The sequence below is a fragment of the Pseudomonas sp. LS1212 genome, from assembly GCF_024741815.1.
Lineage (GTDB): Bacteria > Pseudomonadota > Gammaproteobacteria > Pseudomonadales > Pseudomonadaceae > Aquipseudomonas.
The window spans coordinates 575,055-688,271 of record NZ_CP102951.1; the positions used below are offsets into that span (position 1 = coordinate 575,055).

Below are 113,217 nucleotides of genomic sequence, written 5' to 3' on the forward strand. Positions count from 1 at the left end.
ACATTGTCCCGGCAGGCAGCCAGCGAAAACGAAGTGCCGCTGATTGTCATGCTGACCCCCGGGCGCTTCAACGAAAGCTACTTCGAACACCTTTACCTGGCCCGCCAGCTCGGTTATCCGCTGGTGGAGGGCAGTGACCTCACGGTGCGCGATGCAACGGTCTACCTGAAAACCCTGAGTGGCTTGCGCCGGGTGCACGCCATCATGCGGCGCCTGGACGACGACTTCTGCGACCCGCTGGAGCTGCGCACCGATTCGGCGCTGGGTGTGCCCGGCCTGTTGCAGGCGGTACGCCAAGGCCGCGTGCTGGTGGCCAACGCCCTGGGTAGCGGCGTGCTCGAATCGCCGGGGTTGCTCGGTTTCCTGCCGACCATCAACCAGCGGCTGTTTGGCGAAGAACTCATTCTGCCGTCCATCGCCACCTGGTGGTGCGGCGAGCCGCCGGTACTGGCCCAGGCCCTGGAGAAGCTGCCGGAGTTGTTGATCAAGCCGGCATTCCCGTCACAAAGCTTCATGCCCGTGTTTGGTCGGGACCTGGACACCCGGCAGCGCCAGGCATTGGCCGAGCGGATGCAGGCGCGGCCGTATGCCTATGTCGCCCAGGAACTGGCGCAGTTGTCCCAGGCGCCGGTATGGCAGCCCGAGGATGGGCAATTGCAGGCCCGGGCGATCGGTATGCGCGTTTTCGCCGTGGCCAGTGCCGACGGCTACCGGGTCCTGCCTGGCGGGCTGACCCGGGTGGCGGCCCAGGCCGATGCCGAAGTGGTGTCGATGCAGCGCGGTGGGGCCAGCAAGGACACCTGGGTGCTGGGTGAGCGCGCCCAGGCCGGCGAGCAATGGCGTGCCCAGCGCAGCATCGGGGTGCATGACCTGATTCGCCGGGATCCGTACCTGCCGTCGCGGGTGGTCGAGAATCTGTTCTGGTTTGGCCGCTACTGCGAGCGCTGCGATGCCAGCGCCCGGCTGCTGCGCATCATTCTCGCCCGCTATGTCGATGGTGACGACCCGCTGGCCCTGCAGGCGGCGGTAGAGCTGGGCGAAAGCCTGTTGTTGCTGCCGGAGGAGGGCGAGCTGCGCGAGCGTTTGCTGGCAGCCTTGCTCGATGAAGAATGGGCCTTCAGCCTGCGCTCCAATTTGCAGCGCTTGCAGTGGGCGGCTTCGCAGGTACGCGGAAAACTGTCCCAGGAAAACTGGCAGGCGCTGGTAGAGCTGCAGCGCGAAGCCATGAGCCTTGAGACCGATGATCCCGACTTCGGTGAGCTGCTGGATTTCCTCAATCGCCTGGTCATGTCGCTGGCGGCACTGTCAGGTTTTGCCCTGGATGACATGACGCGCGATGAAGGCTGGCGCTTCTTGATGATTGGCCGGCGCATCGAGCGCTTGCAGTCGCTGAGCGGCAGCCTTTCGGCCTTTTTGCGCGGCGTGGCGGTGTTCGATCAAGCGGGCCTTGAATGGCTGCTGGAGCTGGGTAACAGCAGCATCACCTACCGTTCGCGCTACCTGGCTGTGCCGCAATTGATTCCAGTGCTCGATTTGCTGCTGCTCGACGAGCAAAACCCCCATGCGGTGCTGTTCCAGCTCAAGCTGGTGACCCGCTCGCTCAATCGGCTCAACGATGACTTCGGCACCCCCCGCGAGCCGGGCCTGGCGATGCTGGTCCAGCGCCTGCAACACTTCGATCTGGGCACGCTGGAAAACCCCTTGTTCGGTACCACAAGCGTGCGGGCGGTGCTCGATGGCCTGGCCAATATGTTGCAAACCATCGCCGAAGCCAGCGGTCAGATCTCCGACCGATTGGCATTGCGGCATTTTGCCCACGTCGATGATGTCAGCCAGCAAACGGTGTCTGTCTAAAAATGAGCGCGCACTACCAGATCCTTCACGATACCCACTATCGCTACGACAGCCCGGTGTCCCTGGCGCAGCAGTTGGCACACCTGTGGCCGCGCGACTGTACCTGGCAATTGTGCAGCGAACAAACCCTGCAGATCAGCCCCGAGCCGACCAGCCGCCGCGACGAGCTGGATGTGTTTGGCAACCCGCTGACGCGCCTGGCCTTCGAGCGTCCCCACGATGAACTGCGGGTGTGTGCGCGATTGTCAGTTGAGGTGTTGCCCAGGGCCGAGGTGGATTTCTCCCGCTCGCCGGCCTGGGAGATGGCCCGCAACGCCTTGATCTACAGCGGCAGCCCGTTGCCCACGGATGTGTTGCAAGCCTGTCGCTACCGTTTCGAATCGCCCTATGTGCGCTTGAAGAAAAGTTTCGTGACCTTCTCCGAAAGTTGCTTCGCGCCGGATCGTCCCTTGCTGCTTGGCGTGCAGGCATTGATGGAGAAAATCTTCGATGAATTCACCTTCGATGCCGAAGCGACCCAGGTCGCCACGCCGCTGGTGGAGGTGCTGGAGCGACGCCGTGGTGTCTGCCAGGACTTCGCCCACCTGATGCTGGCCTGCCTGCGCTCACGCGGCTTGGCGGCGCGCTATGTAAGTGGCTATCTGCTGACCCAGCCGCCGCCCGGGCAACCACGCTTGATCGGTGCCGATGCCTCGCATGCGTGGGTCTCGGTGTATTGCCCGGTATCGGGGTGGGTGGATTTTGATCCAACCAACAATGTTCAGCCCGCGCTGGAGCACATCACCCTGGCCTGGGGCCGGGATTTTTCCGATGTGTCGCCGCTGCGCGGGGTGATTCTCGGCGGGGGCAGCCATGATCCGGAAGTCAGCGTCACGGTCATGCCCCGGGGCGAAGGGCTGATTTAACCTGGCGTCCGTTCGACGGTCAATCCGGGCGAGACATTTCGTATTGGGTGCCGCTGGCGCCACAGGCGTAAGCGGCAAGCAGGCTGCGAAACAGGCTATTGAGGTGCATGATCAGGCTCCAGTCCAAGTGTTGTCTGATGGTAGAGCCTCAGTGCATGATTGGCTGGTTGATTATCTTGATGGGCGCAATAGAGCAAACCCGCTGTCTGGCAGAGTTGATTCAAGTCATAGGAACTTGCGCCGGGATCAGGCAGTCTGCATTGAATAATAACCTGCCATGGAGATTCACCATGTTTGCCAAACTTGTTGCGGTATCCCTGCTGACGCTGGCCAGCGGTCAATTACTGGCTGCCGAATGCAAGGTCGATGTCGACTCCACAGACCAGATGACCTTCAACACCAAGGCCATCCAGATCAGCAAAAGCTGCAAGACCTTCACCGTTAACCTGAGCCATTCCGGCAAGCTGCCGAAGAATGTCATGGGCCATAACTGGGTCTTGAGCAAGGACGCCGACGCGCAACCGATCGCAACGGATGGCCTGAGTGCCGGTATCGACAAGAACCACCTCAAAGAGGGTGATGCACGCGTTATCGCTTACACCAAAATCATTGGCGGCGGCGAGAAGGATTCGGTGACTTTCGATGTTTCCAAGCTGGCTGCCGGTGAGCAGTACGCGTTCTTCTGCTCGTTCCCGGGGCACATCTCGATGATGAAAGGGACAGTCACTTTGGTTGACTGATCTGAAGGTTCTTCGGACCTTCATCGCTGGCAAGCCAGCTCCCACAAGTACGGCGGTGCCTCATGTGGGAGCGGGCTTGCCCGCGATCGACCGCACAGCGGTCGCAAAAAAACCTCAAGGCGCGAAAGGCATCTCGCGCTTGTGATGGGTCTTCTGGTAAGTCCTGCAAATAATATCGAACGCTTCCTGGCGCACCGGCTCGCCATGCAGGAAAGCATCAATTTCCGCATAGGTAACACCATGGGACGCTTCGTCCGGCTTGCCCGGTGCAAGGTCCTCGAGGTCCGCCGTCGGCACTTTTTCTACCAATGACTCCGGCGCTCCAAAGTGGCGGGCAATGGCGCGTACCTGATTCTTCACCAGGCCGCTCAAGGGCGCCAGGTCGCAGGCGCCGTCGCCGAACTTGGTAAAGAAACCCATGACCGCTTCGGCGGCATGATCGGTACCTATCACCAACCCCTGGCGTGCACCAGCGATGGTGTATTGCGCGATCATGCGCATCCGCGCCTTGGTATTGCCCAGCACGAAATCCACGGTTGCCGCCGGTTGGCCTTCAAACGTCTGGACTTCGGCTGCCAGTGCCTTGACCGCCGGGCCGATATTCACGGTATGACGTTCGTCCGGCGCGATGAAGTCGACGCAGGCCTGGGCTTCATGCTCGTCGTGCTGAGTCTGGTAGGGCAGGCGCACGGCGATAAAGCGGTACTGCTCGTCCCCGGTGCGGCTGCGCAATTGCTCCACGGCACGTTGCGCCAGCAAGCCGGCGGTCAATGAGTCCACGCCACCACTTATGCCCAGGACCAGGGTCTTGAGCCCCGAGTTCTGGAGGCATTGCTGGATGAACGCAATGCGTCGCGCCACCTCATCTTGCAGTGCGGTCTGGTCGGCGAATGGCGGCTGGACCTTGAGCTGTTGCGCTATTTCTTGCTGTACGGCTTGCATGGGTTATTCCTGGGATTCGGGGACTTTGAAAACATGGCGCAGGTAGGCGACGAAATTCGGGTCTTGGCGGCTTCGTCGGAGATCTTGGCAACGGGCGTACCGTTGCAGTCGGTCATTTTGCCAGCCTTTTATCCGTCGCGTGGGTTCCGGGGCCGAGTAAATCGGTAGCAGGCTCTTTGCCCCGGCACTTTCGCATTAAACGGCTAGCCTGTAGTTGTGCGCGTTGTAGCAATCGCGCACCGACATTGTGCAGTTCGGTTACGCATGCTGTTACATCAGGGTTGCACGTAAACAAATTCGAGGGTTGCAATGATGGCGTCCGCGGGTTGCTCATTTTTTATTTTTCGGTGCTACCAGTCTCGTTCCAGACGGTTGCACGTCCTGTAAAAAAGGGGCCAAAAAACTCTAATAACAAACTCATAGAGAGTTTTTCCAGAATAGAAAACCGATGGCACGCGCCTTGCTCGGATCAAGTGCTGAAGTTGTAGTGCCAACCAAAAAAAATTCAGGAGCACCACTCATGTCGCAGACGTTTTACAGGAAAGGTTTTCTGGCGCTGGCCGTAGCTACGGCGATGGGCGTTACTTCGTTTGTTCAGGCCGACGTCAAGATCGGTGTGGCAGGGCCTATGACGGGTCCAAGTGCATCTTTTGGCGAGCAGTACATGAAGGGGGCACAAGCAGCGGCTGATGCGATCAACGCGGCAGGTGGCATCAACGGCGAGAAGCTGGTGCTGGTCAAGGGCGACGATGCATGCGAGCCGAAACAGGCCGTTGCCGTGGCCAACCGTCTGGCCGATCAGGACAAGGTGATCGGCGTGGTCGGTCACTTCTGCTCGTCCTCGACCATCCCGGCTTCCGAGGTTTATGACGAAGCCGGCATCATTACCATTACACCTGGCTCCACCAACCCGAAAGTCACCGAACGCGGTTTGAACGCCATGTTCCGTATGTGCGGGCGTGACGACCAGCAAGGTATCGTGGCCGGCGACTACATCGTCGACGTGCTCAAAGGCAAGAAAGTCGCTGTCCTTCACGACAAGGACACTTATGGCCAAGGCCTGGCTGACGCCACCAAGGCGCAGTTGGAGAAGCGTGGCTTGAAGCCAGTGCTGTATGAGGGCCTGACCCGGGGCGAGAAAGACTTCAGCGCCGTGGTGACCAAGATCCGTGGCACCGGTGCCGATATTGTCTACTTCGGCGGTTTGCACCCTGAAGCAGGTCCGCTGGTGCGTCAGTTGCGCGAGCAGGGCCTGAAGGATGTAGTCTTCATGTCCGATGACGGCATCGTGACCGATGAAATGGTGACCACCGCCGGTGGCGCGCAGTACGTCGATGGTGTCTACATGACCTTTGGTGCTGACCCACGCCTGCTACCGGACAGCAAGGCGGTGGTGGATGCCTTCCGCAAGGCAGGCACCGAGCCTGAAGGCTACACCCTCTACGCTTACGCCTCCGTCCAGACCCTGGCGGCCGGTTTCAACGGCGCCAAGTCCAACAAGGGCGAAGACGCCGCCAAATGGCTCAAGGCCAATTCGGTGAAAACCGTTATGGGCGAGAAGGCCTGGGACAGCAAGGGCGACCTGAAAGTCTCCGACTATGTGGTCTACCAGTGGGACAAGGACGGCAAATACCACCAGCTGGAAAAACAAAAGTGACATGAGTGTTCACTTGGCTGGCGCCCTTGGGCGCCGGCCAGGCGAGCTTTGTGATCTGTGCCGTACCTGTCTTTTCTCGTAGATGTGCACAACCCTGCGCTGCGATAGCCACAAGCTCAACGTAGTCAGCGCTTGTGCAATCTCAAGTATGTGAGATTGCGTTATGGATGGTATTTTCCTGCAGCAAATGATCAATGGGCTGACCCTCGGGGCTGTCTATGGTCTGATCGCCATCGGCTACACAATGGTCTACGGCATCATCGGCATGATTAACTTCGCCCACGGCGAGGTTTATATGATCTCTGCTTACCTCGCAGCGATCAGTCTGGCTCTGCTGGCCTACTTCGGTCTTGAATCCTTCCCTTTACTGATTCTCGGCACGCTGATCTTCACCATTGTGGTGACGGCCGTTTATGGCTGGACCATCGAGCGCATAGCCTATAAGCCGCTGCGCAACTCCACACGGCTGGCGCCGCTGATCAGCGCCATCGGCATTTCCCTGATCCTGCAGAACTATGCACAGATCAGCCAGGGCGCACGGCAGCAGGGTGTTCCAACACTGCTCGAAGGTGCCTTGCGGATGGAAGTGGGCAATGGCTTCGTCCAGATCACCTACACCAAGATCTTCATTCTGGTGGCGGCGTTTGTCGGGATGGCCTTGCTGACCTACATCATCAAGTTTACCAAGCTGGGGCGCATGTGCCGGGCAACGCAGCAAGACCGCAAGATGGCCTCGATCCTGGGGATCAACACCGATCGGGTGATTTCCTACGTGTTTATCATAGGCGCGGCCATGGCAGCGCTGGCGGGCGTGTTGATCACCATGAACTATGGCACGTTCGACTTCTACGCCGGCTTCGTCATCGGTATCAAGGCCTTCACCGCTGCGGTACTGGGGGGCATCGGTTCGCTACCGGGTGCCATGCTCGGCGGGATCATCCTCGGCATTGCCGAATCGCAGTTCTCGGGGCTGGTCAACTCTGACTACAAAGACGTGTTCAGTTTCTCGCTGCTGGTGCTGATCCTGATCTTCCGTCCTCAAGGCCTGCTGGGTCGCCCTCTCGTGGCGAAGGTGTAAGTATGTCTGCTGCCAATTACAACACTATCGATATCAAGAAAAGCGTCGTCGATGCCATTCTTGCCGGTTTGATCTCGCTGATTGTATTCGGTCCGATCGTCGGCGTGGTGCTCGAAGGCTATAGCTTCAACATGGAGCCGGTACGGGTCGCCTGGCTGGTCGGCATCGTCATGGTAGGGCGTTTTGTACTGAGCCTGTTCCTGCAGACCCCCAAGGGCCTGAGCATCCTCGAAGGGTTCGAGAGTACCGGCTCTGGCGTGCATGTGCTGGCGCCGGATTACAAATCGCGGCTGCTCTGGATCGTCCCGCTGGTGATCGCAATCGCGATTATCTTCCCGTTCTTCGCCAACAAATACGTACTGACCGTGGTGATCCTCGGGCTGATCTATGTACTGCTGGGGCTGGGGTTGAACATCGTGGTCGGCCTGGCAGGCTTGCTCGACCTGGGTTATGTCGCGTTCTACGCCATTGGCGCCTACGGCATGGCGCTGGGCTATCACTACCTGGGGCTGGGGTTCTGGACCGTGTTGCCGCTGGCAGCGGTCGCTGCGGGGCTGGCGGGGGGGTTATTGGGCTTTCCCGTGTTACGAATGCATGGGGATTATCTGGCGATCGTGACCCTGGGCTTCGGAGAAATCATCCGGTTGATATTGAACAACTGGCTTTCGTTCACCGGCGGCCCCAATGGCATGCCAGTGCCGTCGCCAACGTTCATGGGCCTGGAGTTCGGGCGCAGGGCGAAGGAGGGCGGGGTGCCGTTTCACGAGTTCTTCGGTCTGGACTACAACCCGAACGTGAAATTCCTGTTCATCTATATCGTGCTGTTTCTGGTTGTCCTGGCGGTGCTTTACATCAAGCACCGGCTGACCCGCATGCCAGTCGGTCGGGCCTGGGAAGCCCTGCGCGAAGACGAGATCGCCTGCCGCTCCATGGGTTTGAACCATGTACTGGTCAAGCTTTCGGCGTTCACCATCGGTGCTTCCACCGCAGGGCTGGCCGGCGTGTTCTTCGCCAGCTACCAGGGCTTCGTCAACCCGTCCTCGTTCACCTTCTTCGAGTCAGCCTTGATTCTGGCCATCGTGGTGCTCGGTGGCATGGGCTCGACGATTGGCGTGGTCATCGCGGCTTTCGTGCTGACCGTGGCCCCGGAACTGCTGCGCGAATTCTCGGAGTACCGCGTGCTGCTGTTCGGCGTACTGATGGTGTTGATGATGATCTGGCGGCCACGAGGCTTGATCCGTATCAGCCGTACCGGTGTGAGCCCGCGTAAAGGAGTGGCGCCATGAGCGACGAAATCGTTCTCTCGGTAAAGAACCTGATGATGCACTTTGGCGGGATCAAGGCCCTCAGTGACGTCAGCCTCGAGGTCAAGCGCAATTCGATCTTTGCCCTGATCGGGCCGAACGGCGCCGGCAAGACCACGGTGTTCAACTGCCTGACCGGTTTCTACAAAGCCACGGGCGGGCATATCGAGCTCAACATACGCGGTACCAGCACCAACGTGATCAAGACGCTTGGCGAGCCCTTGCGCGCTACCGACTTCATCTCGCCCAGACAGTTTTGCAGTCGCCTGTTCTACAAGATGTTTGGCGGTACCCATCTGATCAACCGGGCCGGGTTGGCGCGCACCTTCCAGAACATTCGCCTGTTCAGGGAGATGTCGGTCATCGAGAACCTGCTGGTGGCCCAGCACATGTGGGTCAATCGCAATCTGGTCTCGGGCATTCTCAATACCAGGAGTTACCGCAAGGCCGAAAGCGATGCGCTGGACCATGCCTTCTATTGGCTGGAAGTGGTGGATCTGGTGGATTGCGCCAACCGGCTGGCCGGTGAGCTTTCCTACGGCCAGCAACGCCGCCTGGAGATCGCCCGGGCCATGTGCACCCGGCCCAAGATCATCTGCCTTGACGAACCGGCAGCGGGCCTCAACCCGCAGGAAACCGCAGCGCTGAGCGCGATGATCCGCCACTTGCGCGACGACCATGACATTACCGTGGTCTTGATCGAACACGACATGGGCATGGTGATGAGTATTTCCGATCATATCGTGGTGCTGGACCACGGCAACGTGATCGCCGAGGGCGGGCCGGAGCAGATCCGTCACGACCCGAAAGTGATCGCCGCCTACCTGGGTGCTGATGAAGAGGAGTTGGTATGAGCGCACCGATCCTCGAACTGAAAGAGATCGACGTGTTTTACGGGCCGATCCAGGCCTTGAAGAAAGTCTCGCTGCACATCAATGAAGGCGAGACGGTCAGCCTCATCGGCTCCAACGGGGCGGGCAAGTCCACCCTGCTGATGTCGATTTTCGGCCAGCCACGGGCCAGTCATGGCCAGATCGTCTATCGCGGTACGGACATTACCCACAAGTCCTCCCACTACATCGCTTCCAACGGCATCGCTCAATCGCCGGAGGGGCGTCGGGTATTCCCCGACATGACGGTGGAAGAGAACCTGATGATGGGGACCATTCCGATCGGCGACCAATATGCCAAGGAAGACATGCAGCGCATGTTCGAACTGTTTCCACGGCTCAAGGAGCGGCGCAATCAGCGGGCCATGACCATGTCCGGCGGCGAGCAGCAGATGCTGGCCATCGCCCGGGCGCTGATGAGCCGGCCCAAGCTGTTGCTGCTCGACGAACCGAGCCTTGGCCTGGCGCCGATCGTGGTCAAGCAGATCTTCAGTACCCTGCGCGAGCTGGCGGCTACCGGCATGACCATCTTCCTGGTCGAGCAGAACGCCAACCACGCCTTGAAACTGTCGGACCGGGGCTATGTGATGGTTAACGGGCAGATTCGCCTGACAGGTACCGGTAAAGAACTGCTGGTCAACGAGGAGGTGCGTAACGCTTATCTGGGCGGTCACTGACCGTTGTTCGCATTATGAAAACGCCCCGGTGGATAAAACCGGGGCGTTTTTTTTCATTCACAGCTTTGTGGACAACCGATTTGGCAAGCTCCGGAACCGCGACATAAAGCCGCTTCAACGGGTTGTTTTGTCATGGTTTTGACTTGTCCACGGTTGCTGTGGAGGCGGCTGTGGGTAACATGGGAGCATGTGGCTGCAGGCCTTGTATTTCGTGGCTTTCAGAGGTGTGATTAGATTTTGATCAGTGCTCTTTTGCAGATTGGTGATTGTATTTGTCAACCCTTTTATCCACTGGGGGACCGCTCTGAAACAGCACTCTGCAACCTGTGGATAACTCTGTGGGCAAGCGTTGGAAAGACGGGTGCAGGCGGCGTCGTTACTGGCCTGCCGCCATCGTCTCGGGTGCCACCCGGTTGCACCGATCGGCACCCGGCCCATGGGCAAGGCCTGCGGTCAAGAAAAAAACTTTCGATCCGGCTGCAGGCCTTGTGGATAGCGGCCCAGGCGCATACGTACTTGCCCCCAAAGTCTGTGGAAGGGATTGTGGATAAGGTGCGTAGAAGGTTGCGCGGCCCTTGTGAATCAAGGTGTTGAGGCTGGTGGTTGTTTTTTGTACAGCGCCAATGGCTGCTTGCTGGCGCCCCGCAGGCCGGGCATGCTTGGGCAATACCTGTAAGCCAGGCTTGCCTGTGCGCAAGTCAACCAAGGAGAACATGATGACTTCCACCGTATTCATCACCGGGGCGACTTCCGGCTTCGGCGAAGCCTGCGCCCGCCGTTTTGCACAGGCCGGCTGGTCGCTGGTGCTGACAGGACGTCGCGAAGAGCGTTTGAATGCCTTGTGTGCCGAGTTGTCGAAAGAGACCCTGGTTCACGGCCTGGTGCTGGACGTGCGGGATCGCAAGGCCATGGAGCAAGCAATCGCCGGCCTGCCCCCCGAGTTCGACAAGCTCACGGGCCTGATCAACAACGCCGGCCTGGCGCTCGGCGCCGACCCCGCGCCCAAGTGCGACCTGGACGACTGGGACACCATGGTCGACACCAATATCAAGGGCCTGATGTACAGCACCCGCTTGTTGCTGCCTCGGCTTATCGCCCATGGACGCGGTGCCAGCATCCTCAACGTAGGGTCCGTGGCAGGCGACTATCCCTACCCTGGCAGCCATGTGTATGGCGGCACCAAGGCGTTCGTCAAACAGTTCTCGTTGAGCCTGCGCTGTGACTTGCAAGGCACCGGCGTGCGGGTGACCAACATAGAGCCAGGGCTGTGCGAGAGCGAGTTCTCACTGGTGCGCTTTGGCGGTGACCAGGCCCGCTACGATGCGACCTATGCCGGCGCCGAACCCTTGCAGCCGCAGGATATTGCCGAGACGATCTTCTGGGTGCTGAACCAGCCGCCACACGTCAACATCAATAGCCTGGAGTTGATGCCTGTCAGCCAAGCCTGGAGTGGGTTCTCCATCCACCGGAAGTGATGGCGGCCGCTACGCACCAGCTCTGGCGCGTAGCGGCCGTAAAAACGACTAAAGCGCGGCTTCGAGGCCTATGTAACAAGTCGCCAGATGATAAGGCGTGGTCGACGGCATGTCGCTGCGGCTGACCGCGCCCTTGGCATCCAGACACTCATACCAGCCGCCACCGTGCAGGAAGTGCTGCTGCAGGGTACGCAGTTGTTGCAGCACCTGGCCCTGGCTATCGGCGCGCAACGTCAAGGCACGCAGGTATTCGGCCTGGGCCCAGATTCGCTGAGTGGCATTGCGGACGGTGCCATCGCTGTCGAGCATGGCCAATACCCGGTGATTGTCGACGCCGCATTGCTCGGCATAGGTGAAAGCCCGGCTCAGTGACTGGTGCAGTGCGCTGCCCTTGAGCAAGTCGGACGATTCGAGCAAATAGAACCATTCGAATTGATGACCTGGCTCGAACCAGTTATCCACAGCCCCTCGAGGTTTCTCCAGCATCACCCCATGCTCGGGGTCGATGAAGCGAGCCTGCATGGCGCTGGCCAACGCTTGCAGGGCTGCTTCGACCCGGGCGTCTTCGCGCACGGCCAACGTCGCCAGAAAAGCTTCGGCCAGGTGCATCAGCGGGTTCTGCAGCGGTCCACTGTCCAGGCTCGACCAATCCTGCGCCAGGCTGGCTTCGTAGAGCCCGTCGTTGCTGGAGAAACGCTCGGCTACCACGCTGAGCGCGGCATTGTGCACCGATTCGGCCAGCGGCTCGCGAACCTTCGCCCAGTAATGTGCGCAGGCGAAGATGATGAACGCGTGGGTGTAGAGATCCTTGCGCCGGTCCAGCGGTTTGCCCTGGGCATCGATGCTGTAGAACCAGCCGCCATGCTCGGCATCGTGAAAGTGCCGTTGCAACGAGCGGAACAGGGCCGCGGCATGTTCCCGAGCGCCGGGTTGTTCGAACCGGCTGGAAAACAGATACAGCTGGCGGGCGCAGGCCATGGCCCGATAGCGCTGGGGCGGCAGCGGGCAATGCCCGGGGTCGAGGGCCTCGAAGGGCAACGCCAGTTCCGCGTTCCAGCCCGGGCCTTGCCAGAGTGGCACGATCGTCTGCGAGAAGTGCTGCTGTACGGCCGTGAACACGGCGGTCAATTCAGGCTGGTTGGCGGAGCTGGAAACGTCGGGCATTGGCAAGTGTCGTCACGGCTGGGGCGTTTGTGCGACATGGTAGCAGGGATCGGGTTTAGTGAATGCGAGTGCTGCGCACTCGATCGCGGGCAAGCCCGCTCCCACAATCTATGGTCACCCCCGTTTCTGCAATACTGTACATGGATGCGGGCACGTTCGCGCAGGGTTTTCACGTCCGACAGTTGTACATTGCTCATCACAATCTCCTGGCTGTTACGGTTGGCCTTCATGAACCCATATAGCTTTGAACCCCGAACGGGGACAGGAGTTCGCCAGCCGCCGCAAGCTTGTACGCGGGCCCGCCGACCACTAGTGTTCAGGGACTTGCATGAATCAGGGACGGCAGGACATGGCGCAAGCACTCTCGACGCGGTATCCGCTGGTGATGGTCCCAGGGATGCTCGGTTTTGTCCGGTTGCTGCTCTACCCCTACTGGTTTGGCATTCCCGCGGCGTTGCGGCGCGGCGGCGCCCAGGTGTTCGTGGTGCAGGTTTCGCCGGTCAACTCCAACGAGGTCCGGGGCGAGCAACTGCTGCGGATCATCGAGCGGATTCGTCGGGAAACCGGGGCCGACAAGGTCAATCTGATCGGCCATAGCCAGGGTGCTCTGACGGCCCGCTATGCAGCGGCAAAGTACCCTCAATGGATCGCCTCGGTGACGTCGGTGGCCGGACCCAACCGGGGCTCGGAGCTGGCCGATTACTATGTACGTCGTTACCCGGCCGATTCAGCCTGTGGTCGCCTCCTGGCCCTGGCCCTGCGGGTGTTGGCAGGTGGGATCTGGCTGTTGGAAACCGGCCAGCGCGGTCCGCTGCTGCCCATCGATGTGGAGGCTTCGCACCGTTCTCTGACCAGCGAAGGCGCGGCTCTGTTCAACCGCCAGTATCCGCAAGGCGTTCCCACCACCTGGGGCGGGCGCGGGGCCGAGGAGGTCAATGGCGTGCGCTATTACTCCTGGTCCGGCATCGTCCAGGACAAGCGCAGCGATAGCGGCGGCAATCGCTTCGATGGCAGTCATTTTTTCTGCCGTCTGAACGTCCGCGGCTTTTTCCGCGAAAGAGAGTGCGACGGCATGGTCGGGCGACTCAGCTCGCACCTGGGCCAGGTGATTGGTGATGACTACCCGCTCGACCATTTGGATATCGTCAACCAATCCCTGGGCCTGGTCGGCAAGGGTGCCGACCCGGTGCGGTTGTTCACCGAGCATGCGGCACGCCTGAAAGCCGCGGGGTTATGAGGCTCGAAGGCGCCCAGGCGCTCAAGGGCGATGCCCGCAAGGCGTTCATGAGCGATTGCCTGAAGAAAAAATGAGACCTTTGTAACAAAGTCGTTCACCCCGACGGCCAGTCGCCAAAGCCCTCTGGTCGTACCCTCGGAACGCTGGCAGACTGCGGGTCCTTTCACGCCGTTCGTCTCTGAGGCTGTATGCCCCTCTTTACTGCGCGCCAAGTGATGTTGGCCAGTTGGATCATCGTTTTCGCCGGGCTATTGCTGGTGCTGCCGCTCAAGTTGTTGCCGAGCCTGCTGGCCGGTTTGCTGGTGTACGAGTTGGTGAACATGTTGACCCCCAAGCTCCAGCACCTGATCGCCGGGCGGCGTGCGCGCTGGCTGGCCGTGGCATTGTTGGGCACGCTGGTGGTCAGTACATTGACGCTGCTATTTGCCAGTGCCATCAGCTTTCTGCTGCATGAAGCCGAGAACCCTGGCGCATCGCTGGACAAGTTCATGCTGCTGGTTGATCAGGCGCGTGCGCAACTGCCGCCCTTCATCGATGCATATCTACCGGCCAGTGCGGCCGAGTTCCGGGTGGCCATCGGTGACTGGTTGAGCGCGCACCTCGGTGAGTTGCAACTGGTGGGCAAGGGCGCGGCGCACATGTTCGTCACCCTGCTTATCGGCATGATTCTGGGGGCGATCATCGCCTTGCAACAGATTCCCGACCCGACCCTGCGCAAACCCCTGGCGGCGGCCTTGTTCGAGCGCCTGTCGCTGCTGGTCCGGGCCTTTCGCAATATCGTCTTCGCGCAGATCAAGATTTCCCTGCTCAACACCTTTTTCACCGGGGTCTTCCTGGCAGTGGTGCTGCCGTTGTTCGGCATCAAGTTGCCGTTGACCAAGACGCTGATCATGCTGACCTTCCTGCTGGGGCTGTTGCCGGTGATTGGTAACCTGATTTCCAACACCCTGATCACCATCGTCGGCCTGTCCCTGTCGATCTGGGTGGCGATGGCGGCGTTGGGTTACCTGATCGTTATCCACAAGGTCGAGTATTTTCTCAACGCACGGATCGTCGGCGGGCAGATCAGCGCCAAGTCCTGGGAGTTGCTGCTGGCGATGCTGGCGTTCGAGGCGGCGTTCGGCCTGCCGGGGGTGGTGGCGGGGCCGATTTATTATGCGTACCTCAAGAGTGAGTTGCGCCAGGCGGGGATGGTGTAGGGCAGGGCCGGCCTCATCGCTGGCAAGCCAGCTCCCACAAGGTTCACACAACACCTGTGGGAGCGGGCTTGCCCGCGATGAGGCCCTGACAGGCAATACAACTCTCTAGCCGTACCGCTTGCGCGCCTCGATCGCCAACCCGCTACCGATGCTGCCAAAGATATTCCCTTCCACATGCCGCGCATTGGGCAGCATGGCCGACACGCTCTGGCGCAGTGCCGGAATACCGCTGGAACCACCGGTAAAGAACACCGTATCGACCTGCTCCACGCCCACCCCGGCATCGCTGAGCAGTTGGCTGACGCTACCACGCACACGCTCGAGCTGGTTGTCGATCGAGGCTTCGAACAACGCCCGCGTAAGCTCCACGTTCAGCCCCGGCTCAATCCGGTCCAGCGGCACCAGGCGGCTGTCGGCGTGGGTCAGCTGGATCTTGGTTTCTTCCACTTCCATGGCCAGCCAGTGCCCGGCGCGCTGATCGATCAGCTTGAACAGACGGTCGATGCCGTCGGTATCCTCAATGTCGTAGCGCATGCTGCCCAATGCCAACTTGGACTTTTGCGAATACACCGAGTTGATGGTGTGCCAGGTGGCCAGGTTCATGTGGTGGCTGGTAGGCATGAACGCCTGGCTCTTCATCCGGCTGCCGTAACCGAACAAGGGCATCACGCCTTGCAGGCTCAACTGCTTGTCGAAGTCGGTACCACCGATGTGCACGCCGCCGGTGGCGAGGATGTCATCGTGACGGTTATCCACGGCACGGCGCTCGGGGGCCAGGCGCACCAGCGAGAAGTCGGAGGTACCCCCGCCGATGTCGACGATCAGCACCAGTTCTTCGCGTTCGATGGTCGACTCGTAGTCGAAGGCTGCGGCAATGGGTTCGTACTGGAAGGAGACTTCCTTGAAACCGATCTTTTTCGCAACTTCGGCCAGGGTATCTTCGGCTTCCTGGTCGGCAACCTGGTCGTCATCGACAAAATGCACCGGACGACCCAGCACCACTTCATCGAAGGCGCGGCCGGCATTGTTCTCGGCGCGCTTCTTCAGCTCGCCGATAAACATGCCCAGCAGGTCCTTGAACGGCAGGGCGGTGCCCAGCACGCTGGTATCGTGCTTGATCAGCCTGGAACCGAGCAGGCTCTTGAGCGAGCGCATCAGGCGGCCTTCGTAGCCCTCCAGGTACTCGTGCAGGGCCAGGCGGCCGTAGACCGGGCGGCGTTCTTCTATATTGAAAAACACCACCGAGGGCAGCGTGATCTTGCCGTCCTCCAGCTCGATCAACGATCCCACGTCCGGGCGATGCCAGCCGACGGTGGAATTGGACGTGCCAAAGTCGATACCGCAGGCACGGGCTGGGGATGCGTTTTTCATGTTGTTGCGCTTCCGGAAAAAAACGGCCGCGCAGTGTATGCCAGTCGAGGACAGAATCGAAGGCCGACTATCGATTATTCACAACGACGGGGTAGCTTGAAAGGCTATGCTTGACCCCAATATTCAATCGATCCGATTGGCACAGTGAGTGACGCCTTAGATGGACTTCAAAGATTACTACAAGATACTTGGCGTAGAGCCGACGGCGGATGACAAGGCGATCAAGACCGCCTACCGCAAGCTCGCCCGCAAGTATCACCCCGACGTCAGCAAAGAGAGGGACGCCGAGAACAAATTCAAGGAGGCCAACGAGGCCTACGAAGCGCTGAGCAGCCCGGAAAAGCGCGCCGAGTACGACGAGTTGCGCAAGTACGGCCAGCACGGGCGCCCGTTCCAGGGCCCGCCGGGCTGGGAAGGCCGGGCAGGTGGCGACTTTGGCCAGGGCGGCGGCGATTTCTCGGATTTCTTCAGTTCCATATTCGGCTCGGCCGGCCGTGGCACCGGCAACCCCTTTGGCCGCGGCCAGCAACGCAGCGCCGGTCGGCGTGGACAGGATGTAGAAATGGAACTTGCGATTTTCCTTGAAGAAACCCTGGCCAACGAATCGAAGAAGATCAGCTTCCGGGTGCCGCAGTACAACGGCGCCGGGCATCGCACCGGTGAAACCACCAAAACGCTGAACGTGAAAATTCCAGCCGGGGTGACCGACGGCGAACGCATCCGCCTCAAGGGCCAGGGCGCTCCTGGTGTGGGTGGCGGCGCCAATGGCGACCTTTACCTGATCATTCGCTTTGCGCCGCATCCGCTGTTCGATGTCGAAGGCCATGATCTGATCATCACTGTGCCGCTGGCCCCTTGGGAAGCGGCGCTGGGCACCAAGGTCGCGGTCCCGACCCTGACCGGCAAGATCCACCTGACCATCCGCCCCGACAGCCAGAGCGGTCAACGCCTGCGGGTCAAGGGCAATGGCCTGGTCGACAAGCATGGCCAGCGCGGTGATCTGTTCGCGCAATTGAAAGTCGTCATGCCGAGCCACTCCGACGACACTACCCGAGAACTCTGGAAAGCCCTGTCGGAGAAGGCCGCGTTCAATCCTCGAAGCCAATGGAGTAGCTGATCATGAGCAGCACCCTGATCGTTCAATGGGGCATGAAAGAATTCTGTCAGGTGGTCGACCTTCCGCCCGCCTATGTGATCGAAATCGTCGAGCATGGCATTGTTGAACCTCAGGGGCGAACGCCGGATGACTGGCTGTTCGACGATCGCGCTCCGGTGCTGGCCAGGCGTGCGGCCAAGCTGCGCGATGACCTGCACATTGAATGGGAAGGCGTAGCCCTGGCCCTCGAACTGCTGGAGGAGGTCCAGCAGCTGCGCACGGAGAACCAGATGCTCAGGCAACGGTTGGGGCGATTTGTGCAGGAGTGACCTTTACGCGCCTAGAACAGAAAATAGCGCTGGGCCATTGGCAGCTCGTCGGCCGGCTCGCACCACAGCAGCACGCCGTCGGCCTTGACCTGGTAGGTCTGCGAGTCGACTTCGATGTCCGGCAGATAGCCGTTGTGGACAAGGTCGGTTTTCTGCACTGATCGGCAACCCTTGACCACGCCGATTTTTTTCTTCAGGCCCAATGTTTCCGGTACCCCGGCCTCGAGCGCGGCCTGGCTGATGAAGGTCAAGCTGGTGGCATGCCGCGAGCCACCGTAGCTTGCGAACATCGGCCGGTAGTGGACCGGTTGCGGGGTTGGAATCGACGCGTTGGCGTCGCCCATCAAACTGGCGGCAATCGCGCCGCCCTTGAGGATCAGGGTCGGTTTGACGCCAAAGAACGCCGGGCGCCAGAGCACCAGGTCGGCCCATTTGCCCACTTCGATCGAGCCCACTTCATGGCTGATGCCATGGGTGATCGCCGGGTTGATGGTGTACTTGGCGATGTAGCGTTTGGCGCGGAAGTTATCGTTGCCGGGACCGTCTCCTGCCAGCGGGCCGCGTTGCTTCTTCATCTTGTCGGCGGTCTGCCAGGTGCGCGTGATGACTTCACCAACCCGGCCCATGGCCTGGCTGTCGGAGCTGATCATGGAGAACGCCCCCAGGTCGTGGAGGATGTCCTCGGCGGCGATGGTCTCGCGGCGAATCCGGCTCTCGGCAAAGGCCACGTCCTCGGCGATGCTCGGGTCCAGGTGATGGCAGACCATCAGCATGTCCAGGTGCTCGTCGATGGTGTTGCGGGTGAAAGGCCGGGTCGGGTTGGTCGAACTGGGCAGCACGTTGTTGAAACCGCAGGCCTTGATGATATCCGGGGCGTGACCGCCACCGGCGCCTTCGGTGTGATAGGTGTGGATGGTGCGGCCCTTGAACGCGGCCAGGGTGGCTTCGACGAAGCCGGACTCGTTGAGGGTGTCGGTGTGGATCGCTACCTGTACGTCATATTGGTCGGCGACGCTCAGGCAGTTGTCGATGGCTGCCGGGGTGGTGCCCCAGTCCTCGTGCAGCTTCAGGCCGATGGCCCCGGCCCTGACCTGCTCGATCAGCGGTTCGGGCAGGCTGGCGTTGCCCTTGCCGGTAAAGCCGATGTTCATGGGGAAGGCATCGGCCGCCTGGAGCATGCGCGCCATGTGCCAGGGGCCGGAGGTGCAGGTGGTGGCGTTGGTGCCGGTGGCCGGCCCGGTACCGCCACCGATCATGGTGGTGACACCGCTCATCAGGGCTTCTTCGATCTGCTGCGGGCAGATGAAGTGGATATGGGTATCGATGCCGCCCGCCGTGAGGATCATGCCTTCACCGGCGATGACTTCGGTGCTGGCGCCGATGGCGATGGTCACGTCTGGCTGGATGTCGGGGTTGCCGGCCTTGCCGATGGCGGCAATGCGGCCATCCTTGAGGCCGACGTCGGCCTTGACGATGCCCCAGTGGTCGATGATCAGGGCGTTGGTGATCAGGGTGTCGACGACGTTGGCGGCGAGCAACTGGCCCTGGCCCATGCCGTCGCGGATGACCTTGCCGCCACCGAACTTCACTTCTTCGCCGTAGGTGGTGAAGTCTTTTTCGACTTCGATCCACAGCTCGGTGTCCGCCAGACGCACGCGGTCGCCGACGGTGGGGCCGAACATGTCGGCGTAGGCTTGTCTGGAGATTTTCATGCAGCTTCCTTACAAATTGGAGTCGAGCACCTGTAGCCGCTGCCGCAGGCTGCGCTGGGCTGCAAAGCAGCCCCCTGCATTTCAACGTGAACGAAGGTCCTGCGGCCCTTAGCGCAGCCTGCGGCAGCGGCTACAGGGTATGCGGCGTCATTGGAGTGGGGGATCAGTCCAGGCTGCCCATAATCCGCCCGGCAAACCCGAACACCCGGCGCAACCCCGCCAACTCCACCAACTCCACCTCCCGGTTTTGCCCCGGCTCGAAGCGCACCGCGGTACCGGCCGGGATGTTCAAACGCATGCCCCGACTGGCCGCGCGGTCGAAGCTCAGGGCATCGTTGCTTTCGAAAAAGTGATAGTGCGAGCCGACCTGGATGGGCCGGTCGCCACTGTTGGCGACGGTCAGGCTCAGGGTGCGGCGGCCGGCATTGAGTTCGATCTCGCCGGGTTGGATCCGGTATTGGCCTGGGATCATGCAGTCGGTCCTTGCAGGGTCTTGTAGTAGAGCGCGGTAGGGCGGTATTGGCCGTCGGGGCCGCAGGCGTAGTCGGGGATCTGCCCGGCGCGGGTGTAGCCCATGGCGCGGTAGAAGTCTTCTGCCGGCGAACCGGCTTCAGTGTCCAGGTACAACAAACCGCGTTTGTATTGGCGAGCGGTGACTTCCACGGCATGCATCAGTTGCTGGCCCATGCCACGCCGCTGGACGCTTTCGCGCACCAGCAGTTTCTGCACTTCGGCACGGTTCAGGCCATTGGGCTTCTGGCACAGCGAAAGCTGCACGCTTGCCACGACCTGCTCCTCGTTGACCACCGTCAGCAGTACCAGGTTGCCGTTGGCCAGGTCTGTCTTGACCTCATCGAAGTAGCTATTGGCCTGCTGCGCATCCAGGTCGGCCATAAAACCGATCGAGGCGCCTTGCCGAACAGCATCGAACAGCAGTTCGATCAGGCCCTGGCGATAGTGGGGGAAACTCTCGACAGTGACACGACGCAGTTGGGCAGCATTCATCAAGACTTACTCCTCAGGAATCGCAGGTGGTTGAGCGCCCGGGTTCAGGATCAGCTGCATGAAGGTCAGGTCCAGCCAGCGACCGAACTTGGTGCCGACTTGCGGCATCTGCCCGTTGATCGTGAAGCCGAGTCGTTCGTGCAGGCGGACAGACGCCGCATTGCCACTTTCGATGGCGGCGACCATCACGTGTTTATTGCAGGCCCTGGCGCGCTCGATCAAGGCCTCCATCAGCAGCGGACCGAGGCCATGGCCGCGCTGGTCGGCGCGCACGTAGACCGAGTGCTCGACGGTATGCCGAAAGCCTTCGAAAGGCCGCCAGTCGCCGAATGAAGCATAGCCGAGGACTTGATCGGCTCCATCGACGGCCACCAGGGTCGGGTAGTGCTGCGCCTGGCGAGCGCTGTACCAGGCCTGGCGGTTGGCCAGGTCGACCGGTTGTTCATTCCAGATTGCGGTAGTGCTCCGCACCGCGTCGTTGTAAATGTCGCAAATGGCCGGCAAGTCGGCAGGTACGGCATCGCGGACTGAGTAAGTCATGTTTGGCCTCAGGCGATAGGTTGGTGAACGGTCACCAGCTTGGTGCCGTCGGGGAAGGTCGCCTCCACCTGGATCTCCGGGATCATTTCCGCAATGCCCTCCATCACTTGTTCACGGGTGAGCAGGGTGGTGCCGTAGTGCATCAGTTCGGCCACGGTCTGGCCATCGCGGGCGCCTTCGAGCAGGGCAGCGGAGATAAAGGCCATGGCCTCTGGGTAATTGAGCTTGACCCCGCGGGCCAGGCGCCGTTCGGCAACCAGGCCGGCAGTGAAGATCAGCAGTTTGTCTTTTTCGCGTGGAGTCAGGTCCATGTCGTCGGTATTCCTGTTGAATTCATTATGTGTTCCAAATTCTGGGGGGCATGGCTTCGCGGCCCAATAGCGCCGGGCGCAGCAGCTGCCACAGGGCGATCAGCCAGTCGCGCGCATGCAGGGCCTCATCGGCCAGGCAGCGTGCCGCCAGCAGGCCCGGCAGTTGGCTCAGGTCTCCACGGACCCGGTTGGGCAGGGAGCGGCATTGCTCCAGCAGTGCCGCGTCGATTTCGCCGGTCACCAGCAAGGTCGAGAACACCGGCCTGCCGTCGAGCCCGATGGGCGAATCGAGCAGGCCATCGCTGCCATTGATGCGCTGGCGTTCATGCCAGATCAACTGCCCGTCGCGCCGAATATCCAGGTGTGACTGGAAGTGGCCCTGCTCGAAGTGCTCGCCGCTGGCCGGCCGGCCCAGGGCGACGATATCCCAATAGAACAACCGGGCATCACCTTGCAGATCGATGTGGGTAGTCAGCTCGGCCCGGGCGGCGCTGAAGACGATCGTCTCCTGGGGCAGCCATTCCAGGGTCGCGCCTGCGGCAACTTTCAAATCCAGCTGTTGAAAGGCCGGGCCCGCAGCACGATACCACTTGGCCGCGCCGGGGCTGGTCAATTGCGCCCAGGCGCCAGCCTCGACCCGGGCACTGATGTTCAGGCGGTCGCCACCGGCAATGCCGCCTGGCGGGTGGACGATGATGTGCTGGCACACCTCGGGGCCTTCGGCGTAGAGGTGCTTTTGCACGCGCAACGGCCCCTTGTGACGGCGCAGCGTTGGCCGCGTGCCATTGCCGAAGCGGGCATAGCCCAGTTCCAGCTCGGCATGCCAGCTGGGGGTGTACAACGCGTTCGAGGCAGGCAGGGTCATAAAGGCAGATCGTACCAATTGAGGTTTCAGGTTAGATGGTTACCAGGCCGCGCACACCCTCGGCCTCCATATTTTCACCACGGCCCTGCTGGATGATCTCCCCACGGGACATGACCAGATACTGGTCGGCCAGTTCGGCGGCGAAATCGTAGAACTGCTCGACCAGCAGGATCGCCATGTCGCCACGCTCGGCGAGCTTGTTGATCACCGCGCCGATTTCCTTGATGACCGAAGGCTGGATGCCTTCGGTGGGTTCGTCGAGGATCAACAGGCGTGGGCGGCTGGCCAGTGCCCGGCCAATGGCGAGCTGTTGTTGCTGGCCACCGGAAAGGTCGCCACCGCGGCGGTGTTTCATCTGCAGCAGCACCGGGAACAATTCATAGATGAACGCCGGCACTTCTCTGGCTTCCTTCGCGCCGAACCGCGACAGCCCCATCAACAGGTTTTCCTCGACGGTCAGGCGCCCGAAGATTTCCCGCCCCTGGGGCACGTAAGCGATGCCGGCGTGAACCCGTTGGTGCGGCTTGAACGCGGTAATGGTCTTGCCTTCCCACTGGACGCTGCCGTCCTTGGCCGGCAACAGGCCCATCAGGCATTTGAGCAAGGTTGTCTTGCCGACACCGTTGCGCCCTAGCAGGCAGGTGACTTCGCCGACCTTCACGTCGAAGGACAGGCCGCGCAGGATGTGGCTGCCGCCGTAGTACTGGTGGAGCTTGTCGACTTGCAGCATGTTTGGATCTCATCAATTGATGCTGTAATTTTTGGTGCATGTCCCGGCCTCATCGCTGGCAAGCCAGCTCCCACAGAGGTATGCCTTACGCGGACATTGTGGGAGCTGGCTTGCCAGCGATGCAGGCGCCGCGGTCTATCTACCCAAATACACCTCGATCACCCGATCATCCCCCTGCACCTGCTCCAAGGACCCTTCCGCCAACACACTGCCCTGGTGCAAAACCGTGACATGGTCTGCAATCGCCCCAACAAACCCCATGTCATGCTCGACCACCATCAGCGAATGCTTGCCGGCCAGGCGCTTGAACAGCTCGGCGGTGAACTCGGTCTCGGCGTCGGTCATGCCGGCCACCGGTTCGTCGAGCAACAGCAATTGCGGGTCCTGCATCAGCAGCATGCCGATCTCCAGAAACTGTTTCTGGCCGTGAGACAACAGCCCGGCCTGACGGTGCACCGAACTGCTCAGGCGGATGGTTTCCAGTACTTCGTCGATACGGTCTTTCTGTTCCCCACTCAGGCGCGCGCCCAGGCAGGCCCAGACCGATTTGTCGGTCTTCTGCGCCAGCTCCAGGTTCTCGAACACGCTGAGGGCTTCGAACACCGTTGGTTTCTGGAACTTGCGACCGATCCCGGCCTGGGCGATCTGCACCTCGTTCATTTGGGTGAGATCAAGGGTCTCGCCAAACCAGGCCTTGCCGTGGGTGGGGCGGGTCTTGCCGGTGATCACGTCCATCAGGGTGGTCTTGCCGGCGCCGTTGGGGCCGATGATGCAACGCAGTTCGCCGACGCCGATGTACAGGTTCAGCGCGTTCAGGGCCTTGAAGCCATCGAAACTGACGCTGATGTCTTCCAGGGTCAGGAGGGTGCCGTGGCGTACGTCCAGGCGCTTGCCGAAAATGCTCTGGCCCAGGCCGATGGAGTCGCGGCTGCTGCCTGCATCGCGGTTGGGGTCGAAGGCCGGCTCGAGCATGAACTCGGGCCGGGCAACCGGTAGTGGAACGCCTCTCATTGTTCGCCCCTCTTCTTCAGCAGGCCGAAAATGCCCTTGGGTAGGTACAGGGTGACCACGATGAACAACGCACCGAGGAAAAACAGCCAGTACTCGGGAAAGGCCACGGTGAACCAGCTCTTCATGCCATTGACCAGACCGGCGCCGAGCAGTGGCCCGATCAGCGTGCCGCGCCCGCCCAGGGCGACCCAGACCGCTGCTTCGATGGAGTTGGTCGGTGACATTTCACTGGGGTTGATGATGCCCACCTGCGGCACGTACAGCGCACCGGCCAGGCCGCAAAGTACGGCACTGAGCACCCAGACGAACAGCTTGAAACCGCGCGGGTCGTAACCGCAGAACATCAGGCGGTTTTCGGCATCGCGCAGGGCGGTCAGCACCCGGCCGAACTTGCTCCGGGCCAGGCGCCAGCCCAGGTACAGGCTGGCCACCAGCAGCAGCACGGTCAACAGGAACAAGACGGCCCGAGTGCCCTGGGCGGTGATGCTGAAGCCCAGGATGCTGCGAAAGTTGGTAAAACCGTTATTGCCGCCGAACCCGGTCTCGTTGCGAAAGAACAGCAGCATCCCGGCGAAGGTCAGGGCCTGGGTCATGATCGAGAAGTACACGCCCTTGATCCGCGAGCGGAAGGCAAAAAAGCCGAACACCAACGCCAGCAGCCCCGGCGCCAGCACCACCAGGCACAGGGCCCAGAGAAAATGCTGGGTGCCGGCCCAGTACCAGGGCAGCTCGCTCCAGGAGAGGAAGGTCATGAACGCCGGCAGGCCGTCGCCCGCTGCTTCACGCATCAGGTACATGCCCATCGCATAGCCACCGAGGGCGAAGAACAGGCCATGGCCCAGCGAGAGCAGGCCGGCATAGCCCCAGACCAGGTCCAGGGCCAGGGCAACGATCGCGTAGCAGAGGATCTTGCCGACCAGGGTCAGGGTATAGGCCGAGACCTGCAGGCGGCTGTCGGCCGGCAACAGCGACAGCAGCGGCAGGGCCAGCAACAGGAGCAGCACGGCGCCACCCACGGCAAGGGAAGTTTTAGGGCCGGCCTTTTGCGCGGCGGTTACAAGCAGAGGCTGGTTCATCAGTCGATCACCCGTCCTTTCAATGCGAAGAGGCCTTGCGGACGTTTCTGGATAAATAGAATGATCAGCGCCAGGATCAGGATCTTGCCGAGCACGGCACCGATCTGCGGTTCAAGAATCTTGTTGGCGATGCCCAGGCCGAAGGCTGCCGAAACGCTGCCGGCGAGCTGGCCGACGCCCCCCAGCACTACCACCAGAAACGAGTCGATGATGTAGCTCTGGCCCAGGTCCGGGCCGACGTTGCCGATCTGGCTCAGGGCCACGCCACCGAGCCCGGCGATACCCGAGCCCAGGCCGAAGGCGAGCATGTCGACCCGCCCGGTGGGCACGCCGCAGCAGGCGGCCATGTTGCGGTTCTGAGTCACGGCCCGGACGTTCAGGCCCAGACGGGTCTTGTTCAGCAGCAGCCAAGTCAACACCACCACGAACAGCGCGAAGCCGATGATGACAATGCGGTTGTACGGCAACACCAGATTCGGCAGCACTTGAATACCGCCCGACAGCCAGGCCGGGTTGGCGACTTCGACGTTTTGTGCACCGAAGCAGAGCCGTACGGCCTGGATCAGGATCAGGCTGATACCCCAGGTCGCCAGCAGGGTTTCCAATGGGCGCCCGTAGAGATGGCGAATCACCGTGCGCTCGAGCAGCATGCCGACGCCGGCGGTGACGAAGAACGCCACCGGCAACGCCACCAACGGATAGAACTCCAGCGCAGAGGGGGCCAGGCGCTGAAACAGGATCTGGACCACGTAGGTGGCATAGGCGCCGAGCATCAGCATCTCTCCGTGGGCCATGTTGATCACCCCGAGCAAGCCGAAGGTGATGGCCAGGCCGAGGGCGGCCAGCAGCAGAATCGAGCCCAGCGACATACCGCTGAAGGCCTGGCCCAGCAGTTCGCCGATCAGCAGCTTGCGCTTGACCTGGGCCAGGCTGGTTTCGGCAGCGGTGCGCACGCTTGCGTCGGTTTCCACGCTGGGGTCGAGCAGGGTTTCCAGGCGGGTGCGGGCCAGCGGGTCGCCGGTTTCGCCGAGCAGGCGCACGGCAGCCAGGCGTACCGCAGGGTCTGTATCGACCAGTTGCAGGTTGGCCAGGGCCAGAGCCAGGGCGGCGTGCACGACCTCGTCGGGTTCGGCGGCGAAGCGTCGGTCGAGAAAGGCGACCTGGGCTGGTTGCGCGGTTTTTTGCAGTTGTTGTGCAGCAGCCAGGCGCACATCAGTCTGGTTGGAGAGCAGGCGATGGCTAGCCAGCGCATTTTCGACCAGACCGCGCAGGCGGTTGTTCAGGCGCAGCTTGCGCTCGTCGTCCGGCAGGCGGCCTTGTTGCAGCGCTTCGAGCAGGGGCAACCGGGTTGGGTCCGGTTGTGCGGCCCAACCTTGCAGCAGGGTCGCTTGCTGGGTGGGGTTGCTCGTAATGAAATAGTCGGCTTCGCTGGCGTGTGCGGCCAGGGGCAGCAGCAGGGCGAGGCTGAAGATGAAGCGATAGAGGGCAGTGAGCATATCAAGATGTCCTGAAAGACATGCGCGGCCCCTGTGGAAATTCCATGCTGCCTGTCAGGGCCTCATCGCTGGCAAGCCAGCTCCCACAGGAGTGAGTGGTGCACGCGGACCCTGTGGGAGCTGGCTTGCCAGCGATAGGGGCCATGCGGTCCCACAGGTTGTGGCATCCGCTGTTTAGTTACTCTTCACCGCATAATCCGGCTTCTTGTCATTGCCCGGAATGTAAGGGCTCCACGGCTGCGCCTTGATCGGCTCCGCGGTCTGCCATACCACGTTGAACTGTCCATCATCCTGAATCTCACCGATCATCACCGGCTTATGCAGGTGATGGTTCTTCTCATCCATGGTCAGGGTAAAGCCCGACGGCGCCTTGAACGTCTGCCCGGCCAGCGCCGCACGCACCTTGTCCACATCCGTGGTCTTGGCCTTTTCTACGGCCTGCGCCCACATATGGATGCCCACGTAGGTGGCTTCCATCGGGTCGTTGGTCACGGCCTTGTCGGCGCCCGGCAGGTTCCTGGCCTTGGCGTAGGCTTTCCAGTCGGCGACGAACTTCTGGTTGACCGGGTTCTCCACCGATTCGAAATAGTTCCAGGCGGCCAGGTTGCCCACCAGCGGCTTGGTGTCGATGCCGCGCAACTCTTCTTCGCCGACCGAGAACGCCACCACCGGCACGTCGGTGGCTTTCAGGCCCTGGTTGGCCAGTTCCTTGTAGAACGGCACGTTGGAGTCGCCGTTGACGGTGGAGATCACTGCTGTCTTGCCGCCGGCCGAGAACTTTTTGATGTTCGCCACGATGGTCTGGTAATCGCTGTGGCCGAACGGGGTGTAGACCTCTTCGATGTCCTTGTCGGCGACTCCCTTGGAGTGCAGGAACGAACGCAGAATCTTGTTGGTGGTGCGCGGGTAGACGTAGTCGGTACCCAGCAGGAAGTAGCGCTTGGCACTGCCGCCGTCTTCGCTCATCAGGTACTCCACCGCCGGGATGGCCTGCTGGTTTGGCGCCGCACCGGTGTAGAACACGTTCGGCGACATCTCTTCGCCTTCGTACTGCACCGGGTAGAACAGCAAGCCGTTGAGTTCTTCGAACACCGGCAACACCGATTTACGCGACACCGAAGTCCAGCAACCAAACACCACGGCGACATTGTCCTGGGTCAGCAACTGCCGGCCTTTCTCGGCGAACAGCGGCCAGTTCGATGCAGGGTCCACCACCACCGGCTCCAGCATCTTGCCGTTGACGCCACCCTTGGCGTTGATCTGGTCGATGGTCATCAAGGCCATGTCCTTGAGCGAGGTTTCCGAAATCGCCATGGTCCCCGACAACGAATGCAGGATGCCGACCTTGATGGTCTCGGCGGCCTGGAGGCTCCAGGTCATGCCCATGGCGGCAATCGATGCCGTCAGCGTGAAAGCCTTGATCAAACTACGACGCTTCATTGTGCGATCTCCATGTACTTTGAGTTTTTCAGTGGGCAGAGGGCGACTTCTGAAGGGTCTTTAGCAAGGGGTGTGCCGAAGTGCGTGCGAGGCTCTGGGGCGGCGGTTTCTGGCATATTTCAGCCGTGGCGCTGCACCAGAGAAGGGCTGGTCAGGAGGCAGGGTGCAGGTGAGCGCGCTTCGTTGGTGCATGGACATAGAGTCCGGCAGCGGCCACGTAGGTTGTGACTTCTACCGCACGTATGGAATTGCCAAGGGCTTTGGCAGGCTGTCATTGCGACACGCCTAGCGATCCTCGCGTGTATGCCACAGACGCAACAGATAAATCGTCGAGCCTTGAATCTCGTAGCGCATTTCATAGTGACCGACCAAGATCCGCCGCACATCACGCGGTTCGAACTCTTCCAGCCACTCGCCAATTCGCGGGTTGTTCAACAGCGTGGTCGGTGCAGCTATGAGCTGCTGAACCGTTCGTGCCGCGGCGGGTTGGTTGGCCGTGGCCAGGAATTCATAGAGCCGGGTCAGGTCGGAAAGTGCCTTGCTTGTCCACTTCAACTCCATCAGCGTGGTGCCGGCAACGGGTTGTCGGTGCTGAGGCTGTCGGCCCAGGCTTGAACAGCCTGATGGTCGATAACCCGACCGACGTCGACATCGGCGAGTGCTTCACGGGTCAGGCGACTGCGCTCTTCTTCCTGGTCGATCCACGCGGCGAGTGCTTGTTTGACGATCCAGCCCTTTGAACGCTCTATACGTGTAGCCATCTGATCGATCTTTTCGGCCAGTTGCACCGGGATGTGAGCGGTAACGACTCGGGTGTTAGCTGTGCGGGTCATGATGGGATCACCCCTGAGTGTGGTGAGAGACAGCAGGATTTAGTGAGGCAGGGACCGCCTTTGAGTGCGGCAATCATTCAGTCGAGCATCGTTTCGAACCACTGATTTGAATTTAATCATATTGATTAAATTTCAATCGTCAATCGGCAATATCTCGATAGCAGTCGCTCTGTAGGTGAATTCTTTATTTTGTGAGTGGCATTTCCCAAGCATAATCCACCCGCCTTGAGCGCTGTTGCGCCTGTCTTTTTGTATGGCTAGTCTTGTCCGGTCGACTTGCCGACAACTGCCCGCCCGAACTGCGCTCGCTGGCGCGCTCGGTGATGCATCAGCTCGAAGTCGCCAAGGCGCTGGTTGAAGCATCCATTGCAGGGCTGGACGACGTTGGTTCGCCAGCGACGCAGTCGGGCTGAAGCTGGGCGGTGAAGCCTTCGCTGGCAAGCCAGCTCCTACATGGAGCGGTTTGCCAGCGATGCAAAAATCCCTCTGTAGGAGATGGTCGGGCGGCGTTCCGCTTGCCAGCGATGAGGCCCGCGCAGGCAACCAACAACCTCAGGCCATTTCCACCTTCCGCCCCAGCCGCGACAACACCCCCCAATCCAACGCCCAAACCGCAATCAGCGAAACCCCCACCAACGGAAACGCCACGCCCAAGCCAATCATGATCACAATCGCCGTCTTCCACTTCGGCAAATCATGCCGCAGCGGCGGCACACCAAAACTTCCTTGTGGACGACGTTTCCACCACATCACCACACCGCTGACAGCGCTGAGCAGAATCATCAGGCAAATCAGCAGCACGATGATCTGATTCACCGGCCCGAACATCTTGCCTTCATGCAGCATCACGCCCATTTCGGTGGCGCGGGCGACGTTGTTGTAGTCTTGCCAGCGCACGTCGGCCAGCACCTTGCCGCTGTATTGATCGACGTGCAGGGTGGCGTCGTTGCGTGGGTCGTCGGCGAACACGGCGATGGTGAAGACGCCTTCGGCGGTGGTCGGCAGGGTGATGCTGTAGCCGGGCTCGACGCTGCGCTCGGTGGCGATATCGACAACCTGCTGCAGGCTCACTTGCGGTGCGGCCGGGGCAGTGGTGCCGGAGTTGTGGCCGGCGTGTTCGGCGTGAGCGCCCGATTGCGGCATGGGCGTGTTTTCCATAGCCCAGGGCACGGTCTGGCGTGTGGCGCTGTTGAGGCTGCGTGCTTCCTGATCGGACTTGGGCACGTCGGTCCACATTGCCGCGGGGAAGGTGTTCCAGACCTGGGCGAACTGCTTGCCCCATACGCCGGTCCAGGTCATGCCGCTGAGCAGCATGACCAGCAGCAACGCCCCGCCCCAGAAGCCGACAACGGCGTGCAGATCACGCCAGAAAACCCGGCCCCGGCTGCGCAGGCGCGGCCACAGCACGCCACCGGCTGACTTGCCGCGCGGCCACCACAGGTACATCCCGGACACCACCAGGACAATCCCCCAGCCTGCCGCCAGTTCCACCAGACGGTCGCCGAAGGTGCCGATCATCAACTCGCCGTGCAGGGCGCGGGCGATGGCCTGCAGGTTGTCCTTGGCATCCTGCTCACCGAGAAGTGTGCCGGTGTACGGGTCGATGAAGACATTCAGTTCGCGCCCTTCCTGCTTGATCACGAACTGCGCACTGCGCTCGGCAGTGGGGGCTGGCAGGTATTGGCTGACACTCCCGTGCGGATAGGCCAGGCGCACACGCTGCTGTTGCTCGTCGGCACTCAAGCTGTGGTGCGCAGGGTTGACCGTCAGCAGGTCGCCGTACATCAACGGGTCCAGTTGCGGCTTGAACAGGTAGATGATCCCGGTCAGTGCCAGCAGGATCATGAAAGGGGCAACGAATAGCCCGGCATAGAAGTGCCAGCGCCAGGCCAGGTTGTAGAACGAAATTTTCGGTTTGCTCATGGGGCATGCTCCACGTGTCGCAAAAAGGTCACACGCAGCCGTCTGCGACTGTCTTGGGCAGTGCATTCAGGTTCGGCAGCGTGAGGTTTCAGTCAGACGTGAGCGAGGGGGGGGCGGGGCGCGCGTGCGGGCGCCGGGGAAGACCGCCTGGCGGGCATGGCCCTGAAGCGGCCGGGAATCGAGGCAGTCTGATGCCGAAGGGGCGTCACAGGCAAGCAGGCTGATGGCGTTGGGCAGCGCCGGGCAATGGAAGAACAGGCTGCAATAGCCGCACTTTTCCCAGAGTGCCTGCAATTTTCCCGCGCCCTTGTGATGCTCGGCCGAATGGCCGCTGTCATGGCTGCCGGGGGCGGCCGTGCGCATGTCCATGGCTGCGTTCATGGACATCGGCATGCTGTGATCCATCGGCATCGCCTGGGAAATCAGCGGGCCGATAAAGATCATCAACATGGCAAACAGGCTGAGCCAGGAGCCGCGCGTCGTGTTCACATGACGGCGGTGCAATCCGGGCGGCCTGGCGGGCGTGCGCATGGTCGTCAGTGATTAATGCGCGTGGGCTTGTACCCTGCTTTCAGGCGGGGCTGTTTTCTGCACGGCAATCTCGACGGTCACGTTGCCGGCTTTCTCGAAATGCAGTGTCAGCGCGAAGCGCTTGCCGTCCTGCAGCAAGCTGCGGTCCTTGAGCTCCATGAGCATCACGTGATGGGCCATGGGCGCGAAGGTGGCGTCGGCGCCGGCAGGGATTTCCACGCTCTGGACCTGCTGCATCTTCAGCAGGTCGCCGTTTTTCACATGTTCATGCAGCTCGGCCTTGCCGGCGATGGGGCTGTCGACGCTGAGCAGACGGTCGGCGCTCTTGCCGTTGTTATGGATCACGAAGTAGGCCGCAACGTTGGGTGCGTTCGGCGGCAGTTCCTGCGACCACGGGTGGGCGATCTGCAGGTCGCCGACGCTGTATTCGTGGGCATTGGCAAAGAAGGCGGGCAGCAGCAGGGCGGCCAGGACAAGTGCTTTCTTGAGCATGGTGGTTCTCCAGTCGATTCAGGGCACAGCAATGTGTGGGGTGAATCAGGCCAGAGGCGAGGCACGCGGGTTGAGGCTGGGCCATTGCTGGCGCGGCGTGGGGGTGATGGCCGATGCAGTGGGCGCATCCACGGTTACGTCGTGGTACGCCAGAATCAGTCGGGCCGCGTGCCCGGGCAAGGCCACCAACGGCGTGGAACCGGAACAGCACCAGCAGTGCTGCATGGTCGAGTGATCGTTGTTTTGCGGGGCGTTCTGTTCGGCCTGGCCCAGCGAGAGGGCAACCAGACGGGTGCCTGAGCCTGAGCAGAACGAGCCCCACAACAATTGCTCGGCCTGCGGCGAAGCGCCGGACAAGGGCATGGCCAGCATGTTGAACAGCACTGCGAAGCAGGCGATCCAGGCATAGGCGAGCCGGTGTCGGGGCATGGGCAGGTCCGGGTTGGGGGGGGCTGTGAATGGTGGCTATTTAGCCAGAATAGACTGGATAAGTAAAAATGCGGGGCTGTGGTGGGGTGACGCAGTGGATTGTTTTTTGAAGGTGATTTTTGTGTTGTCTGGCAGGGCTTCATCGCGGGCAAGCCCGCTCCTACAGAGGGTATGAGCGTTAACACACTGTTGGTCTGGCATTAATCACTGTAGGAGCTGGCTTGCCAGCGATGAGGCCAGCTCATCCACCGCAAAAAAATCCTGATCTACCAGCGGCAAGGCTGGCCGCTGCAGAATCAACACTGGCACCCCACGTTCCCGCGCAACTTCCAGCTTTGGTTCGGTAGCACTGCTGCCACTGTTCTTGCTGATCAACACATCGACCTGGCGACGCTCGAACAGTTCGCGCTCATCCTCCAGTCGGAAAGGCCCACGCGCCCCAATCACCTCGCAGCGCTCATTGCCAGGAACCGAGTCGAGTGCGCGCAGCGTCCAGAACTGATCCGCCGGTATCTCATCCAAATGCTGCAACGGCTCCCGCCCCAACGTAAACAACGGCCGCTTGAACGGTGCCAGCGCCCGAATCAACTCCGCCCAATCCGCCACTTCACGCCAGTCATCCCCCGGCTGCGGCTCCCAGGCCGGACGCCTCAGGGCCCAACAGGGAATAGCCGTCAGCCGCGCAGCGTTGGCTGCGTTATGACTGATTTGCGCGGCATAGGGATGGGTGGCATCAATCAACAGGCTGATGCCTTCGGCGCGAATGAACGCGGCCAAACCTTCTGCACCGCCGTAGCCGCCGACGCGGACCTGGCAGCGGAGGTCGGTCGGCACCCGGCCGATGCCGGCCAGGCTGTAGATATGCTCCGGCCCCAGGGTGCGGGCGATGGCCAGGGCTTCGGTCACGCCGCCGAGCAGTAGAATGCGTTTCATGTAAAGGCTCCCGCGTGGCCGACGATGCCGCCCTGGCGATCGATGGCGAAGACTTCCACCTGCACCTGCGCCGGCACCACGCTGCGGGCGAAGTCCAGGGCGTGTTGGCACACCGCATCACCCAGTGCGACACCGGCGGCACTGGCCAGGGCCAAAGCCTGCTGGCTGGTGTTGGCCTGGCGGATGGCGGTTTGCAACTCGCTATCGGCGCCGATGGCGGCGGCCCAGTCGGCCAGTTGCGGCAGGTCGATGCTGGAGTGGCGGCTATGCAGGTCCATGTGCCCGGCGGCGAGTTTGCTGATTTTGCCGAAGCCACCGCACAGGCTGAGTTTTTCCACCGGGACTTTACGCAAGTGCTTGAGCACGGCACCGACAAAGTCGCCCATTTCGATCAGGGCGATTTCCGGCAGGTCGTAGACCCGGCGCATGGTGTCTTCGCTGGCGTTACCGGTGCACGCGGCGATGTGCAGGTAGCCGTTGGTCTTGGCGACGTCGATACCCTGGTGGATCGAGGCGATGTAGGCCGAGCAGGAGAACGGCCGCACGATGCCGCTGGTGCCCAGAATCGACAGCCCGCCGAGAATGCCCAAGCGCGGGTTCATGGTTTTCAGGGCCAGGCTTTCGCCGTTCTCGACGTTCACCGTCACCTCGAAGCCGCCCGCATAAGCACATTCGGCGGCCAGTTGCTGCAGGTGTTCGCTCATCATCTTGCGCGGCACGGGGTTGATCGCGGGCTCGCCCACGCCCAGCACCAGCCCGGGGCGGGTCACGGTGCCGACGCCAACACCTGCGATAAAGCGCACGCCTGGCTCGGCGCACAAGCGCACCTGGCTATAGAGCAGTGCGCCGTGGGTCACGTCCGGGTCATCGCCGGCATCTTTCAAGGTCCCGGCCTCGGCGCCAGCGCCGGTCAGGCGGCAGAATTCCAGGCGCATCTGCACCTGCTTGCCTTTGGGCAGGGTGATCTGCACGGCATCGTCGTGCTGGCCGGTCAACAGTAGTCGAGCCGCTGCCAGGCTGGTGGCAGTGGCGCAGCTGCCGGTGGTCAGGCCGCTGCGCAGGGGGACCGGTTGTTCGCCTGTTTCGTCACGCATCACAGGGCTTGATTGCTTCGAGCAGGGTAATCGGCAGGGCCTGGCGCCAGGTGTCGAATTCGCCCAGTGGCTGGGCCTGGGCGATGTGGATGCGGGTCAGTTCGCCGCCGTGCCGCTCGCGCCAATCGACCAGGGTCGCTTCGCTTTGCAGGGTGACCGCATTGGCCACCAGGCGACCGCCGGGGCGCAGTTGCTCCCAGCAGGTTTGCAAAATACCTTCACGGGTTACCCCGCCGCCGATGAAGATCGCATCGGGACGCTCGAGCCCCGCCAACGCCTGCGGCGCACGGCCACGGATCAGTAGCAGGCCCGGCACGCCGAGGGCATCGCGGTTGTGTTCGATAAACTGCTGGCGCCCGGCATCAGCCTCGATCGCCAGGGCGCGGCAGCTGGGGTGGGCGCGCATCCACTCGATGCCGATTGAGCCGCTGCCGGCGCCGACATCCCAGAGCAGTTCACCTGGCTGGGGTGCGAGGCGGGCGAGGGTGATGGCGCGTACGTCGCGCTTGGTCAACTGGCCGTCGTGCTCGAAGGCCGAATCCGGCAAGCCGGCCAGCGGTGACAAGCGTGGGGCATCCTTTGCTGCCAGGCATTCGATGGCGACCAGGTTCAGGGTGGCGATGTCGGCGGCTTGCCAATCATCAGCCAGCGCTTGAACACGCCGTTCGGCACTGCCGCCCAGATGTTCCAGCACGGTGATCCGGCTGGGGCCGAAGCCACGTTCGCGCAACAGCGTCGCGATTGCCGCCGGGCTGGCGCCATCGTTGCTCAACACCAGCAGACGCACGCCGCTGTAAAGGTGCGCGGCCAGCGCGGCGACGGGACGGGCCATCACCGAAAGGGTGACGACCTCCTGCAACGGCCAGCCGAGGCGGGCAGCGGCCAGGGAATAGGAGGACGGTGCCGAGAGAATATTCAACTCCTCGGGCGCCACCTGCCGCGCCAGGCTGGCGCCCACGCCGAACAGCATCGGGTCACCGCTGGCCAGCACGCAGACCGGTTCGCCGCGCAGCGCCAGTACCGGGTTCAACGAGAAAGGGCTTGGCCAGAGATGGCGTTCGGCGCGGATGCAGTGTGGCAACAAGTCCAGCTGGCGCTGGCCGCCGAACACCCGTGAAGCGCCCAGCAATGCACGCCGGGCGCTCTTGCCCAGGCCACTGAAGCCGTCTTCACCGATTCCCACTACCGTCAGCCAGGGCGACATGCCTTTTCCTCATTGTGCGCCAATCCGACAGGCAGGCTTTTCATGCCTTCGGACAAAGCAGGCATAATACCGCGCCTTCTACACTGAAGTGCCTTTTCCCACTTGCCGGGTGACCTTTTGAACGAGCCTTCGTCGGCCCGAACCACCTCTGATGCCCTGCGCCCCTCGGCTTGCCCGGGGTTGCTGCGTATCGTCCCGGCATTGGATGGCGGTATTTCGCGGATCAAGCTGGCCGGTGGCGCGCTCAGCGCCGCCCAGGCCGAGGCGGTGGCAGCGGCAGCCGAGCGCTACGCCGGCGGCGTGATCGAGGCGACCAACCGGGGCAACTTGCAGATCCGGGGTATCGGCGAGCAGCAGGCGCCGCTGATCGAGATGCTGTTGGCGGCGGCCCTGGGGCCGTCCCAGGCGGCGGGCGATGATGTGCGTAACCTGATGCTCAGCCCGATTGCCGGTCTTGATCGGCAGATGCTGTTCGACACTCGCCCCTTGGCCGCGCAGATACTTCACTCGCTGGAGTCGACCGTGCGCTTTCATCAGCTGTCGGCCAAGTTCGCCGTGCAGCTCGATGGCGGCGAGGGCATGGCCATGCTCGAACATCCTCATGATCTGTGGCTGTCGGCGCTGATGCTCGAAGGCAACGTCTGGCTGGCGTTCGGGCTCGCGGGTTGCCCGGCGGACGCCGCGCCAGTGGGCGCTGTACCGCTGGAGCAGGGGCATGCGCTGGTGTTGGCGGTGCTCGATCGGTTTCTCGATCTGGCCCGGCCTGATCAGGTACGCATGCGCCAGCTGTTGGCAGACGTTGGTGTCGAGGCGTTCGTGCAGCAACTTACGATTCCAGTACGCCGCGATCCAGTCGTCTTGCAATGGCGTCGCAAGCCAGCGCCAGCTGACCTGCACCTGGGGACTTATCCACAGAACGACGAGGCATTGGTCGCCATCGGCGCAGCGCCGCCGTTGGGGCGGTTGGACCCAGGCATGCTGCGCGGTGTCGCACGGCTTGCGACGAGTATGGGCGATGACAGCCTGCGCCTGACGCCCTGGCAGAGCCTGTTGCTGCCCAATATTGCAATTGAACGAGCGGCTGCTGTCCGCACCCGACTTCGCGAACTTGGCTTGCTTTGCGAGCCGGGCCAGCCCCTGGCGCGCATGGTGGCCTGCACCGGCTCTGCCGGCTGCGGTAAAGGGCTGGCCGATACCAAGGCCGATGCGCTGCGACTGGCCAAACTTCTTCAAGAGCCAGGCCCGGCCGCCAGCGTACATTTGAGCGGCTGCTCGCGTTCCTGCGCCATGGCCCATGTGGCAGCGGCGACGCTGCTGGCCGTGGCGCCTGGCCGTTATGACTTGTTTCTGCGCGCCCCCGGGCAACCGGGCTTCGGTGCCCTGCGGGCGCGCAACCTCACACTAGAAGCAGCAGGCGCATTGCTCGATGCCTGCTCACGGAGCAACCTCGATGATTGATTACATCCGCGATGGTCAGGAGATCTATCGCAATTCCTTCGCCATCATTCGTGCGGAGGCCCGGCTCGACCAGATTCCAGCGGACCTGGAAAAGCTCGCGGTGCGAGTGATCCACGCCTGCGGCATGGTCGAGGTGATCGAAGACCTGCGTTTCTCGCCAGGTGCCGGCAAGGCCGGGCGCGATGCGCTGGCGGCCGGTGCGCCGATCCTGTGCGATGCGCGGATGGTTGCCGAAGGCATTACCCGCGCACGGTTGCCGGCCAACAATCCGGTGATCTGCACCCTCAAGGACGACAACGTGCCGGAGCTTGCCCGTGAACTGGGCAACACCCGCTCGGCGGTGGCCCTGGAGTTGTGGCGGCCGCACCTGGAAGGCAGTGTGGTGGTGATCGGCAACGCCCCGACCGCGCTGTTCTATCTGCTGGAAATGATTGATGCCGGTGCACCGAAACCGGCCCTGATTCTCGGCTTCCCGGTTGGCTTTGTCGGTGCGGCGGAATCCAAGGCGATGCTCGCGGCCGATAGCCGTGGCGTGCCCTTTGTCATCATGCAGGGGCGACGTGGTGGCAGCGCCATGGCCGCCGCCGCCGTCAATGCCCTGGCCACGGAGGTCGAATAATGCAGCCGCGCGGACGTTTGCTTGGCCTGGGCGTAGGCCCCGGCGACCCGGAATTGATCACCGTCAAGGCCTTGCGCCTGCTGCGCGAGTCGCCGGTAGTCGCGTATTTCGTTGCCAAGGGCAAGAAGGGCAATGCCTTCGGCATCATCGAAGCGCACTTGCAGGACGCACAAACGCTGATGCCACTGGTGTATCCGGTGACCACCGAAGCGCTGCCGGCACCGCTCTCCTATGAGCAGGTCATCAGCGATTTCTACGACGCCGCGAGCCTGGAAGTGGCCGCGCACCTGGATGCCGGGCGCGATGTGGCGGTGATCTGCGAGGGGGATCCGTTCTTCTATGGCTCCTACATGTACCTGCACGATCGCCTGGCCGAGCGTTACCAGGCCGAAGTGATTCCGGGCGTCTGCTCCATGCTCGGTGGCGCTTCGGTGCTCGGTGCGCCGCTGGTGTACCGCAACCAGAGCCTGTCGGTGTTGTCCGGCGTGCTGCCCCATGAAGAGCTAAAGCGGCGCCTGGCCGATGCCGACGCGGCGGTGATCATGAAGTTGGGCCGCAACTTTCCCAAGGTGCGCCAGGTGCTGGCTGAAGTGGGGCTGGCCGAGCGGGCCTTGTATGTCGAGCGGGCGACCATGACCAACCAGAAGATCGTGCCGCTCGATGAGGTGGATCCGCAGTCCTCGCCGTATTTTTCATTGATCATCGTTCCCGGTGAAAGGTGGCAGGGTTGACTCGACACGCACCAGCCATTGTCATCCTTGGCAACGGCAGCCTGGCCACCGCGCGCAGGATTCAACAGCTGTATCCCGACGCCTTGATCCACGGCCTGGCCGAGCGCGTGACCGAGGCCGATCGTGCCTACCACGAGTTCGGCGCGACCCTGCGCCAGCTCTATCAACAGGACACGCCGATCATTGCCTTGTGCGCAGCCGGCATCGTCATTCGCAGCCTGGCCGGCGTGCTGCTGGAGAAGGGCGCCGAGCCGCCGGTCCTGGCCGTGGCCGAGGATGGCAGTGCCGTGGTACCACTGCTCGGGGGGCTGGGCGGGGTCAATGTGATGGCCCGGGAAATCGCTGCCGGGCTTGGCGTGGCCGCAGCGATCACCACCAGCGGCGAACTGCGTTTTGGCACCTGCCTGCTCAACCCGCCGAGTGGCTATGCACTGGCCGACCTGGAGTTGGGCAAACGCTTTGTCTCCGATCTGCTGAGTGGCGAGCACGTGAGAATCGAAGGCGATGCGCCCTGGCTCGAGAAGGCGCATTTGCCGCAGGACGCTCACGCAGCTCTGGCGATTCATGTCGGCTGCGTCGAGCGTGAGCCAGCCGCCAACGAGCTATTGATCTACCCACGCTGCGTGGTGGTAGCGGTCAGCGCCCGGCAACCGGCGTTGGCCGAAGCCGTGCGCCAGGCGCTGCAGGCGGCGAAGATCGCCTTGCCGTCGCTGGCCTGCCTGTTGGCGGCCGATGCCGACATGGCCAATGCGGCGTTGCATGAGGCCGCGCGGCAGCTGGGTGTGCCACTGCGCTTTGTCGAAAACGCTGGCAGCATCGGGCAAATGGCAGAACAGGCGGTGCCACAACTGTTGCCGCCGATCAGTGTGACACCCGATTTGGCCATTGCCGTCGCCAAGCAACCCATCGATCCGCAGCACATCGGCATGGCGCGTGGCCGCCTTGCGGTAATCGGCCTGGGGCCGGGCAGCGATGACTTGATGGCCCCGGCGGTCAAGGCCGAGCTGGCGCGGGCGACCGATGTGCTGGGGTACGAGACCTACGTGCGCATGGCCGGTCCCTTTCGTGCTGATCAGGTCCTGCACTGCACCGACAATCGCGAGGAAATGCAGCGCGCCCGGCATGCCTTCGAACTGGCGGCGCAAGGTCGTTCGGTGATCGTCGTTTCCTCGGGAGACCCTGGCGTATTCGCAATGGCCGCGGCCGTGCTCGAAGCCCTGCACGAATCCAGCGACCCGGCCTGGCATCGGGTCGATCTGCAGATCCTTCCCGGTATTTCCGCGTCGCTGGCGACGGCGGCCCAGGCCGGAGCGCCGCTGGGGCATGACTTCTGCGTATTGTCGCTTTCCGACAATCTCAAGCCTTGGGACATTATCGAAAAACGTCTGGATCTGGCGGCCCAGGCCGATCTGGCGTTGGCGTTCTACAACCCGATCTCCCGCGCTCGCCCCTGGCAGCTGGGAAGGGCGCTGGAAATCGTCGGCCGGCATCGGACACCGGACACGCCAGTCGTGCTGGGCCGCGATATCGGCCGGCCGGGGCAGACGCTGCGGGTCGTGACCCTTGGGGCATTGACGCCCGACCAGGTGGACATGCGCACGATGGTGTTGATCGGTTCGTCGACGACCTGTGTGTTCCCGCGTGCCGAGGGTGGGGAGTGGGTTTATACACCGCGTTGGTATGGCCAGAAGCCCTGAGCGCTTGTGCTCACACATTACTCTGTGGGAGCAGGCTTGCCTGCGATGGCTTCACCGCGGTGCTTCAGATAATCCGCGGTGCCTGCATCGCTGGCAAGCCAGCTCCCACAGGGGGGCATGCCAGCGATTGGTGTCAGGGCGCCATATAACCCTTGATACCGGTAAAGATGATCTGCGCCGCCAGTGCGCAGACGAACAACCCCATCAACCGGCTGACGATCTGCAGGCCCTGTTCGCCAAGGATGCGTTCGATCCGGTGAGACAGGAACAGCACCACACCGACCGTGACGCTGGCCAGGGCGATGCCAAGGATGGCGATGACCTTGTCATCCCAGTGGGGCTGGCTGACGCCCATCACCAACAATGCACCGATAGTGCCGGGGCCCACGGTGAGCGGAATGGTCAGCGGGACGATGGTCACATCCTGCTGCACGTTGTCGGTCTGCACCGCTGACTTGCCCTGGGCCATCGCCAGGGCCGAAATGAACAGTACGCTGCCGGCACCAATCCGGAAGGCATCGGCGGTGATTCCGAACACGCCGAAAATCGCCCGCCCGAACAAGTAGAGCAGTACGCTGGCAATCAGCACGCCGAGGGCTACGTTCCAGGCCAGGCGCTTGCGTTCCTTGCTCGAGTAACCACGTGTAAGGCTGATGAAGCAGGACAGGACGAAGAATGGGCTGTAAAGCACGAGCATCTTCAAGTAAACACTGAACAACACGTGGAGCATGGTCTGGGCTCGCGGATGAGATAGGCAGGGGAGAGTCTATCAGGCGATTGCGATTGGCTTCGTGCCATGGGGCAAAAGTCTGTATCAGTAGGTTTTCGCCTGGCTGGGGCCTTGCTCGCGTCTGGCAACCCAATGCTCGATCAGTTCGCGCAGTTGCGACAGCTCGATGGGCTTGGCCATGTGGCCATCCATGCCGGCCTGGCGTGCGCGTTCCTTGTGCTCGTTGAGGATATGCGCGGTGAGCGCAACCACAGGCGTGCGCTGGCGCTGGTTGCCGATTTCCCAGGCGCGCAGTTGCTGGGTCGCGGAAAACCCGTCGAGCACTGGCATCTCGCAGTCCATCAGCACCAGGTCGTAGCGCCGGGCTTTCATGGCGAGCAATGCCTCTTCGCCGTTGCTGGCGGTATCGGGCTTCAGGTTCAACTTGCCGAGCATGCCGCGAATTACCTTGGTCGAGATACTGTTGTCTTCGGCAACGAGGATCCGAAAGTCGCTGGGTACATCGATCGGCATAGTTACCGGCGTGGTGTACGGGGCTGACGGCAGGGCGCCTTTGCTGCGCTGGGTCAGTTCGTCGGCCAGCGTGGTCTTGAGGGTATAGCCGGCCACAGGCTTGGCCAGGATGCGTTTGACCCCGGCGTTGCGGGCGATGATCTTGCTCGGCGCATTGCTGATGCCGGTGAGCATGATCAGCAGGATGTCGTGGTTCAGGCTCGGGTCTTCCTTGATCTTGGCGGCCAGTTGCATGCCGGTCATGCCGGGCATGTTCTGGTCGAGCAAAACCACATCGAAATAGTCGCGCAAGTGCGCCTTGGTGCGCAGCAAGGCCAGGGCCTCCTTGCCCGATGGAACGGCACTGACATTCATGCCCCAGGCGCTGCATTGCTGGACCAGCACCTTGCGGCAGGTATCGTTGTCATCGACTACCAGCACCCGTGCACCCTTGAGCGGGCTATCGAGATCGGCGGTGGTTTGCTCCAGGCGATCAGGGTCCAGGGGCAAGGTCAGCCAGAGCGTGCTGCCCTGGTTGTTGCTCGATTTTATGCCGAACTCACCCTGCATCAGCATGATCAGTTGCTTGGCGATGACCAGCCCCAGGTGTCCGCCCAGTTTGTTGTTGGAGAGGAAGTTCTTGCTGTGCAATTCAGCCTGCATCAAGGCATCGCGCTCGGCGGCCGGCATGGGTTGCCCGCTGTCCTGGACGGCGATGCGCAGGCGTGGCCGGTCGGCGCGCTGATCCAGGGCGACCACCAGCAGGATTTCGCCTTCATCGGTTTTCTTCAGGGCGTTGTCGAGCAGGTTCAGCAGGGTCTGGCGCAGCCGTGTCGGGTCTCCGCTGATGACCCGCGGCACCTGCGGCTGGGTGAAACTGATCAGCTCGACATTCTGCTGTTCGGCCTTGGCGCGGAAGATGTTCAGGCAATCCTCGATCAGCGCATTGAGGTCGAACTGGACATCGTCGAGCTCGATCTGCCCGGACTCGAGCTTGGAAATATCGAGGATTTCATTGATCAGCGTGAGCAGTTCGTTGCCCGCACTATGGATCGTTTGCACATAGTCGCGTTGCTTGACCGACAACGGCGTCCCCAGCAACAGCTCGGTCATGCCCAGCACGCCATTCATCGGCGTACGGATTTCGTGGCTGATCTTGGCCAGGAACTCGGCTTTGGCATTGACCTCGGCGGTGCTGGCCGCCAGCGCGCGGCTGGCGCTGAAACGGGCTTCGGCGATGCTGCGCAGCCGTTCACTGACGGCAAGGTTTAGCAGCCAGCCGCTGGCACCGGTAAACGCCAGCAGTATGAGCAGCAGCCACTGGGTCGGGGTGCGGGTCAGGCCCAGCAGGGCAGGTAAGATCACCAGGCAGCCGATGTTGAAGATCAGCATCGCCACCGTGAACAGGCGGGCGGGCGGGTAACCCTTGTGCCAATGAAATGCGCCAACCAAGAGCATGCTCAGGCTGCAGAGTGCAACCAGGGCATAGGTCATGAGGTTCAGCGGCAGGGTTTCGACGAACAGCAGGAGCAAGCCACAGATACCGATCAGCAGCATTTCGTTGAGCAACAGCCGATTGAGCAAGACATGCCCGGGCTGGGTAAAGAATCGCAGGGTGAACATCAAGCCGGCCAGGGCCGCCAGCAACACGGCGAAATAGGCCGCCGGGGTTTGTGCCGGGTGCCAGAGCGTCAGCCAGGGGCCGCTCAAATGGAGCAGGATCAAGGCACTGGCGAGCATCAACAGCTGATAGACACTGAGCCAGAGGCTGCTGCTGGAGCGCGATAAGGCAAAGCGCGTCAGGTTATGCAGCACCAGCATGCCCAGGCAGCCGAACATCAGGCCGAACAACAATGGCTGACTCTGGTCGGCGGCGGCCTCGACGGCTGGCTGCAGCGTGATGCTGGGGCGCAGCTGGTGTTCCGAAACCAACCGCAGGTAGACGTCCAGAGGCTTCTGGCTGATGGGCAGGGGCAACAAGTGATCACTGCCGGGCAGGGACAGATCGTGATGGATGAGGTCGTAACCACTGCGTTGCTGCTTGAGCAGGGTATTGCCATCAAGTACGTAGAGATCGAGCCTGGCCAGGTCCGGGGCGAAGATGCGCAGCAATTGTTCTTGCTGGCCCGGTAGCAGGCGATAGTGCAGCCAGAGCGCGCTCTGGGGCCCGGCGGCGTCCAGCTGGTGGAGTTCGATGGGGCTGAACTGGTTGCGATAGCGATCCGAGCGTACGTCGCTCAGTTGCAGGGTGGCCTGATCGTCGAGCAATACCGCCCAACCACTGCCTTGCTCGGCGATTGCCGGGAGCATGCAGAGCAGGGTCAGCAGGCTGACGGTGAATCCTATGGCAATCCTGAGCCAGCGCAAGGCGGAATCCCTTCGTAGGTGAATGCCTGTGTACAAATATGCGCAGCAAGCCAAGCGGCTGGCAAGAGCGCTCGGGCAGCTTGCCAGCCGGCTGCCTGGAGACTTACTCCAGATCCTCGCCACGCTCGCGGGCAATGGCACGATAGCCAATGTCCTTGCGGTAGAAACTACCTTCCCAGTCGATCTTGCCTGCCAGTTGGTAGGCTTGCTGTTGCGCGGCACCGACGCTTTCGCCCAATGCGGTAGCGCACAGTACCCGGCCACCGGCGACGACCACGTTACCATCCTTGAGCGCGGTACCGGCGTGGAACACTTTGCCATCCAGTGCGGCAGCAGCGTCCAGGCCGTTGATCACGGCGCCCTTGGCGTAATCGGCGGGGTAGCCGCCGGCAGCCAGGACGACGCCCAGGCTCGGGCGTGGGTCCCATTGCGCTTCGACCTTGTCCAGGGCCTGGGCAAATGCAGCCTCGACCAGCAACACAAGGCTCGACTGCAGGCGCAGCATGACCGGTTGAGTCTCAGGGTCGCCGAAGCGGCAGTTGAACTCGATGACCTTCGGATTACCGGCCTTGTCGATCATCAAGCCTGCATACAAGAAGCCAGTGTAGACGTTTCCTTCGTCGGCCATGCCGCGCACGGTCGGCCAGATCACCTGGTCCATGACGCGCTGGTGAACCTCGGCAGTCACCACTGGCGCCGGGGAGTAAGCGCCCATGCCGCCGGTGTTCGGGCCGGTATCGCCATCGCCGACGCGTTTGTGGTCCTGGCTGGTGGCCATGGGCAGGACGTTCTTGCCATCGACCATGACGATGAAGCTGGCTTCTTCGCCATCGAGGAACTCTTCGATCACCACGCGCGAGCCGGCGTCACCGAAGGCATTGCCGGCGAGCATGTCGCGCACGGCATCTTCGGCTTCGGCCAGGGTCATGGCAACGATCACGCCCTTGCCGGCGGCCAGGCCGTCGGCCTTGATCACGATCGGCGCGCCTTTCTCACGCAGATAGGCCAGTGCAGGCTCGATCTCGGTGAAGTTCTGGTAGTCGGCGGTCGGGATCTTGTGGCGTGCCAGGAAGTCCTTGGTGAAGGCCTTGGAGCCTTCCAGCTGAGCGGCACCGGCGGTCGGGCCGAAGCAGTCCAGGCCACGGCTGCGGAACAGGTCGACGACGCCGGCAACCAGCGGTACTTCCGGGCCGACGATGGTCAGGGTGACATTCTTCTCGGCAAAATCGGCAAGCTGCTCCAGGGCCAGGACGTCGATGGCGACGTTCTCGCACTTGGCTTCAATGGCGGTGCCGGCGTTGCCCGGTGCGACGAAGACCTTCTCGACGCGCGGGTCCTGTGCGACTTTCCAGGCCAGGGCGTGTTCACGTCCACCGCTGCCGATGATCAAAACATTCATGTCAAAAACCTCGATGAAGCGAATTCGGGATGGGATGCGTCACTCTGTAGCCGCTGCCGTAGGCTGCGCTGAGGCCCGTCAGGGGCTCCTGCGTTCGACTGAACTGCGACCGCTTTGCGGTCGAGCGCAGCCTTCGGCAGCGGCTACATGGTCCATCAGTGACGGAAATGACGCATTCCAGTGAACACCATTGCGATACCGGCTTCATCGGCAGCAGCGATGACTTCCGCATCACGCATCGAGCCACCCGGCTGGATCACCGCGGTGATACCGGCCTTGGCCGCGTTGTCGATGCCGTCGCGGAACGGGAAGAACGCATCCGAAGCCATGACCGCGCCTTGTACCTGCAGGCCGGCGTGCTCGGCCTTGATCGCAGCGATGCGGGCCGAGTTGACGCGGCTCATCTGGCCGGCGCCAACGCCGATGGTCTGGCGGTTCTTGGCGTAGACGATAGCGTTGGACTTGACGAACTTGGCCACTTTCCAGGCGAAGATCAGGTCATGGATTTCCTGTTCGGTCGGTGCGCGCTTGGTCACCACTTTCAGGTCGTCGGCACCGATCATGCCGATATCGCGGCTCTGAACCAGCAGGCCGCCATTGACGCGCTTGTAATCCCAGGCAGCAGCGCGGTCAGCCGACCACTGGCCGCAGGCCAGCAGGCGCACGTTGGCTTTGGCGGCGACCACGGCACGCGCCTCGATGCTCACGCTTGGGGCGATGATCACTTCGACGAACTGACGCTCGACGATGGCCTTGGCGGTTTCGGCGTCCAGCTCACGGTTGAAGGCGATGATGCCGCCGAATGCCGACTCGGTGTCGGTGGCGTAGGCCAGTTCGTAAGCCTGGCGGATGCCGCCTTCGGCGTCAGGGCTGACGGCAACGCCGCACGGGTTGGCGTGCTTGACGATGACGCAGGCAGGCTTGACGAAGCTCTTCACGCATTCCAGCGCGGCGTCGGTGTCGGCCACGTTGTTGAACGACAGTTCCTTGCCTTGCAACTGGGTTGCGGTGGCGATGCCGACTTCGGCAGGCTTGGCTTCCACGTAGAACGCCGCGCTCTGGTGCGGGTTCTCGCCGTAGCGCATTTCCTGGGCCTTGATGAACTGGCTGTTGAAGGTGCGCGGGAATTCGCTGCGGCCGGAGGTCGACAGGGTTTCGGCGGCCTGGTCAACGGTGCCCATGTAGTTGGCGATCATGCCGTCGTAGGCAGCGGTGTGCTCGAAGGCCTTGAGCATCAGGTCGAAGCGCTGAGCGTAGGTCAGGCCACCGGCCTTGAGGCTTTCCAGCACCTGGCCGTAGTCGCTGGCGTTGACAACGATGGCGACGTCCTTGTGGTTCTTGGCCGCCGAGCGGACCATGGTCGGGCCGCCGATGTCGATGTTCTCGATGGCAGTCGGCAGGTCGCAGCCGGGTTTGGAAATCGTTGCTTCGAAGGGGTAGAGGTTGACGGCGACCAGGTCGATCGGCTTGATCCCGTGCTCGCTCATGATGGCGTCGTCGATGCCGCGACGGCCGAGGATGCCGCCGTGGATTTTCGGGTGCAGGGTCTTGACCCGGCCGTCCATCATTTCGGCAAAGCCGGTGTAGTCGGCGACTTCGACTGCCGAGACGCCATTGTCCTGCAGCAGCTTGAAGGTACCGCCGGTGGACAGGATTTCGACCCCGAGGGCTTCCAGTTCACGGGCGAATTCAAGGATCCCGGTCTTGTCGGAAACGCTGATCAAGGCGCGGCGGATCGGCAGGCGGGTAGTCTGGTCGGTCATTTCAGTTTCCATCAAAAGCAGAGGAGTCAGCAAAAAAGGCGACCTCAATCAATGGGCGTCGCCTTTTCTGGTTTGAATGCATGCTTAAAGCAGATCGTACTGTTTGAGTTTCTTGCGCAAGGTGCCGCGGTTCAGGCCAAGCAGCTCGCTGGCCTTGGTCTGATTGCCCTTGACGTAGTTCATCACGCTTTCGAGCAACGGAGCCTCGACTTCGGAGAGCACCAGGTTGTACACGTCCGTGACGGCAGCGCCTTCCAGATGGGCGAAATAATTGTGCAGCGCCTTCTCGACACTGCCGCGAAGCGTCTGACCTTCTTCGCTCGGCGTGTTGAGGTGCTGTTTCAAATTAACGTTGTCGCTCACGGGTGTTGTTCCACTCTCTAAAGTCTCGGTCATCATCGTCATGCGGCCACCCCTTCTCCGTCCCCTGTTACCAGGCTCTTGTACCGCTCGCTGAAGAAACTGCGAACGTTGGCGCATTGCGCTTCCGTATCTTCCAAACGATTGAAATGGGCGCGAAACTCCCTGGCGCCCGGCAGGGTAGCGAGATACCAGCCGACATGCTTGCGGGCGATACGTACGCCCATGACATCGCCATAAAAGGCGTGTAGCGCGGCCAGGTGCTCCAGCAGAATGCGTTCCACTTCGTTCAATTGCGGGGTCGGCAGTGTCTCGCCGGTCCGCAGGTAATGCTCGATCTCGCGAAAGATCCACGGCCGCCCCTGGGCAGCCCGGCCAATCAACAAGCCATCGGCGCCGGTCGCCTGCAGCACGTACCGGGCTTTTTCTGCGCTGTCGATATCGCCGTTGGCGAAGACCGGAATCGACACCGACTGCTTGATGGCAGCGATGGTGTCGTATTCGGCTTCGCCGGTGTACAGGTCGGCGCGGGTCCTGCCGTGGACCGCAAGTGCTTGAATCCCGGCTTCTTCGGCGATTTTCGCGACCGTGATGCCATTTTTGTTCGACCGGTCCCAACCGGTACGAATCTTCAAGGTGACGGGCACCTCGACAGCGGCAACCACGGCGTGAAGGATTTCGCGCACCAGGTCTTCGTCTTTCAATAAAGCAGAGCCGGCAGCCTTGTTACAGACTTTTTTGGCTGGACAACCCATGTTGATATCAATGATTTGTGCACCCAGCTCGACATTAGCCCTGGCCGCTGCCGCGAGCATCTGTGCATCGCCACCGGCGATCTGTACCGAGCGCGGCTCGGGATCACCTTCGTGAATCATGCGCAGACGCGATTTGCGGCTGTTCCACAGGCTCATGTCGCTGCTGACCATTTCCGAGACCACCAACCCTGCGCCCAGCCGTCGGCATAACTGACGAAAGGGCTGGTCCGTAACCCCTGCCATGGGGGCAAGGATCAAAGCGTTCTGCAGTGTGTATGGGCCGATGCGTACCGCCGACATAGGTGTTCCCTGTTGTGGGGCCGGATCATTAGAGTTCGAAAAAAGGGTTGGCATAATACCCGCTCTCGAAGACCGGATAAAGGTCGATTTGGATAAAATCTGAACAGTTATGGGCTTATGCCAGTCGGTTTGGTCCGGTAGTGCGGGGGGGCAGCTATTCCGGGGAACGGAAGCTGAGGCTGTAGTTCACAGCCTTCGGGCCCGGGTCGAGGATGTCCAGGGCGATGTGGATGGGAGTTTGCGGTGGCATCTCGGCCTTGCCGACCAGGTCGCCACTGAGGTATTCGCCGGGTTTGAAGCGACGGCTGGCGATCAGCTGGCCGTTAAGGTCGGCAAAGCGCAGCTCCAGCAACGGGAAAGGTTGCGAGAACGTCGCCCGGTTGTAGATGATCGCATCGACGATCAGGGCCCCTTTGAATTCGGGATGGCTGCGCACCACCAGATTGCTGCTCTTGATCAGCGCAATGTCGACCTTCGACGGTACGGTGCAGCCAATTTTCGGGCACAGTTGCTGGAACCAGGGGCGGTATTGATCCTGGCGCGCCAGTTCGTCGAAGTGATACCAGATGTATTGACCGGCCAGCGCGGCGGCGGCGAGCAGAATCAGCAGGAGCCACAGCAGTCGACGCCCCCATGGGCTGCGGCGCTTCTGCCAGTCCAGTTGCAACGGATCGTCGACCAGGTCGTTCAGGGCGTCGTCATGCAGCGCCGGTTCGTTGCGCGAGTGTTTTTCACGCGACCTGACGGGCTCGGGTTCGTGGTGCTCGTCCTGATCGAGATCGTCGTGGCTATCGAGCGCCGAGAAGTGCTCGCGGGACTCATGCCGGCTGGGAGGGGCGTCCGGGTGCAGCGGTGCGGCCTGCGGGGCTTCATCCAGATCGAGGGTGTCGAGCGAGATCGACGGCTCGGTGCGCTCGTGGTGAACCGGTTCGAGGTCCTGTGGGGCTTGCTCGATGATCGGCGGCGCCGCATCGGCGACCAGCATATCCGGCGCTTCGCGTTCGCTGGCCGGCTCGCTGAACAGGCTGTCGGGCCAGGTTTCCTCGGTATCGGGGGTGTCGCGCTGCGCACTCAGCGAGTCTTCACGCGGTACCTGCGCATGGGTAAACACCATGGTCGGCTGGATTTCGCGTTGTTCCAGCTTGGCCAGTTCGCCATCCAGGTCGAGCTCGTCCAGATCGAGGTCGGCAGCAGACCATTCACGCTGGCCGACGGGAGGCTGCTGTTCAGGTGCCTGGTCAGCGGCGGGCGGCGGCAACGGTGCAGGCGGTTGGGCTTGATCGGTCGCACTTTGCTCGAGCAACTGCCGCGCAGCATTGAACACTCGCAGGCAGGCGCCACAGCGCACCACCCCGCGCGCCACACTCAATTGGTTGTGGCTGACGCGGAAGCTGGTCTGGCAATGAGGACACTGGGTGACGAAACTGTCGGTCATGCGGCAATCCGGGTTGTGCAGACGACCATTCTAGGCGCTCTCAGCGACGACGACCACTGATGCGTACCCAACCGTCGCGATTGGCGATCGGGTCCAGCTCGAAGTCCTTGGCATAAGCGGCAGCGACTTCGTCGCCTTGCTCGGCCAGGATGCCCGAAAGTGCCAGGCGACCGCCTGGCTTGACCAGGCTCGACAATTGCGGCGCTAGTGAGACCAGCGGGCCTGCCAGAATGTTGGCGACCAGCACGTCGGCCTGCACCTGCGGCAGTTGCTCCGGAAGGTACAGAGGGAAGCGTTCTTCGGCGATGTGGTTGCGCCCTGCGTTGTCGCGGGAGGCCTCCAGGGCCTGGACGTCGATATCGGTGCCTACGGCTTGTTTGGCGCCCAGCAGCAGGGCGGCAATGGCCAGGATGCCCGAGCCGCAGCCGAAATCCAGTACGTCGCAACCCTTCAGGTCCTGGCCATCGAGCCATTCCAGGCACAGGGCGGTGGTCGGGTGGGTGCCGGTGCCGAATGCCAGGCCCGGGTCGAGCAGCAGGTTGACGGCATCAGGTTCGGGGGCGGCGTGCCAGCTTGGCACGATCCACAGGCGCTGGCCGAAGCGCATGGGCTGGAAGTTGTCCATCCAGCTGCGTTCCCAATCCTGGTCTTCAATCACTTCGCTGTGATGTTCCGGCAGCGGGCTGCCGGTCAGCAATTCCAGGTGGGCCAGGACGCTGGCGGCTTCGGTGCCGCCTTCGAACAGGGCCAGCAAATGGGTATGCGACCACAGTGGCGTGGTGTTCAGTTCAGGTTCGAAAATCGGCTGGTCTTCGGCATCCATGAAGGTTACCGAAACAGCGCCGACTTCCAGGAAGGCGTCTTCGTAGGTTTCGGCTTGTTCCGGGCTGATGGCCAGACGTACTTGCAGCCAAGGCATGGCGGGCACCTTTGAATAATTACAGGGCGGGGATGAGCCGCGAAAGCCGATCAGTTTACAAGACCGGGCGGTTAAACACGAATGCTGCCGTGGAATGTGCAAGGCAAAAAAGGTTCACGACCGCTTCGCGCTCGAGCGCAGCCTGCGGCAGCGGCTACAACGCCGGACCCTGTAGCCGCTGCCGCAGGCTGCGCTCGAGTGCGAAGCGGTCGCAAAATATCAAGGCCAAAAAAAGCCCCCGGCCGAGGCCGAGGGCTTTGTGCTGCTGCAACTCGAACTTACTCCTGGCTAGCCAGTTTGTGTTCCAGATAGTGAATGTTGACACCACCTTTGCAGAAGCCTTCGTCACGAACCAGGTCGCGGTGCAGCGGGATATTGGTCTTGATCCCGTCGACAACGATTTCGTCCAGCGCATTGCGCATGCGCGCCATGGCTTCGTCACGGTCCTTGCCGTAAGTGATCAGCTTGCCGATCAACGAGTCATAGTTCGGCGGTACGGCATAGCCACTGTACAGGTGCGAGTCGACGCGAACGCCATTGCCGCCTGGTGCGTGGAAATGCTTGACCGTGCCGGGGCTCGGGATGAACTTCTTCGGGTCTTCGGCGTTGATCCGGCATTCCAGGGCGTGACCGCGGATAACCACGTCTTCCTGGGTGTACGACAGCTTGTTGCCAGCGGCGATGCTGAGCATCTCCTTGACGATGTCGATGCCAGTGACCATTTCCGATACCGGGTGTTCTACCTGCACGCGAGTGTTCATCTCGATGAAGTAGAAGTGGCCGTTCTCGTAGAGGAACTCGAAGGTGCCGGCGCCACGGTAGCCGATCTCGATGCAGGCGCGCACGCAGCGGTCGAAGACTTCCTGACGGGCTCTTTCGTCGATGCCTGGTGCTGGCGCTTCTTCCAGGACCTTCTGGTGACGGCGCTGCAGGGAGCAGTCACGGTCGCCCAGGTGAATGGCGTGGCCCTGGCCGTCGGAAAGGACCTGGACTTCCACGTGACGTGGGTTGGTCAGGAACTTTTCCAGGTAGACCATCGGGTTGCCGAACGCGGCACCGGCTTCGCTGCGGGTCAGCTTGGCCGAGGCGATCAGGTCCTCTTCCTTGTGCACCACGCGCATGCCGCGACCACCGCCGCCGCCAGCGGCCTTGATGATCACCGGGTAGCCGACCTGACGGCCGATCGCCAGTGCGGTTTCTTCGTCTTCAGGCAGCGGGCCATCGGAGCCCGGAACGGTCGGAACACCCGCTTTGATCATCGCGGCCTTGGCCGATACCTTGTCGCCCATCAGGCGAATGGTGTCGGCTTTCGGGCCGATGAAGGCAAAGCCGGATTTCTCGACCTGCTCGGCGAAGTCGGCGTTTTCCGCCAGGAAGCCATAACCCGGGTGGATCGCCGTGGCACCAGTCACTTCGGCGGCGGCGATGATCGACGGAATGTGCAGGTAGGATTGAGCGGCTTGCGCCGGACCGATGCAGACCGATTCGTCGGCCAGGCCCAGGTGCATCAGTTCCTTGTCGGCCTTGGAGTAAACTGCGACGGTCTTGATGCCCAGCTCTTTACAGGCACGCAAAATCCGCAGGGCAATTTCACCGCGGTTGGCGATCAGAACTTTTTCCAACTTCGCAGACATCGTTGGCTCTCCGCGGTTCAAACGATGGTGAACATCGGTTGGTCGTACTCAACCGGCTGGCCGTCTTCGACGAGGATGGACTCGATCACGCCGCTGGTTTCGGCTTCGATGTGGTTCATCATTTTCATCGCTTCGACGATGCACAGGGTGTCGCCTTTCTTCACGCTCTGGCCGACTTCAACGAAGGCTGGCGAGCTAGGCGAAGCCTTGCGGTAGAAGGTGCCGACCATCGGCGAACGGGCCACGGTGCCGTTCAGTTTCGGTGCGGCAGGCGCTTCGGCAGCGGCAGCAACCGGTGCTGGTGCGGCGGCAGCTACAGGGGCTGCGGCAACCGGGGCCGGTGCGTAGTACTGCTGGGCCGGAGTCTTGCTGTGGCGGCTGATCCGTACGGATTCTTCGCCTTCACGGATCTCGAGCTCGTCGATGCCGGATTCTTCCAGCAGTTCGATCAATTTCTTAACTTTACGAATATCCATTAATCATCAACTCCCAAGGGTCGGTCAGGGGCGTAAGCTGTGTATTCAAACTTTCTCGTGTGCCTCGTCTTGTGACCAGGCTCTCGAAATCAGGGCTTTGCAGTTGCTGCCAGTTGCTCCAGGGCGGCTTCCAGGGCCAGTCGATAACCACTGGCGCCGAGACCGCAGATCACGCCTACCGCGACATCCGAAAAGTAGGAGTGGTGGCGAAATGGCTCGCGTTTGTGCACGTTGGACAAATGCACTTCGATGAATGGGATGCTCACCGCCAGCAACGCGTCACGTAATGCGACGCTGGTGTGCGTAAAAGCTGCCGGATTGATGAGAATGAAGTCCACGCCTTCACTGCGGGCGGCATGGATCCGGTCGATCAATTCATACTCGGCGTTGCTTTGCAGATACTGCAGATGGTGACCGCCGGCGCGGGCTCTCTGCTCCAGGTCCTGGTTGATCTGGGCCAGTGTTACCGCACCGTAGACGCCCGGCTCGCGGGTGCCGAGCAGGTTCAGGTTGGGGCCATGCAATACCAGTAGGGTTGCCATCTGCGGTTCCTTCTCGAGTCTTTGCCTGTGCAATGCGCAGCGACTATGCCGGAAAGCGCCGTGCACTGTCCAGTTGCCTGCAATAGGCAGCACGATAAGCGATGTTCGCGAGAAATTTATGACTGATATGCTGAATCCGGTCATAGAGGCCGCCTGAGCGGGCAGCCCTTAGACGTTATAGACCCTGTTTGTGACGAATGCTCGTCAAATGTTCGGCAAAATCGACGGAATTTATCTCGCCAATCACTCTGGAGGACGTAATTTCGCTTCCGTTCGCCGAAAAAAACAAGAGCGCGGGTGGGCCGAACAGCTTGTAGCGATCGAGCAGGGCGCGCTGTTCGGCGTTGCTTTGGGTCATGTCGAAGCGCACCAGTCGAAACCCCTTGAGCCCGGCGAGCACGTTGGGTGCGGTCAGTACTTCATGTTCGATGACTTTGCAGCTGATGCACCAGTCGGCATACCAGTCCAGCAACACGGGTTGCCCGGCGCTTTTGGCTTCGGCCAGTACCTTATCCAGGGCTGCCGGGGTGCTGATGGTTTGCCAGTCGGTACGGGCGATGGCCGTTGCGCCTTCGCCGACCTGTGCAATCGGCGCACGGCCGAGCGGCTTGAACGGGTCGGTCTGCCCGCTGAAGGCGCCGTACCAGCTCGCCAGGGCGTAGAACAACAGGAACAGCCCCACAAGTTGCCCCAGGCGTTGTTTTGCAGGTTTGACGGTGAACTCCAGCGCACCGAGGAAAATCCCGACGCCGGCAGCGAGCAGGCCCACCAGCAGCAGCGTGACCTGGCCGGGCAGCACACGGCTGAGCAAGCCGATCGCCAGGCCCAGCAGCAGCACGCCAATGGCATTTTTGACGGTTACCAGCCAAGGGCCGCTCTTGGGCAGCCAGGATGCGCCGCCGGTGGCGACCAGTAACAGCGGGGCGCCCATGCCCAGGCCCAGCGTGAACAGCTTGAGCGCGCCCCCCGCAGCATCGCCGCTGGCACTGATATAGAGCAGGGCACCGGCCAGTGGTGCCGAGACGCAGGGTGAAACCAGCAGGCTGGAAACCACGCCCAATACCGCGGCGCCCAGCAGCGAGCCACCGCGAGTGTGCCCCGCGACCCATTCCAGGCGCGAGCTGATGGCATGTGGCAGTTTCAATTCGAAGAGGCCGAACATGGCCAGGGCGAAAATCACGAAGAACAGAGAGAATGGCACCAGTACCCAGGCCGATTGCAGGCGTGCCTGCAGGTTCAGTTCGGCACCGAACAGCCCCATCAGCGCCCCCAGCAGGGCAAAGCACGCCGCCATGGGCAACACATACGCCAGCGACAGGCTGAGCCCGCGCAGACCGCCGACTTGCCCGCGAAGCACCACGCCGGAAAGGATCGGCAGCATCGGCAGCACGCAAGGGGTGAACGTAAGGCCGAGCCCGGCGAGGAAGAACAGCGCCAGCTCTTTCCAGGTCCAGCCCTGGGTGGCAGGTGCGGCAGCGATAGTGAAGGCACCTTTGCCCTCGATGATCAGGCGCTCGGTTTCCGGTGGGTAGCACAGCCCTTTGTCGGCGCAGCCCTGATAGGTCACGGCCAGGGTGAAGGGGCGCTGGTCGTTGGCGGTGCGGGGCAGGTCGACGTCGAGAATGCCGCGGTAGACCTCGACGTCGCCGAAGAATTCGTCACGCTTCTGTTCGCCCGTTGGCAGTTGCGCAGTGCCCAGGGCGATGTCGGCAGGCTCGGTGTGGAACTGGAAGCGGTGCCGGTAGAGGTAGTAGCCCTCGCTGGCGACGAAGCGCAACTTGATCGTCTGAGCATCGCTTTGCACCAGGCTGAGCTTGAAGGCCTCGCGCACCGGCAGGAAATCGTCGCTGTTGTTGAGCGGCGCGCCACCAAGCGTCGCGCTGGGGCGGCTGTCAAGCAGGCCGGCGCCGAAGGCAGGCAGGGCCAGGACCAGAAACAGGAGGCAAAGCAGGCGGCGCATGGCAATCTCGCGAAACAGAAGTGAGCCCATGATAGCGGAGTGCGGCGGAGTCTGCAGGAGGCGGGGTTGTAAGTGAGGGTTTCTCAAGGGGTGGGCTTTGCTTTGTCTGCTCGGGCGTCATCGCTGGCAAGCCAGCTCCCACAGTGATTTGTGTCGAACCAGATATCTCTGGGTTCCGGGACCTTGTGGGAGCTGGCTTGCCAGCGATGACGCCCTGAAGGTCAAACCCGGAAAGCCTGCACCGCCGTATGCAACTGCCCCCCCAGCACCAACAACTGTTCCCCCTCATGCCGCCCCTCGCCAATACGCTGCAGGTTATCGGCACCCAACTCGTGAATGCGTTCGCTGTGATCCCGGATCTCGCTGACCGCTCCACTCTGATACGCCGTCGCGTCGGCGATGCGTACGGCTGTTTCGGCGATCGTCTGGATCGCGGCGACGATCTCGTCCAGCGCGCCGTCGGCTGCCTGGGCCTTGCTCGCGGTCGCTTCGGCATGTTCGACCTGGGCGCGCATGCCCTCCACCGATTGCCGTGCGGCCTGTTGCAGGCTGGCAATCAGTGCCTGGATCTCGCCGGTAGCGCCTGCGGTGCGTTGGGCCAGCGAGCGGACCTCCTCGGCGACCACGGCAAAGCCGCGGCCCATTTCGCCGGCGCGAGCAGCCTCGATGGCAGCGTTCAGGGCCAGCAGGTTGGTCTGATCGGCAATTGAACGAATCACCGTCAGGACCCCGCCGATCGTCGCCGACTCTTCGGCCAATCGTTCGATCATTTGCGCATTGCCTTGTACTTCGCCCACCAGTGCATGCAGCCCGGTCAGGCTCTGGCCGATCACGGCCTGGCCCTGCTGCACTGCTCGACCGGCATCGCGGCTGGCATCGGCAGCCTGGCTGGCGTCACCGGCGACCTGCTGGATGGTCGCCTCCAATTCGCCCAGCGCATCGCGGATCTGCGCTGTGTCCCCGGCCTGGCGTTCGGCGCCGTTGTGCAGGCCGCTGCTCAGGTCGGCCAATGCGCGGCTGCTGCCGGCCACTTGTTCGGCGTTGCTGCGGATCGTCCCGACCAGATCGACCAGGTAATCGCGCAGGCGGTTCAACGACTCCTGAATGTCATGCATCTCGCGATTGGTGGCTCCCAGGGCAATCGGGCGGCTGAAGTCGCCTTCGGCCCATTGCGAGAGTGCTGGCGCCAGATGGGTCAGCACCCGGGCCAGGCGACGCTGCAGGGTGTCTATCAACAAAGCGATCAGCAGGATCAGGGCAATCATTACGCTCTGGATGACTCGCACCTCACTTTGGATCCGACCGTGCTGGCTGCGCACTTCGGGCTCCAGGCCCGCGATGGCCGATTGCACGGCAGCGATCCGGTCAACGGCGCGGGCACCCAACTCGGCTCGACGCTGGATCTGCTCGCGGGTACGGTTCAATTCGGCGGGGTAGCGGTTGAGCAGGCTGTGCAGCTGGCGCTTGAGGTCTACGCCGGCATCCTGTGTTTCGGTTTTCGCGTCGCTCTGCAGCCCCATCATGGCGGCGAAATCATCGGCGCTGGATTCGAGACTGGCTGTGACTCCCAGCAGCGGCAGGGTTTCGAGGGCTTGCGCATGGCCGACGATGGCCGACAACTCACGCTCGACATCGCTGGCCAGTTCGCTGCGTCCGCTGCTGACCAGCTTTTCCCGGGCCAGCGACAAGCGCGCCAGATGCTGCGCGGCGCCGAACAGCGGCGGTTGGTAGCGAGCCGCATCGGGGTTGCCGCTGCCCTGGGCATATTGCGCCAACTGCTCGAGGCTGGCGCCGATTTCGCGTTCGGCCTGCAGCAGCAGGACCTGGGGGTCGCCTGCCAGCTTGCCGGCGGCGAGCAGGTCGGTACTGCTGAATACCTGCAGGGATTCCAGGCTTGGGCGTATCCGTTCGGCCAGCGCCAAAGGCAGCTCGGTGCTTTCCTGCTGCAGCGCGGCAATGGCCTGCAGGGCATTGCTGTGACGCAGCGCATCGCCACTGCCCAGGTAGTCCTGAATGTTGCGGGCAACCTGATCCTGAAACTGTTGCGACAGTCCCAGATAGCGTTCCATCAACAGATAGGGACGCTCCAGCGCCCGTTGCGACCACCAGAGCGTGGCGCCCAAAGCGATGCAGACGGTGACCAGCAACAGGGTGTTGAAATTGGTGAGGAGTTTCAGGCGCATGCGTGGGTTCTACCAACGACCGAATGGTAAGTGCCTGAAGTTATTGCGTTTTAATGACAGGGTTATGACGACGACAGCGCTGGGTGAAAAAATAGTAGCAGTTGGCCTCTAGTCGGCGCGCCTGATTCGGTTGCGTCCGCCGCTCTTGGCTCGATAAAGCGCTTCATCGGCCAGGCTGGCCATGAGCAGGCTGTCCATGCCTTCGCACAGCTGCACGACACCGGCGCTGAAGGTGCACGACAGGTCGCGCGGTTGGGCAGGGTAATGAATTTCGGCGAAGCGCTGGCGAATTTCGTCCAGAACGTTGTAGGCCGCTGTCAGGTCCGTGTCGGGCATGACGATGGCGAATTCTTCGCCGCCATAGCGGCCAATGAAGTCCGTCTTGCGCAAGCGTTGTTTCAGAAACAGGGCCAGGCTCTTGATGACGCGATCGCCCATGGGATGGCCGTGGCTGTCGTTGACCTTTTTGAAATGGTCGATATCGAGCATGGCAAAGCTCAGCGGCTTGTTTTCGCGCCTGGCGCGGTAGCTGCAGTCTTCGAGCAGTTGCAGGATATGCGTGTGGTTGTACAGGCCCGTGAGGCTGTCGCGGACCATCCGGGCCTTGAGGTTGCGCGCCCGTGAGGCGCGGTTGCGTACGGTAGTGATGAGGTGGCGCGGCTGGATCGGCTTGGTCAGGAAGTCGTCGCCGCCTTCGCTCATGGCGTCGAGCTGTTTTTCCAGATCGTCTTCGGCCGACAGGTAAATGATCGGTACGCTGACGTAGCGATCGTTGTGGCGGATGACCTTGGCCAGCTCCGTACCGGTGCAGGCAGGCATGTACATATCGAGAATGATCAGGTCGGGCTGGAAGTCGGCCAGTTCGGCCATGGCCCGGATTGGATCGATCAGTGTCTGCGTGACGAACCCGGCGTTGTTGAGCAGGCGTTCGGTGTGCAGCGCCTGGGCCCTGGAGTCGTCGATGATCAGCACCTTGAAGGGTTCGTACTGCGCAACGCAGGTAAGGGCCTCGACTTTCTCCAGCAGGCTGGAGGCTTCAAGGGCGCCGGTCAGGAATTCCTGGGCGCCGGCTCGCACCGCGGCCAGGCGGGTCGGAGTATCGGTTTCATGCAGGCTGAAGAACAGCAGTGGCAGTTTTTGCTCCAGGCCCTCCTGTGCCTGCGCCGCCAGCGTCAATCCCAGGCCGGGGCCGCAGAAGTCGACGTCCATGACGATCGCCGCTGGAAGTCCTTCGGCCATGGAAGCACGAAAGGCCGCTACACTCTTGAGCGACTGGGCGCACAGGCCGAAAAACTCCAGTTGTTTGGCCAGGCGGTCGCCCCGCTCATGGTCCTGCAACATCAGGTAGATTGGTTTACGCAGGGGCGGTAGCGGGGTTTGCTCCAGTTGATCGCCCTGGCGCAGGCCGGTGCGTGACAGCCGTTGCATCAAGCGATTGAACTCATGGATCAACTCGCTGCTCAGCCGCCCGTGATTGTCTTCGACGGCCAGTAGCGTCTGGCCGATGGTATGCGCCAACCGTATGTGTTCGGGTTGCTCGAAACGTTCAGCGAACCTCAGCAGTCGAAGATTGGCTTGCGAGAGCTCGGTCAGGTCGCTTGCGGCCCCTTCGCTGCGCTGCAGGCGCTGCCAGATCTCAAGAAGTTGACGAGCTTGATGAATGACCCGCTGGGCAAAGTGATGCTTGAGACGCTCACGGTTGGGATCTTCTGGCTCGGTCATATCCTGACTACTGGTTAGGGTGAGGCTGAGGTCGAGTGGTGGCTCTATGCTAGCAGCTCTTTTCATTCTAACGAGTTCCGTACGTCAATAAACTGCCAACCCGCGCCATTCATTTTGTGACCGATGAGTCGCTTATGCTTGCGCGGGCGCTTCCTTTATAGTGCAGAACTCCTGTGGCAATCCCTGAGGCACGAAGCAGTGGGGTTGCGGTCGAAACATTGAATTGAACTGACGTGATCGAAAGGACATAGCCATGCTGGACTGGAAAAACCGTACAGGCAAACCGCAGGCGCGAGAGCGCGTCGATGCCAGAGGGGCCGGAGCACGCAGTTACTTCAGTGGATTGTTGCTCAGTCGCGCGCTTGGTACGTTGCTGTTCCTGTACCTTTTGGTGGCAGCCATTGTGGGTTGGTACTGGAGCGCCGAGCCCGATCTGTTCCCGGTGCAGCAGAATGCACAAATGGCTGCGGAGCGGGCGAACAAGCCCATGGTGGTCGGCTATACCACCGTGGAAACGCTCAAGACCGTCGCCGGTACGCTGTTGAACAAACCTGGCGGCTACATTTCCAACGACCGTTTTCCGCCAGGGCTGTGGATGGACAACATGCCCAGCTGGGAGTACGGCGTGCTGGTCCAGGTGCGTGACCTGAGCCGTGCCTTGCGCAAGGACTTTGCCCGTTCCCAGTCGCAGTCGACCGAAGACGCCGACCTGGCCAAGGCCGAACCGCGTTTCAACTTCGACAACAAGAGCTGGATCCTGCCGTCCAGCGAGTCGGAGTTCCAGGAGGGCATCAACTCCCTGACCCGCTATCAGACACGCTTGTCTGCACAGGATCAGAAAAACGCCCTGTTCTATACCCGCGCCGATAACCTGAACAACTGGCTGGGTGATGTCGCCACGCGGCTGGGTTCGTTGTCGCAACGACTGTCGGCCAGTGTCGGGCGGGTCAAGCTCAACAGCAGCTTGAAGACCGATACCTTCACACCGGGGCAGGTACCTCAGGTGGACGAGGAAGTGGTGGAAACCCCGTGGCTGCAAATCGATAACGTCTTCTATGAAGCCCGTGGCCAGGCCTGGGCACTGTCGCACCTGCTGCGGGCCATCGAAGTCGATTTCGCCGACGTGCTGGCCAAGAAGAACGCCACCGTCAGCGTGCGCCAGATCATTCGTGAGCTGGAAGCATCGCAAGAGTCGCTGTGGAGCCCAATGGTGCTCAATGGCAGCGGCTTCGGGGTATGGGCCAACCACTCGCTGGTCATGGCCAACTATGTTTCCCGGGCCAACGCGGCGGTCATCGACCTGCGTCAACTGTTGTCGCAGGGTTGAGGCATGCCGATATCAGCTACCGAGGCCGCGCATCGCGCCGCCTCCGATGCCGAAACCATCGCCTGGGTCGATGAGCAGGACCAGCCCTTGGGCGCCTTGCCCAGGGCCGAGCTGCGTGAGCGTGGCCTGATCGGCCGGGGGACCTATATTCTGCTGTTCAACTCCGCCGGCGAGCTCTGCGTGCACCGGCGGACTCTGAGCAAGGCGATCTATCCCGGTTACTGGGACGTGGCCGCTGGCGGAATGGTCCAGGCCGATGAAAGCTATGCCGAGTCGGCGGCGCGTGAGCTCGAGGAAGAGCTGGGGGTCGCTGGCGTCGAGCTGCACGCCCATGAGCATTTCTTTTTCGACCAGCCGGGCAACCGACTCTGGTGCGCAGTGTTTTCGGCTGTCTGGGACGGGCCTTTGCGCCTGCAGCCCGAAGAAGTGATCGAAGCGCGATTCCTGCCATTGTCCGAGGCGCTGGAGGACAGCCAGCGAAGGCCATACTGCCCGGACTCCCTGGCCGCACTGAACCGATTTATCGCGAGCCAGAAATAACGTCGCGAATGCTGTGCAAAATGGCGCAGTTTTGCACTTAGCATTCACGTCATTTGTCGTTACACTGCCCGACCTTTTTCAAGCTGAAGCGGCCTTGCCCGCTTCAGTTGCGCTGCCCCTGCCAGAGTGGGGCTTCGCGGTCGGCATCGGTCGACCAGTTTCTATCCTCCCAAGAGGATCAAAGGTGGCCAAGAAAGCCGCATCCTTCGCCGCCCTGGGCGGCCTGGTGTTCTCCACCGACGCAGGTCGGCATTGTCCGGACTGTCGTCAGCCGATAGATGCCTGCATCTGTAAACAGACTGCTATCCCCGAAGGGGACGGCATTGCCCGCGTGCGCCGCGAAAGCAAAGGCCGTGGTGGCAAGACGGTCACCACCGTCAGTGGCGTGCCATTGGCGCTCGATGAGCTCAAGGAGCTTGCGACCAACCTCAAGCGTCGTTGCGGTACTGGCGGCTCGTTGAAGGACGGTGTCATCGAGATCCAGGGCGATCACGTCGAACTGCTGCTGGCAGAGCTGGTCAAACTCGGCTTCAAAGCCAAGAAGTCCGGCGGCTGATCGTTCCATTACCTCGCGTTTTGCCCTGGTCCGGTGCTCCCGGAACCGTTCGGCTGCGCGAGGCGGACAATCGTTTTCTAAACTCGATTCGAATCTGAGGGTCTACACCCCGGATTCAGGCAATCGTCATCTACATTTCATACATTGCTCGCAGCCAATTTCGGGCAGTGTCTTTTGACTTTTCTATAGGGGACTTCGATGTCCGTACGACGCACACGCAAAGACGATGGCAGCCAATGGACAGTTGCGGACAGCCGCAGTGTTTATGGGATTCGCCATTGGGGGGCCGGGTATTTCGCGATCAGCGAGGCCGGGCGCGTCGAAGTCCGTCCAAACGGCCCGGGCAGTGCGCCGATTGATTTGTACGAACAAGTCGACGAGTTGCGCAAGAGCGGCCTGTCCCTGCCATTGCTGGTCCGTTTCCCGGACATCCTGCAGGACCGCGTGCGCCAGCTGACCGGTGCCTTTGACGCCAATATCGAGCGCCTGGAATACCAGAGCAAGTACACCGCGTTGTACCCGATCAAGGTCAACCAGCAGGAAGCGGTGGTCGAGAACATCATCGCGACCCAGAACGTTTCCATCGGTCTGGAAGCCGGTTCCAAACCCGAGCTGCTGGCCGTGCTGGCGTTGGCGCCCAAGGGCGGCACCATCGTCTGCAATGGTTACAAGGATCGCGAGTTCATTCGTCTGGCGCTGATGGGGCAGAAGCTCGGTCATAATGTCTTTATCGTCATCGAAAAAGAGTCGGAAGTGACGCTGGTGATCGAAGAGGCGGCCGACCTCAAGGTCAAGCCACAGGTCGGCCTGCGCGTGCGCCTGTCCTCGCTGGCTTCGAGCAAGTGGGCCGATACCGGCGGCGAAAAGTCCAAGTTCGGCCTGTCGGCGGCGCAGTTGATTTCGGTTGTCGAGCGCTTCCGCGCCGCCGGCCTGGATCAGGGCATCCGCCTGCTGCACTTCCACATGGGTTCGCAGATCGCCAACCTGGCGGACTACCAGCACGGGTTCAAGGAAGCGATCCGCTACTACGGTGAATTGCGTGCACTGGGCCTGCCGGTCGACCATATCGATGTCGGCGGGGGGCTGGGCGTCGACTACGACGGTACCCATTCGCGCAACGCCAGCTCGATCAACTACGACATGGATGATTACGCCGGTGTGGTGGTCGGCATGCTCAAGGAATTCTGTGATGCCCAGGGGTTGCCGCACCCGCATATCTTCTCCGAGAGCGGTCGCGCGCTGACGGCCCACCACGCCATGCTGGTGGTCCAGGTCACCGACGTCGAGAAGCACAACGACGAAGTACCGGAAATCGACGACAAGGATAACCTGCCCGAGACCGTTCAGTGGCTGGTGGATCTGCTCGGCCCGACCGATATCGAAATGGTCACTGAAACCTACTGGCGTGCGACCCACTACATGAGCGACGTCGCCGCCCAGTACGCCGACGGCAAGATCACCCTGGCCCAGAAAGCCCTGGCCGAGCAGTGCTATTTCGCGGTATGCCGTCGCCTGCACAACTCGTTGAAAGCCCGCCAGCGTTCCCATCGCCAGGTGCTTGACGAGCTCAACGACAAGCTGGCCGACAAGTACATCTGCAATTTCTCGGTGTTCCAGAGCCTGCCCGATACCTGGGCCATCGGCCAGGTACTGCCGATCCTGCCGCTGCACCGTCTCGAGGAAGAGCCGCTGCGCCGCGCGGTATTGCAGGACCTGACCTGCGACTCCGACGGCAAGATCAACCAGTACGTCGACGAGCAAAGCATTGAGACCAGCCTGCCGGTGCATGCGGTCAACGAAGGCGAGGACTACCTGCTGGGTATCTTCCTGGTCGGCGCCTACCAGGAAATTCTCGGTGACATGCACAACCTGTTCGGTGACACCGACTCGGTGAACATCTATCAGAATCCGGATGGCAGCGTATACCACGCCGGTATCGAGACCCACGACACCATCGAGGACATGCTGCGCTACGTGCACCTGTCGCCCGAGGAGTTGATGACGCACTACCGCGACAAGGTCGCCAGCGCCAAGATCAGCGTGCGCGAGCGCACTCAGTTCCTGGATGCCTTGCGTTTGGGGCTGACCCGGTCTTCCTACTTGTCGTCCTGAGTGAATAACTGTGGGAGTGGGTTGCCTGCAATGGCCTCATCGCTGGCAAGCCAGCTCCCACAGTTGTGATCTGTGTCCACAAAATGTGCGCCAGTCCGAACTCCTGTGGGAGCTGGCTTGCCAGCGATGAGGCCGCCAGATCAGTGCATCGGCCCTTCGAACCACGCATCCTGCCTCTGCAACCGCCTGGCAATCGCGCCCAGCGTTACCGCACGCAAGGCCATGAACAGCAGAAACCCCATCCACAACCCATGATTGCCCAGACCGCTCGCGGCATAGGCGAGCGGCAGCGCTATGGTCACGCTGAGCAGCATCCCGTTGCGCATTTCCCGAGCCCGCGTGGCGCCTATGAACAACCCATCCAGTAAATAACTCCAGACCGCTACCAACGGCAGCACAGCCAGATACGGCAGGTACTGGAACGCCGTCTCGCGTACGGCGGCAATGTTGGTCTGCATCTCGATAAACAAATGCCCGCCCAACATGAACAGTAGGGCAAAGGCCAGGCTCGCCAGCAGCGACCAGCCACAGGCGACCGTCAACGAGCGGCGCAGGGCCTGGCGGTCACGTGCGCCAATCGCGTGGCCACAAAGCGCTTCGACTGCATGGGCCAGCCCGTCGAGGGCGTGCGCAGTCAGCAGCAATCCATTGAGCAGCAAGGCATTGGCCGCCACGGTGGCATCGCCCAGGCGTGCGCCCTGGATGGTAATCAGCAAGAACACCGCTTGCAGGGCCAGGCTGCGTATGAAGATATCGCGATTGACACCCAGCAACGGGCGCCAGCTTTGCCAGCGACGCAGCGCCGCCCAGGCGACCTTGCCCGGGTAGGCGCGCAGGGCCGGGCGGGTCATGGCCAACCCGAGCAAGGCCCCCGTCCATTCCGCCACGACCGACGCCCGCGCCGAACCGACCACGCCCCAGTCCAGGCCGAGCACGAACCACAGGTTCAGGGCGATGTTCAGCAGATTGGTCGTCAGCAGAATCGCCAGCGGCGCGCGGGCGTTTTGAGTGCCGAGAAACCAACCCACCAGGGCGAAACTGGCCAGGGCCGCTGGCAGCCCGAGCAAACGCGTCTGGAAAAAATCGTGAGTGGTCTGTTCTAGTGCCGCCGAGGGCTGCATCAGGCTGAGCGCAGCATGACTGAACGGCACAGCCAGAAGCCCCAGCAGCACTGAAAACAGCAATGCCAACAGCAACCCCTGCAACAGAATTTGCCGCAGGCCGGCACCGTCATTGCGCCCGGCTGCCTGGGCTGCGAACCCGGTCGAGCCCATGCGCAGAAAGCCCATGGCCCAGGCGAGCAGGCTGTACAGGCTGGCGCCGACCGCCACTGCGCCAAGTTGGTGAGCGTGAGGCAGGTGGCCGATCACCGCGCTGTCGACCAGCGCCACCAAAGGCACGGAAATATTCGAAAGAATCATCGGTGCGGCCAGCGCCCAGACCCGCCGGTGAGTCGGGCGGTCGCGCCAGTCGTTCAGCAGTTGGGACATGCAGGCTCCGAGCGAGGGATGAGGTATATCCCGTTGACATATACAGACGTGATACTACACTTGGATATACATTGGGTATATCCCGAGTGAGGTGAATCATGGAACAAGGCGCTGTATTCAAAAGCAATCGCAGCCAGGCTGTCCGATTGCCCAAGGCGGTTGCGTTGCCCGACGATGTTACCCGGGTGGATGTGGTGGCAATAGGGCGAGCCCGTCTGATTACCCCGGCAGGGGAATCCTGGGACAGCTGGTTCGAGGGCGAAAGCGTGAGCGTCGATTTCATGTCGGAGCGTGAACAGCCCGCCGATCAGGAGCGTGAGACTTTTTAATGCTCAAATACATGCTGGATACCAACATCTGTATCTTCACTTTGAAGAACAAACCCCAGGAAGTTCGAGAAGCGTTCACTCGTCATCACGGTCAGTTGTGCATCAGCACGGTCACTCTGATGGAGTTGATTTACGGGGCGGAGAAGTCCGCAGCCCCAGAGAAAAACCTGGCAGTCATCGAAGGTTTCGCAGCCCGGCTCGAGGTATTGAGTTATGACAACCAAGCTGCTGCACACAGCGGTCAACTGAGGGCTGAGCTGGCTAAAAGCGGTAAGCCGATTGGGCCCTACGATCAGATGATTGCCGGTCACGCCAGATCGTTGGGGCTTATCCTGGTCACCAATAATCTCGGGGAGTTCGAGCGTGTGAAGGGGCTGCGGTTAGAGGATTGGGTCAATGCTCATGCCATCGGTTGAGAGCTATGGCGGCCGTCCTCTTTCCGGCCCACCCAGCGATGTTGATATATAGTTCACCCCTTAGACATCGCTGCCAAAGAGTCTCCCATGCTGAACAAAGGATTGTGGCTGGCTTGTGCGCTTGCATTGCTGAGTGCCTGTGATTCGTCGTCGCCGGACAAGCCGGCGCCTGTGCCTGCACCCACCGAAACGGTGGTGAACAAGGAGGTCGCCAAGCCGCGTCCGGCGCAGGATGTGGCAGTGCTGAGCGAGCGCTATGCCGGTCGTGAACTGACGGTGGTGGATGTCTCGGAAGTGCAGCTCGAGGGTGCCAGCACCTTGTCGATAGCCTTTTCGGTGCCGCTGGACCCGGAGCAGAAATTCGCCGACAAGCTGCACCTGGTCGACACGGTCAATGGCAAGGTCGACGGCGCCTGGGAACTGTCGGACAACCTGATGGAGCTGCGCCTGCGCCATTTGGAGCCCAAGCGCAAGCTGGTGCTGACGATCGATGCCGGGCTGCGGGCGGTCAATGGCAAAAGCTTGAGCAGCGAGTCGGTCAGCCGTCTCGAAACCCGTGACCTGGAGCCGAGCATCGGCTTTGCCAGCCGCGGTTCGCTGTTGCCGACGCGACTGGCCGAGGGCTTGCCGGTGATCGCGCTGAATGTCGACAAGGTCAATGTCGAGTTCTTCCGCATCAAGCCGCAAGCACTGCCGGCCTTTCTCAGCCAGTGGGGGCGCGGCGGCAGTCTGCAGACCTATGAGGCCAAGGAACTGCTGCCCATGGCCGAGCTGGTCTATGGTGGCCGCTTCGACCTCAACCCGGTGCGCAACACCCGCGAAACCCTGTTGCTGCCCATCAGCGGGCTCAAGCCATTGCAGCAACCCGGGGTCTATCTGGCCGTGATGCGCGCCGCCGGGACTTACAACTATTCACAGCCGGCGACCTTGTTCACGCTCAGTGATATCGGCGTTTCTGTGCACCGTTATCACAATCGCCTGGACGTTTTCACCCAGGCGCTCGAAGGCGGCAAGGCACTGGAAGGGATCAGCCTCGAGGTGCTCGATAGCGATGGCCGGGTGCTCGCCCAGGGCAAGACCGAGGTCGGTGGTCATGCCCAGCTGCCGCTGCCGGCCAAGGCCGAAGTGCTGCTGGCCCAACAGGGTGAGCAGACCAGTCTGCTTCGCCTCAACAGCGCCGCACTGGATCTCGCCGAATTCAATATCACCGGCCCGCGGGCGCATCCGCTGCAATTTTTCGTGTTCGGCCCTCGCGATCTCTATCGCCCGGGCGAAACCGTGCTGCTCAATGCCTTGCTGCGCGATAACGATGGGCGAGCGGTCAAACCGCAACCGGTGACGGTCGAAGTGCGTCGCCCGGATGCGCAGGTCAGCCGCAAGTTTGTCTGGCAGCCCGAGCCCTCCGGGCTCTACCAGTATCGATTGCAGCTGGCCGCCGAAGCACCGACCGGGCGCTGGCAACTGCTGTTCGACCTGGGCGACGGCAAGCCGCAACTGTATGAGTTTCTGGTCGAAGACTTCCTGCCCGAGCGCCTGGCGCTTGAACTCAAGGGCAGCGAAACACCCATCGCGCCGGGAGACACGGCCCGGATCAAGGTCAATGGCCGCTACCTGTACGGTGCACCGGCCTCCGGTAATCGCCTGAGCGGGCAGGCGTATGTGCGCCCGCTGCGCGAAGCGGTCAAGGCGTTGCCGGGGTATCAGTTCGGCTCGGTCACTGAAGAAGAGTTGAGTCAGGACCTGGAGCTCGATGAAACCTCCCTCAATGCCGCAGGTGAGGCCACCATCGCCATTGCAAGCAAATGGGCCCAGGCCCGTTCGCCGTTGAATCTGATCGTCCAGGCCAGCCTGCAGGAGTCCGGTGGGCGCCCGATTACCCGCCGTTTTGTCCAACCGGTCTGGCCGGCCGAACGCCTGCCGGGGCTGCGCGGTCTGTTTGATGGCGAAGAAACCGACGGCGATGCTCCGGTCGAGTTCGAAGTGCTGGTCGCCGACCATGAAGGCCACAAGCTGGCCGCCGAGAATCTCAAGGTCCGTCTGGTGCGCGAACGGCGCGACTATTACTGGAATTACTCGCAGAACGATGGCTGGAGCTACAACTTCAACGAGAAGTACCTGACCTTGAACGAAGAAACCCTCAGCATCAAGGAGGGTGCGACGGCCAGGATCAGCTTCCCGGTGGAGTGGGGCCCGTACCGTGTCGAGGTCCAGGACCCGCAGACCGGCATGATCAGCAGCCTGCGCTTCTGGGCCGGCTATCGCGCCCAGGACAATGCCGGGGGCGGTGCGGTGCGGCCCGACCAGGTCAAGCTGGCACTGGACAAGCCCGCCTATGGCGATGGTGACACCGCCAACGTCACGGTCACGCCGCCGGCGGCGGGCACCGGCTACCTGCTGGTCGAGTCCAGCGAGGGGTCATTGTGGTGGCAGGAGATCGACGTTCCGGCCGAAGGCAAAAGTTATGCGATCAAGCTCGACCCGAAATGGGCGCGGCATGATTTGTATGTCAGCGCACTGGTGATTCGTCCGGGTGAGCGCAAGGCCAACATCACGCCCAAGCGTGCCGTTGGCGTCTTGCACCTGCCGCTGGACAGGGCACCACGCAAACTGGCCGTGACCCTGACAGCACCGGAGAAAATGCGACCCAAGCAGCCGCTGACGGTCAAGTTGCAGGCGCGCAATGCCGACGGCAGCGTGCCCAAGCAGGTCCAGGTGCTGTTGGCGGCCGTGGACGTCGGTATTTTGAACATTACCCAATACCCGACGCCCGACCCGTTCTCCAGCCTGTTCGGGCGCAAGGCCTACGGCGCCGACCAACTGGATATCTATGGGCAATTGATCGAAGCCGGGCAGGGCCGCCTGGCCAGCCTCGCCTTCGGGGGTGACGCGGCATTGGCAAAAGGTGGCAAGCGACCGGACACCAGCCTGACCATCGTCGCGCTGCAGAGTGCGCCGGTGGCCCTCAATGAGCAGGGTGAAGGCGAGGTCAGTGTCGATATTCCCGATTTCAACGGTGAGCTGCGCTTGATGGCGCAAGCCTGGACCGACGAGCGCTACGGCATGGCCGAAGGTAAAACCGTGATCGCGGCGCCCCTGATAGCCGAGTTGTCGGCGCCGCGCTTCCTGGCTGGTGGTGACCAGACCAACCTGGCGCTCGACCTGTCGAACCTCTCCGGCCAGGCACAAAAGCTCACCGTGCAATTGGCAGGCGAAGGCCAGCTCAGTGTGCTCGCTGCGCCTGAACAAAGCCTGTCGTTGGCCCAGGGGCAGCGCACGACCTTGCAGATTCCGGTACAGGCCCAGGGTGGTTTCGGCCAGGGTCGGATCAAGGTCACGGTCCAGGGCCTGAGCTTGCCCGGCGAAACCTTGCCGGCCTTTGACCGCGAGTGGACTCTGGGCGTGCGCCCGGCCTACCCGGCCTTGCTCAAGCATTACCGCGCCGTGCTCAAGGAGCAGACCTGGCAGTTGCCCGATGGCGAACTGGAGGTGTTCGAACCTGCAGGTCGCGAAGCACTGCTGGCCCTGTCCAGTCGCCCGCCGTTGAACCTGGGCGAGCAGATTCGTGCCCTCAAGGCTTACCCCTATGGTTGCGTGGAGCAGACTGCCAGTGGCCTGTACCCTTCGCTCTATGCCGATGCTGCGACGCTCGAACGGCTGGGCCTGGAAGGCGAATCGCAGAGCGAACGCCAGCGCAAGATCGAATTGGGCATCGAGCGGCTGCTGAGCATGCAGCGTTACAACGGCAGTTTCGGCTTGTGGGGCGCGGACGGCGAGGAAGAGTTCTGGCTGACGGCCTATGTCACCGACTTCCTCCTGCGCGCACGCGAGCAAGGTTACGCCGTGCCGGCCGAGGCAGTGAAGAAGGCCAGCGAACGCTTGTTGCGCTATTTGCAGGAACGCAACCTGATCGAGGTGAGCTACAGCGAGAACGCCGAGCACACGCGTTTCGCGGTTCAGGCGTATGCCGGCCTGGTGCTGGCGCGTAGTCAACAAGCGCCGCTGGGGGCGCTGCGCAGCGTGTTCGAGCGCCGTACCGATGCCCGCTCCGGGTTGCCACTGGTACAACTGGCCATCGCCCTGGAAAAAATGGGCGACAAGCCGCGCGCCGATCAGGCGCTGCAGGCCGGGCTTGCGGCAACGCGCAATGCCAGGGACTGGCTGGCCGACTATGGCAGCCCGTTGCGCGATCAGGCGATGATTCTGGCCCTGCTGGAGGAAAACGATCTGGCGGCGGACCGACGCGAAGAACGCCTGTTCGAACTCTCCGATCAACTGGCGGCCAGCCAGTGGCTCTCGACCCAGGAACGCAACGCGCTGTTCCTCGCCGGCCGCAGTTCGCTGGGCAAGCCCGAAGCGCAATGGACTGCCCAACTGAGCAGTGCTGGTCAAACGCGCGAGCTGAGCACCGCACAACCGGGACTCAAGCTCGAAGGGCCCTTGCTGGCCTCGCCATTGACGATCCACAACAATGGCAGCGAGCCGTTGTACCAGCAGTTGACGGTGTCCGGTTATCCACGGCTGGCGCCTGCTCCGGGTGGCGAGAACCTGAGCATTCGCCGTGAATACCTGGGCATGAATGGTCAGCCGCTGGACCTCAAGTCGGTCAAGAGCGGCGATCTGGTGCTGGTGCACCTGGCCGTGAGTGCCAAACAGCGAGTGCCGGATGCGCTCGTGGTGGACCTGTTGCCGGCCGGTCTTGAGCTGGAAAACCAGAACCTGGCCCAAAGCGCGGCCAGCCTGGAAAACGCCAGCAGCAAGGTCAAGGAGTGGCGAGAGTCAATGCGCAATGCCAACCTGCTACACCAGGAGTACCGCGACGATCGCTATGTGGCGGCGTTGAAACTCGATGGGTACGGCACCACGCATCTGTTGTACCTGGCGCGGGCGGTCACGCCGGGCAGTTATCGGGTGCCGCCGCCGCAGGTGGAGTCGATGTACCGGCCGAACTGGCAGGCGGTGGGGGAGACGGTTGGGGAGATGGTGATCAAGGGCAGGTGAATATTGGTTGGGGTAGTGCCAGGCATTAGGGCCTCTCGCGGGCAAGCCCGCTCCTACACAGGCGTACGCGTGACCATTGTAGGAGCGGGCTTGCCCGCGATCGACCGCGCAGCGGTCGTAAACGGATTCACTGAATAATCCAGCTCAACACCCACAACCCCAGCATCAACCAGATAATTCCGAGAATGATCGAGGTGCGCATGAAAGCCCTGATCCCCGAATACAGCAGCGTCAGGCCGATGATCAACGCGGCGACGCTGATCAGCGACGTATCCATGCCCAACGTACGCGAAAGCCCTTCGATAAAATTGCTGCCGGCGTTGGCCAACAGGTTGAACAATCCGCTCAGGCCATCGACGATAAAGCGAATCACCGCGCCGAGCGCCTGCCCGAGCCATTCGAAAAAGCTTTCTACATGCATAGTCGTACCTTGATCCATTTAACGGCTTTCGCGTCCGGTCCGAGCCTTGGGCTATCACCGGACGTGGAGAGTTCCCTGGCCAAGCATAAAGGCCTTTGGCGTTGAACATCAGCTTAGTCTTGCCGCGCAGCCCGCTGGGCAGGCGTTGTGCCGGGGCGTTTGGCGCAGTCCTGGGATTGCTCGCGCTGCTGTGGCTGGCCGACCGGACCTGGCCGTTGCCGTTGCCCGGCGACGATCTGGCGCGGGTGGTGCTGGCCGAAGACGGCACCCCCTTGTGGCGCTTCGCCGATGCCGATGGCGTCTGGCGCTATCCGATTGCCCTCGACCAGGTTTCACCTTATTACCTGCAGGCGCTGCTGACTTACGAAGACCGCTGGTTCTACCGGCACCCCGGGGTCAATCCTCTGGCTCTGGGCCGGGCTGTCTGGCAAAACCTCAGTGGCGGGCGCGTGCTCTCGGGGGGCAGTACCTTATCCATGCAAGTGGCGCGGCTGCTTGACCCACACCCGCGCACGCTGTCCGGAAAATTGCGCCAGCTATGGCGAACGGCGCAGCTGGAATGGCATTTGTCCAAACCGCAGATTCTCGAGATCTACCTCAACCGCGCCCCGTTCGGCGGCACCTTGCAGGGCGTGGCTGCGGCCAGTTGGGCGTACCTGGGCAAGTCGCCGCTGCAACTGACACCGGCCGAGGCGGCCATGCTCGCGGTGCTGCCGCAGGCGCCGAGCCGGTTGCGCCCGGACCGTCATCCACTGCGGGCGCAGCAGGCCCGCGACAAGGTCTTGCGGCGGCTGGCGCACTACCGGCAATGGCCGCAACAGACGGTCACCGAAGCGTTGCAAGAACCGCTGTTGCTGGCGCCCCGCCAGGAGCCGGCACTGGCTCCCTTGCTGGCGCGGCGCTTGAACCATCTCAATAGCCCGCCGCTGATTCGCACCACCCTCGATGCGTCCTTGCAACGGCGCCTGGAAGATTTGCTGCTGGGCTGGCGTGCGCGACTGCCGGAACGCACGTCAGCGGCAATCCTGGTGGTCGAGGCGCAGAACATGGCCGTGCGGGCCTACCTGGGTTCGGTTGACCTGGGTGACGAGCGGCGTTTCGGCCACGTGGACATGATCAGCGCCGTACGCTCGCCCGGCTCCACGCTCAAGCCTTTTCTCTATGGGATGGCCCTGGATGCAGGGCTGATCCATTCCGAATCCTTGCTGCAGGATGTGCCGCGACGTTATGGCGACTATCGGCCCGGTAACTTTTCGGCCGGTTTCACGGGCGCGGTTTCCGCCAGTTCCGCCCTGGCCACCTCGTTGAACCTGCCGGCAGTGCAGTTGCTCGAGGCATTCGGGCCCAAGCGCTTTGCCGCGCAGATGCGCAGCGGCGGCGTCCCGTTGACGCTGCCGAACCTGGCCGAACCGAACCTTTCATTGATCCTCGGTGGGGTCGGCAGTCGCCTGGAAGACCTGGTCGGTGGCTACAGCGCTTTCGCCCGGGCCGGCATGAGCGCCAACCTGCGCTTGCAGCCGCAGGATCAATTGCGCGAGCGGAGGCTGATGTCGCCTGGGGCGGCCTGGATCGTGCGGCGAATTCTCAGCGGCCAGGCCCGTCCGGATCGCGACCCGCATGCCGAACTGGTGCAGCGCCCGGTGCTGGCCTGGAAGACCGGCACCAGCTATGGCTTTCGTGATGCCTGGTCGATCGGGGTCGGGCCGCGTTACCTGATCGGCATCTGGATCGGGCGCCCGGACGGTACGCCAGTGGCGGGCCAGTTTGGCCTGGCGTCGGCGGCGCCGTTGATGTTGCAGGTTCACGATGTGCTGACCAACCGCGACAGCCAGCGCGGCCTGGTGGCACCCGTGCAACCGGTGCCGGCGAACATCGGCGTCGCCGCGATCTGCTGGCCGCTGGGGCAACCGCTGGACCGGCATGACCCCAACTGCCGCCGCCAACGCTTTGCCTGGACCCTGGACGGCACTACGCCGCCGACCTTGCTCGCGCAGGATCAGCCCTTGAGTGTCGGTTTGCTGGAGAAGGTCTGGGTCAACGCCAAAGAGCAGCGTGTCGATGCCCATTGCCCTGGGGCGAAGGCTCGGGATATTGCGCTGTGGCCGGCGCCGCTGGAGCCCTGGTTGCCGCGGGCAGAGCGTCGCGAGTCGCGCTTGCCAGTCGCCGATCCCGGTTGCCCGCCACCAGCGCCCACGGCCACCTCACCGTTGTCGATTGTCGGTGTCCGTGAGGGTGATCAGTTGCGGCGCCCGGCGGCCAGCCACGACAATTTGCGGCTGAAGCTTTCCGCCCTGGGTGGCAGCGGTCGTCGCTGGTGGTTTCTCAACGGTGCACCGCTCGGCGACACCCAGAGCCAGGACAGTCTGGGTGCGAGCTTCGATCAGGTCGGACGCTATCAGCTGAGCGTGCTCGACGAAGGCGGGCAGACGGCCCGGATCGAATTCGAAGTAATCGACTGATTTACCGTGATATCAGCTGCGGCGAATCAACCAGACACCACCGAGAATCAGCACCAGCCCGGCAATCTTGCCCAGGTTGGCCGGTGCCTCGCGAAAGCCTGCCCAGCCAAAGTGATCGAGGGTCATGGCCATCGCCAGCTGCCCGGCCAGAACCAGCGCCATGAACAACATCGCGCCAATGCGCGGCCCGGCGAACGCCGCCACGGTAATGAAAAAAGCGCCCAGCAGGCCACCGCTCCAGTGCCACCAGGTCAGCCCTTTGAGGGCGTTGAAGGTCGGCACTTCGCGTTGCAGCATCACCAGAATCACCAAGGCCAGGGTGCCCACTGCGAAGGAGATCAACGCGGCGGCCAGTACGCTTGAGACTTGCTTGGCCAACTGGCCGTTGATTCCCGCTTGCAAGGGCAGGAAGGCGCCCGCGATAAAGGGCAGGCATAACAGCCACCAGGCAGGGGCAGGCATGGCAATCTCCAGAAAGTAATGGGGTGCCATTATAGCCGTCTGCGTCGCAGCGTTTAGCCGATTTGAAATTCAGGTGGTCGAGCGTTCACTGCCCGACCAATTGCAGGCTCGGTTGCGGGAACAGGTTGTTGAGCGTTTCCAGCAGGCGGACATGGTAGATGGGCTTGCGGAACAGGTCGAGCACCTGCAGGCGCAGCATGTCGCTGACATCCTCCATGTCGGCATGGCCGGAGGTGACGATGACCGGCAGGTGCTGACGCGCGGTGTGGTCGCGCAGGCGCTTGATCAGTGACATGCCGCTTTCTTCCGGCATGCGCAGATCGGTGATGACCAGGGCGATATCCGGGTGGCGCGTCAGCTGCTGCAGGGCGAGTTTGACTGAAGTTGCGGTCAAGCAACTAAAGCCTTCGCCCTCCAGCAGTTCGGCGAGCTCCAGCAAGGCATCCTCTTCGTCGTCCACCAGAAGCAACTGTTGGCGTGGGAAAGAGACGGGCATGGCTCGTACCTATTCAACATTGGGAACGACACATTGTTTGGTGCAATGCCTTAAGGTTAATTCACCTTCGCAATAGAGGCAGCGACCTTGTCGAAGGCTGCTGTCAGATTCACGCCGAACGTCGGCCCGACAGTAACTAGGGCCGCTGCCACAATCGCGGCGAGTATCGCGTATTCAATGCCGGAAGCGCCGTCCTTGTTATGAACGAAATGTTTGATTTTTTTCAGGAAAGTGGTCTGAGACATCGTACTGCTCCTTGCGTCGAGGGCGTTGATGCGACGGGATTGCTGGGTGATTCCCCTTTGCCACCACAGCATTGTCAACAACCTCCATGGCAACAAGTGTAAGAAGGCATTATTACTAAAGTCATATAACTTTCGTTGGCGTCAATAACCCGTTGTTTTCAGGGGCTGTCGGAGAATGGATGGATTATTTTTTGGCGGGTGATGGCATTTTGGCCTAGCTGGGCTACCTTCCAATAGCGAAATAGTTACTTGTCGCTACGGCGCAGTGGGTCCGTTTTCAAGCGGATGGATGAGGGATGGGGCGTAGAGAGGGACCTGCATGAGCAGTCGCTTGACCATGATCCTGGCTGGATTTTTCCTGATCGGTGCGATCGTCGTGGGCTATTGGGGGCTGGTATTGAGTCGCCCGAAGCCTGCGCCGGCTGCCGAAGTCGCGGCACCTGCACCCGCAAGCCAGCCTGTGGCGCAAACCATTGCCAAGGCCACCGATGAATTGCGCAAACCGGTCGTGGTGGTACGTCGCGATATTCCTGCCTATGCCGTGCTGACGGCGGAAGATTTGACCGTCGAAAACCTGCTGGTCGCACCCCTGGGCAGTTTCCAGAACCCCGACCAGGTAATCGGCCGCACTGCTTGGCGGGCCTTGCCGGCTGGCACCTGGCTTGAGCAAAGCAGTTTCGAAGCGGGCGGCCCCCTGGCGCGGATGATTCGTCCCGGTGAGCGGGCGGTGGCGGTGGCCGTCGATGAAGTGATCGGTGCTGCCGGGCAACTGGTCCCGGGTGACTATGTCGATGTGCTGCTGTTTCTCAAACAGGACGCCAGTAACCCCGAACAGTCGGCGCAAGTGGCGATTCCAGCATTGCGGCTGCTCAGCGTTGGCGAACAACTGGGCCTGGCCAACGATGGCACTCCAGCCGTGGACATGCAGAGCGCTGCAGAGAAAGTCCGGCCCGAGCAATTGCGTTCGGCCGGGCGCACTGTGGTGCTTGCGGTGCCCGAAGCCTTGTCGAGCAGGCTGATGCTGGCAGCGCAGGCCGGCACTCTGCGGTTGGCCGTGCGCAGTGCGCAGGAGCAGCGTCTGGCTCGCTACTGGGCCAATGAACAGAGCTCGGCACAAGAGCTCGACATCGCCAACCGCGAACTTTATCGCCTTCACCAGTTGGCCCAGGCGCCCGCGCCAAGAACTCCGAACTTCAATGTCGTGGCAGCGACGCCTCGCCCAGGCGGCATGGAAGTGATACGTGGAAGCCAGGTTACCCAGCAAACACCTTGATTGAGCAGGATGCGCTTAAATGAGCAGTCGTTCCGTGCCGTTCTTCAAACATGTGGTGGGCGCCCTGTTAGTGGTGGGGTTGCCGCTCGACGTCGCCCTGGCAGCCCCGGGCAGTTGTTCGGCGCTGGCACAATTGCCCGCGGTGGTCGAGGTCGGGCAGGGTTTGCAGCAAGAGATGCGTTCGCCGGTGGCGATAACCCGGGTTGCAGTCGGTGACCCGAGAGTCGCCGACGTGCACCCCGCCGGCGATGACGCCTTCCTGCTCACCGGCAACGAGCCTGGCGTCACCAGCGTGATGGTCTGGACTGCCTGCGCGACCGCACCGCGCCAGAGCATGGTGTTCGTCAAGGGCCGGGCGACGACGGACATGGCCGAAACCGCAGTGCCACCTTCGCAGGACCCGCTGCTGCCCAGCCAGGTACAGACCGATATTCGCTTTGTCGAAGTCAGCCGGACCAAGCTCAAGGAGGCCAGCACCTCGATTTTCGGCAAGGGATCGAACAATTTTCTGTTTGGTGCACCGGGGACGGTTCGCGGCGTGGCTGTCTCGCCAGGGACCGTCAGCGCCACCCGCCCGATCATTCCGCTGGATAACAACGTGTTCAACATTGTCTGGGGAGGCGGCAGCAGCAAGGTACTGGGCATGATCAATGCCCTGGAGAACAGCGGTTTCGCCTACACCCTGGCCAGGCCCAGCCTGGTCGTGCTCAGTGGCTTGACCGCAAGCTTCCTGGCCGGCGGCGAGATTCCGATTCCCGTGCCCAGCACCGGTAGCGATACGGTGTCGATCGAGTACAAGGAGTTCGGTATCCGGCTGGCCCTGTCGCCGACTGTGGTCAGCCGTAATCGCATCACCATGAAGGTCGCCCCGGAAGTCAGCGAGCTCGACTTCTCCACGGCCGTGACCATTGCCGGTACACAGGTCCCGGGCCTGACCGTGCGGCGCACCGATACCAGCATCTCGCTGGCCGATGGCGAGAGCTTTGTGATCAGTGGCCTGATCAGCAATAACACCAGGACCGCCGTCGACAAGTTTCCAGGGCTGGGAGATCTCCCCATCCTGGGTGCTTTCTTTCGCAGCTCCGTGGTCTCGAAGGAAGAGCGTGAGCTGCTGATGATCGTCACGCCGCACCTGGTCCAGCCGCTGGCGGCCAATGCGCAGCTGCCTGAATTGCCGGGTGAGCGCCTGCGCAAATACGACCCGAACTGGTTCGAACTGTACTTCCTGGAAAACGGCAACTTCGATCGCCGTAGCGGGCTCTCCCAATGAGCGAAAACCTGAGCCAGACCTTTCTTGCGATCACCCGCAACGATGGCGACCTGGAGTGGCTCCAGGGCGCGCTGGCGCCTTTGGGGCAAGTGGTAAGTGCCGGCAGCGGCAGTCTCGACGAGCTGTTGGCGCTGGTCGACGTGACCTTTGCCAGCCTGGTATTCATCGGCCTGGACCGCGAGCACCTGGTCAGTCAGGGGGCATTGATCGAAGGCGTGCTGGAAGCCAAACCCATGCTGGCTATCGTGGCCCTGGGCGACGGCATGGACAACCAGCTTGTGCTCAACGCCATGCGTGCCGGCGCGCGGGATTTCGTCGCTTACGGCTCGCGTTCGAGCGAAGTTGCCGGCTTGGTCCGGCGCCTCAGCAAGCGGCTTCCGCCGGTGGCGGCCAACCCCAGTCTGGGCGGCTTGAGCGTGCTCTATGGCACTCAGGCCGATGCCGATGGTGCCCTGCTGGCAGCACACCTGGCGCTGGTTGTGCAGAAAAGCGGGCAGCAAACCCTGCTACTGGATCTGGGCATGGCGCGTGGCGACAGCCTGGCACTCATGGGGCTCGAGGCCTCCTTCCATTTCGGTGATGCCTTGCGTCATCTGCGCCGCCTGGACAGCACCCTGATCGACAGTGCCTTTGCTGCCGCGCCTTCGGGCTTGCGCCTGCTGGCCTATACCGACAGCGACGAGCCACTGGAACGAACCAGTGCGGCCGAGCTGTATATGTTGCTCAGTGCCCTGCGCCAGCACTTCCAGCACATCGTCGTGAACCTCACCGGGCAACCGGACAGCGAGGCCCTGCGCACCTTCGTCAGCCACTGCGACAAACTGATCTGGTACACCGACCAGAGTGTGCTCGACTGTCGCCGTAACCTGGCGGTGCTCAACAATTGGCGCGAAAAGGGCATGAAGTTGCAGCATGCGGGGCTGTTGGTCGATCGCTACCTGCGCAGTGTCGCACCGGACTCCGAGGCGCTGGGCAAAAGCTACGGCTTGCCGTTGCTGGCAGTGCTGCCTTACAGCCCAGAGGTGCGCCTCAATGCGAAAAATCAGGGCCTGACCCTGTTTGAGCTGGCACCCCGGGAGAGCCTTACCCAAGGCCTGAAGTCACTGGGCGAAGGGCTGGCCAAACGTTCGCAAAGCATGCAGAAATCGGCAAGTTGGCTTAACCGGCTCTTGGGGGCTAGATGAGCGAGAAACTCTTTGGTGTATCGCGTGGCCAGGGCCATGCGGCAGATCCGCAAGGCCTGAAACTGGTCCTGCACCGGCACATCATCGATGCGATAGAAGACTCCGGCAAAAACCTGCTCGAAGGCTCGCGGCCGGCGCTCTCGCAGTTTGTGACCGACAAGGTCGGCGACTACATCGCCCGGCAGCACCTGGCCGTTTCGCGTTATGAAATGGAGCGGCTGGCCGAAGAGCTCGTCGATGAGTTGACCGGTTTCGGTCCGCTGGAAGTGTTACTGCGCGATCCGACGGTGACGGAAATCCTGGTCAACGGCCCGCATCGGGTTTTCATCGAGCGCAGTGGGGTGCTCCATCAAACCGATTTGCGCTTTATCGATTCCCATCATGTGGAGCGGGTCATGCAGCGGATCCTCGCGCCGCTCGGGCGGCGCCTGGACGAGTCATCACCAATGGTCGATACGCGGATGCCCGATGGCAGCCGGGTCAATGCGATCATTCCGCCGATTGCCCTGGACGGGCCCTGCCTGTCGATCCGCAAGTTTCGCAAGGACATGCTCAAAAGCGCCGATCTGCTGGCGACCCGTACGGTCGATCAGGCGATGCTCGACTTTCTTCAACTGGCTGTCGGCAGGCGCTGCAACGTATTGGTGAGCGGCGGTACCGGCACCGGCAAGACCACCTTGCTGAACATTCTCAGCCAACAGATCAACCCCCAGGAGCGATTGGTAACGATCGAGGATGTGGCCGAACTGCAACTCGACCATCCGCATGTGGTACGCCTGGAAACCCGCCCGCCGAATGCCGAGGGGTATGGCGAGGTCAAGGCCAGCGACCTGATTCGCAACGCCCTGCGAATGCGCCCGGACCGGATCATCCTGGGTGAGATCCGCGGGGTGGAAGTGCTCGATGTGCTCACGGCGATGAACACCGGCCACGATGGTTCGATGAGTACCGTGCACGCCAACAATGCCCAGGATGCCCTGTTGCGGCTGGAGACCCTGGTTGGCCTGACCGGTCGGCAAGTGGCCGAGAAGACCTTGCGGCAGATGATCTGCGCGGCGCTGGATGTGGTGATCCAGTTGACCCGTATGCCCGACGGTCGGCGCTGCGTCAGTGAAGTGGTGGAGGTGGTCGGCGTGCGCGATGACATCTATGTCATCAACACCCTGTTTCGCCTGGACCGGCACAGTGGCTCGGAGTTTCTGCGCGAGGCGATCAACCCGGCCGGGGAAAAGTTGCGACGGGAAGCCTTCGGCATGCCGGCTTCGAGCCTGGAACCGGGCAGATGATCGGGCCGATTGTGCTGGGGCTGGTATGCCTGGTGCTATTGGGCTTGTCGCTGCGGCTGTTCTACAGCGGCATGCGCAAGTCCGGTACCGAGCGGGTACTGCAACGCCTGGGCCACGGCCAGCCGGAATCTGCCGGCAACAAATTGACAATGCCCTGGCTGGAGCGGGCATTTCTGCGTGCCGGCCTTGGTAGGGCTGCCGATCGCCTGGGGCATTGGTTGGCGCTTTGGGTTGCCCTGGTACTTCTGACGGCCGCATTGGCGGGGTGGCCAGGAGCGCTGGCGATGTTTGTGCTCGGGCCGCTGCTGATGCGCTTCTATGTCAGTTGGCTGTATCGCCGCCGAGTGCGGCGAATGGTCGAACAGCTGCCGGGCTTGCTCGACCACACGGTGCGCAGCCTCAAGTCCGGGCGGACCCTGACGGATGCGGTGCTGGGCGCGATCGAGGATTGCAGTGACCCGCTCAAAAGTGCCATGAGCCGGGTCCAGCGCAATGTGCAGCTTGGCGTCGGTCTGGACGAAGCGGTCCAGGACCTGGCCGACCTTTACGATCAGGATGAGCTGCGCCTGTTTGCCCTGGGCCTTCGCATCAACCATCGCTATGGCGGCAATGCCAGCGAGCTGCTGGAAAACCTGATCAAGCTGATTCGCGAGCGTGAACAGGGTGCCCGGCAATTGCGGGCGATGACCGGAGAAACACGGATTACAGCGATGGTTTTGGCGCTGCTGCCCATCGGCATGGTCGGGTACTTCCTGATGGCAAATCCGAACTACCTGCTGGGCATGTGGCATGACGATGGGGGCCGTCAGATGCTGCTGAGCGCTTTCATTTTGCAAGCGCTGGGTTGCCTGGCGCTGTGGCGCATGTTGCGGAGTATTTGAAATGGCATTGCTGATCAGTGCACTGCTGTTCTTCTTTGCATTTCTGTTGCTGCTGAGCAATCTGGCCCGGCAGAAGCGGCGCGAGCGTCAAGTCAGCCGGCGCCTGCAGGGGCAAATGGCGGCCGAGAACCGACTGGGCGGCTGGCTGCACCTATTGGGCAACAGCAAGCTGGGCAAACGGTCGGTGAGCCTCGATAGCGAAACCCAGATACTGCTGAATCGGATCGGTTGGCGCACAACCCGTCAGCGTGCGCTGTTTGCGGCATGCCAGGTGGGCACGCCGTTGTGCATGCTGGGCCTGGTCATGCTGGTTCAAAGCCTGGCCGTTACCGACCCGGCCCACCCGTGGCTGGCTGTGATACTGGCACTGGGGTTGGGGTATCTACTGCCCAAGCGGCTGTTGGCGATGGCGGCCAAGCATCGCCAGCAGGAGGTGGCCAAGGAGATTTCGACGTTCATTCCGTTACTGCGGATTTTGTTCGAGTCCGGCCTGGCCGTCGAGCAGACCCTGCGCATCCTCAGCACCGAAGCGCGCCAATTGCTACCGATACTGACTAAAGAACTGCGCCTGGTGTTGGTCAGGGTCGATTCCGGGTTGGAACTGGCCGCAGAACTGAACAACACCGCGAACTTGCTGGAGGTCGACGAATTCACTGACACCTGTGTGATTTTGCAGCAGTTGATCGTGCAAGGTGGCGGCGCGATGAAATCATTGCTGTCGCTTAAACAGCTGCTCGATGACCGCCGGCTGACGCGGATGCAGGAAAAGATTTCCAAACTGTCGGGGAAAATGTCCGCCGTGATGATGGTGTTCCTTTTTCCTGCGTTGTTGATTGTATTGGCCGGCCCGGGTTTCACCGCCCTGGCCCGGGCTTTTGCGTCTTGAAAGGAGTGCAGCGAATGAAAGTAGTCATGGCGATAGTGGGGCTGCTGGCCCTCGGCGGTTGCGCCACGGACGGACGTAGCCCCTGGTTGGCATTGCCAGGCGGCACGGCCAGTTGCGCCAAGTTGAGTTCCGAACAGGAACTGTCGGTAAGCATGGCCGACGACATGGTCAATGAGGGGCGCCTACATGCCGGCCTGGCCAACCTGCAACGCTTGCCGGAAAACCTCGGCGAGGTGCGCCTGCGCCAGGCGCGGATCTATCGCTTGCTCGGTCGCAGCGAGGCCGAGCCTTTGTACCGCAGCCTGCTCGGCACCTGCCTGGCGGCCCAGGGCGAACATGGCCTGGGGCAATTGTCGGCGGCCAGGGGCGATCACGGCCAGGCCATGAACCATATGCTCAGGGCGGCAAGGCTGGACCCTACCGATGAGAAGGTTCGCAATGACCTGGGGGTGGTTTACCTCAACCAGCACAGGGTCGAGGACGCGCGCTTCGAATTCATTACCGCCATGGAGCTCAAGCAAAGCGACACACTGGCTGCCGTCAACATGGTCACGCTGTTGATCTATCAGGACAACTGGAAACAGGCTGCCGAGCTGGTCGACCGCGCCGGCCTGAGCCCGCAGCAAGTGACTGATGCCCAGGCCCGCGCCGAGAAGCTCAAGCAGCCGGGCACTTCCGCGGCTCGCGCGACCGATCAGGTGGCGGTCGTGCTCGACAGCCAGTTTGGTAATGCCAAATAGCGAGGTCCAAATGAAGGCGAACGGATTGCTTCTAGTGTGTTTGTTGAGTGCGTCGGCGCAGGCCTATGAATTCGAACCCGGCGACAAACCGAGACCGCCACAGGCGACTGAAGGTTGGCTGGCATTGCAGGCCAGCGGCAAGGCCGCCTCGAACCTGCCGCAGACCGCGACCCCGAAGGAGCGAGAACAGGCCATGCAGCGTTGGCTGGACAGCTACAAGCACGTGATTCCGGATTTTTACCGCTGGGAAAAAGTCAGTTCGTCGGACGAATGAACCTACCAGCGATCCCAAAAGCGCGACCGCTTTCGCGCTCGAGCGCAGCCTTCGGCAGCGGCTACAGGACCGCGCATGACAATACGTTGGTTCGAACGCCTCGCGCCATGTAGCCGCTGCCGAAGGCTGCGCTGAGGTCCGAAGGACCTCCTGGCGGTTGGCGGGCAGCCTAGTGAGCCGTCATCCAAAGTCGCGAGCCCGGCGAACCGGGGGCCAGGGCCAGGGCCAGCTGCGTGCGGTTGTGCATGTGCGTCAGGCGCAATACCTGGGACACATACAACTTGACGGTGTTTTCGGTGATACCCAACTCGCAGGCAATCTGATAGTTGGTCTGGCCTTTGCCGACCAGGCGAGCCACCTCGAGTTGGCGCGGTGAAAGCTGATTGAAGATCGCCGGGATCTCCTCGGTTTCCTGGTCTTGCCGCAAACCGGCGTGAACCTCATCGGTTGACGGCCGTCTACGTACCATGTGCAGATCCTGGTAAAGGTCGTCGATGTAGGCGGTCAGGTATTGCAGCTTCTGGTTCAAATGGCCAAGTTGCTGATAGCTCTTCTGCCGCTCCTGCAGCACCGCTTCCTGGCGATTTACCCCTTCGAGCAATTCGTTGAGGTCGACCGGTATTTGATAGTAGTCGGCAAAGCCTTCGCGAAGCGCCTTGATCACGTCCTGCTTGTCGGCGCACCGGGTGAGCAGGATCGTTTCGAACGGCCGTTGCTTGCCAGCAATCTTCTTGAGCGCCTGCATCAGCTCGATGCCGTTCAGGCCGGGCATATGCAGGTCGCACAGCACCAGCGAGATGTCATCGTCTTCGGTGAAAAATTCGATTGCCTGCTGGCTGGAACGACAAGGCAGGCACCGATAGCCGTGGGCGGCAAGAAACTCGCAAAGCTCGTCGACGATAAGTGGTTGATCATCGACGATCAGCACTTTCAGCTGTGAAGTTAGCTTATTCACATGCGACTCCCTGCTTGGCAAGCCAATTATCGGCCGTTTTCGGAGGCATTCCGCTACGACCTGGCTGTTCCTGTCTTTGGCGTAAAAGTAGTCGTACTTTCAGACTCTGTACATAGCGCCGAAGGCCTGAATGACTAATGGATCCACAGAATTGCTATTAAAAAGCCAGCTAGCAGAAAGGGCGCGAATGGCTGTTTTTTCGACGAATCGCTGTTCAAGTGCATCAGGTAGGTTCTAACCCGCTGACTCATATGGGCAACTAGCCAACTACCACTCATAAGCCACAGGACGGTAACCAGCCCGGCGCCGATAATCGTCCCGAGGATGTGCATCCGATCAGTGGCCAGTGCCAATGCGCCCAGCAGTTTCACATCACCGGCACCCAGGTGCCCGTAGATGTAGCCAGGGAGCGTCAGAAGTATGACGATTGCCAGCGCCCAGCCACCTTCCGTGGCATCGGCACCCAGCCAGGTATGCCCGGTCAGGAACAGGTAGATAAGTGCACAGGCCGCGCCACCCAGGGTCAGTTCGTTGGCGATCTGACGCTGACGGACATCCTGTTCGGCACAAAGAGAGAGCCACAGCAGCAGGACGAGGCTTTGCATTTGGTAAAAAACATCCCTTTTCGATGAATGATTCTATGCTGTTACACAGATATTAATGTCAGGGTAGACGCGATCATGAAAGCAGGCCTCCCCACCCGGCAAAAAGGTGCTGCCGCCATCGAGTTCGCGATGGTTTTCGTGATCTTTTTCGCGGTCTTCTACGCGGTGGTCAGCTACAGCCTGCCACTGTTGATGATGCAGTCCTTCAATGAGGCTACCTCCGAGGCGGTGCGCCGTTGCGTGGCCCTCGACCCCGCCAGCGCCACTTACAGTGCCGATATAGATGCCAAGGCCAAGGAAGTACTCACGCAGCAGTTGGCCTGGATGCCCAATACGCTGGGCTTTGCGCTGGACACGGATGCCACGGTGACGTTGTCGCCGGCTAAGTTGCTCACCGTCCGGATCGACTACCCCAAAGGCAAACTGGGGCTGGCGATTCCCTTTCTCATTCTTCCAGGAATAGGCGAAGTGCCCCGCTTGCCGGACAATCTCAGTGCCGAAGCGAGCCTGCAGCTTTGAGTGCCGGCCAGACGTTGTTCAGCCGCTGGCGCAGCCGCGGCACAGAAGCACTTCCCGAAGCCCCGGAGCCACCGCCGCTGCCGGCGGTGGGCTTGCAGATCTGGCTGGACGATCAGGCGCGTGTGCTGCGCCTGGCGGGCCCCTTGCGCCCGGCGCTGGCGTTGCCGACCCACAGCGGTGCGACGTTGATCGACTATGTTCAGCCTCAGAGCCGTCTGGTACTCGAAGGAAACCCTGTCGAGTGGCAAGGCCAGACCCTGGACCTGGACTTCAAGGGGCCGGCCGGGCAGACGCTGCATACCCGCGGGTGGCTGTTGCAACACCCCGGGGGCTGGATGCTGCAGATGTTCGATGTCGGCGACCTGATCCAGGAGCGTTGGCAGGCCCGCAGCCAGGAGCAGAATCAGCGACTGGCCCGGGACATCAATACGCAATTGCGCCAGTGCGATCCAGCGCGCCTGCCGACCGTGACGAGTGACCAACTGCAGGCGCTGGCACAACGCTGGCGGCTGTCGCGGGTGGCATTGCTGTTGCACAACGGGCAGGGTTGGCAGACCTTCGCCGACGCACTTGGCGGCGCTTTTCAGGGGCTGTGGCCGAGCGATGCGCGTTTGAGCGGTCAATTGCAAAGGTGCGAGCAGAGGCCGGTGTGTTCAACCGATCATCCGGACCTGCATCGGCTGTTCGGCAGCAGTGCCGTGTTGCTGCTGCCCTACTGCAGCGACGGCGCCGTGCAAGCCTGGCTGCTTTGCGCCAGTGCGGCCGGCCAACCACTGGACATGTTGCTGGAGCGCGATGGCGAGCCATTGTTGGCAGCGCTGGCGGCCCCCTTGCTCAGCCGCCTGGCCGAGCAGCGGCACCGGCATCAGTTGCAGCGCCTGGAAGCCTTGCAAGGCTTGCTCGACACCGGCTGGTGGGAGTTTCAGGCAGAAGGCGAACAGGTATTGCTGGCGCCCTCCCTGGTCGAAACGCTTGAACTTGAAACCCACGCGCCAACGCTGTCCGCCCTGCTGGAATCCATCCATCCCGCCGACCGCGAAGAACTGGGCAGCCGATTGCGCGCATTGCAGCAGCACGGCACGCCGCTGCTGCAGTGCATACGCTTGTATCGGCCCGGGCAAGAGCCGCTTTGGTACCGTATCAGCGGCCAGGTGCTGGGCAAGGGGCAGACACGTCGGGTCATCGGCTTCATGCTCGACATCAGCGATATCAAGAACCAGCAACAACAAGCGGCCGCCGCCCATGCCCGGCTGGACAACCTGATTGCCAGCTCGCCGGCGGTGATCTACATCCAGCGCTATGAGGAAGGTGCGCTACGACCGGACTTTTTCAGCGCCAGCCTGGAGCCGCTGCTGGGCTGGACGCGGGAACAATGCCAACAGGCCGAGCTGTCGCAGTGGGTACACCCGGACGATCGCGCGCTGTATTTCGAGCGCACGCGCACGCTGTTGCGCGAAGGCCAGGTGCGCAGCCGCTATCGCCTGCTGGACAGTCGTGGCGACTATCACTGGCTGCTCGATGAGGCGCGCCTGTTGCGCAATGACCTTGGCATACCGACGGAGGCCGTCGGACTCTGGCTGGATGTGACCGAAGCGACCCAGGCGGGCGAAAAGGTGCGCCAGAGCGAGGAGCGCTACCGGATTCTGGTCGAAGATTCGCCGGCGATGATCTGCCGCTACCGCCCGGACTTGACCCTGATCTTCGGCAATCAACCGTTGGCCACTTACCTGGAATGCGCGCCGCAGGACCTGCCCGGCATCGATTTGGGCAGTTGGTTGTCGCCGGAGCAACGCCAGGCCTTTGCCGAGCGCTTGGCCAGCTTGAGCCCCGAACAGCCGGTGAGCACGGCAGAAATCTCATTGCAACTGCCCGGGCGCGAACATGCCTGGTGGGTCTGGTCCGATCGCGGCGTGTTCGATGCGGACGGTCGTCTGATCGAAGTCCAGGCCGTGGGGCGCGACAACACCGAGGTGCGTCGCACCCAGCAGCAACTGACCCAGAGCGCGAAGATGGCCACCCTTGGCGAAATGGCCACCGGGCTTGCCCATGAGATCAATCAGCCGCTCAATGTCATGCGCATGGCCATCGTCAATGTGCTCAAGCGCCTGGGCAATGGCGATGTGCAGATCGATTACCTGCAGGACAAACTCAACCGCATCGATGCCCAGGTCCAGCGCGCGGCACGGGTGGTCGACCACATGCGAGTGTTTGGTCGTCGTTCGGAAGTCGAGCAGCAATTGTTTGATCCCAAGCTTGCGGTGGAGGGCACCTTGTCGCTGCTCTCTGAAGGCCTGCGTGGCAAGGGCGTGGAACTGCGCGTGGCCGAGATGCATACGCAGACTCAGGTGCGCGGGCATGTCGACCAGCTTGAGCAGGTGCTGATCAATCTGCTGGTCAACGCCCGCGATGCCTTGCTCGGCAAACGTGAAGGCAATCGCGACTTTCAGCCGTGGATCGCGGTCAGGATCGAGCATGACAGCGCCTCGGTGCGGCTGTTGGTCGAGGACAATGGCGGTGGTATTGATCCACGCCTTCTGGAGCGGATATTCGAGCCGTTTTTCACCACCAAGCCGGTGGGGGTGGGTACCGGGTTGGGGTTGTCGGTCAGTTACGGGATCATCGACAACATGGGGGGCTGCCTGAGTGTCAGAAATGCCGAGGAGGGGGCACGGTTTTGTATTGAGCTGCCGGCTGTGCCGGTTGATCACATTACCAGTGAGACGCGACCAGCATGACAACTGAGGTTGGCGCCGACTTCAACCTTGTTCAGATCAATCCCGAGGCTGGCCAACAAAGTATTGATCAGGGTATCGAGCAACGGATTGAGCACGGTTTTGATTGCAGTGATCAGCAAGTCAGTGACGGTGCTCAGAATCGAGCCCAGGCCACTCACCAGATTGCCCAGTAAGTTGCCGGATGCAGGTGTGTACATGTCGACATGGAGACCATCCACTGTGTTCGTGAGGCTGCTGACCACATTACTGGTGGCGTAAGTGTAGTAAAACGGAGGCATGGAAATTTCCGGCAGATTGGGCGAAGCGTACATGTGAGACATGTTGGCGTTCTGCCCCACCGTGGTATCGGCGTAGACACCGATGCCGCCGCCTACCGAAGGGATTCGTGGGTCGCAACTGACTGGCAGTAAGAGGATCTTGCGGCAGGTCTTCACGCCGATATCGATTACCTTCAAGGGCTTGACCACAACCGCAGGGGGGGCGATGTTCGTGCCGAAAGCGGCGGAAGGATCAATCTGGCCGATTTTCAGATCTACCACCGAGGTGGTGGTGTTGCTGGTAAGGGTTTTATTGGTCGAGCTGACGCAGCTGTAAGCCGTGACGTAGCTATTGGCACTGGCGGCATCCAGCGCCACATCGATACGAACAGGGGCTGGAAGCAACTCAATATCCGGCACCTCGCAGGGCGCGCCCAGCAAGCAGGACAGCGAGTCGATGGTGCCCACCAGATCAAGACCGAGTAAGGCATTGAGGGTGTTGGTCAGTGGTGCCGCCAGATTTGTGACTGCATTCACCAACGGAATTATGGCATCGAGAACAGGCAAGTTGATCGAAAGCAGCGTTCTAACCTGCGCGGTGCGTACATAAATGCGATCAGGCCCCAGAGGATCTATCGCAGCCTTTTGTGGATTGCCGATGGCCGACATCTGTGGCGGCTCAAGTACCTGAACTCTCGCAGTGATTTGTGCAAGGCCGGCCAGATCAATCGGCAATTGCGCCACCAGGCCGTTTTTCTTGTTGGCCAGTTGCACGACGCTTTCGATCAAGCTAAACAGCTGCAAATCAACATCCAGTGCCGACACCTTGGTGCCGCTCTCGATATGCAGCATATTGCCCAGCACTACTTCGGTCGTCCCGGCGGCGACCTTCAGCGCTTGCAAACTCATGATGGTGGCGGTAGCCCCTAGCGTACCGTTCGGGTCCAGCACATTGACGGTGGTTTGGATCAACTGGCTGACATCAATGGTGTTACTCAGCACCTGGTCATAACCGGCAGCGGTAAGGCCGATATCAATCTTGAGACGATCCAGATAACCGAGCAGATCGATATTGGTGTCGATCAAGCCATTCCAGCCAGCCACGCTGACATTCAGATTACCGCCCAAGAGCCCGCCGAAGAGCTGATTCAATATGGCGGATTTACTTGTGTCCACGGACAGCAATGTACTGCGAATGGTTAGCGCCGCGACGGGGGGCGCAACGGAGGCCACCGCCATGGCAGTCAAGTTGATATTAGGGTCCGCCGGAGCGCCTCCGAACAACGCACCGACGCCGGCGGCGATGCTGCGGGGCACAGTCTGGCTGACCCGCACACGAATGACTTCGTTTTTATTCGGGTCGGCACTGAAGGTTCGAAGGTGATTGGCATCAGATACCAAAGTGCCGCAGGCGACCGCGAGCGTGCGAGTATTGTCGGGAAGGGGGAACCCATTGCGAATGGCGCTCTCGGTCGCGTAAGTCGTAGCGGTTGCGCCGATGGCACAGTCTCCGCCCCGGCTGGCCGCCTCCAGCGCCGCCATGTCCACCACCCGCTGCAGCTTGCGTTGTTCCATGTAGAGCCGACCGCTATCGATCACCACCAGCATGAACAGCAATGCCGTGCCCAAAGTGAGTGCCGCCATCAAGCCAATCGCCCCATGTTGCCGACGGGGCCCAGACAGCCGTGCACGGGGGATACGGGGCGACATCGAGCACTCCTTTACCGGCGCCTGGCCGAGGGCAAACATCCTGTGATGTACGCCAGTGTAGTCAAGGCTCGGGGAGGGTGCTGGCCAGTCGCCATGAAGGCGACTGGCGCAAGGCTGCAATGTTATTTCGGCGGGTAGTTGGACAGGACCTTGGCCACGGTTTTCTGGATTGCCGTGTTGCGTTCGTTCGGGCCCGGTGGGTAGTTGTTCATGATCTGTTCGGCGCTGCCACGCCAGACCAGTTTGCCGTCCCGGGCATCGAGCATGTCGACCTGAATGGTGGCTACCTTGTAATCAATACTGCGGGTTTCGTTGTACATCGGGCCACCCCAGTAATTGCCGTAGTAACCGCCCCAGCCGCCACCATAGTGGGTGGTGATCTGTTGCTGGCGGTTCTCCACGATCAAGTAGGTTTGTACGTTGAGGTCACCCTTGCTGCTGGCCTGGGCCGGGCGCAGGCCGCGTTGATCCAGCTGGTCGCTGACGGCCTGGCGGATACGCTGCTCGGTCAGGTCGCTCTTGATGCGTGGATCGTCCGGGCGGTATTGCAGGGCAGGCTCTTTCCACGTCCAGCTTCTGTACGCGGCAAAATCACGGCTGGCGTCGAAGTCCTGGCTGACTCTGCGGGTCTCGCAGGCGCTGAGCAAAATGGCCAGAGAGAGTAAAGCGAGACTGCGGAACATGATGATTTCTCCGGTTGCCTTGGGGGCATGGGCAGCCTCGACAAAGCGATCTGCCCTAGCTAGGAGGATACGCCGTCAGGGCTTTTTGCACAGCTTTGTGTAAAGCCTCGTTACGCTCGCTCAGACTGCCCTGGCTACTGGTCTCGGCGCTGGCGCTCCAGACCGGTTGGCCACTGCTGCCGTCGAACAGCTCGATGCGTACCACCACCACTTCGACCGCGTAGGTACGCACGATCGGGACGCTGCCATACAGACCGTAGCCATTGCCGTAGCGGCCATAGCGATCGTAACCGTAGCCGCCGTAGCCATAGCTGCCATAACCCCCATAACCATAATCATCGCGCACTTGCCGCAGGCGGGTTTCCAGGCGCATGTCGGCGGCTACGCGCAGGTCGGCCGGGTTATTGCCCCGCGCCGGGCGCAAGCCGCGCTGGTCCAGTGCATTGCTCACGGCCTCGGCGACCTGCGCTGAATCGGCCCAGGCGCTGCCGGCAGGCGGCTGGCCATCGAGCCAGGCCCAGTTGCGATAGCGGCCGTAGTCGCGTGGTGGCGCGGGATAGGCACTGGCATCGAAGGTGTGGGCCGCTTGCGGTGGCGCAGGCGGCAGCGGGTTGGAGCTGGCAGTGTAGGGGTTGGTCCCCTGGCAGGCGCCCAGCCCCAGGAACAGCAGGCCAAAAGCAATACGGCGTAGCATGTCACTCTCCCCGGCGAGGGCTCATTCAGACCGGACGGCAGATCCAGTGCAGGTAACGTCCGAGGCCGGCGTAGGCCGGATGGCGGCGGTGCGCCAGTTCCATTTCCAGCAGGTCAATCAGTTCGGCTTTTGCCTGAAATTCGGTCGGCATGTAGTCGTGGAAAACCCGCACCCCGCTCTGTGTTTCGACCAGCCAGTAACCACCAAGTTGCGCCTGCAGCTCACGCGGATCAAGCGGCATTTGTGGGGTCAGGCTCTGCTTTTCGCCGGCCAGTTTGTTCTTGCGCAGTTTGCGGAAATGGCCCTTGAGCAGGTTGCGGTACACCAGCGCATCGCGGTTATAAAAGGCCAGCGACAACCAGCCACCCGGACGGGTCAACTGGTGCAGCACAGGCAGGATGGCGTGGGGTTCGGCCAGCCATTCGAGCACGGCATGGCAGAGCACCAGGTCATAGGGTTGGGTGAGTTGCCCAAGCAGTTCCTGCCAGGGTGCCTGGATGAACGTCGCGTCTTGCCCGGCGGCTGCGAAGCGTTCGCGCGCCGCGTTCAGCATGGGGGCGGCAGGTTCGGCCAGGGTCACCTGATGGCCGCGCTCGGCCAGCCACAGGGACATATGGCCCAAGCCGGCACCGATATCCAGCACACGCAAGGGGCGATCCGGCAAGGCTTCGGCCAGGTCCGCCTGGAGCACCGCCAGGCGTATGGCACCCTTGGCGCCGCCGTAGATTTTTTCGGCGAAGCGGGTTGCCAGTTCATCGAAGTGACGGTCACTCATCGGGCAAAGCGCCTTTCGCTGTCGGCCAGTTTGCTGCGCACGACTTGTTCCATATCCAGTCCCAGCTCGCTGCACAGCAACAGAAGGTAGAGGACCACATCGCCGACTTCCTGGCCGGCGTGTTCCAACTGTTCAGTAGACAACTGCCGCGACTGATCCTCACTGAGCCATTGGAAAATCTCCACCAGCTCGGCCATTTCGACGCTGGCAGCCATGGCCAGGTTCTTCGGGCTGTGAAAGCCGCGCCAGTCGTTGGTGTCGCGGATGCGGTGCAGGCGTTGGGTGAGTTCGTCTAGGTTCATGGGGGAGGTCTCCTGAAGGTGCATAGCTTCAGGGGGATGGGGATTTGGTGCAAGTATGAAGGTCCTGCGGACCTTATCGCGGGCAAGCCCGCTCCCACAATGGTGTGAGTGCCGCAGTACCTTGTGGGAGCTGGCTTGCCAGCGATGAGGCCAGTGAAATCTACACAGATGCCCTGCGGCCATCCAACAACGCATCCACCACCGCCCGGGCCATTTCAATGGAATGAATCGTCGCCCCGATCAACCCACGCTCCACGCCACTGGCCTGCTCGCTGATTTCATCGGCGGTCTGTTCCGCGCATTGCAGCAGCAAGGAGACATGCACCAGCGCATCCTCGGCATTGACCCCTTCGCGCACGGCGAACAGCGGGCGCTGCCAGCCGTCGTGGCAGCCGAAGGTGGCGATGCCGGTGGCTTTCAGGGTTTTGAGGAGGTCTTGCTGGCTGACGCCTTCTTTTAGCGCATGCAGGATCGCCTTGTTGGCGAGTTTCAGGAGGGTTGTGACGTCGTGGAGGGATTGGGTTTCGGGTGGGTCGGGTACGAGTTTTTTCATGTTGTTACCTTAACGCTGGGGTCTGAAAAAACTGCCGAACTCGCTTCCACGCGAGAGGGGTGGCAGCCGTGCGCGGTGTGGAAGACCGGGTAGATTTGTCCACAGACCCCAAATGGACCCGGTGCACACTAAAGTGCTCCGCGCACAGCCGCCATAACACGAAATAGCAGACGTAATGCGTCAGCCTTCGCTAGCGTGAGGTCTGAAAAAACTCCCGGACTTCCACATCCAGGTCGCTGATTTTGCAGCGACGGACGCAGACTAGCCTTAAAGGTTTCACAGAGACAAGCAGCTAACAGGCTGGAGGGATTTTCTCGGAAATGTCCTACAAATAACAGCACTCTGTTCAGAAAATAGCGCAAAGTTCGGATGAAGGTCCTTCGGCCCTTAGCGCAGCCTGCGGCAGCGGCTACAGGGCCGGCGTACACCCGTAGGGATGGCGTACACCTGTAGATACCGCTGCCGAAGGCTGCGCTCGACCGCGAAGCGGTCGCAATACCGCCAAATCTACCCACCCGCCTCCCAACTCCCCACCATATGCACCAAATCCCCCTTGCCCGCCAACTGCAACTGCCCACCGGACCCCTTGGCACTCGCCGAAAGCACCACTTCACTGGGCAACCTCACCGGCTTGTGAAACTGCACCGCAATCTCGTAATTGGCCGCCGGCAAGCGTTCACGCAGCGCCGCCACGCTCATGGCCTTGATCCACATGCCATGGGCGATGGCCTGGGGAAAGCCGAACAGGCGGGCGCTGGTGGCGCTCAGGTGGATCGGGTTGTAGTCGCCACTCACCCGGGCATAGCGCCGGCCGGCCTCCTTGCCAGCGTACCAGCGGCTGACCTCGACCAGCGGCAACTGCGCCGCAATGACTTCGGCCGGCGGCTCGCCAGGCACCTTGGCCCCACGGTAGAGCATGGTGCTGACCTCTTCCCAGAGCGGGCCGAGCGCATCGTCGACCTGGGTGACCAAATCGAAGGTCGCTCCTTTGGCATGGGCTTGCAGGTTCTCCACGTGCACGCCGATCCGCGTACTGCTGACGGCGCCGAGCGGGCGCAGCACGCGTATGCGGTTATGCAGGTGCACCAGGCCGAGCAGGGTGAAGGGGAACGCCTTGTCCGTCATCAGCTGCATTTGCAGGGCGAACGCCATCACATGGGGATACGTCGCCGGCAGCAGGTTGCTTTCGCCAAAGCCACAGACCCGGCTATAGGCGACGACCCTGGCGGGGTCGACATTCACCCGGCAACGCAGGCCCAGCTCGGGCAGCTCGCTGCCGGTGATCTTGCGGTGCAGGACGGCCTTGCCATACAGCCCGGAGAGGTGTGGCGGGGTACTGAGGTCGTGCCATTGAATGGGCATGTTCAGGCTCCCATCAGGGCTTGGCCGCACACCCGCAGCACTTGCCCGTTGAGCGCGCCGGAACCGGGCTGGCTGAGCCAGGCCACGGCTTCGGCGACATCCTGCGGCAGGCCGCCCTGGCCCAGGCTGCTCATGCGCCGGCCGGCTTCACGCATGGCAAACGGGATCGCGGCGGTCATGCGGGTTTCGATAAAGCCCGGCGCCACGGCTGCGATGCTTGAACCGCGTTCGGCCAGGCGCGGTGCCCAGGCCTGGGCCAGGCCGATCAGCCCGGCCTTGCTGGCGGCATAGTTGGATTGCCCGCGGCTGCCGGCAATGCCGCTGATCGAGGCCAACAGGATGACGCGGCTGTTGTCCTGCAGCGTACCGTTGTCGAACAGTGCCTGGGTCAAAAGGTGCGGCGCCTTGAGGTTGACGGCCAGTACAGAGTCCCAGAACTCCGGGGTCATGTTGGCCAGGGTCTTGTCGCGGGTGATACCGGCGTTGTGAACAACGATGTCGATGCCCTCGGGCAATGCTGCGATCAACTGTGCCGGGGCGTCATCGGCGCCGATATCCAGGGTGACGGCGCGGCCGCCCAGGCGTGCGGCGAGTGCTTCCAGATCGGCCTTGGCCTGCGGAACATCCAGCAACACCACTTCAGCGCCATCGCGGGTCAGGGTTTCGGCAATGGCCGCGCCAATGCCGCGTGCAGCGCCCGTGACCAGGGCCCTGCGCCCGGCCAGGGGCCGGGTCCAGTCGTGAACCTGGTTGGCACAGACGCTCAGCCGCAGTACCTGGCCCGAGATAAAGGCGCTTTTGGGCGAAAGGAAAAACCGTAGTGCGCCTTCGAGCTGCCCCTCGGTCGCTTCGCTGACATACAGCAATTGCAGGGTGCCGCCATTGCGCAGTTCTTTGGCCAGGGAGCGGCTGAAGCCCTCCAGGGCTCGCTGGGCGACGCTGGCCAGCGGGTCGTCGAGGTTTTCCGGCGCTCGCCCCAGGATCACCACATGGGCACTTGGCGCAAGGCTTCTGAGCAGCGGCTGGAAAAATTCACGCAGCTGCTTGAGCTGGTCGATGTCGGCGATCTCACTGGCATCGAACAGCACGGCCTTGAGCTTGGCCCCCAACCCCGGTACCCAGGCCGGGGTGTCCAGGCCCTCGGTGGCAAAGCTGTACACCTCATCGGTCAGCCGATTGGCGAACTCGGCGACCTTTGCTGCGAGCGAGCCACCGCCCAGCAGCAGCGCGCCTTCGATCGGGCGCAGGCGGCCGGCCTGCCAACGTTCCAGGCGCGCCGGGGTCGGCAGGCCGACGGCGCCAACCAGACGGCGGCCGATGTCAGAGTTGGCAAAGTCGATATATCGGTCAGACATGGAACGCTCTCCGGCAGATAAGGTTCAAAGTGTGGACCATGGTTGGCGAGCAGTCGTTCGTTCGAAGAAAAATAGACCTACGCTATAGCTCGTCACTATTCATGAAAGGAAGCTTCCAATGGGCTCACCGCGCCGGGTCGCCATTATCGGCGGCAACCGTATCCCCTTCGCCCGCGCCAATGGTCCTTATGCCAAGGCCAGTAACCAGGCGATGCTGACGGCGGCGCTCGAAGGCTTGATCGAGCGTTTCAGCCTGCACGGCCTGCGCATGGGCGAAGTGGCCGCAGGGGCAGTCCTCAAGCACTCGCGGGATTTCAACCTGACCCGCGAATGCGTGCTCGGCTCACGGTTGTCCCCGCAGACCCCCGCCTACGATGTACAGCAGGCCTGCGGCACGGGGCTGGAAGCGGCATTGCTGGTGGCCAACAAGATTGCCCTGGGCCAGATCGAATGCGGCATTGCCGGCGGGGTCGATACCGCCTCCGACGCGCCGATCGGCGTGGGTGAGGGATTGCGCCAGGTTTTGTTGCAGATCAATCGCAGCAAAACGATGCCTGAAAAACTCAAGGCCCTGCTGCAATTGCGCCCCCGTGACCTCAAGCCCGAACTGCCGCGAAACGGCGAACCGCGCACCGGGTTGTCCATGGGCCAGCATTGCGAACTGATGGCGCAAACCTGGCAAATCGGCCGCGAGGAACAGGACCAACTGGCGCTGGAAAGCCACCACAAGCTGGCGGCTGCCTACGCCGAAGGCTGGCATGACGATCTGCTGACGCCCTTTCTCGGCTTGACCCGCGACACGCCCAGACCTGACCCTGGAAAAACTCGCCAGCCTCAAACCCGCATTCGAGCGTAGCGACAAGGGCACCCTCACGGCGGGCAACTCGACGCCATTGACTGACGGTGCTTCCCTGGTCTTGCTCGGCAGCGAGGCGTGGGCCAGGGAACGGGGGCTGCCGATCCTGGCGTATCTGCGCGACGGCGAAAGCGCTGCCGTGGATTTCGTCAAAGGCCAGGAGGGGTTGTTGATGGCGCCGGCGTATGCGGTGCCACGCCTGCTGGCGCGCAATCAGCTGACACTGCAGGATTTCGATTTCTACGAAATCCACGAGGCCTTTGCTGCCCAAGTGCTCTGTACCCTCAAGGCCTGGGAGGATGCGGACTATTGCAAGACCCGGCTCGGGCTGGACGCACCGCTGGGTGCGATCGACCGCAGCAAGCTGAACGTCAAGGGCAGCTCACTGGCGGCCGGGCATCCGTTTGCGGCCACCGGTGGCCGGATCGTCGCCAACCTCGGCAAGTTGCTGGAACAGGCGGGGCAGGGCCGTGGCCTGATCTCGATCTGCGCAGCCGGCGGGCAGGGCGTGACTGCCATCATCGAACGCTAAGCTGTCTCGTTCCCACGCGAAGTTGAACGAGAAATTTCTGTTTGATGTTCATCCCAGCTCCGGATTGATTCTCGTAATCAACTGTTCGGCAAGCGCGCGGGAAAATTGAATCATTTCGATAATAAGGATGGTCAGCCCGGGTATTAACCGCTAAAACAGCGTGCTGGGCAAAAATGCGGCGAGGGTTGGACGCATTGGCGGGCCCTTTGCACTCAGTTGGTCGTGCAAAGGTCGGCATGTGCGCCTCGCTGTGAGAGGATGGCCCCCAAATTTGAGTGATTTCGCGTGTTTGGTCAAAAAGGACCCAGAATAAAAGCCGATGAAGACTCCAAAACGCATTGAACCGTTGATTGAAGACGGTCTGGTCGACGAGGTGCTGCGCCCACTGATGAGTGGTAAAGAGGCAGCTGTCTATGTAGTGCGCTGCGGTGACGAGCTGCGTTGTGCCAAGGTTTACAAGGAGGCCAACAAGCGCAGTTTCCGTCAGGCCGCCGAGTACCAGGAGGGCCGTAAGGTCCGTAACAGCCGGCAGGCCCGGGCGATGGCCAAGGGCTCCAAGTTCGGGCGCAAGGAAGCCGAGGATGCCTGGCAGAATGCCGAGGTCGCGGCACTGTTTCGCCTGGCCAACGCGGGTGTCCGCGTGCCCAAGCCCTTTGACTTCCTCGAGGGTGTGCTGTTGATGGAGCTGGTTGCCGACGAGTACGGCGATGCCGCTCCCCGGCTCAATGACGTGGAACTCGAGCCCGACCAGGCGCGCGAGTACCATGATTTCCTGATCCGGCAGATCGTCCTGATGCTGTGTACCGGTCTGGTGCATGGTGACTTGTCTGAGTTCAACGTTCTGCTGGGCCCGGAAGGGCCGGTCATCATCGACCTGCCACAAGCGGTCGATGCGGCGGGCAACAACCACGCCTTCAGCATGCTCGAGCGCGATGTCGGCAACATGGCCGGTTATTTCGGCCGCTTTGCCCCGGAGCTCAAGAACACCCGGTACGCCAGGGAAATGTGGTCACTCTACGAAGCCGGTAGCCTGCACCCGGGCAGCCTGCTCACGGGTGAGTTCGCGGACGATGAAACCCAGGCCGACGTGTTTTGGGTCATGCGCGAAATCGAAGCGGCACGTCTGGACGAGATGCGACGCCAGGCCGTTCGTGCCGCCGACGACTTGCCGCCGGGCAAGACCGAAGAGCCGCCGCCGCCCTGGCTGCAGTAGGCCCCGGTTTCAATCGGCTTTAGTGGCAGGCCCCCCCGGTGGCCAGGTCCTTGAGGATCGGGCAGTCGGGGCGGTCGTCGCCCTGGCAGTGGGCGGCCAGTTCCTGCAAAGTGTCGCGCAGGCTCACCAATTCATCGATTTTGTGATTCAGCTCTTCGATGTGCCGGTGGGCCAGGGCCTTGACGTCGGCACTGGCGCGTTGGCGGTCCTGCCACAGGGTCAGTAGCTGGGCCACTTCTTCCAGGGAAAAGCCCAGGTCTCGCGAACGCTTGATAAATGCCAGGGTGTGCAGGTCGTCCTGCTGGTACAGGCGATAGCCATTGTCGCTGCGATGGGTGGCCTTGAGCAGCCCGATGGACTCGTAATAGCGAATCATCTTTGCGCTCAGGCCGCTGTGCCTGGCTGCTTGGCCGATGTTCATGCGGCATTTACTCCCGTCGGATCTTTCGGTTTCCAGGTTTTCAACCACAGTGCGTTGCTTACCACGCTGACGCTCGAAAGCGCCATGGCGGCGCCAGCGAGGACCGGGTTGAGCAGCCCGAACGCGGCCAACGGGATACCGATCAGGTTGTAGACAAAGGCCCAGAACAGGTTCTGGCGAATCTTTGCGTAGGTCTTGTGGCTGATCTCCAGGGCCGCCGGTACCAGCCGTGGATCGCCGCGCATCAGGGTGATGCCGGCGGCCTGCATGGCCACGTCGGTGCCGCCGCCCATGGCGATGCCGATGTCGGCTGCGGCCAGGGCAGGGGCGTCGTTGATACCGTCACCCACCATGGCCACGATGCCCGATTTCTTCAGTTCGACCACGGTGGCGGCCTTGTCTGCCGGCAGCACTTCGGCATGGACATCGGTGATGCCAAGGGCCTCTGCGACCACGCGGGCGCTGCCGCGGTTGTCCCCGGTCAGCAGATGGCTGCTGATCCGTTGGGCTGCCAGCTGTTGCACGGCTTGTGCGGCACCGGGCTTGAGGCTGTCGCCAAAGGCGAACAGCCCGAGTACCTGCGGTTGCGGGCCGCGTTCGATCAGCCAGGACAAGGTTCGCCCTTCTGCTTCCCAGACCTGCGCCAGGTCGCCCAATTGGCCGCTGCTCAAACCGCTGTCTTCGAGCATGCGCCGATTGCCCAGGGCCAGATCACGGCCTTGCAGGGTACCGGCAATGCCGCGTCCGCTCAGCGACTGGCTGGCGCTGACCTGGTCTACGGTAAGGTTCTGTTCCTGGCAGGCGTCGAGCACGGCCTTGGCCAGGGGGTGTTCACTGCCGCGTTGCAGGGCGCCGGCCAGTTGCAGAAGTTGCTGGTCATTACCAATCAGTGCATGGCTGTGGACAATTCGTGGGGTGCCGGACGTCAGGGTCCCGGTTTTGTCAAAGACCACGCTACTGACCACATGGGCGCGCTCCAGCACTTCGGCATCCTTGATCAGAATGCCGTGGCGGGCCGCTACGCCAGTGCCGGCCATGATCGCCGTCGGCGTGGCCAGGCCCAGGGCACAAGGGCAGGCGATGACCAGCACGGTCACGGCGTTGATGATTGCGGTTTCGATGGGGGCACCGCTGAGCCACCAGCCCACCAGCGTAATCAGTGCCAGCAGCAGGACGACCGGCACGAAGACCTGGCTGACCCGGTCCACCAGTTTCTGAATCGGCGCCTTGGCGGCCTGGGCATCTTCGACCAGGCGGATAATCCGCGCCAGAACGGTTTCAGTGCCCAGTGCCAGGGTGCGCACCAGCAAGCGGCCTTCGCCGTTGATGGCGCCACCGGTCACCTTGTCGCCGGGCTGTTTCGGCACTGGCAGGCTTTCCCCGCTGATCAGCGCTTCATCGGCATGGCTCTGGCCTTCGACGACCTCGCCATCGACCGCAAAGCGCTCGCCGGGCTTGACCAGTACCAGATCGTTCAGGCGCAGGGCGCTGATAGCGACCATCTGCTCGCGGCCGTCGATCACTTGCACCGCCCGTTCCGGGCGCAAGGCTTCGAGGGAGCGAATCGCACTGCTTGTCTGGCGCTTGGCCCGGCTTTCCAGGTATTTGCCGAGCAGGACCAAGGCAATCACCACCGCAGAGGCCTCAAAGTACAAATGCGGCATCTCGCCGGCGGCGGCTTCTGCCCATTCGTAGACGCTCAGGCCATAGCCGGCGCTGGTGCCGATCGCGACCAGCAGGTCCATGTTCCCGGTGCTAGCCTTGACCGCCTTCCAGGCCGCCACATAGAAGCGTGCACCGAAAATGAACTGCACGGGGGTTGCCAGCGCGAACTGAACCCAGGCCGGCAGCATCCAGTGCACGCCGAAAGGTTGCAGCAGCATCGGCAGTATCAGCGGCAGAGCCAGCACAATGGCCAGGCTCAATGCCCAGCGTTCCTTGTGCAAGCGCTGTTCGACGTCATCGCGCCGGGCGCGAGTGTCCTGCGGCAATGAGGCTGTGTAACCGGCCTGGCTGACGGCGCAAATCAATACCGCAGGGTCCAGCTGGCCAAGCAGTTCGATGCGCGCGCGTTCGCTGGCCAGATTGACAGCGGCCTGGCGCACGCCCGGTACTTTGGCAAGGGCACGCTCGACGCGGCCGACGCAGGATGCGCAGGTCATGCCGCCGATCTCGAGTTCCAGGGTTTGCGCCGGTACGCTGTAACCGGCGCCTTCTACTGCCTTGAGCAAGGCTGGCAGGCGATCGGCAGGCGCTTGTACGCGGGCCTGCTCGGTCGCCAGGTTGACACTGACATCGCTGGCGCCCTCTACATTGCGCAGGGCGCGCTCGACACGGCCTGCGCAACTGGCGCAGGTCATGCCGACAATGGGCAGATCAAACGTGGTGGGTTCGAACATGGGTGTACCTCCTTGAACAGGCTCCCAGCATCAACCTTGACACATGGGGAAGGTCAAGCCTGGTTCAATAGCCCAATCCTGCCCTCTTCAAATACAGGCCGTGTTGACCCATGGCAATCCGATACTTGCTGATCTGGCCGGCACGCAGATCCACCAGGGTGCCGCTGCCTGCGCGCTCGATACCCGGCGAGCAACCGGGCGCCTGCCCAGGCAGCAGGCGCAGGCGAATCGACACCGGGCCGGGGGGGAGATTGAACGAGGTGGATTGTTCCTGGAACAGGCGTCCGACCAACTGGTCCTGGATATACAGGCCGATCTCGCAGGAGGTGGCGACTTCCAGCCGCTCCCGGGAAATGATCAGCACGCTGTAGTCTTGCGGCCCTGCGGCACTCGCCCCCTGAGGGAGGGCGAACAGCCCGAGCATGCCGATGAGGCTCAATGCTGCCCAGCGCATTTTTGGATCTCCTGCCATGAATCTTCGATGCTGCAGCTTGGCCGAGGCGGGCGACGATTTCCAGCCCGGCAGCAGGCAGAAGAACTTGACCTTGACCCTATGGCAAGGCTGAAGCTGGGTCAAACCCTCAATAGGAGCTGAATCCTCATGCAAGTATTCAATGTCCAAGGTATGTCGTGTGGTCACTGTGTCCGGGCAGTCACTGCCGCGGTAAAGCGCCAGGACGAGTCGGCGGCGGTCGAGGTCGATCTGGGCAATGCCCAGGTCCGTGTCGAAAGTTCGTTGAGTGCAGAACAGATCATTGGGCTGATCAGCGAAGAGGGATACGTCGCCAAGGCGCTCTAATTGATTCAAGATTTTTCAGCGAGGGGGCGCAGTCTCGCCGCAAAATGGATCCAAGGCAGTTAGACTAGTGCGCTGCCCTGTCTGCTTTGGATTCCTGATGAACCTGAGAATAATCCTGATTCTTGGCGCCTTGAGTGCGTTCGGTCCGTTGGCGATCGACTTCTACCTACCGGGTTTTCCGGCGATGGCCACGGCCTTCGGCACCGACGAAAAACATATACAGACCACCCTCGCGGCCTACTTCCTGGGCTTGTCCATCGGGCAACTGGCCTATGGGCCGGTGGCCGACCGATTTGGTCGACGGGTGCCATTGCTGGCAGGGGTGGTGCTGTTCACCCTGGCCTCGCTGGCTTGCGCCTATGCGCCGAGCCTGGATGCCCTGATTGCCGCTCGGTTCGTACAGGCGCTGGGCGGGTGTGCCGGGATGGTGCTGTCGCGGGCGATCGTCAGCGATAAGTGCGATGCCGTGGCGTCGGCCAAAGTGTTCTCGCAACTGATGCTGGTCATGGGCCTGGCACCGATTCTCGCGCCGATGTTGGGCGGTGTGTTGGTCAACCTGTATGGTTGGCAGTCGATTTTTATCGCCTTAACCCTGTTCAGTGCCCTGAGCGCGCTGGCGGTAGCGCTAGGGCTGCCTGAAAGCCTGCCGGCCAATCAACCGCGACAGCCATTGTCGGGCGCGCTGCGCCAGTATGGGCGGCTACTCAAGGACAAGGTATTTATCGGGCACGCCTTGACCGGCGGTATCGCCATGGCCGGGATGTTTGCCTATATCGCCGGGTCGCCCTTTGTCTTCATCAAACTCTATGGCGTGCCGGCCGAGCACTATGGTTGGCTGTTCGGTGCCAACGCGGCGGGTTTCATTCTGGTCGCGCAAGTCAATGCGCGACTGCTGGCCAAGCGTGGCCCGGCCTTTCTGCTGGCGCGGACCATCTGGGTCTATCTGGCATCGGGGCTGGTACTGCTGGGGATCAGCGGGTTGCATACCCAGGCGCTTTGGCCATTGTTGATCCCTCTGTTTGTCTGTATCGCCAGCCTCGGCTGCATCATCCCCAATGCATCGGCGAGTGCCATGAACGGGCAGGGCGCTCGGGCGGGCAGTGCCTCTGCGCTGCTCGGTTGCCTGCAGTTCAGCGTGGCGGCGGGTGCTGCGTCGTTGGTGAGCATCCTGCACGATGGCAGTGCCCTGCCGATGGCGCTGGTCATCAGCTTGTGCGGGCTGCTGGCTGTCACGTTCGCGGTGCTGACCCGTCGGTTGCAGTTGGCCAGGGGTTAACCGGCAGCGCGCTGGGGGATCGGATGCGGTGCCTGGAGGCGGGCTTGCAGGGTCGAGACAAAGGCGCGCGCCTCGGCCTCGCTGCGAAACTTCACCACATGCTGGTCCAGCAGAACTTGCCAGTGACTGCCCCGCTTCGTGGTTGATGCCGTGACGAGGATATTCATCGCTGATTACCTTTGATTGGCAAAGGCTGCAATTGTAGTCCCGTGGCCGGCCAATGGAATGATCGGAGCCAAGTGCCGGACTGACGGTCTTGTCACGCTTGGGCCATGTGGGCAAGACCGCTGTGGATCAGAAGCCTTCCAGTACGATTTTACCCTTCGCCGCTCCGCTTTCCAGCAGCGCATGAGCACGTCGCAGGTTCGCCGCATTGATGCTGCCGTAGTGCTCGCCAACGGTGGTTTTCAGGGTGCCGGCATCGATCAGTTCAGCGACCCGGTCGAGCAGCTTGTGCTGCTCAAGCATATCTGCGGTTTCGAACAGCGAGCGGGTGTACATGAACTCCCAGTGCAGCGACAGGCTCTTGCGCTTGAGCTTGGTCACATCCAGTTGTTTCGGGTCGTCGATCAGGCCCAGCTTGCCTTGCGGCGCCAGGGCTTCGATCAGTTGATCGAGATGCTGGTCGGTTTGCGTCAGGCTGGCGACATGGGTCACCTGGGCCAGGCCCTGGCGCTTGAGCTCTTCGGCCAGCGGCTGGCTATGGTCGAGTACCAGGTCGGCCCCCAGTGCGCGCACCCACGCCTGGGTTTGCGGGCGCGACGCGGTACCAATGACCTTGAGGCCGGTCAACTGGCTGGCCAGTTGAGTGAGGATCGAGCCCACGCCGCCGGCGGCGCCGACGATCAGCAGGCTCTGGCCTGTCTCGGCCTGGCCTTCGCGGATCTGCAAGCGTTCGAAGAGCAGTTCCCAGGCGGTGATGGCGGTCAGCGGCAACGCGGCGGCTTCGGCGAAACCCAGGGTCTTGGGCATGTGCCCGACGATTCGCTCATCGACCACGTGCAGTTCGCTGTTGCCGCCGGCCCGGGCAATGGAACCCGCGTAGTACACCTTGTCGCCAGGCTGGAACAGGCTGACTTCACTGCCGACGGCCTTGACCACGCCCGCGACGTCCCAGCCCAGCACCTTCGCTTCACCGCCTTCGGGTTGGACGCTCTTGCGCACTTTGGTGTCAACCGGGTTGACCGAGATGGCCTTGACTTCGACCAGCAGGTCGCGCGGGCCCGCGACGGGCGTCGGCAGTTCGATGTCCTGCAATGCTGCCGGGTCGGTGATCGGAAGGGAGTGGTAATAGGCGATGGCTTTCATGCGAAAACTCCAGGGTTGTCCGTGACGCGATGAGCGGATGATTCGCTAATTCACTTTCAGTTAAAAGCCGCTAATACTGTAGGCTCTTTCAATATTTTTTTGATAATCCTCATGTTGAGATTCGATGATCTGCAGCTGTTCGTGCGTGCCGCCGAACTCGGCAGCCTGTCTGCCGCGGCCCGGGTGATGGACCTGTCACCGGCGGTGGCCAGTGCGGCGCTCAAGCGCATCGAGCAGCAATTGGGTGCCCGCCTGCTCGCGCGCTCGACGCGCAGTCTGCGCCTGACCGCCGAAGGTGAAGGGTTTCTTGAACACGCCCGGGCGGCCTTGAGTAGCCTGGACGAAGGGCGCCGTTTGCTTGATCGCGGCCAGGACCAGGTCAGTGGCGTGCTGCAGTTGTCTGCCCCTTCGGACTTCGGGCGCAATGTCTTGTTGCCTTGGCTCGACGAGTTCCAGCGACAACACCCGAAACTGATGGTACGCCTGTTGTTGGGCGACCGGATTGCCGATCTTTTTCGCCACCCGGTGGATATCGCGCTGCGTTATGGCGAGCCGGAGGATTCCAGCCTGGTGGCCTTGCCGATCGCCAGTGGCAACCGCCGGGTGCTATGCGCCTCGCCGGATTATCTGGCCAGACAGGGTGAACCCCGGGAAGTCGAACAGTTGGCGCACCATAACTGCCTGTTGTACATGTTGGGCAGTCGGGTGCATGACCACTGGCGCTTTCATGACGGCAAACGTGAGTTCGGGCTGACCGTGGCGGGCAATCGGTTCTCCGACGATGCCGATGTGGTTCGTCGATGGGCGCTGGCCGGGGTTGGGGTGGCCTATAAGTCGTGGCTGGATGTGGCTGGCGACGTGCAGGCCGGTCGACTCAAGGTACTGATGCCGACCTTGCGCGGCGAACGGGCGCCATTGAACCTGCTGTGTGCTCATCGGGCACAGCTCAGTAAACCGGTGAACCTGTTGCGCGACATGCTCAAGGCCCGTTGCGAGACGTTGTGGATGCAGGCGCCTGATTGCTCAACGTGACCTGTTTGTAAGAAGTTTGTATTTGCGTTGAGCGAAACAAGAGGAAATGCTCGAGGTTTTCGGCAATTCAATAGCAGTGAGCACTTTATTGTGGAATGTGGCATGCGCTATTTTTTGCCTGTTTTATATACCGGGCCTGTAGGTTTTTCCTACTGGCAAGCAAGCGCTATCTGATTTAAATAGGCTGCAAAGGTACGTCACAGAAGGCCTCGGGAAGAATTGCCCATAAGTTGGTAAAATATTATGTCTTCACTGCTTCAGCCTATCTGTGGCGAAAGTTCGGAAGAATAGCCAAGGGCCGGTTTTTCGTTTGATTGTGAATAAGTTTGCCGGCCTATACTGGTACGGCAGCGATTGCCAGCGAGAGGTTTTTCCATGGCAATGGGCGTTCTAATGGCCGCGGCCCTTTTTAATTTGAATGCCCGACTTATAACGCGAAGAGCTTCTGCGGGGAGCTAAAAGAGTTTTGCTCGTTAATGAAGAGTAGGTGTGTTGGTATTTTGAAATGCCTGCTTACTGCTGGTTCGCGTTCTTCGCGGGTGCTGTTTGAGTGGCCGCTTGATTCATGCCATAGATAAATGTTTTAACAGGGAGTGAAAACATGAAACATATACCTTGTATCAGTCAAATCGCCACGCTTCTGGCAGACCCTAAACGCAGCGCAATGCTATGGGCCTTGATCGACGGAACTGCGCGGGCTTCCGAGGAGCTGGCTTCGCTTGCGGGGTTGAGTCCGTCGTCAGCCAGTGCGCATTTGGCACGTTTATCGGCAGGCGGCTTGTTGAAGCGAGAGGCTCGAGGGCGCCAGCGCTTCTTTCGCCTTGCGGCGCCGGAGGTGGGCGCTGCCGTCGAAGCACTGGCCAGTGTTTCGGTCGCCAACAACGCCCCGTACGACACTGGCGAGACGGCCCTGGACCTGCCCGCAGCGCCGCTCTCCATGCGCAAGGCGCGGATCTGCCGGGATCATCTGAGTGGCGACTTGGCCGCTGAGCTGTATCAACGAATGATCGATGCCCAATGGATCGAGTCGCTGGATCATCGATTGGAGGTAACGGCCAAAGGCAGCCTTGAACTGGCCAACTACGGCATCTACATCCAGGCCCTGGCCCGGCGCGAAAAACAGACCTTGTGCACCTGTCGCAGCGACTGGAGCGACAGGCGCCCGCACCTGGGGGGCGCGCTGGGAGCCAGTCTGTTGAAGCTGTTTATCCAGTCAGGCTGGCTGAAACTCAACGATGGCCACCGGGCGGTGCAAGTCACGGCAGTGGGGCTGAAGGAAATCGGCAAGATTGCCAGCCATTGCACGTCTGAAGTCAGTAACTGAGCATCAGGTCAGTCCCAAGCCGGGCTTCAGGCTCCGGCTGGAACCAACAAGAGCAAGTACCGACGCCCGCCGAGGCTGGCGTCGTCCAGCTCTGGTCAGGGCTTGACCAGGCGCGCATCCAGGCTGTTCTGGGCCAGGCGCCTGGCCTGATCTTCAGTCATGCCCAGGTGGGTATGCAGGGCATGGAAGTTTTCGGTCACATAGCCACCGAAGTATGCCGGGTCATCGGAATTCACCGTCACTTTCACGCCGCGCTCGAGCATTTCGAGAATGTTGTGCTGTTTCATGTGATCGAAGACGCACAGCTTGGTGTTGGACAGCGGGCAGACGGTCAGCGGGATCTGTTCATCGATGATGCGCTGCATCAGTCGCTCATCTTCAATGGCGCGTACGCCATGATCGATTCGCTGGATCTTGAGCAGGTCGAGCGCTTCCCAGATATAGGCCGGCGGGCCTTCTTCACCGGCATGGGCAACGGTTAGGAAGCCTTCGCTGCGAGCCCGGTCGAAGACACGCTGGAACTTGCTGGGCGGGTGGCCCATTTCCGAACTGTCCAGGCCCACGGCGATGAACGCGTCGCGGAACGGCAGTGCCTGATCCAGCGTTTTCTGTGCCTCTTCTTCGCTCAAGTGCCGCAGAAAGCTCAGGATCAGGCCGCTGCTGATACCCAGTTGCTGCTGGCCATCCTTCAAGGCACGGGTAATTCCGTTCAGTACCACTTCGAAGGCAATGCCGCGATCGGTATGGGTTTGTGGGTCGAAGAAGGGTTCGGTGTGGATGACGTTCTGCGCCTTGCAGCGTTGCAGATAGGCCCAGGTCAGGTCGTAGAAGTCCTGCTCGGTGCGCAGCACGTCCGCGCCCCGGTAGTAGAGGTCGAGAAACTCTTGCAGGTTGTTGAAGGCATAGGCCGCCCGCAGGGTTTCGACATCCTTCCATGGCAAGGCGATCTTGTTGCGCTCGGCCAGGGCGAACAGCAATTCGGGTTCCAGCGAACCTTCCAGGTGCAGGTGCAGTTCGGCCTTGGGCAGGGCGTTTAGCCAGTCATACATGTAAGGTTTCTCATCTGGTGCATATGGGGCAATTCTACAGTGCATGTGGTACTCGTTCCCACGCCTGCGTGGGAATGCCTCTGCAGACGCGCAGCAAAGTGACGCTGGAGCGTCTGCCACTGCATTCCTTTGCTGCGCGTGGGAACGAGGGTGCAGGGGCTCGTCAGCCAGCAATCAGTTCACGGGCAGCCTGGCGATGATCGGCAATCAGTTGCTGGAGATCGAGGCCCTGGACTTGGCCATCGACCACGCGCCATTGGCCACCAACCATGACCCGGTCGGCGCGGTCGGCACCACACAGCAGCAGCGCCGAGAGTGGGTCGTGGCTTCCGGAGAAGCGTAGTTCATCGAGCTTGAACAGGGCCAGGTCGGCTTGTTTACCCACCGCCAGTTCGCCGATATCGGTACGCCCCAGCAATTGCGCCGAGCCTTTGGTCGCCCAGCCCAGCACACGTTCCGGGGTGATGGCCTCGGCACCGTAGCGCAGGCGCTGCAAGTACAGTGCCTGGCGCGCTTCGAGGATCATGTTGGAGGCATCGTTGGATGCCGAGCCATCGACGCCCAGGCCCAGCGGTGCGCCTGCATCGGTCAGTTCGAGGGTCGGGCAGATGCCCGAAGCCAGGCGCATGTTCGAGCTCGGGCAATGGCAGACACCCGTGCCGGCGGCGCCCAGGCGGGCAATTTCATCAGGGTTGAAGTGGATGCCGTGCGCCAGCCAGGTGCGCGGGCCCAGCCAGCCGACGCTGTCCAGGTAATCCACGGTGCGCAGGCCGAAGCGCTGCAGGCAGAACTCCTCCTCGTCGAGGGTTTCGGCCAGGTGGGTGTGCAGGCGCACGTCGAGTTCTTCGGCCAGCTCGGCGCTGGCACGCATGATCTGGGGGGTGACCGAAAATGGCGAGCAGGGCGCCAGGGCAATCTGGATTTGGGCGCCGGCCCCGCGTTGGTGGTAGCTCTGGATCAGGCGCTGGCTGTCGGCGAGGATGACTTCGCCTTGTTGCACGGTCTGCTGTGGCGGCAGCCCGCCATCGGCCTCGCCCAGGCTCATGGAGCCACGGGTCAGCATGGCGCGCATGCCCAGCTCGCGGACGGTCTCGACCTGCACATCGATGGCATTTTCCAGGCCATCGGGGAACAGATAGTGATGGTCCGCCGCCGTGGTGCAGCCCGACAGCAACAATTCGGTCAAGGCCACGGTACTGGCCAGCTTGAGCTTGGCCGGCGTCAGCCGCGCCCAGACCGGGTACAGGGTCTTGAGCCAGGGGAACAGCGGTTGATTGACCACTGGCGCCCAGGCCCGGGTCAGGGTCTGGTAGAAGTGGTGGTGTGTGTTGATCAGGCCGGGCAGCACCACGTGTTCACGGGCATCGAAGACCTGTGCGCAGGGGCTGGAGGGTTGCTGGCCGAGGCCGAGGACTTCACGGATGACGCCGTTTTCCAGCACCAGGCCGCCACGGGCGTCCAGGGTGTTGGCAGTGAAAATGGCCAGGGGGTTTTTTAACCAGATGCGGGTCGCAGGCATTTGCCGGCTCCTCTGAAAGTGGGGTTCAGGTTCGCCAGCTCAGTGTTGCCCTGTCTGCTGATCCAGGTCCGCCGCGGGGGCGAGGCAATCAGTCTACTGCCTCGCCGCGGCCGATTCAATTGGCCGGTTTACCAAAGCAGGGTGTCGCCCTTGTAGTTGATGAAGTGCAGCCCGCCCTTGCCGGCGTAGGCCTGGACCTGCTCGACTAGGCCAGCGGTACTGGTCTCGATATCCAGGTCTGCGCCTTCGCCGCCCATGTCGGTCTTGACCCAGCCCGGGTGCATGGCCAGTACGGTCAAGGTCGGGTCGGCCAACTGGGTGACGAAGGTATTGGTCATGGAGTTGAGCGCCGCCTTGCTCGCCTTGTACAGCGCAAGTTCCGGAGCGTCGGGGATGGTGATGCTGCCCAGCACCGAACTCATGAAGGCGATGACCCCGGTATTGCTCCGGATTTGTGCGGCGAAACGCTGAGCCAGGCGAATCGGCGCGATGGCATTGGTCAGGAACAGTTCGCCAATGTCTTCCTGCAGGGCCTGTTCGGCGTTCTGCTCGGCCGGGCCCTTGACGCCGGCGTTGACGAACAGCAGATCGTAGACCTGTCCGTGCAGCTCGCGGTCCAGCGCGTCCAATTGCTGGCGGTTGTTCATGTCCAGCGCCTTGATCTGCACGCCGGGCAGTGCGCGCAAGGCATCGGCTTTTTGCGGGTCACGTACCGTGGCGGTGACCTGCCAGCCGTTTTCATGCAGACGCTTGACCAGGCCAAGGCCCAAGCCGCGCGAGGCACCGATGATCAGGGCAGTTTTTGCAGCGGTCATGATGAACTCCATATTCCTCAGGCTGATGACCCAACACACTGCCTGAGCGGTGCGTCACAGTAAATGTCGAAAATGGTGTCGCAGGGTGGTTATGAATCGTACAGTCGGCGCCGATCTCTGCTCGACAAGCCATTGGCACAGGCGTGCACGGGTTATCCACAGATTGCTCCACAGTATCTGTGTGCAAGCGAAATGCCTGGGTATAAGCGCTCAACCGCTATGCGCCAAAGGTGATAAACCCCGCTAAGCGTCTGATTTTCAGGCGTTTCGGGCGTTGTCACACAAATGTGATCAAAATCTGATCGCATGGCTGGAAGCCCAGTGAATCAAGGCCTTCAGCTGAATGTGCAGAGCTTATCCACAGCCGGGTACACAGTAGGTGTGGGCAACTGTTGAACGTTTGCGCCGCTTATCAACGGGCAAGGCTCAGGCACGCTGCAGGCGGATTCGTCCACGACTCAAATCGGCCAGTTGCCTTTGCAGCGGATCAATGAATGCTTCGCCCAGCGCCAATTGCAGATCGACACCGTTGCCGGTGAAGGTTTCGTTCAGGACCAGCCCATCGACCTCGGCCAGACGAATCTTCAGCAGTGCCAGTTCACTGAAGCCACAACTGCAATTGAGCAGCACTCGGCTGACCAGCAGGCGTTTCTCGGCCTGTTGCAGGCACTTGTTGGCGCCGCCGCCGTAGGCGCGGGCCAGGCCCCCGGTACCCAGTTGAATTCCGCCGTACCAGCGAATGACCAGCACCACGACCTGATCGCAGTCTTGCGCTTCGATGGCAGCCAGGATCGGCCGGCCGGCCGTGCCGCCGGGCTCACCGTCGTCGGTGCTGCGGTACTGGTCCCCTAGCTTCCAGGCCCAGCAATTGTGCGACGCGTCGGGCTCGCTATGGCGTTCAATGAAGGCCTGGGCCTCGGCGGCGCTGGCAATCGGGGCGGCGTAGGTGATGAAGCGGCTCTTGCGAATCTCTTCGCGAAATTCGCAACGGCCTGGCAGGGTAAAGGGCATTTGCAGGTCAGCTTTCAGTTGGGCGGAGTCAGGCCGCAGCCTTTGAGAATAATGTGGATCAGGTTGTTGCCGGCATTTTCCATGTCTTGCCGGGTCAGGCGACTGCGGCCCGTTACCCGACAGATCTGGGTGGCGAAGTCAGCATAGTGCTGGGTGCTGCCCCAGAGCAGGAAAATCAGATGCACCGGGTCGATCGGGTCCATCCTGCCCGCATCTATCCAGGCCTGGAACACTGCCGCACGGCCCTGGAACCAGGCGCGGTAGTCCTGGCTGAAATACTCGTTCAGGCATTCGCCGCCACTGATGATCTCCATGGCGAAAATACGCGAGGCTTGTGGATTGCGCCGGGAGAACTCCATCTTGGCGCGAATGTAGCGGCTCAACGCATGAGCCGGATCGTCCTCGGCGGTCAGGGTATTGAAGGTGCTGTCCCACAGCTCGAGGATGTTGCTCAGAACCGCAATATACAACCCCAGCTTGTTGGTGAAGTAGTAATGCAGGTTGGCCTTGGGCAGCCCGGCATTCAGCGCGATGGTATTCATGCTGGTGCCTTTGAAGCCGTGGCGAGCGAACTCATCCTCGGCTGCCTTGATAATGGCTTGTTCGTTTTTCTGGCGGATTCGACTGGCAGGTTTACCGGCTGGGGCGCTGTGCGCCGGGACTTCTAGTGACATGGGCGGTTCCGAACAGGTCGTGTGGGAGCGTCAGGGCACTGATAACTCACTCAATCGCAACAAACAAGCATTTAGATCAGCGGGTGGCCGCCAGGCTCTCCAGAAAGCTTTCGAGCACCAGATGCGGGCGCCGCCCCTTGCGGGTAACCCAGGACAGGTTCAGGTCATAGAAGCGCTCGCTGGCCTTGAGTGCGCGCAAGCGTCCCTGCTGCACCCAGAAACTGGCGTAATGGTCCGGCAGATAGCCGATATAGCGTCCGGTCAGGATCAGGAACGCCATTCCTTCACGGTCCGAAGCGCTGGCGGTGCAATTGAGCGCCTGGTACAGCGCCTGGATCTCGGCCGGTAAGCGGAAGGTCGGTGCGATGGCATCCTGCGCGTTGAGGCGCTCATCGTCCAACTGCCGATCGTCTACATAGAACAGCGGGTGGCCGACGGCGCAATACAGCAGCGAGCGTTCGCTATAGAGAAATTCGTATTCAAGCCCGGACAGCGGGCTGGCCTGGGGCACCACACCGACATGCAGGCTGCCATCGAGCACACCCTGTTCGACCTGGCTGGGCGCGATCATGCGGATCTGGATGCGCACGTCCGGGCCACGGTCCTTGAGTTGGGCCAGGGCGTGGGTGATGCGCATGTGCGGCAGGGTGACCAGGTTGTCGGTCAGGCCGATATTCAGTTCGCCGCGCAAATGCTGATGCAGGCCGTTGACCTCGGTGCGAAAGCTTTCCAGGGCGCTGAGCAGCTGCAACGCCGACTGATACACCTCGCGGCCTTCCTCGGTCAGTGAAAAGCCGGCGCGGCCACGCTGGCACAGGCGCAAACCCAGGCGCTGCTCCAGGTCGCTCATCTGCTGGCTGATCGCGGATCGACCGATGCCCAGCACGTTCTCCGCCGCAGAGAAACCACCGCACTCCACTACACTGCGGAAGATCTTCAACAGACGGATGTCGAAATCGCTGACTTGCGCGAGGGCTTCCTGACGACGGCTCATAGTTTAGTGACCGGCTAACTGAAGATTAGAAAAGTAGGCTTTTCCAGACTTTATCCCCGTGACAACTTAGCGGCAACACGCTTGTTAATAAAACTGCATAACACCTTGCGAGGTTTTGTTCATGAATCTGCCCGAAAACGCTCCAGCCGGTCTCACTAGCCAGCTCAAGCTCGATGCGCACTGGATGCCGTACACCGCCAACCGCAATTTCCAGCGTGATCCGCGTCTGATCGTGGCCGCCGAGGGCAGCTACCTGACCGACGACAAGGGCCGCAAGATTTACGATGCGCTGTCTGGCCTGTGGACCTGCGGCGCCGGTCATACCCGCAAGGAAATCCAGGAAGCGGTCGCGCGTCAATTGGGCGTGCTCGACTACTCGCCAGCCTTCCAGTTCGGCCACCCGCTGTCGTTCCAACTGGCCGAGAAGATCACTGACCTGACCCCGGGCAATCTCAATCACGTCTTCTATACCAACTCCGGTTCCGAGTGCGCCGACACCGCAGTGAAGATGGTGCGTGCCTACTGGCGCCTGAAAGGCCAGGCGACCAAGACCAAGTTGATCGGCCGTGCCCGTGGCTACCATGGAGTGAACATCGCCGGCACCAGCCTGGGTGGGGTCGGTGGCAACCGCAAGATGTTCGGCCAGTTGCTCGACGTCGACCATCTGCCTCATACCCTGTTGGCCAGCAATGCCTATTCCAGGGGCCTGCCGGAAGAGGGCGGTATCGCCCTGGCCGACGAGATGCTCAAGCTGATCGAA

At 61.8% G+C, this 113,217-nt stretch carries 106 protein-coding genes and 2 pseudogenes (2 of these 108 running past the window's edge); 44 read left to right on the plus strand and 64 right to left on the minus strand.

Annotated features, from left to right (window positions below; translation table 11 throughout):
- The 3 genes from NVV94_RS02580 to azu form a co-directional block, all read left to right on the plus strand.
- Positions 1–1,854, plus strand: the 3' portion of a protein-coding gene (locus NVV94_RS02580) for a circularly permuted type 2 ATP-grasp protein (RefSeq protein WP_258445698.1). It extends 633 nt beyond the left edge of the window; the window shows 1,854 of its 2,487 coding nt (coding positions 634–2,487); its start codon lies beyond the left edge, outside the window; it ends in the stop codon at positions 1,852–1,854.
- Positions 1,855–1,856: 2 nt separating this feature from the next.
- The gene (locus tag NVV94_RS02585) at positions 1,857–2,759 is read left to right on the plus strand and encodes a transglutaminase family protein (protein WP_258445699.1); all 903 of its coding nucleotides are present in this window, start codon (positions 1,857–1,859) and stop codon (positions 2,757–2,759) included.
- Positions 2,760–3,049: 290 nt separating this feature from the next.
- Entirely contained in the window at positions 3,050–3,499 is a 450-nt protein-coding gene (azu, locus tag NVV94_RS02590; RefSeq protein ID WP_258445700.1) for an azurin, read from the plus strand.
- 114 nt (positions 3,500–3,613) lie between these two features.
- Here azu and nadE read toward each other — a convergent pair whose 3' ends face one another.
- Entirely contained in the window at positions 3,614–4,441 is an 828-nt protein-coding gene (gene nadE, locus NVV94_RS02595) for an ammonia-dependent NAD(+) synthetase (protein WP_258445701.1), read from the minus strand.
- A gap of 3 nt (positions 4,442–4,444) precedes the next feature.
- Positions 4,445–4,560: pseudogene (locus NVV94_RS26785) on the minus strand (hypothetical protein); the annotation flags it as partial.
- Positions 4,561–4,961: 401 nt separating this feature from the next.
- Between NVV94_RS26785 and NVV94_RS02600 the strand changes: the two are divergent.
- The 6 genes from NVV94_RS02600 (at position 4,962) to NVV94_RS02625 (ending at position 11,522) form a co-directional block, all read left to right on the plus strand.
- On the plus strand, positions 4,962–6,098 hold the full coding sequence (locus NVV94_RS02600) for a branched-chain amino acid ABC transporter substrate-binding protein (protein WP_258445702.1): 1,137 nt from the start codon (positions 4,962–4,964) through the stop codon (positions 6,096–6,098).
- A gap of 163 nt (positions 6,099–6,261) precedes the next feature.
- Entirely contained in the window at positions 6,262–7,176 is a 915-nt protein-coding gene (locus NVV94_RS02605; RefSeq protein ID WP_258445703.1) for an ABC transporter permease subunit, read from the plus strand.
- 2 nt (positions 7,177–7,178) lie between these two features.
- Complete coding sequence (livM, locus tag NVV94_RS02610) at positions 7,179–8,462, plus strand: high-affinity branched-chain amino acid ABC transporter permease LivM (RefSeq protein WP_258445704.1); 1,284 nt, start codon at positions 7,179–7,181, stop codon at positions 8,460–8,462.
- Entirely contained in the window at positions 8,459–9,334 is an 876-nt protein-coding gene (locus NVV94_RS02615) for an ABC transporter ATP-binding protein (protein ID WP_258445705.1), read from the plus strand. The genes livM and NVV94_RS02615 overlap by 4 nt, the downstream gene beginning before the upstream one ends.
- Entirely contained in the window at positions 9,331–10,047 is a 717-nt protein-coding gene (locus NVV94_RS02620; RefSeq protein ID WP_258445706.1) for an ABC transporter ATP-binding protein, read from the plus strand. Before NVV94_RS02615 ends, NVV94_RS02620 begins: the two co-directional genes overlap by 4 nt.
- 716 nt (positions 10,048–10,763) lie before the next feature.
- Complete coding sequence (locus NVV94_RS02625) at positions 10,764–11,522, plus strand: SDR family oxidoreductase (protein WP_258447606.1); 759 nt, start codon at positions 10,764–10,766, stop codon at positions 11,520–11,522.
- 48 nt (positions 11,523–11,570) lie between these two features.
- Here NVV94_RS02625 and NVV94_RS02630 read toward each other — a convergent pair whose 3' ends face one another.
- A complete protein-coding gene (locus NVV94_RS02630) occupies positions 11,571–12,686 on the minus strand; it encodes an AGE family epimerase/isomerase (RefSeq protein WP_258445707.1) in 1,116 nt (371 codons plus the stop codon).
- Between the two features lie 349 nt (positions 12,687–13,035).
- Here NVV94_RS02630 and NVV94_RS02635 point away from each other — a divergent pair, with 349 nt between their 5' ends.
- The 3 genes from NVV94_RS02635 (at position 13,036) to NVV94_RS02645 (ending at position 15,122) form a co-directional block, all read left to right on the plus strand.
- On the plus strand, positions 13,036–13,923 hold the full coding sequence (locus NVV94_RS02635; protein ID WP_258447607.1) for a triacylglycerol lipase: 888 nt from the start codon (positions 13,036–13,038) through the stop codon (positions 13,921–13,923).
- Positions 13,920–13,997 carry a PsiF family protein gene (locus NVV94_RS02640; RefSeq protein WP_258447608.1) on the plus strand — a complete coding sequence of 26 codons (78 nt, stop codon included), beginning with the start codon at positions 13,920–13,922 and terminating at the stop codon, positions 13,995–13,997. The genes NVV94_RS02635 and NVV94_RS02640 overlap by 4 nt, the downstream gene beginning before the upstream one ends.
- Before the next feature lie 114 nt (positions 13,998–14,111).
- Positions 14,112–15,122 carry an AI-2E family transporter gene (locus NVV94_RS02645; RefSeq protein ID WP_258445708.1) on the plus strand — a complete coding sequence of 337 codons (1,011 nt, stop codon included), beginning with the start codon at positions 14,112–14,114 and terminating at the stop codon, positions 15,120–15,122.
- Positions 15,123–15,227: 105 nt separating this feature from the next.
- Here the strand turns inward: NVV94_RS02645 and NVV94_RS02650 are convergent, their stop codons facing one another.
- Complete coding sequence (locus NVV94_RS02650) at positions 15,228–16,493, minus strand: Hsp70 family protein (protein WP_258445709.1); 1,266 nt, start codon at positions 16,491–16,493, stop codon at positions 15,228–15,230.
- Positions 16,494–16,653: 160 nt separating this feature from the next.
- Here NVV94_RS02650 and cbpA point away from each other — a divergent pair, with 160 nt between their 5' ends.
- Positions 16,654–17,610 (plus strand): curved DNA-binding protein, encoded by a 957-nt coding sequence (gene cbpA, locus NVV94_RS02655; protein ID WP_258445710.1) that lies wholly within the window; start codon positions 16,654–16,656, stop codon positions 17,608–17,610.
- A 2-nt stretch (positions 17,611–17,612) separates the two neighbouring features.
- Positions 17,613–17,918, plus strand: coding sequence for a chaperone modulator CbpM (locus NVV94_RS02660; RefSeq protein WP_258445711.1), 306 nt, complete (start codon positions 17,613–17,615; stop codon positions 17,916–17,918).
- 11 nt (positions 17,919–17,929) lie between these two features.
- On the opposite strand, the gene ureC is transcribed toward NVV94_RS02660, so the two are convergent.
- The 13 genes from ureC to NVV94_RS02725 all read right to left on the minus strand — a co-directional run bounded on the left by ureC (position 17,930) and on the right by NVV94_RS02725 (position 28,937).
- Positions 17,930–19,630 carry an urease subunit alpha gene (ureC, locus tag NVV94_RS02665; protein ID WP_258445712.1) on the minus strand — a complete coding sequence of 567 codons (1,701 nt, stop codon included), beginning with the start codon at positions 19,628–19,630 and terminating at the stop codon, positions 17,930–17,932.
- A 163-nt stretch (positions 19,631–19,793) separates the two neighbouring features.
- Positions 19,794–20,102: an urease subunit beta gene (locus tag NVV94_RS02670; RefSeq protein WP_258445713.1), complete on the minus strand. Its 309-nt coding sequence runs from the start codon at positions 20,100–20,102 to the stop codon at positions 19,794–19,796.
- Positions 20,099–20,635, minus strand: coding sequence for a GNAT family N-acetyltransferase (locus NVV94_RS02675; protein ID WP_258445714.1), 537 nt, complete (start codon positions 20,633–20,635; stop codon positions 20,099–20,101). Before NVV94_RS02675 ends, NVV94_RS02670 begins: the two co-directional genes overlap by 4 nt.
- 6 nt (positions 20,636–20,641) lie before the next feature.
- Positions 20,642–21,175 (minus strand): GNAT family N-acetyltransferase, encoded by a 534-nt coding sequence (locus NVV94_RS02680; protein ID WP_258445715.1) that lies wholly within the window; start codon positions 21,173–21,175, stop codon positions 20,642–20,644.
- A gap of 8 nt (positions 21,176–21,183) precedes the next feature.
- Complete coding sequence (ureA, locus tag NVV94_RS02685) at positions 21,184–21,486, minus strand: urease subunit gamma (RefSeq protein WP_258445716.1); 303 nt, start codon at positions 21,484–21,486, stop codon at positions 21,184–21,186.
- Between the two features lie 25 nt (positions 21,487–21,511).
- Positions 21,512–22,351, minus strand: a complete 840-nt coding sequence (locus NVV94_RS02690; protein ID WP_258445717.1) for an urease accessory protein UreD — start codon at positions 22,349–22,351, stop codon at positions 21,512–21,514.
- 31 nt (positions 22,352–22,382) lie between these two features.
- Complete coding sequence (gene urtE / locus NVV94_RS02695; RefSeq protein WP_258445718.1) at positions 22,383–23,081, minus strand: urea ABC transporter ATP-binding subunit UrtE; 699 nt, start codon at positions 23,079–23,081, stop codon at positions 22,383–22,385.
- A gap of 135 nt (positions 23,082–23,216) precedes the next feature.
- On the minus strand, positions 23,217–24,092 hold the full coding sequence (urtD, locus tag NVV94_RS02700; protein WP_258445719.1) for an urea ABC transporter ATP-binding protein UrtD: 876 nt from the start codon (positions 24,090–24,092) through the stop codon (positions 23,217–23,219).
- On the minus strand, positions 24,089–25,168 hold the full coding sequence (gene urtC / locus NVV94_RS02705) for an urea ABC transporter permease subunit UrtC (protein ID WP_258445720.1): 1,080 nt from the start codon (positions 25,166–25,168) through the stop codon (positions 24,089–24,091). Before urtC ends, urtD begins: the two co-directional genes overlap by 4 nt.
- Positions 25,168–26,664, minus strand: coding sequence for an urea ABC transporter permease subunit UrtB (gene urtB, locus NVV94_RS02710; RefSeq protein ID WP_258445721.1), 1,497 nt, complete (start codon positions 26,662–26,664; stop codon positions 25,168–25,170). Before urtB ends, urtC begins: the two co-directional genes overlap by 1 nt.
- 174 nt (positions 26,665–26,838) lie before the next feature.
- Positions 26,839–28,104 (minus strand): urea ABC transporter substrate-binding protein, encoded by a 1,266-nt coding sequence (gene urtA, locus NVV94_RS02715; protein WP_258445722.1) that lies wholly within the window; start codon positions 28,102–28,104, stop codon positions 26,839–26,841.
- A 285-nt stretch (positions 28,105–28,389) separates the two neighbouring features.
- Entirely contained in the window at positions 28,390–28,665 is a 276-nt protein-coding gene (locus tag NVV94_RS02720; protein WP_258445723.1) for a type II toxin-antitoxin system RelE/ParE family toxin, read from the minus strand.
- Entirely contained in the window at positions 28,665–28,937 is a 273-nt protein-coding gene (locus NVV94_RS02725; RefSeq protein WP_258445724.1) for a CopG family ribbon-helix-helix protein, read from the minus strand. Before NVV94_RS02725 ends, NVV94_RS02720 begins: the two co-directional genes overlap by 1 nt.
- Positions 28,938–29,200: 263 nt before the next feature.
- Here NVV94_RS02725 and NVV94_RS02730 point away from each other — a divergent pair, with 263 nt between their 5' ends.
- Positions 29,201–29,350, plus strand: a complete 150-nt coding sequence (locus NVV94_RS02730; RefSeq protein ID WP_258445725.1) for a hypothetical protein — start codon at positions 29,201–29,203, stop codon at positions 29,348–29,350.
- 139 nt (positions 29,351–29,489) lie between these two features.
- Here the strand turns inward: NVV94_RS02730 and NVV94_RS02735 are convergent, their stop codons facing one another.
- The 7 genes from NVV94_RS02735 to cbiE form a co-directional block, all read right to left on the minus strand.
- Positions 29,490–30,860 (minus strand): PepSY domain-containing protein, encoded by a 1,371-nt coding sequence (locus tag NVV94_RS02735; protein WP_258445726.1) that lies wholly within the window; start codon positions 30,858–30,860, stop codon positions 29,490–29,492.
- 66 nt (positions 30,861–30,926) lie between these two features.
- Positions 30,927–31,391 (minus strand): DUF2946 domain-containing protein, encoded by a 465-nt coding sequence (locus NVV94_RS02740; protein ID WP_258445727.1) that lies wholly within the window; start codon positions 31,389–31,391, stop codon positions 30,927–30,929.
- Positions 31,392–31,403: 12 nt separating this feature from the next.
- Entirely contained in the window at positions 31,404–31,883 is a 480-nt protein-coding gene (locus NVV94_RS02745) for a copper chaperone PCu(A)C (RefSeq protein ID WP_258445728.1), read from the minus strand.
- Positions 31,884–31,928: 45 nt separating this feature from the next.
- Complete coding sequence (locus NVV94_RS02750; protein ID WP_258445729.1) at positions 31,929–32,312, minus strand: DUF2946 domain-containing protein; 384 nt, start codon at positions 32,310–32,312, stop codon at positions 31,929–31,931.
- A 204-nt stretch (positions 32,313–32,516) separates the two neighbouring features.
- On the minus strand, positions 32,517–33,245 hold the full coding sequence (locus tag NVV94_RS02755) for a cobalt-precorrin-6A reductase (protein WP_258445730.1): 729 nt from the start codon (positions 33,243–33,245) through the stop codon (positions 32,517–32,519).
- Positions 33,242–34,339, minus strand: a complete 1,098-nt coding sequence (locus NVV94_RS02760) for a cobalt-precorrin-5B (C(1))-methyltransferase (RefSeq protein ID WP_258445731.1) — start codon at positions 34,337–34,339, stop codon at positions 33,242–33,244. Before NVV94_RS02760 ends, NVV94_RS02755 begins: the two co-directional genes overlap by 4 nt.
- The gene (cbiE, locus tag NVV94_RS02765; protein WP_258445732.1) at positions 34,332–35,543 is read right to left on the minus strand and encodes a precorrin-6y C5,15-methyltransferase (decarboxylating) subunit CbiE; all 1,212 of its coding nucleotides are present in this window, start codon (positions 35,541–35,543) and stop codon (positions 34,332–34,334) included. Before cbiE ends, NVV94_RS02760 begins: the two co-directional genes overlap by 8 nt.
- A gap of 117 nt (positions 35,544–35,660) precedes the next feature.
- On the opposite strand from cbiE, the gene cobG reads away from it, so the two are divergent.
- Genes cobG through cobJ form a run of 4 tightly spaced genes read left to right on the plus strand, consistent with a single transcriptional unit; the run spans position 35,661 to position 40,048 of the window.
- Positions 35,661–37,001, plus strand: a complete 1,341-nt coding sequence (gene cobG, locus NVV94_RS02770; protein ID WP_309304278.1) for a precorrin-3B synthase — start codon at positions 35,661–35,663, stop codon at positions 36,999–37,001.
- Positions 36,994–37,620 carry a precorrin-8X methylmutase gene (locus tag NVV94_RS02775; protein ID WP_258445734.1) on the plus strand — a complete coding sequence of 209 codons (627 nt, stop codon included), beginning with the start codon at positions 36,994–36,996 and terminating at the stop codon, positions 37,618–37,620. Before cobG ends, NVV94_RS02775 begins: the two co-directional genes overlap by 8 nt.
- Positions 37,620–38,351 (plus strand): precorrin-2 C(20)-methyltransferase, encoded by a 732-nt coding sequence (locus NVV94_RS02780; protein WP_258445735.1) that lies wholly within the window; start codon positions 37,620–37,622, stop codon positions 38,349–38,351. The genes NVV94_RS02775 and NVV94_RS02780 overlap by 1 nt, the downstream gene beginning before the upstream one ends.
- The gene (gene cobJ, locus NVV94_RS02785; RefSeq protein WP_258445736.1) at positions 38,348–40,048 is read left to right on the plus strand and encodes a precorrin-3B C(17)-methyltransferase; all 1,701 of its coding nucleotides are present in this window, start codon (positions 38,348–38,350) and stop codon (positions 40,046–40,048) included. The genes NVV94_RS02780 and cobJ overlap by 4 nt, the downstream gene beginning before the upstream one ends.
- 133 nt (positions 40,049–40,181) lie before the next feature.
- Here cobJ and NVV94_RS02790 read toward each other — a convergent pair whose 3' ends face one another.
- From NVV94_RS02790 to NVV94_RS02855, 14 genes are all read right to left on the minus strand, one after another.
- Positions 40,182–40,778 carry a MarC family protein gene (locus NVV94_RS02790; RefSeq protein ID WP_258445737.1) on the minus strand — a complete coding sequence of 199 codons (597 nt, stop codon included), beginning with the start codon at positions 40,776–40,778 and terminating at the stop codon, positions 40,182–40,184.
- Positions 40,779–40,862: 84 nt separating this feature from the next.
- Positions 40,863–43,637, minus strand: a complete 2,775-nt coding sequence (locus NVV94_RS02795; protein ID WP_258445738.1) for a hybrid sensor histidine kinase/response regulator — start codon at positions 43,635–43,637, stop codon at positions 40,863–40,865.
- A 103-nt stretch (positions 43,638–43,740) separates the two neighbouring features.
- The gene (gene purD / locus NVV94_RS02800) at positions 43,741–45,036 is read right to left on the minus strand and encodes a phosphoribosylamine--glycine ligase (RefSeq protein ID WP_258445739.1); all 1,296 of its coding nucleotides are present in this window, start codon (positions 45,034–45,036) and stop codon (positions 43,741–43,743) included.
- Between the two features lie 155 nt (positions 45,037–45,191).
- The gene (purH, locus tag NVV94_RS02805; RefSeq protein WP_258445740.1) at positions 45,192–46,799 is read right to left on the minus strand and encodes a bifunctional phosphoribosylaminoimidazolecarboxamide formyltransferase/IMP cyclohydrolase; all 1,608 of its coding nucleotides are present in this window, start codon (positions 46,797–46,799) and stop codon (positions 45,192–45,194) included.
- 84 nt (positions 46,800–46,883) lie between these two features.
- The gene (fis, locus tag NVV94_RS02810) at positions 46,884–47,204 is read right to left on the minus strand and encodes a DNA-binding transcriptional regulator Fis (protein WP_258445741.1); all 321 of its coding nucleotides are present in this window, start codon (positions 47,202–47,204) and stop codon (positions 46,884–46,886) included.
- On the minus strand, positions 47,201–48,214 hold the full coding sequence (gene dusB, locus NVV94_RS02815; RefSeq protein ID WP_258445742.1) for a tRNA dihydrouridine synthase DusB: 1,014 nt from the start codon (positions 48,212–48,214) through the stop codon (positions 47,201–47,203). The genes fis and dusB overlap by 4 nt, the downstream gene beginning before the upstream one ends.
- 154 nt (positions 48,215–48,368) lie before the next feature.
- On the minus strand, positions 48,369–49,649 hold the full coding sequence (locus NVV94_RS02820) for a DUF3426 domain-containing protein (protein WP_258445743.1): 1,281 nt from the start codon (positions 49,647–49,649) through the stop codon (positions 48,369–48,371).
- Between the two features lie 40 nt (positions 49,650–49,689).
- A complete protein-coding gene (gene prmA, locus NVV94_RS02825) occupies positions 49,690–50,568 on the minus strand; it encodes a 50S ribosomal protein L11 methyltransferase (protein WP_258445744.1) in 879 nt (292 codons plus the stop codon).
- Between the two features lie 278 nt (positions 50,569–50,846).
- Positions 50,847–52,202: an acetyl-CoA carboxylase biotin carboxylase subunit gene (gene accC / locus NVV94_RS02830; protein ID WP_258445745.1), complete on the minus strand. Its 1,356-nt coding sequence runs from the start codon at positions 52,200–52,202 to the stop codon at positions 50,847–50,849.
- 17 nt (positions 52,203–52,219) lie between these two features.
- Entirely contained in the window at positions 52,220–52,678 is a 459-nt protein-coding gene (gene accB / locus NVV94_RS02835) for an acetyl-CoA carboxylase biotin carboxyl carrier protein (RefSeq protein WP_258445746.1), read from the minus strand.
- A gap of 89 nt (positions 52,679–52,767) precedes the next feature.
- The gene (gene aroQ / locus NVV94_RS02840) at positions 52,768–53,220 is read right to left on the minus strand and encodes a type II 3-dehydroquinate dehydratase (protein WP_258445747.1); all 453 of its coding nucleotides are present in this window, start codon (positions 53,218–53,220) and stop codon (positions 52,768–52,770) included.
- A 175-nt stretch (positions 53,221–53,395) separates the two neighbouring features.
- Positions 53,396–55,180 carry a protein-disulfide reductase DsbD gene (locus NVV94_RS02845; RefSeq protein WP_258445748.1) on the minus strand — a complete coding sequence of 595 codons (1,785 nt, stop codon included), beginning with the start codon at positions 55,178–55,180 and terminating at the stop codon, positions 53,396–53,398.
- A 221-nt stretch (positions 55,181–55,401) separates the two neighbouring features.
- Complete coding sequence (locus NVV94_RS02850) at positions 55,402–57,363, minus strand: methyl-accepting chemotaxis protein (RefSeq protein ID WP_258445749.1); 1,962 nt, start codon at positions 57,361–57,363, stop codon at positions 55,402–55,404.
- A gap of 108 nt (positions 57,364–57,471) precedes the next feature.
- The gene (locus NVV94_RS02855) at positions 57,472–59,085 is read right to left on the minus strand and encodes a PleD family two-component system response regulator (RefSeq protein WP_258445750.1); all 1,614 of its coding nucleotides are present in this window, start codon (positions 59,083–59,085) and stop codon (positions 57,472–57,474) included.
- Positions 59,086–59,338: 253 nt separating this feature from the next.
- Here NVV94_RS02855 and NVV94_RS02860 point away from each other — a divergent pair, with 253 nt between their 5' ends.
- From NVV94_RS02860 to speA, 4 genes are all read left to right on the plus strand, one after another.
- Positions 59,339–60,412, plus strand: coding sequence for a DUF2333 family protein (locus tag NVV94_RS02860; protein WP_258445751.1), 1,074 nt, complete (start codon positions 59,339–59,341; stop codon positions 60,410–60,412).
- Between the two features lie 3 nt (positions 60,413–60,415).
- Positions 60,416–60,952 carry an NUDIX hydrolase gene (locus NVV94_RS02865; RefSeq protein ID WP_258445752.1) on the plus strand — a complete coding sequence of 179 codons (537 nt, stop codon included), beginning with the start codon at positions 60,416–60,418 and terminating at the stop codon, positions 60,950–60,952.
- A gap of 184 nt (positions 60,953–61,136) precedes the next feature.
- Entirely contained in the window at positions 61,137–61,508 is a 372-nt protein-coding gene (locus NVV94_RS02870) for a translation initiation factor Sui1 (protein ID WP_258445753.1), read from the plus strand.
- A gap of 198 nt (positions 61,509–61,706) precedes the next feature.
- Positions 61,707–63,620, plus strand: coding sequence for an arginine decarboxylase (gene speA / locus NVV94_RS02875; protein WP_258445754.1), 1,914 nt, complete (start codon positions 61,707–61,709; stop codon positions 63,618–63,620).
- Positions 63,621–63,760: 140 nt separating this feature from the next.
- Here the strand turns inward: speA and NVV94_RS02880 are convergent, their stop codons facing one another.
- Positions 63,761–65,110 (minus strand): MATE family efflux transporter, encoded by a 1,350-nt coding sequence (locus NVV94_RS02880; protein ID WP_258445755.1) that lies wholly within the window; start codon positions 65,108–65,110, stop codon positions 63,761–63,763.
- Positions 65,111–65,208: 98 nt separating this feature from the next.
- On the opposite strand from NVV94_RS02880, the gene NVV94_RS02885 reads away from it, so the two are divergent.
- The 3 genes from NVV94_RS02885 (at position 65,209) to NVV94_RS02895 (ending at position 70,853) form a co-directional block, all read left to right on the plus strand.
- Positions 65,209–65,439: an antitoxin gene (locus NVV94_RS02885; RefSeq protein ID WP_258445756.1), complete on the plus strand. Its 231-nt coding sequence runs from the start codon at positions 65,209–65,211 to the stop codon at positions 65,437–65,439.
- Positions 65,439–65,855 (plus strand): tRNA(fMet)-specific endonuclease VapC, encoded by a 417-nt coding sequence (gene vapC, locus NVV94_RS02890; RefSeq protein WP_258445757.1) that lies wholly within the window; start codon positions 65,439–65,441, stop codon positions 65,853–65,855. Before NVV94_RS02885 ends, vapC begins: the two co-directional genes overlap by 1 nt.
- Positions 65,856–65,942: 87 nt before the next feature.
- Entirely contained in the window at positions 65,943–70,853 is a 4,911-nt protein-coding gene (locus tag NVV94_RS02895; protein WP_258445758.1) for an alpha-2-macroglobulin, read from the plus strand.
- 127 nt (positions 70,854–70,980) lie between these two features.
- On the opposite strand, the gene NVV94_RS02900 is transcribed toward NVV94_RS02895, so the two are convergent.
- Positions 70,981–71,274 (minus strand): hypothetical protein, encoded by a 294-nt coding sequence (locus NVV94_RS02900; protein WP_258445759.1) that lies wholly within the window; start codon positions 71,272–71,274, stop codon positions 70,981–70,983.
- Between the two features lie 134 nt (positions 71,275–71,408).
- Here NVV94_RS02900 and pbpC point away from each other — a divergent pair, with 134 nt between their 5' ends.
- Positions 71,409–73,733: a peptidoglycan glycosyltransferase PbpC gene (gene pbpC, locus NVV94_RS02905; protein ID WP_258447609.1), complete on the plus strand. Its 2,325-nt coding sequence runs from the start codon at positions 71,409–71,411 to the stop codon at positions 73,731–73,733.
- 12 nt (positions 73,734–73,745) lie between these two features.
- On the opposite strand, the gene NVV94_RS02910 is transcribed toward pbpC, so the two are convergent.
- The 3 genes from NVV94_RS02910 to NVV94_RS02920 form a co-directional block, all read right to left on the minus strand.
- Entirely contained in the window at positions 73,746–74,195 is a 450-nt protein-coding gene (locus NVV94_RS02910; protein WP_258445760.1) for a DMT family transporter, read from the minus strand.
- Positions 74,196–74,280: 85 nt separating this feature from the next.
- On the minus strand, positions 74,281–74,691 hold the full coding sequence (locus tag NVV94_RS02915; RefSeq protein WP_258445761.1) for a response regulator: 411 nt from the start codon (positions 74,689–74,691) through the stop codon (positions 74,281–74,283).
- Between the two features lie 56 nt (positions 74,692–74,747).
- Complete coding sequence (locus tag NVV94_RS02920) at positions 74,748–74,936, minus strand: Flp family type IVb pilin (protein WP_258445762.1); 189 nt, start codon at positions 74,934–74,936, stop codon at positions 74,748–74,750.
- A 319-nt stretch (positions 74,937–75,255) separates the two neighbouring features.
- Here NVV94_RS02920 and cpaB point away from each other — a divergent pair, with 319 nt between their 5' ends.
- Genes cpaB through NVV94_RS02960 form a run of 8 tightly spaced genes read left to right on the plus strand, consistent with a single transcriptional unit; the run spans position 75,256 to position 82,730 of the window.
- Complete coding sequence (gene cpaB, locus NVV94_RS02925) at positions 75,256–76,209, plus strand: Flp pilus assembly protein CpaB (protein ID WP_258445763.1); 954 nt, start codon at positions 75,256–75,258, stop codon at positions 76,207–76,209.
- A gap of 19 nt (positions 76,210–76,228) precedes the next feature.
- The gene (locus tag NVV94_RS02930) at positions 76,229–77,479 is read left to right on the plus strand and encodes a type II and III secretion system protein family protein (RefSeq protein WP_258445764.1); all 1,251 of its coding nucleotides are present in this window, start codon (positions 76,229–76,231) and stop codon (positions 77,477–77,479) included.
- Positions 77,476–78,663 carry a pilus assembly protein gene (locus tag NVV94_RS02935; RefSeq protein ID WP_258445765.1) on the plus strand — a complete coding sequence of 396 codons (1,188 nt, stop codon included), beginning with the start codon at positions 77,476–77,478 and terminating at the stop codon, positions 78,661–78,663. The genes NVV94_RS02930 and NVV94_RS02935 overlap by 4 nt, the downstream gene beginning before the upstream one ends.
- On the plus strand, positions 78,660–79,949 hold the full coding sequence (locus NVV94_RS02940; RefSeq protein WP_258445766.1) for a CpaF family protein: 1,290 nt from the start codon (positions 78,660–78,662) through the stop codon (positions 79,947–79,949). Before NVV94_RS02935 ends, NVV94_RS02940 begins: the two co-directional genes overlap by 4 nt.
- Positions 79,946–80,830, plus strand: coding sequence for a type II secretion system F family protein (locus NVV94_RS02945; protein WP_258445767.1), 885 nt, complete (start codon positions 79,946–79,948; stop codon positions 80,828–80,830). Before NVV94_RS02940 ends, NVV94_RS02945 begins: the two co-directional genes overlap by 4 nt.
- Position 80,831: 1 nt before the next feature.
- Entirely contained in the window at positions 80,832–81,716 is an 885-nt protein-coding gene (locus NVV94_RS02950; RefSeq protein WP_258445768.1) for a type II secretion system F family protein, read from the plus strand.
- Between the two features lie 14 nt (positions 81,717–81,730).
- A complete protein-coding gene (locus NVV94_RS02955; RefSeq protein WP_258445769.1) occupies positions 81,731–82,456 on the plus strand; it encodes a tetratricopeptide repeat protein in 726 nt (241 codons plus the stop codon).
- Positions 82,457–82,490: 34 nt separating this feature from the next.
- On the plus strand, positions 82,491–82,730 hold the full coding sequence (locus tag NVV94_RS02960; protein WP_309304292.1) for a DUF3613 domain-containing protein: 240 nt from the start codon (positions 82,491–82,493) through the stop codon (positions 82,728–82,730).
- A gap of 169 nt (positions 82,731–82,899) precedes the next feature.
- Here NVV94_RS02960 and NVV94_RS02965 read toward each other — a convergent pair whose 3' ends face one another.
- The gene (locus NVV94_RS02965; RefSeq protein WP_258445771.1) at positions 82,900–83,685 is read right to left on the minus strand and encodes a response regulator transcription factor; all 786 of its coding nucleotides are present in this window, start codon (positions 83,683–83,685) and stop codon (positions 82,900–82,902) included.
- A gap of 134 nt (positions 83,686–83,819) precedes the next feature.
- Positions 83,820–84,290 carry a prepilin peptidase gene (locus tag NVV94_RS02970; protein ID WP_258445772.1) on the minus strand — a complete coding sequence of 157 codons (471 nt, stop codon included), beginning with the start codon at positions 84,288–84,290 and terminating at the stop codon, positions 83,820–83,822.
- Positions 84,291–84,365: 75 nt separating this feature from the next.
- Here NVV94_RS02970 and NVV94_RS02975 point away from each other — a divergent pair, with 75 nt between their 5' ends.
- Both NVV94_RS02975 and NVV94_RS02980 read left to right on the plus strand, forming a co-directional pair.
- Positions 84,366–84,809: a TadE/TadG family type IV pilus assembly protein gene (locus NVV94_RS02975; RefSeq protein ID WP_258445773.1), complete on the plus strand. Its 444-nt coding sequence runs from the start codon at positions 84,366–84,368 to the stop codon at positions 84,807–84,809.
- Positions 84,806–87,544, plus strand: coding sequence for an ATP-binding protein (locus NVV94_RS02980; protein WP_258445774.1), 2,739 nt, complete (start codon positions 84,806–84,808; stop codon positions 87,542–87,544). Before NVV94_RS02975 ends, NVV94_RS02980 begins: the two co-directional genes overlap by 4 nt.
- Here the strand turns inward: NVV94_RS02980 and NVV94_RS02985 are convergent.
- From NVV94_RS02985 to NVV94_RS03020, 8 genes are all read right to left on the minus strand, one after another.
- Positions 87,514–89,511 (minus strand): pilus assembly protein TadG-related protein, encoded by a 1,998-nt coding sequence (locus NVV94_RS02985; protein ID WP_258445775.1) that lies wholly within the window; start codon positions 89,509–89,511, stop codon positions 87,514–87,516. The genes NVV94_RS02980 and NVV94_RS02985 overlap by 31 nt on opposite strands.
- Positions 89,512–89,633: 122 nt before the next feature.
- Positions 89,634–90,194 carry a DUF4136 domain-containing protein gene (locus NVV94_RS02990; protein WP_258445776.1) on the minus strand — a complete coding sequence of 187 codons (561 nt, stop codon included), beginning with the start codon at positions 90,192–90,194 and terminating at the stop codon, positions 89,634–89,636.
- A gap of 55 nt (positions 90,195–90,249) precedes the next feature.
- Complete coding sequence (locus NVV94_RS02995) at positions 90,250–90,888, minus strand: DUF4136 domain-containing protein (protein ID WP_258445777.1); 639 nt, start codon at positions 90,886–90,888, stop codon at positions 90,250–90,252.
- A 25-nt stretch (positions 90,889–90,913) separates the two neighbouring features.
- The gene (locus NVV94_RS03000; RefSeq protein WP_258445778.1) at positions 90,914–91,663 is read right to left on the minus strand and encodes a methyltransferase; all 750 of its coding nucleotides are present in this window, start codon (positions 91,661–91,663) and stop codon (positions 90,914–90,916) included.
- A complete protein-coding gene (locus NVV94_RS03005; RefSeq protein WP_166362702.1) occupies positions 91,660–91,965 on the minus strand; it encodes a MazG-like family protein in 306 nt (101 codons plus the stop codon). The genes NVV94_RS03000 and NVV94_RS03005 overlap by 4 nt, the downstream gene beginning before the upstream one ends.
- A 160-nt stretch (positions 91,966–92,125) precedes the next feature.
- Positions 92,126–92,518 carry a DUF3077 domain-containing protein gene (locus tag NVV94_RS03010; protein ID WP_258445779.1) on the minus strand — a complete coding sequence of 131 codons (393 nt, stop codon included), beginning with the start codon at positions 92,516–92,518 and terminating at the stop codon, positions 92,126–92,128.
- Positions 92,519–93,025: 507 nt separating this feature from the next.
- Positions 93,026–93,880, minus strand: coding sequence for a MaoC family dehydratase (locus NVV94_RS03015; protein ID WP_258445780.1), 855 nt, complete (start codon positions 93,878–93,880; stop codon positions 93,026–93,028).
- Between the two features lie 2 nt (positions 93,881–93,882).
- Complete coding sequence (locus NVV94_RS03020; protein ID WP_258445781.1) at positions 93,883–95,235, minus strand: 3-oxoacyl-ACP reductase; 1,353 nt, start codon at positions 95,233–95,235, stop codon at positions 93,883–93,885.
- Between the two features lie 118 nt (positions 95,236–95,353).
- On the opposite strand from NVV94_RS03020, the pseudogene NVV94_RS03025 reads away from it, so the two are divergent.
- Positions 95,354–96,623 (plus strand): annotated as a pseudogene (locus tag NVV94_RS03025) (acetyl-CoA C-acetyltransferase).
- A 319-nt stretch (positions 96,624–96,942) separates the two neighbouring features.
- Positions 96,943–97,836, plus strand: a complete 894-nt coding sequence (locus NVV94_RS03030; protein WP_258445782.1) for a PA4780 family RIO1-like protein kinase — start codon at positions 96,943–96,945, stop codon at positions 97,834–97,836.
- Between the two features lie 19 nt (positions 97,837–97,855).
- Here the strand turns inward: NVV94_RS03030 and cueR are convergent, their stop codons facing one another.
- The 3 genes from cueR to NVV94_RS03045 form a co-directional block, all read right to left on the minus strand.
- Positions 97,856–98,257, minus strand: coding sequence for a Cu(I)-responsive transcriptional regulator (cueR, locus tag NVV94_RS03035; RefSeq protein ID WP_258445783.1), 402 nt, complete (start codon positions 98,255–98,257; stop codon positions 97,856–97,858).
- The gene (locus tag NVV94_RS03040) at positions 98,254–100,656 is read right to left on the minus strand and encodes a heavy metal translocating P-type ATPase (protein WP_258445785.1); all 2,403 of its coding nucleotides are present in this window, start codon (positions 100,654–100,656) and stop codon (positions 98,254–98,256) included. Before NVV94_RS03040 ends, cueR begins: the two co-directional genes overlap by 4 nt.
- A 64-nt stretch (positions 100,657–100,720) precedes the next feature.
- Positions 100,721–101,110, minus strand: coding sequence for a hypothetical protein (locus tag NVV94_RS03045; RefSeq protein WP_258445786.1), 390 nt, complete (start codon positions 101,108–101,110; stop codon positions 100,721–100,723).
- Positions 101,111–101,257: 147 nt separating this feature from the next.
- Here NVV94_RS03045 and NVV94_RS03050 point away from each other — a divergent pair, with 147 nt between their 5' ends.
- Positions 101,258–101,455: a heavy-metal-associated domain-containing protein gene (locus NVV94_RS03050; RefSeq protein ID WP_258445787.1), complete on the plus strand. Its 198-nt coding sequence runs from the start codon at positions 101,258–101,260 to the stop codon at positions 101,453–101,455.
- A gap of 97 nt (positions 101,456–101,552) precedes the next feature.
- A complete protein-coding gene (locus tag NVV94_RS03055; RefSeq protein ID WP_258445788.1) occupies positions 101,553–102,731 on the plus strand; it encodes a multidrug effflux MFS transporter in 1,179 nt (392 codons plus the stop codon).
- Here NVV94_RS03055 and NVV94_RS03060 read toward each other — a convergent pair.
- Positions 102,728–102,898, minus strand: coding sequence for a hypothetical protein (locus NVV94_RS03060; RefSeq protein WP_258445789.1), 171 nt, complete (start codon positions 102,896–102,898; stop codon positions 102,728–102,730). The genes NVV94_RS03055 and NVV94_RS03060 overlap by 4 nt on opposite strands.
- Positions 102,899–103,025: 127 nt before the next feature.
- Entirely contained in the window at positions 103,026–104,039 is a 1,014-nt protein-coding gene (locus NVV94_RS03065; RefSeq protein WP_258445790.1) for a zinc-binding alcohol dehydrogenase family protein, read from the minus strand.
- Between the two features lie 111 nt (positions 104,040–104,150).
- On the opposite strand from NVV94_RS03065, the gene NVV94_RS03070 reads away from it, so the two are divergent.
- A complete protein-coding gene (locus NVV94_RS03070; RefSeq protein WP_258445791.1) occupies positions 104,151–105,071 on the plus strand; it encodes a LysR family transcriptional regulator in 921 nt (306 codons plus the stop codon).
- 601 nt (positions 105,072–105,672) lie between these two features.
- Positions 105,673–106,395 carry a helix-turn-helix transcriptional regulator gene (locus tag NVV94_RS03075; protein WP_258445792.1) on the plus strand — a complete coding sequence of 241 codons (723 nt, stop codon included), beginning with the start codon at positions 105,673–105,675 and terminating at the stop codon, positions 106,393–106,395.
- A gap of 95 nt (positions 106,396–106,490) precedes the next feature.
- Here NVV94_RS03075 and NVV94_RS03080 read toward each other — a convergent pair whose 3' ends face one another.
- From NVV94_RS03080 to NVV94_RS03105, 6 genes are all read right to left on the minus strand, one after another.
- Entirely contained in the window at positions 106,491–107,444 is a 954-nt protein-coding gene (locus NVV94_RS03080) for an adenosine deaminase (protein WP_258445793.1), read from the minus strand.
- 163 nt (positions 107,445–107,607) lie between these two features.
- Entirely contained in the window at positions 107,608–108,963 is a 1,356-nt protein-coding gene (locus NVV94_RS03085; RefSeq protein WP_258445794.1) for an 8-oxoguanine deaminase, read from the minus strand.
- Between the two features lie 128 nt (positions 108,964–109,091).
- Positions 109,092–109,778 carry an SDR family oxidoreductase gene (locus NVV94_RS03090; RefSeq protein ID WP_258445795.1) on the minus strand — a complete coding sequence of 229 codons (687 nt, stop codon included), beginning with the start codon at positions 109,776–109,778 and terminating at the stop codon, positions 109,092–109,094.
- A 426-nt stretch (positions 109,779–110,204) separates the two neighbouring features.
- Complete coding sequence (locus NVV94_RS03095; protein WP_258445796.1) at positions 110,205–110,789, minus strand: YigZ family protein; 585 nt, start codon at positions 110,787–110,789, stop codon at positions 110,205–110,207.
- A 14-nt stretch (positions 110,790–110,803) separates the two neighbouring features.
- Positions 110,804–111,463 carry a TetR/AcrR family transcriptional regulator gene (locus tag NVV94_RS03100; protein WP_258445797.1) on the minus strand — a complete coding sequence of 220 codons (660 nt, stop codon included), beginning with the start codon at positions 111,461–111,463 and terminating at the stop codon, positions 110,804–110,806.
- Between the two features lie 76 nt (positions 111,464–111,539).
- Positions 111,540–112,457, minus strand: a complete 918-nt coding sequence (locus NVV94_RS03105) for a LysR family transcriptional regulator (protein WP_258445798.1) — start codon at positions 112,455–112,457, stop codon at positions 111,540–111,542.
- A gap of 121 nt (positions 112,458–112,578) precedes the next feature.
- On the opposite strand from NVV94_RS03105, the gene NVV94_RS03110 reads away from it, so the two are divergent.
- A protein-coding gene (locus NVV94_RS03110; protein ID WP_258445799.1) for an aspartate aminotransferase family protein crosses the window boundary here: on the plus strand, positions 112,579–113,217 show its start. It continues 708 nt past the right edge of the window; 639 of the gene's 1,347 nt are visible here — the first part of the coding sequence; it begins with the start codon at positions 112,579–112,581; its stop codon lies off the right edge, out of view.

Excerpts from the sequence above, each read along its gene's own strand:
- NVV94_RS02585 (WP_258445699.1), top strand. The coding sequence starts at position 1,857 with ATGAGCGCGCACTACCAGATCCTTCACGATACCCACTATCGCTACGAC.
- azu (WP_258445700.1), top strand. The coding sequence starts at position 3,050 with ATGTTTGCCAAACTTGTTGCGGTATCCCTGCTGACGCTGGCCAGCGGT.
- nadE (WP_258445701.1), bottom strand. The coding sequence starts at position 4,441 with ATGCAAGCCGTACAGCAAGAAATAGCGCAACAGCTCAAGGTCCAGCCG.
- NVV94_RS02600 (WP_258445702.1), top strand. The coding sequence starts at position 4,962 with ATGTCGCAGACGTTTTACAGGAAAGGTTTTCTGGCGCTGGCCGTAGCT.
- NVV94_RS02605 (WP_258445703.1), top strand. The coding sequence starts at position 6,262 with ATGGATGGTATTTTCCTGCAGCAAATGATCAATGGGCTGACCCTCGGG.
- livM (WP_258445704.1), top strand. The coding sequence starts at position 7,179 with ATGTCTGCTGCCAATTACAACACTATCGATATCAAGAAAAGCGTCGTC.
- NVV94_RS02615 (WP_258445705.1), top strand. The coding sequence starts at position 8,459 with ATGAGCGACGAAATCGTTCTCTCGGTAAAGAACCTGATGATGCACTTT.
- NVV94_RS02620 (WP_258445706.1), top strand. The coding sequence starts at position 9,331 with ATGAGCGCACCGATCCTCGAACTGAAAGAGATCGACGTGTTTTACGGG.
- NVV94_RS02625 (WP_258447606.1), top strand. The coding sequence starts at position 10,764 with ATGACTTCCACCGTATTCATCACCGGGGCGACTTCCGGCTTCGGCGAA.
- NVV94_RS02630 (WP_258445707.1), bottom strand. The coding sequence starts at position 12,686 with ATGCCCGACGTTTCCAGCTCCGCCAACCAGCCTGAATTGACCGCCGTG.
- NVV94_RS02635 (WP_258447607.1), top strand. The coding sequence starts at position 13,036 with ATGGCGCAAGCACTCTCGACGCGGTATCCGCTGGTGATGGTCCCAGGG.
- NVV94_RS02640 (WP_258447608.1), top strand. The coding sequence starts at position 13,920 with ATGAGGCTCGAAGGCGCCCAGGCGCTCAAGGGCGATGCCCGCAAGGCG.
- NVV94_RS02645 (WP_258445708.1), top strand. The coding sequence starts at position 14,112 with ATGCCCCTCTTTACTGCGCGCCAAGTGATGTTGGCCAGTTGGATCATC.
- NVV94_RS02650 (WP_258445709.1), bottom strand. The coding sequence starts at position 16,493 with ATGAAAAACGCATCCCCAGCCCGTGCCTGCGGTATCGACTTTGGCACG.
- cbpA (WP_258445710.1), top strand. The coding sequence starts at position 16,654 with ATGGACTTCAAAGATTACTACAAGATACTTGGCGTAGAGCCGACGGCG.
- NVV94_RS02660 (WP_258445711.1), top strand. The coding sequence starts at position 17,613 with ATGAGCAGCACCCTGATCGTTCAATGGGGCATGAAAGAATTCTGTCAG.
- ureC (WP_258445712.1), bottom strand. The coding sequence starts at position 19,630 with ATGAAAATCTCCAGACAAGCCTACGCCGACATGTTCGGCCCCACCGTC.
- NVV94_RS02670 (WP_258445713.1), bottom strand. The coding sequence starts at position 20,102 with ATGATCCCAGGCCAATACCGGATCCAACCCGGCGAGATCGAACTCAAT.
- NVV94_RS02675 (WP_258445714.1), bottom strand. The coding sequence starts at position 20,635 with ATGAATGCTGCCCAACTGCGTCGTGTCACTGTCGAGAGTTTCCCCCAC.
- NVV94_RS02680 (WP_258445715.1), bottom strand. The coding sequence starts at position 21,175 with ATGACTTACTCAGTCCGCGATGCCGTACCTGCCGACTTGCCGGCCATT.
- ureA (WP_258445716.1), bottom strand. The coding sequence starts at position 21,486 with ATGGACCTGACTCCACGCGAAAAAGACAAACTGCTGATCTTCACTGCC.
- NVV94_RS02690 (WP_258445717.1), bottom strand. The coding sequence starts at position 22,351 with ATGACCCTGCCTGCCTCGAACGCGTTGTACACCCCCAGCTGGCATGCC.
- urtE (WP_258445718.1), bottom strand. The coding sequence starts at position 23,081 with ATGCTGCAAGTCGACAAGCTCCACCAGTACTACGGCGGCAGCCACATC.
- urtD (WP_258445719.1), bottom strand. The coding sequence starts at position 24,092 with ATGAGAGGCGTTCCACTACCGGTTGCCCGGCCCGAGTTCATGCTCGAG.
- urtC (WP_258445720.1), bottom strand. The coding sequence starts at position 25,168 with ATGAACCAGCCTCTGCTTGTAACCGCCGCGCAAAAGGCCGGCCCTAAA.
- urtB (WP_258445721.1), bottom strand. The coding sequence starts at position 26,664 with ATGCTCACTGCCCTCTATCGCTTCATCTTCAGCCTCGCCCTGCTGCTG.
- urtA (WP_258445722.1), bottom strand. The coding sequence starts at position 28,104 with ATGAAGCGTCGTAGTTTGATCAAGGCTTTCACGCTGACGGCATCGATT.
- NVV94_RS02720 (WP_258445723.1), bottom strand. The coding sequence starts at position 28,665 with ATGGAGTTGAAGTGGACAAGCAAGGCACTTTCCGACCTGACCCGGCTC.
- NVV94_RS02725 (WP_258445724.1), bottom strand. The coding sequence starts at position 28,937 with ATGACCCGCACAGCTAACACCCGAGTCGTTACCGCTCACATCCCGGTG.
- NVV94_RS02735 (WP_258445726.1), bottom strand. The coding sequence starts at position 30,860 with ATGAGCAAACCGAAAATTTCGTTCTACAACCTGGCCTGGCGCTGGCAC.
- NVV94_RS02740 (WP_258445727.1), bottom strand. The coding sequence starts at position 31,391 with ATGCGCACGCCCGCCAGGCCGCCCGGATTGCACCGCCGTCATGTGAAC.
- NVV94_RS02745 (WP_258445728.1), bottom strand. The coding sequence starts at position 31,883 with ATGCTCAAGAAAGCACTTGTCCTGGCCGCCCTGCTGCTGCCCGCCTTC.
- NVV94_RS02750 (WP_258445729.1), bottom strand. The coding sequence starts at position 32,312 with ATGCCCCGACACCGGCTCGCCTATGCCTGGATCGCCTGCTTCGCAGTG.
- NVV94_RS02755 (WP_258445730.1), bottom strand. The coding sequence starts at position 33,245 with ATGAAACGCATTCTACTGCTCGGCGGCGTGACCGAAGCCCTGGCCATC.
- NVV94_RS02760 (WP_258445731.1), bottom strand. The coding sequence starts at position 34,339 with ATGCGTGACGAAACAGGCGAACAACCGGTCCCCCTGCGCAGCGGCCTG.
- cbiE (WP_258445732.1), bottom strand. The coding sequence starts at position 35,543 with ATGTCGCCCTGGCTGACGGTAGTGGGAATCGGTGAAGACGGCTTCAGT.
- NVV94_RS02775 (WP_258445734.1), top strand. The coding sequence starts at position 36,994 with ATGATTGATTACATCCGCGATGGTCAGGAGATCTATCGCAATTCCTTC.
- NVV94_RS02780 (WP_258445735.1), top strand. The coding sequence starts at position 37,620 with ATGCAGCCGCGCGGACGTTTGCTTGGCCTGGGCGTAGGCCCCGGCGAC.
- NVV94_RS02790 (WP_258445737.1), bottom strand. The coding sequence starts at position 40,778 with ATGCTCCACGTGTTGTTCAGTGTTTACTTGAAGATGCTCGTGCTTTAC.
- purD (WP_258445739.1), bottom strand. The coding sequence starts at position 45,036 with ATGAATGTTTTGATCATCGGCAGCGGTGGACGTGAACACGCCCTGGCC.
- purH (WP_258445740.1), bottom strand. The coding sequence starts at position 46,799 with ATGACCGACCAGACTACCCGCCTGCCGATCCGCCGCGCCTTGATCAGC.
- fis (WP_258445741.1), bottom strand. The coding sequence starts at position 47,204 with ATGACGATGATGACCGAGACTTTAGAGAGTGGAACAACACCCGTGAGC.
- dusB (WP_258445742.1), bottom strand. The coding sequence starts at position 48,214 with ATGTCGGCGGTACGCATCGGCCCATACACACTGCAGAACGCTTTGATC.
- NVV94_RS02820 (WP_258445743.1), bottom strand. The coding sequence starts at position 49,649 with ATGACCGACAGTTTCGTCACCCAGTGTCCTCATTGCCAGACCAGCTTC.
- prmA (WP_258445744.1), bottom strand. The coding sequence starts at position 50,568 with ATGCCTTGGCTGCAAGTACGTCTGGCCATCAGCCCGGAACAAGCCGAA.
- accC (WP_258445745.1), bottom strand. The coding sequence starts at position 52,202 with ATGTCTGCGAAGTTGGAAAAAGTTCTGATCGCCAACCGCGGTGAAATT.
- accB (WP_258445746.1), bottom strand. The coding sequence starts at position 52,678 with ATGGATATTCGTAAAGTTAAGAAATTGATCGAACTGCTGGAAGAATCC.
- aroQ (WP_258445747.1), bottom strand. The coding sequence starts at position 53,220 with ATGGCAACCCTACTGGTATTGCATGGCCCCAACCTGAACCTGCTCGGC.
- NVV94_RS02845 (WP_258445748.1), bottom strand. The coding sequence starts at position 55,180 with ATGCGCCGCCTGCTTTGCCTCCTGTTTCTGGTCCTGGCCCTGCCTGCC.
- NVV94_RS02850 (WP_258445749.1), bottom strand. The coding sequence starts at position 57,363 with ATGCGCCTGAAACTCCTCACCAATTTCAACACCCTGTTGCTGGTCACC.
- NVV94_RS02855 (WP_258445750.1), bottom strand. The coding sequence starts at position 59,085 with ATGACCGAGCCAGAAGATCCCAACCGTGAGCGTCTCAAGCATCACTTT.
- NVV94_RS02860 (WP_258445751.1), top strand. The coding sequence starts at position 59,339 with ATGCTGGACTGGAAAAACCGTACAGGCAAACCGCAGGCGCGAGAGCGC.
- NVV94_RS02865 (WP_258445752.1), top strand. The coding sequence starts at position 60,416 with ATGCCGATATCAGCTACCGAGGCCGCGCATCGCGCCGCCTCCGATGCC.
- speA (WP_258445754.1), top strand. The coding sequence starts at position 61,707 with ATGTCCGTACGACGCACACGCAAAGACGATGGCAGCCAATGGACAGTT.
- NVV94_RS02880 (WP_258445755.1), bottom strand. The coding sequence starts at position 65,110 with ATGTCCCAACTGCTGAACGACTGGCGCGACCGCCCGACTCACCGGCGG.
- NVV94_RS02885 (WP_258445756.1), top strand. The coding sequence starts at position 65,209 with ATGGAACAAGGCGCTGTATTCAAAAGCAATCGCAGCCAGGCTGTCCGA.
- vapC (WP_258445757.1), top strand. The coding sequence starts at position 65,439 with ATGCTCAAATACATGCTGGATACCAACATCTGTATCTTCACTTTGAAG.
- NVV94_RS02895 (WP_258445758.1), top strand. The coding sequence starts at position 65,943 with ATGCTGAACAAAGGATTGTGGCTGGCTTGTGCGCTTGCATTGCTGAGT.
- NVV94_RS02900 (WP_258445759.1), bottom strand. The coding sequence starts at position 71,274 with ATGCATGTAGAAAGCTTTTTCGAATGGCTCGGGCAGGCGCTCGGCGCG.
- NVV94_RS02910 (WP_258445760.1), bottom strand. The coding sequence starts at position 74,195 with ATGCCTGCCCCTGCCTGGTGGCTGTTATGCCTGCCCTTTATCGCGGGC.
- NVV94_RS02915 (WP_258445761.1), bottom strand. The coding sequence starts at position 74,691 with ATGCCCGTCTCTTTCCCACGCCAACAGTTGCTTCTGGTGGACGACGAA.
- NVV94_RS02920 (WP_258445762.1), bottom strand. The coding sequence starts at position 74,936 with ATGTCTCAGACCACTTTCCTGAAAAAAATCAAACATTTCGTTCATAAC.
- cpaB (WP_258445763.1), top strand. The coding sequence starts at position 75,256 with ATGAGCAGTCGCTTGACCATGATCCTGGCTGGATTTTTCCTGATCGGT.
- NVV94_RS02930 (WP_258445764.1), top strand. The coding sequence starts at position 76,229 with ATGAGCAGTCGTTCCGTGCCGTTCTTCAAACATGTGGTGGGCGCCCTG.
- NVV94_RS02935 (WP_258445765.1), top strand. The coding sequence starts at position 77,476 with ATGAGCGAAAACCTGAGCCAGACCTTTCTTGCGATCACCCGCAACGAT.
- NVV94_RS02940 (WP_258445766.1), top strand. The coding sequence starts at position 78,660 with ATGAGCGAGAAACTCTTTGGTGTATCGCGTGGCCAGGGCCATGCGGCA.
- NVV94_RS02945 (WP_258445767.1), top strand. The coding sequence starts at position 79,946 with ATGATCGGGCCGATTGTGCTGGGGCTGGTATGCCTGGTGCTATTGGGC.
- NVV94_RS02950 (WP_258445768.1), top strand. The coding sequence starts at position 80,832 with ATGGCATTGCTGATCAGTGCACTGCTGTTCTTCTTTGCATTTCTGTTG.
- NVV94_RS02955 (WP_258445769.1), top strand. The coding sequence starts at position 81,731 with ATGAAAGTAGTCATGGCGATAGTGGGGCTGCTGGCCCTCGGCGGTTGC.
- NVV94_RS02970 (WP_258445772.1), bottom strand. The coding sequence starts at position 84,290 with ATGCAAAGCCTCGTCCTGCTGCTGTGGCTCTCTCTTTGTGCCGAACAG.
- NVV94_RS02975 (WP_258445773.1), top strand. The coding sequence starts at position 84,366 with ATGAAAGCAGGCCTCCCCACCCGGCAAAAAGGTGCTGCCGCCATCGAG.
- NVV94_RS02985 (WP_258445775.1), bottom strand. The coding sequence starts at position 89,511 with ATGTCGCCCCGTATCCCCCGTGCACGGCTGTCTGGGCCCCGTCGGCAA.
- NVV94_RS02990 (WP_258445776.1), bottom strand. The coding sequence starts at position 90,194 with ATGTTCCGCAGTCTCGCTTTACTCTCTCTGGCCATTTTGCTCAGCGCC.
- NVV94_RS02995 (WP_258445777.1), bottom strand. The coding sequence starts at position 90,888 with ATGCTACGCCGTATTGCTTTTGGCCTGCTGTTCCTGGGGCTGGGCGCC.
- NVV94_RS03000 (WP_258445778.1), bottom strand. The coding sequence starts at position 91,663 with ATGAGTGACCGTCACTTCGATGAACTGGCAACCCGCTTCGCCGAAAAA.
- NVV94_RS03005 (WP_166362702.1), bottom strand. The coding sequence starts at position 91,965 with ATGAACCTAGACGAACTCACCCAACGCCTGCACCGCATCCGCGACACC.
- NVV94_RS03010 (WP_258445779.1), bottom strand. The coding sequence starts at position 92,518 with ATGAAAAAACTCGTACCCGACCCACCCGAAACCCAATCCCTCCACGAC.
- NVV94_RS03015 (WP_258445780.1), bottom strand. The coding sequence starts at position 93,880 with ATGCCCATTCAATGGCACGACCTCAGTACCCCGCCACACCTCTCCGGG.
- NVV94_RS03020 (WP_258445781.1), bottom strand. The coding sequence starts at position 95,235 with ATGTCTGACCGATATATCGACTTTGCCAACTCTGACATCGGCCGCCGT.
- NVV94_RS03030 (WP_258445782.1), top strand. The coding sequence starts at position 96,943 with ATGAAGACTCCAAAACGCATTGAACCGTTGATTGAAGACGGTCTGGTC.
- cueR (WP_258445783.1), bottom strand. The coding sequence starts at position 98,257 with ATGAACATCGGCCAAGCAGCCAGGCACAGCGGCCTGAGCGCAAAGATG.
- NVV94_RS03040 (WP_258445785.1), bottom strand. The coding sequence starts at position 100,656 with ATGTTCGAACCCACCACGTTTGATCTGCCCATTGTCGGCATGACCTGC.
- NVV94_RS03045 (WP_258445786.1), bottom strand. The coding sequence starts at position 101,110 with ATGCGCTGGGCAGCATTGAGCCTCATCGGCATGCTCGGGCTGTTCGCC.
- NVV94_RS03050 (WP_258445787.1), top strand. The coding sequence starts at position 101,258 with ATGCAAGTATTCAATGTCCAAGGTATGTCGTGTGGTCACTGTGTCCGG.
- NVV94_RS03055 (WP_258445788.1), top strand. The coding sequence starts at position 101,553 with ATGAACCTGAGAATAATCCTGATTCTTGGCGCCTTGAGTGCGTTCGGT.
- NVV94_RS03060 (WP_258445789.1), bottom strand. The coding sequence starts at position 102,898 with ATGAATATCCTCGTCACGGCATCAACCACGAAGCGGGGCAGTCACTGG.
- NVV94_RS03065 (WP_258445790.1), bottom strand. The coding sequence starts at position 104,039 with ATGAAAGCCATCGCCTATTACCACTCCCTTCCGATCACCGACCCGGCA.
- NVV94_RS03070 (WP_258445791.1), top strand. The coding sequence starts at position 104,151 with ATGTTGAGATTCGATGATCTGCAGCTGTTCGTGCGTGCCGCCGAACTC.
- NVV94_RS03075 (WP_258445792.1), top strand. The coding sequence starts at position 105,673 with ATGAAACATATACCTTGTATCAGTCAAATCGCCACGCTTCTGGCAGAC.
- NVV94_RS03080 (WP_258445793.1), bottom strand. The coding sequence starts at position 107,444 with ATGTATGACTGGCTAAACGCCCTGCCCAAGGCCGAACTGCACCTGCAC.
- NVV94_RS03085 (WP_258445794.1), bottom strand. The coding sequence starts at position 108,963 with ATGCCTGCGACCCGCATCTGGTTAAAAAACCCCCTGGCCATTTTCACT.
- NVV94_RS03090 (WP_258445795.1), bottom strand. The coding sequence starts at position 109,778 with ATGACCGCTGCAAAAACTGCCCTGATCATCGGTGCCTCGCGCGGCTTG.
- NVV94_RS03095 (WP_258445796.1), bottom strand. The coding sequence starts at position 110,789 with ATGCCCTTTACCCTGCCAGGCCGTTGCGAATTTCGCGAAGAGATTCGC.
- NVV94_RS03100 (WP_258445797.1), bottom strand. The coding sequence starts at position 111,463 with ATGTCACTAGAAGTCCCGGCGCACAGCGCCCCAGCCGGTAAACCTGCC.
- NVV94_RS03105 (WP_258445798.1), bottom strand. The coding sequence starts at position 112,457 with ATGAGCCGTCGTCAGGAAGCCCTCGCGCAAGTCAGCGATTTCGACATC.